The organism is Streptosporangium sp. NPDC050855 (assembly GCF_044456585.1).
GTDB lineage: Bacteria > Actinomycetota > Actinomycetes > Streptosporangiales > Streptosporangiaceae > Streptosporangium > Streptosporangium longisporum.
Map to the genome: position 1 here is coordinate 1 of NZ_JBITFY010000020.1, position 113,357 is coordinate 113,357.

The 113,357-nt window shown below is 73.9% G+C and carries 96 protein-coding genes and 1 pseudogene (1 of these 97 running past the window's edge); 51 read left to right on the forward strand and 46 right to left on the reverse strand.

Features of this window, described 5'->3' with window-relative positions:
- Positions 1 to 172: 172 nt before the first annotated feature.
- Positions 173 to 1,069, reverse strand: coding sequence for a lysostaphin resistance A-like protein (locus tag ACIBCT_RS31915; RefSeq protein WP_399194940.1), 897 nt, complete (start codon positions 1,067 to 1,069; stop codon positions 173 to 175).
- 679 nt (positions 1,070 to 1,748) lie between these two features.
- Between ACIBCT_RS31915 and ACIBCT_RS31920 the strand changes: the two genes are divergently transcribed.
- Positions 1,749 to 2,153, forward strand: coding sequence for an SRPBCC family protein (locus ACIBCT_RS31920; RefSeq protein WP_399194942.1), 405 nt, complete (start codon positions 1,749 to 1,751; stop codon positions 2,151 to 2,153).
- A gap of 208 nt (positions 2,154 to 2,361) precedes the next feature.
- On the opposite strand, the pseudogene ACIBCT_RS31925 reads toward ACIBCT_RS31920, so the two are convergent.
- Both ACIBCT_RS31925 and ACIBCT_RS31930 read right to left on the reverse strand, forming a co-directional pair.
- A pseudogene (locus ACIBCT_RS31925) lies at positions 2,362 to 3,330 on the reverse strand (RNA polymerase sigma factor); the annotation flags it as partial.
- A 310-nt stretch (positions 3,331 to 3,640) separates the two neighbouring features.
- Positions 3,641 to 4,150: a hypothetical protein gene (locus tag ACIBCT_RS31930; RefSeq protein ID WP_399194944.1), complete on the reverse strand. Its 510-nt coding sequence runs from the start codon at positions 4,148 to 4,150 to the stop codon at positions 3,641 to 3,643.
- Between the two features lie 231 nt (positions 4,151 to 4,381).
- Between ACIBCT_RS31930 and ACIBCT_RS31935 the strand changes: the two genes are divergently transcribed.
- Positions 4,382 to 5,668, forward strand: coding sequence for a sensor histidine kinase (locus tag ACIBCT_RS31935; RefSeq protein WP_399195231.1), 1,287 nt, complete (start codon positions 4,382 to 4,384; stop codon positions 5,666 to 5,668).
- Positions 5,669 to 5,787: 119 nt separating this feature from the next.
- On the forward strand, positions 5,788 to 6,432 hold the full coding sequence (locus tag ACIBCT_RS31940; RefSeq protein WP_399194946.1) for a response regulator transcription factor: 645 nt from the start codon (positions 5,788 to 5,790) through the stop codon (positions 6,430 to 6,432).
- Here the strand turns inward: ACIBCT_RS31940 and ACIBCT_RS31945 are convergent.
- The gene (locus tag ACIBCT_RS31945) at positions 6,417 to 8,096 is read right to left on the reverse strand and encodes a serine hydrolase domain-containing protein (protein ID WP_399194948.1); all 1,680 of its coding nucleotides are present in this window, start codon (positions 8,094 to 8,096) and stop codon (positions 6,417 to 6,419) included. The genes ACIBCT_RS31940 and ACIBCT_RS31945 overlap by 16 nt on opposite strands.
- Positions 8,097 to 8,431: 335 nt before the next feature.
- Between ACIBCT_RS31945 and ACIBCT_RS31950 the strand changes: the two genes are divergently transcribed.
- The 3 genes from ACIBCT_RS31950 (at position 8,432) to ACIBCT_RS31960 (ending at position 11,678) form a co-directional block, all read left to right on the forward strand.
- On the forward strand, positions 8,432 to 10,273 hold the full coding sequence (locus ACIBCT_RS31950) for a discoidin domain-containing protein (protein WP_399194950.1): 1,842 nt from the start codon (positions 8,432 to 8,434) through the stop codon (positions 10,271 to 10,273).
- 160 nt (positions 10,274 to 10,433) lie between these two features.
- Positions 10,434 to 10,646, forward strand: coding sequence for a hypothetical protein (locus tag ACIBCT_RS31955; RefSeq protein WP_399194952.1), 213 nt, complete (start codon positions 10,434 to 10,436; stop codon positions 10,644 to 10,646).
- 9 nt (positions 10,647 to 10,655) lie between these two features.
- Entirely contained in the window at positions 10,656 to 11,678 is a 1,023-nt protein-coding gene (locus ACIBCT_RS31960) for a RimK family alpha-L-glutamate ligase (RefSeq protein WP_399194954.1), read from the forward strand.
- Here ACIBCT_RS31960 and ACIBCT_RS31965 read toward each other — a convergent pair.
- Together ACIBCT_RS31965 and ACIBCT_RS31970 are read right to left on the reverse strand one after the other, a co-directional pair.
- Complete coding sequence (locus ACIBCT_RS31965; RefSeq protein WP_399194956.1) at positions 11,647 to 12,555, reverse strand: pyridoxamine 5'-phosphate oxidase family protein; 909 nt, start codon at positions 12,553 to 12,555, stop codon at positions 11,647 to 11,649. The genes ACIBCT_RS31960 and ACIBCT_RS31965 overlap by 32 nt on opposite strands.
- On the reverse strand, positions 12,552 to 12,989 hold the full coding sequence (locus tag ACIBCT_RS31970; RefSeq protein ID WP_399194958.1) for a hypothetical protein: 438 nt from the start codon (positions 12,987 to 12,989) through the stop codon (positions 12,552 to 12,554). The genes ACIBCT_RS31965 and ACIBCT_RS31970 overlap by 4 nt, the downstream gene beginning before the upstream one ends.
- A gap of 215 nt (positions 12,990 to 13,204) precedes the next feature.
- On the opposite strand from ACIBCT_RS31970, the gene ACIBCT_RS31975 reads away from it, so the two are divergent.
- Positions 13,205 to 13,615: a RidA family protein gene (locus tag ACIBCT_RS31975; RefSeq protein ID WP_399194960.1), complete on the forward strand. Its 411-nt coding sequence runs from the start codon at positions 13,205 to 13,207 to the stop codon at positions 13,613 to 13,615.
- Positions 13,616 to 13,713: 98 nt separating this feature from the next.
- Here the strand turns inward: ACIBCT_RS31975 and ACIBCT_RS31980 are convergent, their stop codons facing one another.
- Together ACIBCT_RS31980 and ACIBCT_RS31985 are read right to left on the reverse strand one after the other, a co-directional pair.
- Entirely contained in the window at positions 13,714 to 14,382 is a 669-nt protein-coding gene (locus tag ACIBCT_RS31980; protein WP_399194962.1) for a hypothetical protein, read from the reverse strand.
- Positions 14,379 to 14,822, reverse strand: a complete 444-nt coding sequence (locus tag ACIBCT_RS31985; RefSeq protein WP_399194964.1) for a MarR family winged helix-turn-helix transcriptional regulator — start codon at positions 14,820 to 14,822, stop codon at positions 14,379 to 14,381. The genes ACIBCT_RS31980 and ACIBCT_RS31985 overlap by 4 nt, the downstream gene beginning before the upstream one ends.
- Before the next feature lie 58 nt (positions 14,823 to 14,880).
- Between ACIBCT_RS31985 and ACIBCT_RS31990 the strand changes: the two genes are divergently transcribed.
- From ACIBCT_RS31990 to ACIBCT_RS32000, 3 genes are all read left to right on the forward strand, one after another.
- Positions 14,881 to 15,009, forward strand: coding sequence for a hypothetical protein (locus ACIBCT_RS31990; protein ID WP_399194966.1), 129 nt, complete (start codon positions 14,881 to 14,883; stop codon positions 15,007 to 15,009).
- Between the two features lie 138 nt (positions 15,010 to 15,147).
- Positions 15,148 to 15,915, forward strand: a complete 768-nt coding sequence (locus ACIBCT_RS31995) for a helix-turn-helix domain-containing protein (protein WP_399194968.1) — start codon at positions 15,148 to 15,150, stop codon at positions 15,913 to 15,915.
- On the forward strand, positions 15,912 to 16,652 hold the full coding sequence (locus ACIBCT_RS32000) for an SRPBCC domain-containing protein (protein WP_399194970.1): 741 nt from the start codon (positions 15,912 to 15,914) through the stop codon (positions 16,650 to 16,652). Before ACIBCT_RS31995 ends, ACIBCT_RS32000 begins: the two co-directional genes overlap by 4 nt.
- An 89-nt stretch (positions 16,653 to 16,741) precedes the next feature.
- On the opposite strand, the gene ACIBCT_RS32005 is transcribed toward ACIBCT_RS32000, so the two are convergent.
- Positions 16,742 to 18,088, reverse strand: coding sequence for a cation:proton antiporter (locus tag ACIBCT_RS32005; RefSeq protein WP_399194972.1), 1,347 nt, complete (start codon positions 18,086 to 18,088; stop codon positions 16,742 to 16,744).
- Between the two features lie 260 nt (positions 18,089 to 18,348).
- Here ACIBCT_RS32005 and ACIBCT_RS32010 point away from each other — a divergent pair, with 260 nt between their 5' ends.
- The 4 genes from ACIBCT_RS32010 (at position 18,349) to ACIBCT_RS32025 (ending at position 25,785) form a co-directional block, all read left to right on the forward strand.
- Positions 18,349 to 19,821: a helix-turn-helix domain-containing protein gene (locus ACIBCT_RS32010; protein ID WP_399194974.1), complete on the forward strand. Its 1,473-nt coding sequence runs from the start codon at positions 18,349 to 18,351 to the stop codon at positions 19,819 to 19,821.
- A 268-nt stretch (positions 19,822 to 20,089) separates the two neighbouring features.
- Positions 20,090 to 21,139 carry a FecCD family ABC transporter permease gene (locus tag ACIBCT_RS32015; protein ID WP_399194976.1) on the forward strand — a complete coding sequence of 350 codons (1,050 nt, stop codon included), beginning with the start codon at positions 20,090 to 20,092 and terminating at the stop codon, positions 21,137 to 21,139.
- A complete protein-coding gene (locus ACIBCT_RS32020) occupies positions 21,136 to 22,164 on the forward strand; it encodes an iron chelate uptake ABC transporter family permease subunit (RefSeq protein ID WP_344897044.1) in 1,029 nt (342 codons plus the stop codon). The genes ACIBCT_RS32015 and ACIBCT_RS32020 overlap by 4 nt, the downstream gene beginning before the upstream one ends.
- Positions 22,165 to 22,251: 87 nt before the next feature.
- The gene (locus ACIBCT_RS32025; protein ID WP_399194978.1) at positions 22,252 to 25,785 is read left to right on the forward strand and encodes an amino acid adenylation domain-containing protein; all 3,534 of its coding nucleotides are present in this window, start codon (positions 22,252 to 22,254) and stop codon (positions 25,783 to 25,785) included.
- A 90-nt stretch (positions 25,786 to 25,875) separates the two neighbouring features.
- On the opposite strand, the gene entS is transcribed toward ACIBCT_RS32025, so the two are convergent.
- The gene (gene entS / locus ACIBCT_RS32030; protein ID WP_399194980.1) at positions 25,876 to 27,198 is read right to left on the reverse strand and encodes an enterobactin transporter EntS; all 1,323 of its coding nucleotides are present in this window, start codon (positions 27,196 to 27,198) and stop codon (positions 25,876 to 25,878) included.
- Positions 27,199 to 27,254: 56 nt separating this feature from the next.
- Here entS and panD point away from each other — a divergent pair, with 56 nt between their 5' ends.
- Both panD and ACIBCT_RS32040 read left to right on the forward strand, forming a co-directional pair.
- Positions 27,255 to 27,662: an aspartate 1-decarboxylase gene (gene panD, locus ACIBCT_RS32035; protein ID WP_399194982.1), complete on the forward strand. Its 408-nt coding sequence runs from the start codon at positions 27,255 to 27,257 to the stop codon at positions 27,660 to 27,662.
- A 3-nt stretch (positions 27,663 to 27,665) separates the two neighbouring features.
- Entirely contained in the window at positions 27,666 to 29,237 is a 1,572-nt protein-coding gene (locus tag ACIBCT_RS32040; RefSeq protein ID WP_399194984.1) for a (2,3-dihydroxybenzoyl)adenylate synthase, read from the forward strand.
- A 291-nt stretch (positions 29,238 to 29,528) separates the two neighbouring features.
- Here ACIBCT_RS32040 and ACIBCT_RS32045 read toward each other — a convergent pair whose 3' ends face one another.
- Positions 29,529 to 30,935, reverse strand: a complete 1,407-nt coding sequence (locus ACIBCT_RS32045) for a salicylate synthase (RefSeq protein ID WP_399194986.1) — start codon at positions 30,933 to 30,935, stop codon at positions 29,529 to 29,531.
- A 161-nt stretch (positions 30,936 to 31,096) separates the two neighbouring features.
- Between ACIBCT_RS32045 and ACIBCT_RS32050 the strand changes: the two genes are divergently transcribed.
- The 9 genes from ACIBCT_RS32050 (at position 31,097) to ACIBCT_RS32090 (ending at position 52,647) form a co-directional block, all read left to right on the forward strand.
- The gene (locus tag ACIBCT_RS32050; protein WP_399194988.1) at positions 31,097 to 43,432 is read left to right on the forward strand and encodes an amino acid adenylation domain-containing protein; all 12,336 of its coding nucleotides are present in this window, start codon (positions 31,097 to 31,099) and stop codon (positions 43,430 to 43,432) included.
- Positions 43,433 to 43,553: 121 nt separating this feature from the next.
- On the forward strand, positions 43,554 to 44,588 hold the full coding sequence (locus ACIBCT_RS32055; protein ID WP_399194990.1) for an iron-siderophore ABC transporter substrate-binding protein: 1,035 nt from the start codon (positions 43,554 to 43,556) through the stop codon (positions 44,586 to 44,588).
- Between the two features lie 187 nt (positions 44,589 to 44,775).
- Positions 44,776 to 46,050: a lysine N(6)-hydroxylase/L-ornithine N(5)-oxygenase family protein gene (locus ACIBCT_RS32060; RefSeq protein WP_399194992.1), complete on the forward strand. Its 1,275-nt coding sequence runs from the start codon at positions 44,776 to 44,778 to the stop codon at positions 46,048 to 46,050.
- Between the two features lie 65 nt (positions 46,051 to 46,115).
- The gene (locus ACIBCT_RS32065; protein ID WP_399194994.1) at positions 46,116 to 46,901 is read left to right on the forward strand and encodes an SDR family NAD(P)-dependent oxidoreductase; all 786 of its coding nucleotides are present in this window, start codon (positions 46,116 to 46,118) and stop codon (positions 46,899 to 46,901) included.
- Positions 46,891 to 47,532 (forward strand): TetR/AcrR family transcriptional regulator, encoded by a 642-nt coding sequence (locus ACIBCT_RS32070; protein WP_399194996.1) that lies wholly within the window; start codon positions 46,891 to 46,893, stop codon positions 47,530 to 47,532. The genes ACIBCT_RS32065 and ACIBCT_RS32070 overlap by 11 nt, the downstream gene beginning before the upstream one ends.
- Before the next feature lie 211 nt (positions 47,533 to 47,743).
- Positions 47,744 to 48,592, forward strand: coding sequence for an iron uptake transporter permease EfeU (gene efeU / locus ACIBCT_RS32075; protein ID WP_399194999.1), 849 nt, complete (start codon positions 47,744 to 47,746; stop codon positions 48,590 to 48,592).
- A gap of 21 nt (positions 48,593 to 48,613) precedes the next feature.
- The gene (efeO, locus tag ACIBCT_RS32080) at positions 48,614 to 49,762 is read left to right on the forward strand and encodes an iron uptake system protein EfeO (RefSeq protein WP_399195002.1); all 1,149 of its coding nucleotides are present in this window, start codon (positions 48,614 to 48,616) and stop codon (positions 49,760 to 49,762) included.
- Between the two features lie 19 nt (positions 49,763 to 49,781).
- Positions 49,782 to 51,044, forward strand: a complete 1,263-nt coding sequence (efeB, locus tag ACIBCT_RS32085) for an iron uptake transporter deferrochelatase/peroxidase subunit (protein ID WP_399195004.1) — start codon at positions 49,782 to 49,784, stop codon at positions 51,042 to 51,044.
- Positions 51,045 to 51,252: 208 nt separating this feature from the next.
- On the forward strand, positions 51,253 to 52,647 hold the full coding sequence (locus tag ACIBCT_RS32090; RefSeq protein WP_399195006.1) for a family 16 glycosylhydrolase: 1,395 nt from the start codon (positions 51,253 to 51,255) through the stop codon (positions 52,645 to 52,647).
- A 270-nt stretch (positions 52,648 to 52,917) separates the two neighbouring features.
- On the opposite strand, the gene ACIBCT_RS32095 is transcribed toward ACIBCT_RS32090, so the two are convergent.
- Positions 52,918 to 55,257 carry an ATP-binding cassette domain-containing protein gene (locus ACIBCT_RS32095; RefSeq protein ID WP_399195008.1) on the reverse strand — a complete coding sequence of 780 codons (2,340 nt, stop codon included), beginning with the start codon at positions 55,255 to 55,257 and terminating at the stop codon, positions 52,918 to 52,920.
- Positions 55,258 to 55,320: 63 nt separating this feature from the next.
- Here ACIBCT_RS32095 and ACIBCT_RS32100 point away from each other — a divergent pair, with 63 nt between their 5' ends.
- From ACIBCT_RS32100 to ACIBCT_RS32120, 5 genes are all read left to right on the forward strand, one after another.
- On the forward strand, positions 55,321 to 56,109 hold the full coding sequence (locus ACIBCT_RS32100) for a TetR/AcrR family transcriptional regulator (protein WP_399195009.1): 789 nt from the start codon (positions 55,321 to 55,323) through the stop codon (positions 56,107 to 56,109).
- 77 nt (positions 56,110 to 56,186) lie between these two features.
- Positions 56,187 to 56,378, forward strand: a complete 192-nt coding sequence (locus ACIBCT_RS32105; protein ID WP_344897129.1) for a DUF6203 family protein — start codon at positions 56,187 to 56,189, stop codon at positions 56,376 to 56,378.
- Positions 56,379 to 56,530: 152 nt separating this feature from the next.
- Complete coding sequence (locus ACIBCT_RS32110) at positions 56,531 to 57,142, forward strand: dihydrofolate reductase family protein (RefSeq protein ID WP_399195011.1); 612 nt, start codon at positions 56,531 to 56,533, stop codon at positions 57,140 to 57,142.
- A 326-nt stretch (positions 57,143 to 57,468) separates the two neighbouring features.
- Positions 57,469 to 58,083, forward strand: a complete 615-nt coding sequence (locus ACIBCT_RS32115; RefSeq protein WP_399195013.1) for a disulfide bond formation protein DsbA — start codon at positions 57,469 to 57,471, stop codon at positions 58,081 to 58,083.
- A gap of 154 nt (positions 58,084 to 58,237) precedes the next feature.
- Complete coding sequence (locus ACIBCT_RS32120) at positions 58,238 to 59,068, forward strand: putative protein N(5)-glutamine methyltransferase (RefSeq protein ID WP_399195015.1); 831 nt, start codon at positions 58,238 to 58,240, stop codon at positions 59,066 to 59,068.
- Here ACIBCT_RS32120 and ACIBCT_RS32125 read toward each other — a convergent pair.
- Positions 59,037 to 59,510, reverse strand: coding sequence for a pyridoxamine 5'-phosphate oxidase family protein (locus tag ACIBCT_RS32125; RefSeq protein WP_399195017.1), 474 nt, complete (start codon positions 59,508 to 59,510; stop codon positions 59,037 to 59,039). The genes ACIBCT_RS32120 and ACIBCT_RS32125 overlap by 32 nt on opposite strands.
- On the opposite strand from ACIBCT_RS32125, the gene ACIBCT_RS32130 reads away from it, so the two are divergent.
- Both ACIBCT_RS32130 and ACIBCT_RS32135 read left to right on the forward strand, forming a co-directional pair.
- Positions 59,447 to 59,866, forward strand: coding sequence for a BON domain-containing protein (locus tag ACIBCT_RS32130; RefSeq protein WP_399195019.1), 420 nt, complete (start codon positions 59,447 to 59,449; stop codon positions 59,864 to 59,866). The two genes, ACIBCT_RS32125 and ACIBCT_RS32130, sit on opposite strands and share 64 nt — an antisense overlap.
- A gap of 49 nt (positions 59,867 to 59,915) precedes the next feature.
- Entirely contained in the window at positions 59,916 to 61,625 is a 1,710-nt protein-coding gene (locus ACIBCT_RS32135; protein WP_399195020.1) for a GAF domain-containing protein, read from the forward strand.
- 42 nt (positions 61,626 to 61,667) lie between these two features.
- On the opposite strand, the gene ACIBCT_RS32140 is transcribed toward ACIBCT_RS32135, so the two are convergent.
- On the reverse strand, positions 61,668 to 62,888 hold the full coding sequence (locus tag ACIBCT_RS32140) for a TetR/AcrR family transcriptional regulator (RefSeq protein ID WP_399195022.1): 1,221 nt from the start codon (positions 62,886 to 62,888) through the stop codon (positions 61,668 to 61,670).
- 100 nt (positions 62,889 to 62,988) lie between these two features.
- On the opposite strand from ACIBCT_RS32140, the gene ACIBCT_RS32145 reads away from it, so the two are divergent.
- Together ACIBCT_RS32145 and clpX are read left to right on the forward strand one after the other, a co-directional pair.
- On the forward strand, positions 62,989 to 64,230 hold the full coding sequence (locus ACIBCT_RS32145; protein WP_399195023.1) for a cytochrome P450: 1,242 nt from the start codon (positions 62,989 to 62,991) through the stop codon (positions 64,228 to 64,230).
- Positions 64,231 to 64,331: 101 nt separating this feature from the next.
- Positions 64,332 to 65,615 (forward strand): ATP-dependent Clp protease ATP-binding subunit ClpX, encoded by a 1,284-nt coding sequence (gene clpX / locus ACIBCT_RS32150; RefSeq protein ID WP_399195025.1) that lies wholly within the window; start codon positions 64,332 to 64,334, stop codon positions 65,613 to 65,615.
- Positions 65,616 to 65,704: 89 nt separating this feature from the next.
- On the opposite strand, the gene ACIBCT_RS32155 is transcribed toward clpX, so the two are convergent.
- The 4 genes from ACIBCT_RS32155 to ACIBCT_RS32170 all read right to left on the reverse strand — a co-directional run bounded on the left by ACIBCT_RS32155 (position 65,705) and on the right by ACIBCT_RS32170 (position 69,419).
- Positions 65,705 to 66,346, reverse strand: coding sequence for a response regulator (locus tag ACIBCT_RS32155; RefSeq protein ID WP_399195028.1), 642 nt, complete (start codon positions 66,344 to 66,346; stop codon positions 65,705 to 65,707).
- A 94-nt stretch (positions 66,347 to 66,440) separates the two neighbouring features.
- Positions 66,441 to 67,781: a Na+/H+ antiporter NhaA gene (gene nhaA / locus ACIBCT_RS32160; protein ID WP_399195030.1), complete on the reverse strand. Its 1,341-nt coding sequence runs from the start codon at positions 67,779 to 67,781 to the stop codon at positions 66,441 to 66,443.
- A 338-nt stretch (positions 67,782 to 68,119) separates the two neighbouring features.
- Positions 68,120 to 68,731: a TetR/AcrR family transcriptional regulator gene (locus ACIBCT_RS32165; RefSeq protein WP_399195032.1), complete on the reverse strand. Its 612-nt coding sequence runs from the start codon at positions 68,729 to 68,731 to the stop codon at positions 68,120 to 68,122.
- A gap of 211 nt (positions 68,732 to 68,942) precedes the next feature.
- A complete protein-coding gene (locus ACIBCT_RS32170) occupies positions 68,943 to 69,419 on the reverse strand; it encodes an NUDIX hydrolase (RefSeq protein WP_399195034.1) in 477 nt (158 codons plus the stop codon).
- Between the two features lie 323 nt (positions 69,420 to 69,742).
- Here ACIBCT_RS32170 and ACIBCT_RS32175 point away from each other — a divergent pair, with 323 nt between their 5' ends.
- Positions 69,743 to 70,255 (forward strand): hypothetical protein, encoded by a 513-nt coding sequence (locus tag ACIBCT_RS32175; protein WP_399195233.1) that lies wholly within the window; start codon positions 69,743 to 69,745, stop codon positions 70,253 to 70,255.
- A 171-nt stretch (positions 70,256 to 70,426) separates the two neighbouring features.
- Here the strand turns inward: ACIBCT_RS32175 and ACIBCT_RS32180 are convergent, their stop codons facing one another.
- Positions 70,427 to 71,047 carry a lytic polysaccharide monooxygenase gene (locus ACIBCT_RS32180; RefSeq protein WP_399195036.1) on the reverse strand — a complete coding sequence of 207 codons (621 nt, stop codon included), beginning with the start codon at positions 71,045 to 71,047 and terminating at the stop codon, positions 70,427 to 70,429.
- A gap of 349 nt (positions 71,048 to 71,396) precedes the next feature.
- Between ACIBCT_RS32180 and ACIBCT_RS32185 the strand changes: the two genes are divergently transcribed.
- Genes ACIBCT_RS32185 through ACIBCT_RS32195 form a run of 3 tightly spaced genes read left to right on the forward strand, consistent with a single transcriptional unit; the run spans position 71,397 to position 74,759 of the window.
- Positions 71,397 to 72,005, forward strand: coding sequence for a TetR/AcrR family transcriptional regulator (locus ACIBCT_RS32185; protein ID WP_399195038.1), 609 nt, complete (start codon positions 71,397 to 71,399; stop codon positions 72,003 to 72,005).
- Positions 72,006 to 72,024: 19 nt separating this feature from the next.
- The gene (locus tag ACIBCT_RS32190; RefSeq protein WP_399195040.1) at positions 72,025 to 73,983 is read left to right on the forward strand and encodes an alpha/beta hydrolase; all 1,959 of its coding nucleotides are present in this window, start codon (positions 72,025 to 72,027) and stop codon (positions 73,981 to 73,983) included.
- A gap of 41 nt (positions 73,984 to 74,024) precedes the next feature.
- Positions 74,025 to 74,759, forward strand: coding sequence for a GNAT family N-acetyltransferase (locus tag ACIBCT_RS32195; RefSeq protein WP_399195042.1), 735 nt, complete (start codon positions 74,025 to 74,027; stop codon positions 74,757 to 74,759).
- 117 nt (positions 74,760 to 74,876) lie between these two features.
- Here ACIBCT_RS32195 and ACIBCT_RS32200 read toward each other — a convergent pair whose 3' ends face one another.
- From ACIBCT_RS32200 to ACIBCT_RS32210, 3 genes are all read right to left on the reverse strand, one after another.
- Entirely contained in the window at positions 74,877 to 75,644 is a 768-nt protein-coding gene (locus ACIBCT_RS32200; RefSeq protein ID WP_399195044.1) for an MBL fold metallo-hydrolase, read from the reverse strand.
- Between the two features lie 59 nt (positions 75,645 to 75,703).
- Entirely contained in the window at positions 75,704 to 77,086 is a 1,383-nt protein-coding gene (locus tag ACIBCT_RS32205; RefSeq protein ID WP_399195046.1) for a BNR repeat-containing protein, read from the reverse strand.
- 112 nt (positions 77,087 to 77,198) lie between these two features.
- Positions 77,199 to 77,678, reverse strand: a complete 480-nt coding sequence (locus ACIBCT_RS32210; RefSeq protein ID WP_399195048.1) for a MarR family winged helix-turn-helix transcriptional regulator — start codon at positions 77,676 to 77,678, stop codon at positions 77,199 to 77,201.
- Positions 77,679 to 77,721: 43 nt separating this feature from the next.
- Here ACIBCT_RS32210 and ACIBCT_RS32215 point away from each other — a divergent pair, with 43 nt between their 5' ends.
- Entirely contained in the window at positions 77,722 to 78,201 is a 480-nt protein-coding gene (locus ACIBCT_RS32215) for a MarR family winged helix-turn-helix transcriptional regulator (RefSeq protein WP_399195050.1), read from the forward strand.
- A 181-nt stretch (positions 78,202 to 78,382) separates the two neighbouring features.
- Here the strand turns inward: ACIBCT_RS32215 and ACIBCT_RS32220 are convergent, their stop codons facing one another.
- The 3 genes from ACIBCT_RS32220 to ACIBCT_RS32230 all read right to left on the reverse strand — a co-directional run bounded on the left by ACIBCT_RS32220 (position 78,383) and on the right by ACIBCT_RS32230 (position 81,004).
- The gene (locus ACIBCT_RS32220; RefSeq protein WP_399195052.1) at positions 78,383 to 78,520 is read right to left on the reverse strand and encodes a hypothetical protein; all 138 of its coding nucleotides are present in this window, start codon (positions 78,518 to 78,520) and stop codon (positions 78,383 to 78,385) included.
- Positions 78,521 to 78,590: 70 nt separating this feature from the next.
- Positions 78,591 to 79,679: a TRM11 family SAM-dependent methyltransferase gene (locus tag ACIBCT_RS32225; RefSeq protein WP_399195054.1), complete on the reverse strand. Its 1,089-nt coding sequence runs from the start codon at positions 79,677 to 79,679 to the stop codon at positions 78,591 to 78,593.
- Positions 79,680 to 80,062: 383 nt separating this feature from the next.
- Positions 80,063 to 81,004, reverse strand: a complete 942-nt coding sequence (locus ACIBCT_RS32230; protein ID WP_399195056.1) for a lysostaphin resistance A-like protein — start codon at positions 81,002 to 81,004, stop codon at positions 80,063 to 80,065.
- Positions 81,005 to 81,089: 85 nt separating this feature from the next.
- Between ACIBCT_RS32230 and ACIBCT_RS32235 the strand changes: the two genes are divergently transcribed.
- The gene (locus ACIBCT_RS32235) at positions 81,090 to 81,713 is read left to right on the forward strand and encodes a TetR/AcrR family transcriptional regulator (RefSeq protein ID WP_399195058.1); all 624 of its coding nucleotides are present in this window, start codon (positions 81,090 to 81,092) and stop codon (positions 81,711 to 81,713) included.
- Positions 81,714 to 81,847: 134 nt separating this feature from the next.
- Here the strand turns inward: ACIBCT_RS32235 and ACIBCT_RS32240 are convergent, their stop codons facing one another.
- From ACIBCT_RS32240 to ACIBCT_RS32250, 3 genes are read right to left on the reverse strand one after another with little or no spacing between them, the layout of a single operon-like run.
- Positions 81,848 to 82,645 carry an NAD-dependent epimerase/dehydratase family protein gene (locus tag ACIBCT_RS32240; RefSeq protein WP_399195060.1) on the reverse strand — a complete coding sequence of 266 codons (798 nt, stop codon included), beginning with the start codon at positions 82,643 to 82,645 and terminating at the stop codon, positions 81,848 to 81,850.
- A 57-nt stretch (positions 82,646 to 82,702) separates the two neighbouring features.
- Positions 82,703 to 83,686 carry a glycosyltransferase gene (locus ACIBCT_RS32245; protein WP_399195062.1) on the reverse strand — a complete coding sequence of 328 codons (984 nt, stop codon included), beginning with the start codon at positions 83,684 to 83,686 and terminating at the stop codon, positions 82,703 to 82,705.
- A gap of 5 nt (positions 83,687 to 83,691) precedes the next feature.
- Complete coding sequence (locus ACIBCT_RS32250) at positions 83,692 to 84,732, reverse strand: iron-containing redox enzyme family protein (protein ID WP_399195064.1); 1,041 nt, start codon at positions 84,730 to 84,732, stop codon at positions 83,692 to 83,694.
- Between the two features lie 162 nt (positions 84,733 to 84,894).
- On the opposite strand from ACIBCT_RS32250, the gene ACIBCT_RS32255 reads away from it, so the two are divergent.
- Together ACIBCT_RS32255 and ACIBCT_RS32260 are read left to right on the forward strand one after the other, a co-directional pair.
- Positions 84,895 to 85,314 (forward strand): pyridoxamine 5'-phosphate oxidase family protein, encoded by a 420-nt coding sequence (locus ACIBCT_RS32255; protein WP_399195066.1) that lies wholly within the window; start codon positions 84,895 to 84,897, stop codon positions 85,312 to 85,314.
- Positions 85,315 to 85,410: 96 nt separating this feature from the next.
- Positions 85,411 to 86,232 (forward strand): APH(3'') family aminoglycoside O-phosphotransferase, encoded by an 822-nt coding sequence (locus ACIBCT_RS32260; protein ID WP_399195068.1) that lies wholly within the window; start codon positions 85,411 to 85,413, stop codon positions 86,230 to 86,232.
- 155 nt (positions 86,233 to 86,387) lie between these two features.
- Here ACIBCT_RS32260 and ACIBCT_RS32265 read toward each other — a convergent pair whose 3' ends face one another.
- A complete protein-coding gene (locus ACIBCT_RS32265) occupies positions 86,388 to 87,437 on the reverse strand; it encodes an Acg family FMN-binding oxidoreductase (protein WP_399195070.1) in 1,050 nt (349 codons plus the stop codon).
- Positions 87,437 to 88,363 (reverse strand): universal stress protein, encoded by a 927-nt coding sequence (locus ACIBCT_RS32270; protein ID WP_399195072.1) that lies wholly within the window; start codon positions 88,361 to 88,363, stop codon positions 87,437 to 87,439. Before ACIBCT_RS32270 ends, ACIBCT_RS32265 begins: the two co-directional genes overlap by 1 nt.
- Before the next feature lie 451 nt (positions 88,364 to 88,814).
- On the opposite strand from ACIBCT_RS32270, the gene ACIBCT_RS32275 reads away from it, so the two are divergent.
- A complete protein-coding gene (locus ACIBCT_RS32275) occupies positions 88,815 to 89,663 on the forward strand; it encodes a universal stress protein (protein WP_399195074.1) in 849 nt (282 codons plus the stop codon).
- A gap of 143 nt (positions 89,664 to 89,806) precedes the next feature.
- Here ACIBCT_RS32275 and ACIBCT_RS32280 read toward each other — a convergent pair whose 3' ends face one another.
- Both ACIBCT_RS32280 and ACIBCT_RS32285 read right to left on the reverse strand, forming a co-directional pair.
- Entirely contained in the window at positions 89,807 to 90,226 is a 420-nt protein-coding gene (locus tag ACIBCT_RS32280; RefSeq protein ID WP_399195076.1) for a DUF6157 family protein, read from the reverse strand.
- A gap of 200 nt (positions 90,227 to 90,426) precedes the next feature.
- On the reverse strand, positions 90,427 to 91,593 hold the full coding sequence (locus ACIBCT_RS32285) for a DUF418 domain-containing protein (protein WP_399195078.1): 1,167 nt from the start codon (positions 91,591 to 91,593) through the stop codon (positions 90,427 to 90,429).
- A gap of 206 nt (positions 91,594 to 91,799) precedes the next feature.
- Between ACIBCT_RS32285 and ACIBCT_RS32290 the strand changes: the two genes are divergently transcribed.
- Together ACIBCT_RS32290 and ACIBCT_RS32295 are read left to right on the forward strand one after the other, a co-directional pair.
- The gene (locus ACIBCT_RS32290; protein WP_399195080.1) at positions 91,800 to 93,107 is read left to right on the forward strand and encodes a hypothetical protein; all 1,308 of its coding nucleotides are present in this window, start codon (positions 91,800 to 91,802) and stop codon (positions 93,105 to 93,107) included.
- 209 nt (positions 93,108 to 93,316) lie between these two features.
- Positions 93,317 to 94,015: a (2Fe-2S)-binding protein gene (locus ACIBCT_RS32295; protein WP_399195082.1), complete on the forward strand. Its 699-nt coding sequence runs from the start codon at positions 93,317 to 93,319 to the stop codon at positions 94,013 to 94,015.
- Between the two features lie 53 nt (positions 94,016 to 94,068).
- Here the strand turns inward: ACIBCT_RS32295 and ACIBCT_RS32300 are convergent, their stop codons facing one another.
- From ACIBCT_RS32300 to bla, 5 genes are all read right to left on the reverse strand, one after another.
- Positions 94,069 to 94,731 carry a response regulator gene (locus ACIBCT_RS32300; RefSeq protein ID WP_399195084.1) on the reverse strand — a complete coding sequence of 221 codons (663 nt, stop codon included), beginning with the start codon at positions 94,729 to 94,731 and terminating at the stop codon, positions 94,069 to 94,071.
- A 126-nt stretch (positions 94,732 to 94,857) separates the two neighbouring features.
- Positions 94,858 to 96,066 (reverse strand): sensor histidine kinase, encoded by a 1,209-nt coding sequence (locus ACIBCT_RS32305; RefSeq protein WP_399195086.1) that lies wholly within the window; start codon positions 96,064 to 96,066, stop codon positions 94,858 to 94,860.
- Between the two features lie 17 nt (positions 96,067 to 96,083).
- Positions 96,084 to 97,100, reverse strand: coding sequence for a DUF418 domain-containing protein (locus tag ACIBCT_RS32310; protein WP_399195088.1), 1,017 nt, complete (start codon positions 97,098 to 97,100; stop codon positions 96,084 to 96,086).
- A gap of 393 nt (positions 97,101 to 97,493) precedes the next feature.
- Positions 97,494 to 97,946: a hypothetical protein gene (locus ACIBCT_RS32315; RefSeq protein ID WP_399195090.1), complete on the reverse strand. Its 453-nt coding sequence runs from the start codon at positions 97,944 to 97,946 to the stop codon at positions 97,494 to 97,496.
- Positions 97,947 to 98,192: 246 nt separating this feature from the next.
- Positions 98,193 to 99,155, reverse strand: a complete 963-nt coding sequence (gene bla, locus ACIBCT_RS32320) for a class A beta-lactamase (protein WP_399195092.1) — start codon at positions 99,153 to 99,155, stop codon at positions 98,193 to 98,195.
- Between the two features lie 186 nt (positions 99,156 to 99,341).
- Here bla and ACIBCT_RS32325 point away from each other — a divergent pair, with 186 nt between their 5' ends.
- Complete coding sequence (locus ACIBCT_RS32325; protein WP_399195094.1) at positions 99,342 to 100,250, forward strand: LysR family transcriptional regulator; 909 nt, start codon at positions 99,342 to 99,344, stop codon at positions 100,248 to 100,250.
- A 26-nt stretch (positions 100,251 to 100,276) separates the two neighbouring features.
- On the forward strand, positions 100,277 to 101,143 hold the full coding sequence (locus ACIBCT_RS32330) for a serine hydrolase (RefSeq protein WP_399195096.1): 867 nt from the start codon (positions 100,277 to 100,279) through the stop codon (positions 101,141 to 101,143).
- Positions 101,144 to 101,195: 52 nt separating this feature from the next.
- Here the strand turns inward: ACIBCT_RS32330 and ACIBCT_RS32335 are convergent, their stop codons facing one another.
- Positions 101,196 to 102,209 carry an aldo/keto reductase gene (locus ACIBCT_RS32335; protein WP_399195098.1) on the reverse strand — a complete coding sequence of 338 codons (1,014 nt, stop codon included), beginning with the start codon at positions 102,207 to 102,209 and terminating at the stop codon, positions 101,196 to 101,198.
- 326 nt (positions 102,210 to 102,535) lie between these two features.
- Entirely contained in the window at positions 102,536 to 103,267 is a 732-nt protein-coding gene (locus ACIBCT_RS32340; protein ID WP_399195101.1) for a hypothetical protein, read from the reverse strand.
- Positions 103,268 to 103,305: 38 nt separating this feature from the next.
- On the opposite strand from ACIBCT_RS32340, the gene ACIBCT_RS32345 reads away from it, so the two are divergent.
- On the forward strand, positions 103,306 to 103,932 hold the full coding sequence (locus tag ACIBCT_RS32345) for a TetR/AcrR family transcriptional regulator (RefSeq protein WP_399195104.1): 627 nt from the start codon (positions 103,306 to 103,308) through the stop codon (positions 103,930 to 103,932).
- Between the two features lie 54 nt (positions 103,933 to 103,986).
- On the opposite strand, the gene ACIBCT_RS32350 is transcribed toward ACIBCT_RS32345, so the two are convergent.
- The 3 genes from ACIBCT_RS32350 to ACIBCT_RS32360 form a co-directional block, all read right to left on the reverse strand.
- A complete protein-coding gene (locus ACIBCT_RS32350; RefSeq protein WP_399195106.1) occupies positions 103,987 to 104,901 on the reverse strand; it encodes an LLM class flavin-dependent oxidoreductase in 915 nt (304 codons plus the stop codon).
- Positions 104,902 to 105,099: 198 nt separating this feature from the next.
- Positions 105,100 to 106,191: an NAD(P)/FAD-dependent oxidoreductase gene (locus ACIBCT_RS32355; RefSeq protein WP_399195108.1), complete on the reverse strand. Its 1,092-nt coding sequence runs from the start codon at positions 106,189 to 106,191 to the stop codon at positions 105,100 to 105,102.
- Positions 106,192 to 106,291: 100 nt separating this feature from the next.
- Positions 106,292 to 106,774, reverse strand: coding sequence for a MarR family winged helix-turn-helix transcriptional regulator (locus ACIBCT_RS32360; RefSeq protein ID WP_399195110.1), 483 nt, complete (start codon positions 106,772 to 106,774; stop codon positions 106,292 to 106,294).
- 371 nt (positions 106,775 to 107,145) lie between these two features.
- On the opposite strand from ACIBCT_RS32360, the gene ACIBCT_RS32365 reads away from it, so the two are divergent.
- On the forward strand, positions 107,146 to 108,693 hold the full coding sequence (locus ACIBCT_RS32365; RefSeq protein WP_399195112.1) for a glycosyl hydrolase: 1,548 nt from the start codon (positions 107,146 to 107,148) through the stop codon (positions 108,691 to 108,693).
- 59 nt (positions 108,694 to 108,752) lie between these two features.
- On the opposite strand, the gene ACIBCT_RS32370 is transcribed toward ACIBCT_RS32365, so the two are convergent.
- Positions 108,753 to 110,015 carry an FAD-dependent oxidoreductase gene (locus ACIBCT_RS32370; protein WP_399195114.1) on the reverse strand — a complete coding sequence of 421 codons (1,263 nt, stop codon included), beginning with the start codon at positions 110,013 to 110,015 and terminating at the stop codon, positions 108,753 to 108,755.
- A gap of 294 nt (positions 110,016 to 110,309) precedes the next feature.
- Between ACIBCT_RS32370 and ACIBCT_RS32375 the strand changes: the two genes are divergently transcribed.
- Positions 110,310 to 110,852, forward strand: coding sequence for a MarR family winged helix-turn-helix transcriptional regulator (locus ACIBCT_RS32375; protein WP_399195116.1), 543 nt, complete (start codon positions 110,310 to 110,312; stop codon positions 110,850 to 110,852).
- A 140-nt stretch (positions 110,853 to 110,992) separates the two neighbouring features.
- Here the strand turns inward: ACIBCT_RS32375 and ACIBCT_RS32380 are convergent, their stop codons facing one another.
- Positions 110,993 to 111,832, reverse strand: coding sequence for an SGNH/GDSL hydrolase family protein (locus ACIBCT_RS32380; RefSeq protein WP_399195118.1), 840 nt, complete (start codon positions 111,830 to 111,832; stop codon positions 110,993 to 110,995).
- Positions 111,819 to 112,388 carry a PadR family transcriptional regulator gene (locus ACIBCT_RS32385; RefSeq protein WP_344897327.1) on the reverse strand — a complete coding sequence of 190 codons (570 nt, stop codon included), beginning with the start codon at positions 112,386 to 112,388 and terminating at the stop codon, positions 111,819 to 111,821. The genes ACIBCT_RS32380 and ACIBCT_RS32385 overlap by 14 nt, the downstream gene beginning before the upstream one ends.
- A gap of 85 nt (positions 112,389 to 112,473) precedes the next feature.
- On the opposite strand from ACIBCT_RS32385, the gene ACIBCT_RS32390 reads away from it, so the two are divergent.
- Positions 112,474 to 112,905 (forward strand): nuclear transport factor 2 family protein, encoded by a 432-nt coding sequence (locus tag ACIBCT_RS32390; RefSeq protein ID WP_399195121.1) that lies wholly within the window; start codon positions 112,474 to 112,476, stop codon positions 112,903 to 112,905.
- A gap of 127 nt (positions 112,906 to 113,032) precedes the next feature.
- Here the strand turns inward: ACIBCT_RS32390 and ACIBCT_RS32395 are convergent, their stop codons facing one another.
- On the reverse strand, positions 113,033 to 113,357 hold the 3' end of the coding sequence (locus ACIBCT_RS32395) for a TetR/AcrR family transcriptional regulator (protein WP_399195123.1). 329 nt of this gene lie beyond the right edge of the window; only the last 325 of its 654 coding nucleotides appear in the window; its start codon lies beyond the right edge, outside the window; it ends in the stop codon at positions 113,033 to 113,035.

Below are 113,357 nucleotides of genomic sequence, written 5' to 3' on the forward strand. Positions count from 1 at the left end.
CCACCCCCCCCCCCCCCCCCCCCCCCCCCCCCGCCCCCCCCCCCCCCCCCCCCCCCCCCCCCCCCCCCCCCCCCCCCCCCCCCCCCCCCCCCCCCCCCCCCCCCCCCCCCCCCCCCCCCCCCCCCCCCCCCCCCCCCCGGCGCGAGGGGACGACGGCCCCGAGGCCGGGACGTCAGGGGGAGAGCGTCTCGATCCTCCGTCTCCTGGCCATGATCACCACCACGACCGCGTACAGGCCGAGCTGGACCACCGTCCCCGTCAGGCTCTGCCAGGGCACCGACCCCTGCTTCAGCGCCTCGTCGAGGGACCCGTCGGCCCCGCTCACCCCGAACGCCAGCACGTTGTTGGCCACGTGCAGCGCGATGGCGGCCTCCAGGCCGCCGGTCCGCACCGCCAGCCAGCCCATCAGGGCGCCGAACGCGAAGACGTCGAGGATGCCCCAGTCGACGTAGGCGTGCACCGCGGTGAAACCGGCGGCGCTCAGCAGGATGCCCGGCCAGGGGTTGGCGAGGAAGGCGCCGAACGCCTGGAGCAGCCAGCCCCGGAAGACGTACTCCTCGGCGGCGGCCTGGAACGGCACCAGGAGCACGGTGACGATCAGGGCGGGCAGGAAGCGCTCCCAGCCGACCCAGCCGAACAGCTCGCCCAGGTCCTCGCCGGTCACCAGGTAGGTGAGGGCGACCGTGCCCTGGCCCAGCACCACCGAGGCGGTGGCCACCGCCGCGCACCAGGCCATCCACCGCCACCGCAGGCGGCCGACGACCGAGGACAGGGTGCCGGGCGGCCGGCGCTGGATCCACGCGGCGATCCCGTACACGACGGGCAGGGTGGCGGCGATGGCGAACAGGTTGACGCCCAGTTCGAGGACCGGGTCCTCGAACATCCGCTCGCCCGACCCGGAGATCCCAGCACCGGTGAACGCGGCGATCAGCGTGCCGCCGAGGACCACGGCGAGTATGACCAGCATGACGCCGAGCAGGCCCGCGAGCGTGCCCAGCACGGGCCGCCACCAGGCGTGCAGGGGGGTACGGGCCAGCCGGTCGTAGCGGGTACCGGACGGGGCCGCCACGAACCAGGGGGCCGGCCTCGGGGGCGGGGGGTACTGCCCGGACGGGCCGTACCCGCCGGGGACCCGTGGATCGTACGGAGGACCGGGGACCGGCGGGCCCGATGGTGGGCCCAAGGGCGGACCCGGTGGCGGGCCTGATGGCGGACCCGGTGGCGGACCCGGTGGCGGGCCCGGTGTCCGCGGATCGTAGGGAGGGCCCGGTGTCTGTGGGACCGACGGCGGGCCGGGGACCCCCGGTCCGGGGGGTGAGCCGGGGACCCGCGGGTCCTGGGGCGGGTGGGAGGCCCGCGGGGACGGGTCCTGGGCCGGCGAGGGTGTCGCCGTGGGGTCGGAATCCTGAGGGACGTGCATGTCTCATTCCGTTTCGATACGTTCGCGGAGGTCACCGGGCCGGGAACGGGACACGCCGCGGCGCGCCCGGCGTTCCGCACGCGATCTCGGCGCACCTTCAGGCACAACGACGCCGGAGGCCACCGGGTTCCTCCCCGGCCCCGCGTCCTCCGAAGCCGGACCGGCGCGCCGTCCCGCCCGCGTGCCCGGCCGGGCCCGGCTCGACCTCGGATTTCGTGGATGGACCCGGCGGTGAGGGGTAAGTCGTCGATCAACGGACCGGGGACGACGACCGGCCGACGACCCGCACGGGACGCGGTCAGGGGGTCTCCACGCTGAAGGAGTAGGTATGAGTGAATACGAGCGTTCCCGCAGGATCGCGGCGCCGCCGGGGGTGGTGTTCGACCGGGCGGAGGACCTGGACGGGCTCGACGACTGGCTCCCGCGCGACCTGCACGTGCACGCCGGGGAGCAGCCGCCCGCGGTGACCGTGCACGAGGACTCCACCGGAACGGACGCCCGCGCGCTGCTGCGGGCCGAACGCGACCAGCTCCGGATGGAGTGGGGCACCCGCGACAACGGCCGCTACGCCGGATGGCTCCAGGTGGCCGACAGCGGGGAGAACGAGAGCGAGGTGACGATCCACCTGTCGTTCTTCGACGAGGATCACGCCCCGCCGGCCGAGGCCGTCGACCGGGCGCTCGGCGACAGCCTGGAGCGGCTGGCCCGCCAGGTGGACCGTCAGGGCGCCTGATCGCGTACGGGAGGGCGGACCGTCAGGGCGTCTGATCGCGTGCGGAGGGGCGGGGAGAGACAGGTGGCCGGAAGATCACGTCCCTGTGTGATCCTCCGGCCCTTGCCCGATGTTTCGGGCCGCCCGGCCCGTCCGGTTGCATCACTTTCGCGCCGTCCGGCGGGACGTGTCCCGGGGGCGGGCCGGTTCGCGGGAAGGACGGGAAGGATCAGGTCAGGTAGTCGCGCAGCGCGCGGGAGCGGGAGGGGTGGCGCAGCTTCGTCATGGTCTTGGACTCGATCTGCCGGATGCGCTCGCGGGTCACCCCGTAGGCGCGGCCGATCTCCTCCAGGGTCTTGGGGCGGCCGTCGCCGAGCCCGAACCGCATCGCCACCACCCCGGCCTCACGCTCGGAGAGGGCCTCCAGGATCGTGTGCAGCTGCTCCTGCAGCAGCGCGGCGGCCACCGCGTCCTCAGGGGTGATCGCCTCGGAGTCCTCGATGAGGTCGCCGAACTCGCTGTCGCCCTCGGTGCCCAGGGGGCTGTGCAGGGAGATCGGCTCGCGCCCGTACCCCTGCACCTCGACGACCCGCTCCGGGGTCATCTCCAGCTCGACCGCGAGCTCCTCGGGGGTGGGCTCGCGGCCCAGGTCGGTGGTCATCTGCCGGTGCACGCGGGCCAGCTTGTTGATCACTTCGACCATGTGGACCGGGATGCGGATGGTCCGCGCCTGGTCGGCGAGCGCACGGGTGATCGCCTGCTTGATCCACCAGGTGGCGTACGTGGAGAACTTGAAGCCCTTGGTGTAGTCGAACTTCTCGACCGCGCGGATCAGGCCCAGGTTGCCCTCCTGGATCAGGTCCAGGAAGAGCATGCCGCGGCCGGTGTGGCGCTTGGCCAGCGAGACCACCAGGCGGAGGTTGGCCTCCAGCAGGTGGTTCTTGGCCCGGTGGCCGTCCTCGGCGAGCCATTCGAGCTCCGCGCGGACGTCGGGCTGGAGCCGGTCGGCCTCGTTGAGGCGCTCGGTGGCGAACAGTCCGGCCTCGATCCGCCGGGCGAGCTCGACCTCCTGCTCGGCGTTGAGCAGCGGGATCCTGCCGATCTGCTTGAGGTAGTCCTTGACCGGGTCGGTGCTGGCGCCGACGCTCGACTCCAGGGCGGCGGGCACCTCGTCGTCGTCCGTCAGGACGAGTTCCTCTTCGTCGACGGTGCCCTCCACGGTGGCGGCTTCCATGGCGTTCACACCTTCCCCAGGTCTGGTCAGATACAACAACCCGTGCAGTTCAAGGTACGTCCCGCGACGGGATGCTGCGGCGCCTGGCTCGCCGTCGTGGCCTTCGCCGCCCCGGAGAGCCTCCGCCGCACATGTGTGTTCCCGCCCAGGGCAGGGCTATTCCGTTCCGCCGCCGACGAGTCGGAGCCGCCCGCGGCTCCTGCGAGACGCCGCGGGCGCCGCCCGTGGTCGGTGGGACGTGGGAAGGGGGAATGGATCCGCCGGACCCGCCGGATCAGGCCGGGAAGTCCCTGGGGTTGACGCCGGTCGTCCGGGCGTTGCCGTTCCTGACGGGATTGATGGTCAGGGTCCAGACGGTCGAGCTGGTCGCGGTCGTGCTGAACCTCAGCTTCTGGGTGAAGCGCTGGTAAGAGGGAGCGCTGGCGAACCTGCCCCGGGAGGTGCTGAACCGGTAGCCGGAGGTGAAGAAGATCGTGTAGGTGCCGTCCCTGACCTCCCTGACGGAGGCGGTGGACCGCGCGCGGACGTAGACGCTGATCGCCTTGGACCTGCCGCGGACCAGCGTGACGACGGCGTCCCTGCTGTTGCCGTTCTTGATCTTCAGCCTGCCCAGGCCACCGCTGATGCGGTTGTAGAGGATCTTTCCGTTGCCCGGCCGCGCGGCGGCCTCGGTCGAGGAGACGGCGACGCTCTCCTGGGACGCGGCGGTGGCGGGGGCGGCGACGGAGCCGGTCAGCAGAACGGCTGCGAGCATCGCTCCGGCGAGCGTACGTGGTTTCGTCATTGCGCAAATATGACTAATCTCCAGTAATCGGTCAACGCAATTCGCGATCGCGGCACCCCTCGGTCATTTTCGCGCTTTTGACTGTTTTTCCCCTTTTAATCACCTGCTTCGGCCGGCGTCATCCGTCCCGGCACCGGCCCGGACGGCGTGCCCGCCCGCGCCCGTGTCCGTGCCCGCGCGGTCGTCGTGGCCGGCCGGGGAGAGGTCAATACAATTCATCCGGTGCCGACCATGCCGACCATGCCGACCATGCCCACGACGTCGAGGACGACCGCCCCGCCGCGACCGGCGCGCCGGTCCGGACGGGCCGGGGCGCCGGTCGCGCGGGCCGCACGGCGACTCGTCGGACTGGCCGCAGGCGGGATGACGGGCGTCGCCGAGCTCGGCTTCCTGTGCGTCGCGGGCGTGCTGCTGGCGGTCCCGGGGACGTGGCCCGCGGGCCGCCGGGCCGCCCGGCGCCTCGCGGCGGCCGGGGCGGAGCGGCTGGTCGCGCTGGAACGGGCCCGGCTGGCGGCGTGGTTCGACCACGACCTCGGCGAGGTCCCGGCCGGGAACCGGTACCGCTACCTCGCGCTGCGGGCGACGTTCGGCGCGCTCGCGAGCTACCTGACGTTCACCGGCCTCTTCGTCGGCCTGCTGTTCCTGGCCGGTGGTGTCGAGGGGCTGCTCTCCGGCACCTCGTACCCGGTCCCGCTGCGGTATCCCGGCGTGCGCCTGACGGTCGACAGCGGGCCGCTGGGCACCGCCCACGGGCTGGTCCTGCTGGGAGCGGCCGCGCTGTGGGGCGCGGTGACGGTGACCGCGGAGCGACGGCTGGCCGCCTGCCTCGCCGGTCCCGGGGAGCGGGAGGCGATGCGCCGCCGCATCGCGGAGCTGACCTCCTCCCGCAGCGGCATCGTGCGGGCCGTCGACGACGAGCGGCGGCGCATCGAGCGCGACCTGCACGACGGCGTCCAGCAGCGGGGCGTGGCCCTGGGCATGCTGCTGGGCCGCGCGCGGCACGGGAGTGACCCGGCCGTGGTCGCCGGGCTGGTGGAGCAGGCCCACGCGGAGTCGCGCCGCCTCCTGGAGGAGCTGCGCGGCGTCGCCTGGCGGATCTACCCCTCCGCCCTGGACGAGCTGGGCCTGCGCGCCGCGCTCACCGGGGTGGCGGAACAGGCGGGCCTGCCGGTGAACGTCCGCTACGACCTCGTCGAACGTCCCGTCTCCGAGGTCGAGACCGCCGTCTACTTCGTGGTCCGCGAGGCCATCTCCAACGCCGCCAAGCACGCCGCCGCCACGGGCGTCCTGGTGGTCCTGGACGAGGACGGGCACGCCGTCACCGTGGAGATCTCCGACGACGGCCGGGGCGGGGCGGACCCCGCAGGGAGCGGCCTGTCCGGGCTGGAGCGTCGGGTGCTGGCCCTGGACGGCACGTTCGCGGTGCACAGCCCCCCGGGCGGCCCGACCAGGATCACGGCCGTCCTGCCCCTCGGCGGGCCCGCGGCACCGCCCCGGGGGACCGATGCCCCCCGGTGAACCCCCCGTCGTCCCGGCCGGGTCCCGTCCGGCCTCTTCCGGTCCGTGTCCCCTCGTGTCCCCTCGTGTCCGCCCGACGGGTTCCCCCGCCGGCACCCGCACCCACCTCCGGAGCCCCCATGCGACTGGTCCTCGCCGACGATTCCGTGCTGTTCCGGGAGGGACTGGTCCGCCTGCTGGAGGAGGCCGGCCACGCGGTCGTGGCGGCGGTGGGCGACGCGGCGGCGCTGCTGGAGGCCGTGGACGAGCACCGTCCCGACGTGGCGATCGTGGACGTGCGCATGCCGCCGGGCCAGGCCGGTGAGGGGCTGCGGGCCTCGCTGACGATCCGGGAGCGCCTGCCGGACGTCGGCGTGCTCGTGCTCTCGCAGTACGTCGAGACGACCTACGCCTCCCGGCTGCTCACCGGGGCACCCGAAGGGCTGGGGTACCTGCTCAAGGACCGGGTCACCGAGGTGGGGGAGTTCCTGGAGTCGCTGGAGCGGGTCGGCGCGGGCGGGACGGTGTTCGATCCGGAGGTGGTCAGGCGGCTGCTGGCCCGCACCACGCGCGCCGACCCGCTCGGCAGGCTCACCCCGCGGGAGACCCAGGTGCTGGAGCACCTGGCCCAGGGCCTCGTCAACGCCGCGATCGCCGAGCGCCTGCACGTCTCGCAGAGCGCGGTGGAGAAACACGTCAACGCGATCTTCGACAAGCTCGGGCTCGTCCACGTCCCCGGCTACAGCCGGCGCGTGCTGGCCGTGCTGCGCTACCTCGGCGCCTGACCCGCGCCGGCCGGGACCAGGTGCCGCAGGCGGGCCAGGAGCAGCAGCGCGCAGGCCACGGCGGCCAGGAGGAGCCAGATCACGAACGAGAGGTAGAGGTAGGCCACGTGCGCCCAGGTGGCGTCGCCCCCTCGGGACAGCACCCGGAACACATCGGTGATCGTCAGGCAGAGCACCCCCGGCGCCGCGTACGGCAGCAGCCGGGCCGCCGTCCGCCACCCCGGGCGCCCGGCGTGCCGTGCCGCCCAGCGGCGCGAGCGGACCAGACCCCGTCCGGCGAGCGCGAGCGTCAGCACGGCGGCGAGCGCGAACGCGGCGTCGACGAGCAGGAACGGTGAGGGGGAGGGCGGCGGTCCGGGCTTCCTCCCCTCGGCCATGGCGACCAGCGCGTCGGCGATCGCACCGCTGTCGTCGTAGGCGGTTCCGGTGTTGGCCATCACCACGATGCCGTGGCCGGAGCGGAGCAGCAGCGTCTGCCGGGCCGTGGCGGTGGACAGGTCGCCGTCGTGCTCCACGACCGGCGCGCCGCCCTCGGTCGTGCCGAGCGCCCAGCCCAGCGCGTACGAGCGCTTGATCCGGGACGGGGTGCGCATCTCGGCCACGCCCTCGGCGGAGACGACGCGCACACCGCCGGGGCCGGTGCCCTGGCCGGCCTGCATGATCATCCACCGCGCCATGTCGGCCGCGCTGCTGATCACTCCGCCCGAGCCGTTGCCGAACCCGTGCGGTTCGGCGAGGGCGATCGGGACGCCGAGCAGGTGCAGGTGCCCGCGCGCGGTCGGCGGCAGGTCCCGTTCGGTGTCGATCGTGCGGCTGTCGCGCATGCCGAGCGGGCCGAACACGTGGGTCCGCAGGCGTCCGGCGAAGGGCACCCCGGCCACCACCTCCACCAGCCTCGCCGCGACCTGGAAGTTGGTGTTGTGGTAGCTCCACCGCGTGCCGGGGTCGGCGGCCAGCCGTGCCCCGCGCAGGCGCGCGACCGCCTCGCGCAGGGAACGCGGCTGGGGCAGGCTCCTCTCGCGGAAGACCGACGTGGCCATCCCCGACGTCTGGTCCAGCAGCTGCCGGACGGTGATGCGCGCCGCCCGGGGGTCGGCCATCGTGAACTCCGGGAGCGCCTCGCGCACCGGCGCGTCGAGCCTGACCCTCCCCTCCTCCACGAGCTGCATGACCGCGAGCGAGGTGAAGGACTTGCTGAGCGAGGCGACGGCCATCGGCGTCCGTTCGGTGACCGGCTCGCCGGAGGCGGTGCGGCCGTAACCGGCGACGTGCACGACCTTCGCGCCCCGGGTGACGGCGACCGCGACCCCGGGCAGGCCGGTGGCCTCGCGGTAGGCGCTCACGAACCGGTCGACGGCCGCGGGGTCGATCTCGCGCCCGGCCCCGGCCGCGGTCCTTGATGTCGAGAGGAGGGCTTCCGCGCCCGGGGAGGCCGGTCCGCCCGGAACCGCCGGGGGAGTCCAGGTCCGGGAGCCGGACGGGGACCAGGGCGCAGACGAGGACGAGGACGGGGACGAGGACGGGGACGAGGACGGGGACGAGGACGGGGACGAGGAGAGGGCGGCGGCGGGCGGGACGGCCGCCAGGGCGAGGACGCAGGCCGCCGAGAGACCGGCGGCGAGACGCTGGAACACCGGGCCGCCGGTGATGTCGAGTTCGGGCATCGTCCGACCGTAGGGAGCGCCCCCGGGCCCGGACCATTGCGAGATCCCTCCCTTCCCCCTGCGGAAAACCACAGGGCGGATCGCCCCCTACCCCTCCGGTGCCAGGGCCCGGCCGGTCCGGCACCCGATCCGCCGCGTCCCCGTCGCGAGAAATGAATATGTATTTTGCAAAAATAAGTAGAAACATTGCAGACATCTGCTCGTCATCTTATGGTGTCAGCAGCGCCGCCCGTTGATCTCCAGGTGACCGGCGGCACCCCCACCCCCCATCAGGCCGGATCGCGGTGACGGCGCGTCCCGCGGCGATCCGGCCCGGCGTGACGAAGGGTCAGCCGATGACGACATCCGACCGATCCCCCACCCGCCCGCACCGCCTCGGCGGCCGCGCCATGACCGTGCTGGCGATCCTGCTGGCCGCCCTGTGCTGGACCGGCGCCCAGGCGCCACCGGCGGCCCGCGGCGCGGCCGTCCCGGAACAGTCCTCCAACGTCCACCTGTTCTACTACCCCTGGTACGGCAACCCCCAGGTGAGCGGGGGCTGGCGGCACTGGGAGCAGGGCGGCCACACCCCGCCGGACGACATCGGCGCCGACCTCTACCCCACCCTGGGCGCCTACGACTCCGCAGACCACGCCGGAGCCGTCACCCGGCACATGCAGTGGATCAAGCAGGCCGGGGTCGGCGTCATCGTCTACAGCTGGTGGGGCGTCGGCGGTCCCGAGGACCGCATCGCCCAGGGCGTGCTGGACGCGGCCGCGCGCCACGGCATCAAGGTCGCCTGGCACCTGGAGCCCTACGGCGGGCGCACCGCGGCCTCCACCGTGGCGGACATCCGCTACATCAACGACCGCTACGGCTCCCACCCCGCCTTCTACCGCTCGGCCGAGCACGGCGGCCGGGCCGCGTTCTACGTCTTCGAGAGCCTGCGCATCACCGACTGGTCGGCGCTCGACCAGGTCACCGCGAACAACATCGTGCTCGCCCAGACCACCGACACCTCGAAGATCGCGCACTTCTCCGGCATGTACACCTACGACGGGATCGCCGGCACCACCGCGCCCGGCTGGGCCGACGCGAGCGCGTACGCCAGGCGCAACAACCTGATTTGGGCGCCCTCCGTGGCCCCCGGCTACATCGACGACCGCGCGGTGCCCGGCAACACCACCCCGACCCTCGGCCGCGCGAACGGCGCCACCTACGACCTGGAGTGGTCCAACGCCCTGGACCCGGCCAAGGGCGGCCTGCCCACCTGGGTCTCGGTCACCTCGTTCAACGAGTGGCACGAGGGCAGCTCCATCGAACCGGCCGACTCCACCCCGCCGGCCGGGTTCGGCTACCAGACCTACGAGGGCGCCTACGGCAGGACCGGGGCCGCCGCGGAGACCGCGTACCTGGACAGGACGAAGTACTGGGCGACGGAGTTCGAGACCCGCAGGGCCGGTGGCCAGGGCGACACGCGTCCCCCCACGGCGCCGGGTGCCGCGCGGGCCGTCCCGGCCTCGTCCACCAGCGTGACCGTGGGCTGGACCGCCTCCACCGACGACGTCGGGGTGACCGGCTACGACGTCCACCGCGAGGCCGGCGCCGTCGACCCGCTGGTGGGGAGCACCACCGGCACGTCGTTGACCGTCACCGGCCTCACCCCGTCCACCGCCTACTCCTTCTACGTCGTCGCCAGGGACGCCGCGCGGAACACCTCGCCGCCCTCCGGCACGGTGACCGCGACGACCGGGCCCCCGGCCGGCTGCTCCCCGAACACCGGCGACATGGCCAGGGGAAGGCCGGTCGTGGCGAGCGGCGTCACGCAGAACTACGTGGCCGCCAACGCCGTCGACGGTGACGCGTCCACCTACTGGGAGAGCGTCAACCACGCCTTCCCGCAGTCCGTCACCGTCGACCTGTGCGCGCAGGCCCAGGCCGGGCGCGTGGTGCTGAGGGTGCCGCCGGCCGCCGCCTGGTCCAGGCGCACCCAGACCCTGTCGGTGCTCGGCTCCGCCGACGGCACGTCGTTCACCACCCTGGCGGGCTCACGGGGCCACGTCTTCGACCCGGCCACCGGCAACACCGTGACCGTCACGTTCCCGGCGGCGGCCGTCAGGTACGTGCGGGTGACCGTCACCGGCAACACCGGCTGGCCCGCCGCGCAGCTCTCCTCGTTCGAGGTGCACCGCCCCTGAGCCACCCTTCCGGACGTCCCGAGGGAGGAACGGGAGGATCCGTCCCCGGCCGGCGCGGCACCGGCCGGGGACCGGTCTCGCGCGGCGACACGAACGCCCCGCGCGTATATGGTTACCCGCAGTGACGACGTCCTGACGGGACCGACCGGAGGCTGAGACCATGGCAGAGCTCGCGCACTTCATCACCGACCTTCCCGGCAGCCTGGCGGGTGAGACCCGCCGGAGGTCCGGGGCCGCGCTGACGTACACCTACGCGGAGGGCGGAGACGACCCGACCACGCTGGCCATCGGCGAGGAGGGGGACGACGGCCCCACCACCTACGCGCTCGGCGAGGAGGGCGACGACCACGGCTGGGGTCGCGCCGGCGCGTAGGGGCCCGACATGACCCGCTGGGGGATCATCGGCCCGCCGGGCGACCCGCAGGTGGCGAACGTGACCGCCGCCCTGCGGGAGCGTGGCGCCGAGCCCGTCGTCCTCGACCTGTCGGGGTTTCCGGCACGGTCGAGGCTCTCGCTGCTCGACGGGACGCCCTCGGCCCCGGGGGTGGACGTCACCGCCGTCCGCGCCTGGTACCTGCGCTCCATGCCGCTCCCGCTGCCCTTCGCCCCCTGGCCGGGGCAGGGCGGGCGGCCCGGCCAGGACGCCCGGGACGACGCCCGGGGAGATCGGGGCGGGGTCACGCCGGAGGAACGGGAGCGCGAGCAGCGCTCGGCGTACGCCGGGGGGCGTGAGCGCCGCTCGTTCACGTTCGGTTTCGTCACCGCGCTGCGGCACGGCGGCGCGGTGCTCGTCAACCCTCCCGAGACGCTGGGCCAGCACTTCCTCAAGCTCGACCAGCTCCGGAGGCTGCGCGAGGCCGCGGTGCCGGTGCCCCGCACGCTCGCCACCAACGATCCCGACGCCGTCGCCGGCTTCGCGCGCGCCACCGCGGGGCCGGTCGTCTACAAACCGCTCGCCGGGGGCGCCCTGTGCCGCCGGATCACCCCCGACGACCTGCGCCCCGAACGGCTGCGGCTGCTGGCCACCGCGCCGGTGCTCTTCCAGGAGGAGGTGCCCGGCCGCAACCTGCGCGTGTACGTGGTGGACGGCGAGGTGGCCGCCTCGTACGAGATCGTCTCCGAGGAGCTGGACTTCCGGGGGGCCGAGCGGGCCGTGCTCCCGGAGCCGCCGAGCGAGCAGGAGCGCGACGCCTGCCTGCGCGCGGCCAGGGCGTGCGGGCTGACCTTCACCGGCGTCGACGTGCGCCGGAGGGACGACGGCACGTTCGCGGTGCTGGAGTGCAACCCCTCGCCCATGTTCGCCGCCGTCGAGCGCCGTACCGGCTCGGCGGGCGTCACCCGGGCGCTGGCCGCCCTGCTGTGCCGCGCGGCCGTCACGGGCCGCGCCGGATGCGCCGGCCGGTGACCTCGTTCGCGGAGATCCGCAGGTACGGCTCCTCCTCGCCGTCCGTCCAGGGCCGTACGCCCAGCGCCGCCAGGGCCGCCCGGTCCTCCTCGGAGGAGACCTGGTCGATCCCGCCGCGCACCATCACGCTCCAGCCCTCGCGGCCGGCGTCGTCGATCCGGTCCACCTCGAAGGCGACCTTGGTCTCGACGCCCTCGACGCCCTCGACGCCCTCGACGCCCTCGACGCCCTCGACGTCGAGGTGCGGGGTCTCCTCCAGCGGGCCGCCGCAGGCCGTACGGAAGATCACCGAATCGCCGTGCAGGGCGTAGTCGACCGGCTGGATCACCGGTCCGCCGACGCCCTCGAAGGCGATCCGTCCCACCCCGCCGGGGGTGATGAGCCGCAGGCACTCGTCCCGGTCGAGCCGCTGCGACCGTGCCGCGGAGGACGGCCGCCCGTACCAGGACGGCCGGTCGCCCCCGGAGGGCCGGTCACTGCCGGACGGCCGCTCGTCCCCGGGGGGCCGATCGCCTCCGGACGACCTGTCATTCCCGGACGGCCGCTCCTCCCCGGACGACCTGTCGTCCCAGGACGAGCGGCCGGGCACCGACGGCGGCCCGTGCCCCGACGACAGGCCGGACCCGGGCGACACGTCGTACCCCGACGGCGGGCCGGTGTTCCCGCCGAGCAGTTCCTCCGGCCGGGTGTCCAGGGCGGTGGCCACCCGGTTCACGGTCCCGGGGTTCGGCGAGGCCACGGTCTCCTCCAGGTAGGCGAGGTACCCGGGGTCGATCCCGGCCCGCAGGGCCAGTTCCTCCCGGGTCAGGCCGAGGTCCTCGCGCCGCCTGGCGATCCGGCGGCCGAGGTCGCCGGGAGCCGATACGCGTCCAGTCATGGGATTTCTCCTGCCGAGAACGGTGACGCCGGTGCGAGTCCGGGGCTCCTCCGGCTCCGCGTCCCCCGTCCGGCGTCATCTGAGGCCTCCCCGCACCGGCGCGCGGCTAATCCGACCTGGTCGGAGCCGGTACGTCCCCTTCCGGCCGCCGGAGGGTCCCGCAGCACCACCTCACCGTCCACGCCCATGTCCTTGCTCACGTCCGCGGCGGCGACGTAGTGGCCCAGGTGGTGCAGGAAACGCCCCTCCTCGCCGATGGTCAGGGAACGGGTGAGGGAGCGCAGGCCGTCGGCGCCGATCACCAGGTCGAAGCGGCGGGCTCCGCCCCGCTCGAAGGTGACGTTCACCCCGTCGCCGTCCTGCTCCAGCGTGCCGACGGAGTCGCCGAAGACGTACTCCACGTCGTCCGCGGTGGTCTCGTGGAGGATCCTCACCAGGTGAGATCCACGCGTCCGGCGAGGACGTGGACACGGGTCCAGGGAAGGCCCGTGACCGTCGGGACGCCCGCGGACCTGCCTTCGCCGGGCGAGGTCTAGGGTTGTGTCGCCATTCGGGCAGGGGACGGCCGCCGTCCCGGAGACCGCCCGGGACGTCGGCCGTGCCCCCGCGGCACGCGCCGTGACGCGCCGACAGACGACGAGGAGAACCGATGATCCGCCGCTGGAACCCCGACGGCCCGGCCGCGCCGCTCGGCCGGTACAGCCACCTGGCGTCCGTGCCCGCCGGTCACGAGCTGCTGGTCATGTCCGGCCAGGTCGGCGTCATGGAGGACGGCACCCTGGCGGGGACGGACGCCGAGTCCCAGACCCGGCAGGTCTTCGCCAACATCGAGAGCCTGCTGCGCTCCGCCGGAGCCGGGCCCGAGCACCTGGTCAAGCTGTTCACCATGCTCTCCGGTACGGAGCACCTGGCGGGCTCGCGGGCCGCACAGGGTGAGGTGTTCGCCCGCTGGTTCCCGGAGGGCGACTGGCCCGCGCACTCGCTGATCGTGGTCGCCGCCCTCGCCGCCCCCGGACTCCTCGTCGAGGTCGAGGCCATCGCCGCCGTCCCGCGCGGCTGACCGCCGCACGCCCGGGCGGGAGGGGCGGTCCAGCGGGCGGGATCGCCAGGTCCGTGCGGCCACCCGCCGCGCGCCCGGGGGGCAGGGGATGCGGCGGCTCAGCCGGTGGCGATCGTCAGGTCCGCGCGGCTCCGGACGTCGTCGCGGGCGTGGAACCTCTCCTCCTGGGCCGCCCAGCGCTCCCAGTGCGGGGCGTAGAGGTCGCCGTCCCGCTCCAGCGCGCGGGTCCTGCGCACCTCGTCGGGTGCCTCCAGCCACACCAGGCCGCTCAGGTACGGCGCGGCGGCCAGGGCTCCGGAGCCGGTGCCGTCGATGACGAGGACCCCGGTGTCCGGTACCTCGTGCCATTCGGCGTAGCCGCCCGCCGTCCAGTCGTAGCGCCTCCACCGCGCGCGCCCGTCCAGGCCCAACGGCCGCAGGACCCACCGGACCAGCGCGTCCACCCCGCCCAGCAGGCCGTCCCAGCCGGGGTAGAGGTCGTCCATCCGCACGACGGGCGCGCCCAGCCCGGCGGCCACGGCGGTGGCGAGGGTGGACTTGCCCGATCCCGACCGTCCCTCGACGGCCAGGACGCGGGTGCCGCCCGCGCGGGCGGGACGCGCCCGCAGCCAGGCGGCGACGCGCGCCGCGTGCCGGCCGGACGGACCGGGCGTGGCCCCCGGCGGGCCGGGGTCCGGTCCCGGGGCGTGCCGCGCGGCCTCGCGTCGTCGTCCGCCCTCCTCGTCGCGCGCCGGGGACGTTTCCCCGGACCCCTCGGGGGACGTCACGAGTCCTCGGCCGAGGACAGGCGGGCGGTCTGGTCCTTCAGGACCGCGATGGTCCTGGTCACGTAGTCGTGGATCAGGGCCAGCTCGCGCTCGTCGTACTCGGCCATGAAGGCGCCCATCTCGCGGCCGAGCCCGGCGAAGATGGCGCCGAGGTCGGGGGTGCGCCCGGAGGTGGCGGTGACCAGCACCCGCCGCCGGTCGGCCGGGTCGGGGACGCGCCGCACGTACCCGGCCCGCTCCAGGCGGTCGACCAGGGCGGTGATCGCGCTGGCACCGAACCCGAGCTCGGCGGCGAGCGCCCCGGCGGGCAGCGGGCCCTTCCTGGTGACGACCCCCAGGGCCTTGTGATCGATCGCGCTGAGCCCCAGCCGCCGCGCGACCGCCTCGTGGAAGATCACCACCGCGGTGCTCAGCTCCCAGCCCAGTTCGGCGCCGTCCATCTCACTCCAATTACTTCACTATGGTGAATAGTTCAATGCTCTGTAATAATTTAGCGGTATGACTCTTCTTACCGTGATCCTCGACGCGCCGGTGCCCGAGCACGCGCCGGTGCCCGAGCACGCGCCGGTGCCCGAGCACGCGGGAGAGCCGGAGCGCGCGGGGAAGCCTGCGTCACCGAAGGGCTGACGCCCGGCCGGACGGGGACCCGCCCGGCCGGACGGCGGCACCGGCGTCCTCGTTCGGGCCCCAGGGAGTGACGGACGGTGCGGGACGCCACCCGCACCGTCATTTGACAGATTAATTTGTCCAATGCTTTGATGCAGCATGGCCGCGACCGAGATGACGCTCATGGACGAGCCCGACCGCCTGCGTCTGGCGCTCACCCCGATCCGCCGGCGTCTCCTCGGCCGCCTGCGCGAGCCCGCCTCGGCGGTCCGCCTCGCCGCCGACCTCGGCCTGCCGCGGCAGCGGGTCGGCTACCACCTCAAGGTGCTGGAGGAGGCCGGGCTGATCGAGCTGGTGGAGGAGCGCCCGCGGCGCGGCTTCGTCGAGCGCGTCATGCGCGTGACCGCCAAGGCGTTCCTCGTCGATCCCGGCGTGCTCACCTCCCCCGAGGAGACCACCGGGGCCGCGGAGCCCGGCGACACGACCGGACCGACCGGCACGACCGGACCGACCGGCACGACCGGGGCGGACGCGGTGGCGGTCGAGGCCGAGGTGGCCGCCGAGACCGACGCGGAGTTCCGCCGCGTCGCCGACCGGTACGCCGCCGAGCACCTCGTCGAGGCGGCCGCCGACACCGTGCGCGACGTCACCCGGATGGCCGACGCCGCCGACCGGCAGGGCGTCCGGCTGCTGACGTTCACCCTGGAGGCGCAGGTGCGCTTCGCCGAGCCCGGCGACGTGCACGACTTCACCGAAGCGCTCGCCGACGCCCTCGCCCGGGTCGCGGAACGCTTCGACACCCCCGGCGGGCGGCCCTACCGCCTCGTCGCCGGTGGCCACCCCGCCCCGGCCCGCAGGGAGCGGGCGACCGGCCCTCTTCCCGGGGCCGACGCCCCGCCGAACCCACACCCGGAGGTATCCGAATGACCGATGAACCGTTCGTCGTCGACGTCACCATCGCCGCGCCCGTCGGCGAGGTCTGGGACGCCCTGCGCGACCCCGCCCTGATCCGGCGCTGGCACGGCTGGCACTTCGACGGTCTCGACGAGGAGATCGACGTCATCTACCGCAAGGGGGCCGTCGAGTCTGCCGAGGACCACCGGCTGGAGATCCAGGGCGACGACGTCTTCGAGCTGACCGACCTGGGCGACCGGACGCGCCTGCGGCTGACCCGCGCCCCGCGCGGCGGCGATCCGGAGTGGGACGCCTACTACGACGACATCACCGAGGGCTGGATCACCTTCGTCAACCAGCTGGCGTTCGCCCTGGAGCGCCACCCCGGCGCCGACCGGCGCACGGTCTTCCTCTCCGGAGCCGCGACCACGCCGCTGCTGGAGGCGGCCGGGCTCGCGGCGACGGCCGATCTGCCCCCCGGGCGCCCGTACGAGGTGACCGGCCCCACCGGCGAGCCGCTCCGCGGACAGGTCAGGTTCCGCTCGGCCAACCAGGTCGGGCTCACCGTCGAGGGCTGGGGGGACGGGCTGCTGGTCGCCGGCCAGAACCCGTCCTCGCCCGCCCATCCGGACGGCACCGTCATGATGGTGCTCACCGCGTACGGCCTCGACGAGGCGGCGTTCGCCGACCTGGAGTCCCGCTGGAACGCCTGGTGGGCGCAGACCTACCCGCCGGTGGCCGAGGACGGGCCGGTGCCCGCGCAAGAGTAGGGCCCCCGCCGCGCACGGGGGCGGGGTTCCGGGGACGCGGCGGGCCGGGAGGACCCGGCCCGCCGTCGGGGACCACGCCTCGTGGCGGGTCACACGATCGGTTCGGAACCGCCCACCGGCTGCCGGGTCCACGCCTGGTGCTCGGCCTCGCGGATCTTCTCCTCGGAGGTCTGCTCCACCTTGGCCATGGCGAGCCGCAGGATCGGCGGCGCCATCAGGGACGTCACGATCGCCACGAGGATCACGATGGTGTACGCCTCCACGCTGAGGATCCCCAGCCGCAGGCCGACCATGGCGACCACGACCTCGATCACGCCGCGGGCGTTGAGCCCGGCGCCCAGCGCGAGCGCCTCCCACCGGTTGAGCCTGCTCAGCCGCGCCCCGGCGTAGGCGCCCAGGAACTTGCCGATGATCGCGATGGCCAGGATGACCAGACCGGCGAGCAGCACCTCGGGCCTGGCCAGCGCGGTCAGGTCCATCCGCAGCCCCGCGGTGGCGAAGAAGATGGGCGCGAACCCCGAGAGCACGACCGTGCGCAGCGGGGCGAGTCTGGTCGGGTCGACCTTGCCCGCGGTGGTGATCAGGATGCCGCAGATGAACGCGCCGAAGACCGCCTCGAGGCCCAGGGCGTGGGTTCCGGCCCCGGCGAGGATGACGAGGACGGCCGCGGCGGCGACGGTGGGACCGGGCTCGTCGGACCGGGCGGCGAGCCGCAGGGTGTGCCTGACCAGCGGGCGGCCGAGGGTGAGCGCGAAGACGATGATGGCGACCAGGTAGGCGAACGAGGTCAGCACCGTGGCGGTGGAGACCGCGTTGACCGCCATCGCGCTCACGATCGACAGCATGAACCAGCCGAAGGCGTCGTCGATCATTCCGGCGGTCAGCGTGAGCTGGCCGATGTTGCGGTGCAGCAGGTTCATGTCCATCAGGGTCTTGGCGATGACCGGGATCGCGCTGACGCACATCGCCACACCCATGAACAGGGCGAAGACCGTGACGTCGGTGCCTTCGGGGATCAGTGCCTTCGGGAGCACGAAGCCGGCGCCGATGCCCAGCGCCAGCGGGATGACGAGGCCGCCGATGCTGACGCCGGCGGCCGTGCCGCCGCGGCGGCGGACCAGCCCCATGTCCATGTGCATGCCGGTCAGGCCGACCAGCAGCAGCACGCCGATCTGACCGACGGCGTCGAGCAGGTGGTACTGCTCGGGGACGGCCGGGAACAGCCAGCCGTGCACGCCCGGCGCGGCCCAGGCGAGGAGCGAGGGGCCGAGGATCACGCCGACGGACAGTTCCCCGACGACGGCGGGCATGCCGAACCGGGCGGCGAGGCGTCCGAGGGACACCGCCAGCATGAGCAGGATCCCGACCTGGAGCAGGAAGACCAGCAGTTCGTGGGCGGCGATCGGCGCTATGGGAGCGGCCAGGGAGGGGGGCATCGTTCTCCTTCGACGTCTCAGAGTCGATAGAAGAAGTACCCGCTCTCACTTGGCGCCCACTTGTATCCGAATCACAACAATCATCACACCGCTCTCCGCCCGGGAGCCTTCGGGCGATCCGGTGGAGCGAGTTCAAAACGGTTCGCCGTCACGGCGCCGCCGGCCGCGAACGGCAGTACGATCTACTGTAATTGACAGTAAACCGTGCGTAAGGAGTGGGACGTGAATCTCATCGTGCCCCCGGCGGAACGGCTCCGGTGATGGCCGGTCAAGCGACCATCGGCGACCGCGTCCGCGGACTGCGGCTGAACCACCACATGTCCCAGGCGCAGCTGGCCGGACCGGACCTGTCGGACAGCTACGTGTCGCTCATCGAGTCCGGCAAGCGGACTCCCACCCCGGTCGTCACCCGCCTGCTCGCCGACCGGCTCGGCTGCACCGCGGAGTTCCTGCTCCACGGGATCGAGCCGCACCAGCGCGTCGACACCGGGCTCGCCCTGCGCCACGCCGAGCTGGAACTGCTGTACGGCGACCCGGCCCTGGCGTCCGGCCGGTTCGCGGCCGTTGTCAAGGCCGCCGACCACGACGGGGCCGTGCTCGGCGCCCAGGCGCGGCTCGGCCAGGCCCGCGCCCTGGAGGCGGAGGGCCGTACGGCACAGGCGGTCGAGGCCTACGAGCGGCTCCGCCGCGAGGCCGCGGCGCATCCCGAACGCCTGGCCGACCTCCCGCTCGTCGTGGCGCTCTGCCGGTGCTACCACCGCGCCGGCGACACGCTGCGCGCCGGGGACCTCGGCGCCGAGGCGGTCGCCATGGCCGACCGGCTCGGGCTGGACCGCGGTGACCTGGCCCTCGACCTCGCCGCGGTGCTCGCCGAGACGGAGATCGACCTCTCCTACCCGGAGCGGGTGCTGGCGGCGTCCGGCGTCCCCCAGGTCGGTGGCCCCGGCTCGGAGGCCCTGGAGCTGTGGCGGGCCAGCCTGGCCGCGGCCGAGGAGGACTCCATGCTCGCCGTGGTGCTCGCCGACGACGCCATCGCCGCGGGCAGGCCCGCGCGGGAGGCCGGCCGCTACGTACGCGGCGCGATGCACTGGGCGTGGCTCGCCACCGCGCGGCCCGGCGCCGCCGACCTGACCCGGGCGGGGGAGTTCGCGGCCTCCGCCGTCGACGTCCTCTCCACACTGGCACCCGGAACGCCCGAGCATGCCCGCAGCCTGCTCGTGCTCTCCCGCGTGCGACTGCGCGCCGGCGTGAACGGGACGGCGGACGCCGCCGACCTCGGCGGCACGGACCGTACGGGGCACTCCGAGCCGCTGGACGACGTCGCCGCCCTGGTGGACCGCGCGCTCACCCTGCTCGACGGCGCGCGCGGCACGGTGCCGGCCATGGCGTCCGTGATCCTGGCCGAACTCGCCCTGGCACGCTCCAAAGACGCCGCACCGGCGCTGGCGGAGGCCGAGCGCCTGCTCGACGGGGACCCGGCGGCCCCGGCGGTCCCGGTGGCTCCGGCGGTCCCGGTGGCTCCGGTCGCCGGCCGGGAGACGGCCCGGCTCTGGCGCGAGATCGGCGACCTGTGGGGGCGGGCCGGATCGCCGGCGGGGCAGATGAACGCCTACCGCAGGGCCCTCGAGCGCGTCGGTGTCGCGGCGCGTCCCGAGACGCCACCGGCCCCGGCGCGGTACGCGGTGGCGATCCCGGTACGCTCCGGCGTCCCGGCGGGACCCGGAACGGGGTGAAGGACGGCACGCTCCGGCCCGGAACGAGGTGAACGCCGGGGCGGGGACGGGACGAACGGCGTCCCGGGGGAGCGGCGAACCGGGAACGGGGTGAACGGCGGGGCGGGGACGGGGTGAGCGTCGGCCCCGCGGCGACCATGGCGACCATGGCGACCATGGCGATCGCTGCGATCGCAGCGATCGCTGCGATCGCTGCGAGGGCGGCGATGCGGCGGGGAGGCGGGGCGTCCGTCACCACGTCCGGTTAGGTTGGGCTAACTTGAAGCGCGTGCCTCCCCCCGTCGTCTCCTCTCCCGTCGCGCCTCCCCCCGCGAGGAGCGCGTACCTGCCCGGCCGGTTCGCCGCCCTGTGCCTGCTCGGTGCCCTGCTGCTGCTCACCGTGCTGGCGAGCATCGTGATCGGTGCCAAGCACATCCCGCCGGGCCAGGCCCTGGCCGCGGTCCTCGCCCCGGACGGCTCGGAGAACGCGCTGATCGTCCAGCAGCTCCGGTTGCCGCGGACCCTGCTGGGCGTGGGCGTCGGCGCGGCGCTCGGCCTGGCGGGCGCGCTCATGCAGGCGCTGACCCGCAACCCGCTGGCCGAGCCCGGCCTGCTCGGCGTCAACGGGGGCGCCGCGGTGGCCGTGGTGACGGTGATCGCCCTGTTCCGGGTGGACGACGTCCTCGTCTACGTGTGGGCGGCGTTCCTCGGGGCGGCCGGAGCGGCCGCGCTGGTCTACGCGGTCGGGACGCGCGGCCGTTCCGGTGCCGCCCCGGCCCGGCTGGTGCTGGCCGGTGCCGGGATCAACGCGGTGTTCAGCTCCCTGACCGCGGGGCTGATGCTGCTCAGCCCGCGCAGCTTCGGCGGCTTCCGGTTCTGGCAGGTCGGCTCGCTCTCCGGGCGCGACCTGGAGGTCTTCCTGCGGATCGGCCCGTTCCTGCTGGCCGGTACGGTGCTGGCGCTCCTGCTGGCCCGCCCGCTCAACGCGCTGGCGCTGGGGGAGGACACCGGGCGGGCGCTGGGCGCGCGGCCCGGCCGGACCCGCGCGCTGGGGGCGCTGGCCGTCGTGGTGCTGTGCGGCGCGGCCACCGCGGCGGTGGGGCCGATCATGTTCCTCGGGCTGGCGGTGCCGTTCACGGTCCGCGCCCTGGCGGGACCGGACCAGCGCCGGGTGCTGCCGTACTCGCTGCTGCTGGCGCCGGTGCTGCTGCTGTGGGCCGACATCCTCGGCCGCGTGGTCGCGGCGCCCGGGGAGCTGGAGACGGGGCTGGTCACCGCGTTCCTGGGTGCCCCCCTGCTGGCGCTGATGGTCCGTCGCGGAAGGGTTCCCCAGCTGTGAGCACGAGTCGTGTCCTGCGCGCCGGGACGTTCTCCCTGCGGTGGGAGCCGTGGTCGGTGGCGGTCTGCGCCGTCCTGACCGGCATCGCCCTGGGGGCGGCGGTGGTCGTGGTCGGCACCGGCGAGCTCCCGCTCTCCGTCACCGAGGTGCTGGCCGCCCTGACCGGGCAGGGGGACCGGGCCACCGAGTTCATCGTGCTCAACCTCCGCCTGCCCCGGGCCGTCACCGGCCTGCTCGCCGGGATCGCCCTCGGACTGAGCGGCGCGATCTTCCAGAGCATCACGCGCAACCCGCTGGGCAGCCCCGACCTGATCGGGTTCACCACCGGTTCGGCCACCGGCGCGCTGGTGCAGATCCTCGTCGTCGGCGGCGGGGCCCTGGCCGTCGCGGCCAGCTCCGTGCTGGGCGCGGTGCTGACCGCGCTCGCCGTCTACCTGGTCGCCTACCGCGGCGGGGTGCACGGCTACCGGCTGGTCCTGGTCGGGGTGGCCGCGGCCGCGATGCTCGAGTCCTTCAACGCCTACCTCATCACCCGCGCCGAGCTGCGCGAGGCGTACGAGGCGGCGTTCTGGCTCACCGGCAGCCTGAACGGCAGGAGCTGGCAGCACGCCTGGCCGCTGGCCGCGGCCATGGTGGTGCTGGTGCCGGTCGCGCTGGCGTTCGGTCGCCGGTTGCGCATGGGGGAGCTGGGTGACGACGCCGCGCTCGCGCTGGGCGTGCCGGTCCAGCGGACCCGGGCCGCGCTGGTGGTGACCGGTGTGGGCCTGGTGGCGGTGGCGACCGCGGCGGTGGGCCCGGTCCCGTTCGTCGCGCTGGCCGCGCCGCAGCTCGCGCGCAGGCTCACCCGCCGCCCGGGGACGCAGCCCGTGCCGTCCGCGCTGATGGGCGCGGCGCTGCTGGTCTTCAGCGACCTGGTGACGCTGCACCTGCCGATTCCCCTCCCGGTCGGCGTGGTCACCGGCGTGCTGGGCGGGGTGTACCTGGTCTGGCTGCTGTCCAGCGAGGGGGCCAGGGGGCGGGCGTGAGCGGCCCGCGGAGCTCCGGCCTGGTCGTGCGTTGACGATCGAACACGCCTAAATTAGGTTAGCCTTACCTGATTAAAGGGGAGCTCTGTGCTGACCAGGGAAGAACTTCACGATTCGCTGACGGAACTGCTCGGAGAGCCGGTCGAGGCGGACGACAACCTCATCGAGCTGGGCATGGACTCGATCCAGCTGATGGGGCTGACCGGCCGCCTGCGCCGGCTCGGCGTCGAGGTCGGTTTCGCCGAGCTCGCGCGCCGGCCCACGCTGGCCGAATGGTGGGAACTGCTCGCCGAGCGCGGCGCCCTCGCTCCCGGTGGGGACGGCGCCCCCGCCTCCACCGCGACCTCCGGTACGACCCCCGCCGCGGACGCGGACGCCGACGCGGCTTTGGGGTCGGGGACGGGGACGGCACACGGCCGCGAGACCGACGCCACCGAGGACGCCACCGAGCCGGACGGGCCCTTTCCGCTCGCGCTCATGCAGCACGCCTACTGGATCGGCCGCGACTCCGGCCAGTCGCTCGGCTCCGTCGCCGCGCACCTGTACGTGGAACTCGACGGCCGCCGGATCGACCCCGGCCGCCTGGAGCGGGCCGTCGTCGCGCTCGTCGAGCGGCACCCGATGCTGCGGGCCGCGATCCGCGACGACGGCACCCAGATCGTCCTGCCGGAGCGGCCCGGACCTGCCGTCACCGTGCACGACCTGCGCGCCGTCCCCGACCCCGAGGCGGAGCTGGAGCGGCTGCGCGCGGAGATGTCCACCCAGCGGCTCCGCATCGAGACCGGCCGGGTGTTCGACGCGAGGCTGAGCCTGCTGCCCTCCGGCGAGGCCCGGCTGCACCTGGACGTCGACATGGTCGCCGCCGACGCGATGAGCTACCGCACGATGCTGGCCGACCTCGCCGCGCTGTACGAGGGCGAGAGCCTGCCGCCGATCGGCTACAGCTACGCGCGCTACCTGGCGGCCGACCCGCGCGCGCAGGCCCGCGAGCGCGACCGGCGCTGGTGGGCCGGACGGCTCGGCGAGCTGTCCGGCCCGCCCGAGCTGCCGGTCGTCGCGCAGCCCGGCGACCGGGTCGTGCGCAAGCACCACTGGCTGGCCCCCGACGACAGGCGGCGGCTGATCGCCCGCGCGCACCGCGAGGGCGTCACCCCGGCCATGGCGCTGGCCGCCGTCTTCGCCGAGGTCATGGGCGCCTGGTCGGCGACGCCGCGCTTCCTGCTGAACCTGCCGCTCTTCCACCGCGAGCCGATCCACCCCGACGTGGACGCCCTGGTCGGCGACTTCACCGGTTCGGTCCTGCTGGAGGCGGACCTGTCGCGGGAGCTGCCGTTCACCGAGCGCGCCCGCGAGCTGCAGACGCTGCTGCACACGGCGGGCGAGCACAGCGACTACTCCGGCGTGGAGGTGCTGCGGGACCTGTCGCGCTCGCGCGGCGAGCAGGTGCTCGCGCCGATCGTCTACACCAGCGCGCTCAACCTCGGCGAGCTGTTCGGCGACCGGGCCCGGCGCGCCTTCGGCGAGCCGGAGTGGATCATCTCCCAGGGGCCGCAGGTGCTGCTGGACGCGCAGGTCACCGAGGTCTCCGACGGGCTGCTGCTCAACTGGGACGTCCGCGACCCGGCCTTCCCCGAGGGCGTCGCCGACGCGATGTTCGCCGCCTACACCGGCGCGATCACCCGCCTGGGCGCGTCCGACGCGGACTGGGACGAACCCCTGCGGATCGGCCCGTCCCCCGACCGGCTGCGCCTGCGCCACCGGCTCAACGCCCAGCCCCCGCCGCCCGCCAGGACGCTGCACGAGGGGTTCTTCGAGCGGGCGCGCACCACCCCGGGCCTGCCGGCCCTGCACTGGGGCGAGAACGGCACCCTCACCTACGGCGCGCTCGCCGACCGGGCGCTGTGCGTGGCCGCCCACCTGAGGGACGAGGGGGTACGGCCCGGCGACCGCGTCTCGGTCGAACTGCCCAAGGGCCCCGACCAGGCCGTCGCGGTGCTCGGCGTGCTGGCCGCCGGTGCCGCGTACGTCCCGGTGGGGTCCGGGCAGCCCGCCGCGCGCCGCGAGCGGATCCTCGCGACCGCCGGGGTCGCGGTCTCGCTCACCCCGGACTCGCTGGCGGCGGCCGTGTCGCACCCCGCGCCCGCCGACGCCCCGGTGGCCGTCACCCCGGAACGGGTCGGGTACGTGCTGTTCACCTCGGGGTCCACCGGGGAGCCCAAGGGCGTCGAGGTCTCGCACCGGGCCGCGATGAACACCATCGGCGACCTCGTCGAGCGGTTCTCGATCGGCGAGGGGGACGTCTCGCTCGCGGTGTCGGCGCTCGACTTCGACCTGTCGGTGTTCGACCTGTTCGCGCTCTGGTCGGCGGGCGGCGCCGTGGTGCTGCCGGACCAGGAGGAGCGGCGCGACGCCACCCGCTGGGCCGAGCTGGCCGGACGCTGGTCGGTGACCGTGCTCAACTGCGTGCCGTCGGTGCTGGAGATGCTGCTGCAGACCGGTCCCGTCCCGAGCCTGCGGCTGGTGCTGCTCGGCGGCGACTGGGTCGGCACGCACCTGCCCGCGCTGCTGCGGGAGCGCTCACCCGGCTGCAGGTTCGTCGCCCTCGGCGGCACGACCGAGACGGCCATCCACTCGACCGTGCTGGAGGTCGACGGCGAGGTGCCCGCCGACTGGACGGCCATCCCGTACGGCGTGCCGCTGCGCGGGGTCGCCTGCCGGGTCGTGGACGAGCTGGGGCGGGACCGTCCCGACTGGGCCCAGGGCGAGCTGTGGATCGGCGGCGGGGGCGTCGCGGACGGGTACACCGGCGACCCCGGGCGCACCGCGGACCGCTTCGTCGTCCACGAGGGCACCCGCTGGTACCGGACCGGGGACATGGCCCGCTACCGGCCGGACGGCACGCTGGAGTTCCTCGGGCGGCGCGACCACCAGGTGAAGGTCCGCGGCTTCCGGATCGAGCTCGGCGAGGTCGAGGCCACGCTGGAGAGCCACCCCCGGGTCCGCAGGGCCGTGGGCCTGCTCGCGGACGCGCGGCTGGCCGCGGCGGTGGTGCTCACCGACGAACCCGGTCGGCCCGGCGAGTCCGACGAACCGGGCCGGTCCGGTGAAGCGGAAGAAGGCGTCACCGGGGACCTGCTCGCCCACCTGCGGGAGCTGCTGCCCCCGCACATGATCCCGGACCTGCTGGTGCCGGTGGAGGCGCTGCCGCTCACCGCCAACGACAAGGTGGACCGCAGGGCGCTCACCGCCCTGGTCGCCGCGGCGGCCGGGCAGGCGGGCGCCCCCTACACCGCCCCGGGAACCGCGCTGGAGCGGGTGCTCGCCCGGATCGTCGGCGAGGTGCTGGACGTGCCGAGGGTCGGCGCGCACGACGACATCTTCGCGCTCGGCGGGGACTCGGTGCTGGCCACCACGGTCATCGCCCGGCTGCGCGAGGCGCTCGACGCGTCGTCGCTGCCGTTGCGGGCCCTGTTCACCGAGCGGACCGTGTCGCGCATCGCCCACCGGTTCACCGAGACGGAGGAGACGCCCGGCAGGCTGGAGGCGGTCGCGGAGATCTGGCTCGCGGTGGAGGGCATGTCCGAGGACGAGATCGACGAACGCCTGGGAGCCGGGCGGTAGCCCGCAGGTCCCGTGGGCACCGGACGGGCGCCCAGGAACCGGCGGGACCCACCGGATCGGCAGGGAGCCGCCGGGACCCGGCGGCCCGTCTCACCGTGTCCCGGCCTCCTCGTCCTGGCCCTCGTGCTCGCCCTGGTCTCCGTGCTCGCCCTGGCCCTCGTGCTCGCCGGGGGCCAGGGTCGCGCCGCGCAGGCCGGTGAGCGTCAGCGCCAGCGCCAGTGCCAGTGCGGCGCTGGCGGCCCCGTACACGACGATCGCGGTGCCGGGTGCCAGGTAGCGGCCGAGCGCGCCCGCGCCGAGCGAGCCGACGGCCTCGCCGCCGGTCTCCTGGGCCGACCACAGGGCGTTCACCCGTCCGAGGTAGCCGTCAGGGGTGTGCGCCTGGATGAGGCCGTAGCGGAGGATCTCCTCGATGGAGGCGACCAGCCCGTACCCGAACAGGATCGCGACGGCGAGCGCGGGATGGCGGGCCAGCCCGAGGCAGGCCAGCAGGGCGAACCCGCAGACCGACGCGACGAGCAGCGCCTTCCCCGGGGAGCGCGAGCGGCCCGTCCAGCCGCTGGTGACCGCGCCGAGCACCGCGCCGCAGGCCGGTGCCGCGTACAGCAGGCCGACCGTGGCCGGGCCGCCGCCGAGCTGCAGGGTCGCGAACGCGGGCATCAGCACCGGGATGCCGCCCGCCACCATGAACAGCAGGCCGAGCAGCATGAGCGACCCGACGACGCGGTGCGAGGCCACGAACCGCAGCCCCGAGCCGATCGCGCGCAGCGGGTTCTCGGTGACCTCGGAGACCGGCCTGAGCGCGGGCAGCCTGGCCAGCAGGCCGAGGGTGGCCAGCGTGCCGGCGGCCGCGGCCGCGTAGTTCCAGCCGACCCCGAACGCCGACACGGTCAGGCCGCCGAGCGCGGGGGAGAGCATCGAGCCCAGCCGTACGGTCAGCGCGTTGAGCGCGCCCGCCGCCACCAGCCGGTCGGGCGGCACCAGCGCCGGGGTCGCGGCCAGCAGCGCGGTGACGCTGACGCCGGTGGCCAGCCCGTCCCAGGCCGCGAGCACGTAGATCGCCGCCAGCGAGGGGGAGGGCAGGAAGGCGTTCAGCGTCAGCAGCGAGAAGCCGAGCCCGGCCGCGGTCCGCGCGACGAGCATCAGCCGGCGCCGGTCGTGCCGGTCGGCCAGCACCCCTCCCCACAGGAAACCCGCCAGCAGGGCGAAGCCCTCGGCCGAGGAGACCGCGCCGACGTGCACCGTCGAGCCGGTCATCGCGTACACCTGCACCGGGACCGCCACCATGAGCATCCCGATGCCGAAGACCGAGACGGTGCGCGCGATGAAGACGTCGCGAAAGGCCCTGCTGGTACGGAGCGGGCCGATGTCCATTGCCAGATGGCGGAGCATCTTCGGGGTTCTCCTCGACATGCAGAGTGGATAAGGTGAGGCTTACCTTAGTTGACCTTAGGGAAAGAGGGCAGACAGTGCAGCGGGTCCTTATGAACGGAAAGATCCACCGCGCCACGGTGACCCAGGCGGACCTGCACTACGTGGGTTCCCTGACGATCGACGCCGAACTGATGGCCGCCGCCGACATCGTCGAGGGGGAGCAGGTCCACATCGTCGACATCGACAACGGTGCCCGCCTGGTCACCTACGCCATCACCGGTGAGGCGGGCAGCGGGATCATCGGTGTCAACGGTGCCGCCGCCCATCTGGTGCACCCCGGAGACCTCGTCATCATCATCTCGTACGGCACCTTCGACGACGCCGAGGGACGGGCGCACCTGCCCAAGGTGGTCCACGTGGACTCCGCCAACCGCATCGTCGCCCTGGGGAACGACCCGGCCGAGCCGGTCCCCGGCGAGCCGGCCCAGCTCGCGGGGCGGTGAGACGTGGAAGGGTTCACCCCCTGGCCCGAGGAGTTCGAGGCCCGGTACGTGGCCGAGGGCTACTGGAGCGACCGCCTCCTCGGTGACGTGCTGCGCGGAGGCGACCCGGAGCGGGTCGCGCTGGTCGCCGGGGACGAGCGGCTGACCTACGCCGAGCTGGACCGGCGTGCCGGGCGCACCGCCGCCGGTTTCGCCCGGCTCGGCATCCGGCGCGGCGACCGCGTCGTGGTGCAGCTGCCCAACACGTCCTCGTTCGTCGTCGTCTTCCTGGCGCTGGTGCGCATCGGCGCCGCCCCGGTGCTGGCCCTGCCCGCGCACCGCAGCAGCGAGATCGGCTACCTGTGCGAGCTGAGCGAGGCCAGGGCGTACGTCATCCCGGACGTGCACGGCGGGTTCGACCACCGCGAGCTGGCCCGCTCGCTCTCCGTCGAGCACGTCGTGGTGGACGGGGACGCCCAGGAGTTCCTCGCGCTGGCCGACCTCGACGCCGACCCCGGTGACGTGTCCTACGAGCGGCCCGGCCCGGCCGACGTCGGGGTCTTCCTGCTCTCCGGCGGCACCACCGGCCTGCCCAAGCTCATCCCGCGCACCCACCGCGACTACGTCTACAACCTGGAGGCCAGCGCCGAGGTGTGCGGGTTCACCCCCGCGACCGTCTACCTCGTGGTGCTCCCGGTGGCGCACAACTTCGCGCTCGCCTGCCCCGGGGTGCTCGGGGTGTTCGCCAAGGGCGGCACGGTCGTGCTGGCGCCCTCGGGCTCTCCCGACGAGGCGTTCCCCCTCATCGAGCGGGAGCGGGTCACGGTCTGCGCGATGGTGCCGCCCATCGCGCTGCTCTGGCTGGAGGCGGCCTCCTGGTCCAAGGAGGACCTGTCCTCGCTCGAACTGCTCCAGGTCGGCGGTGCCAAGTTCGCGGCCGAGCGGGCCGCCCAGGTCCCCGGGGTGCTGGGCTGCGCTGTGCAGCAGGTGCTGGGAATGGCCGAGGGGCTGCTCAACTACACCCGGCTGGACGACCCGAGGGAGCTGGTCGACACCACGCAGGGCAGGCCGCTCTCACCGGCCGACGAGATCCGCGTGGTCGACTCCGAGGGCGCCGAGGTCGCCCCGGGGGAGGTCGGCGAGCTGCTCACCCGCGGCCCGTACACCCTGCGCGGCTACTACCGCGCGCCCGAGCACAACGCGCGCTCCTTCACCCCCGACGGCTTCTACCGCACCGGTGACCTGGTACGGCGGCTGCCCACGGGACACCTCGTCGTGGAGGGCCGCGCCAAGGACCAGATCAACCGCGGCGGGGACAAGATCTCGGCCGAGGAGCTGGAGAACCACCTGCTGGCCCACCCGGCGGTGCACGACGCCGCGGTGGTCGGCATACCGGACGCGGCGATGGGGGAGCGGACCTGCGCCTTCCTGATCGTCCGCGGCCAGGCGCCGACGCTGCGGGAGATCAAGGCGTTCCTCAAGGAGCGCGGCGTGGCCGCCTACAAGTGGCCCGACCGCGTCCGGCTGGTCGAGACCTTCCCGCGCACCCCGGTCGGCAAGGTCAGCAAGAAGGAGCTCGCCGCCGACCTGAGCTGAGCGTCCCGGCGCGGACGTCCGCGTCCGTGAACGTCCTCACCCGGGGACGTCCGCGCCCGGGGACGTCCGCACCAGCGGACGTCCATGTCCGGGGACGTCCGCGCCCGTGGCGCCTCACCCGGGGACGTCCTCACCCGTGGCGTCCGTGCTCGTGGGCGTCCGCGGGTGCGGGCGGCGGGGTCGGCGGGGTCACCGGTCCGGGGGGGCCGGCAGTGCCCGGACGGTACCGGCGGGGAAAAGCGCGTGCCACCCGGGCGGGGGCGCTTCGCCCGGGTGGCACGGGAACGGCGGCTAGGCGCTCGGGACCACGTACGGGGCGATGCTGGAGAGCTTCTCGCAGGTCTCCTCGTACTCCCGCTCGGGGGTCGAGCCGGAGACGATGCCGGCACCGGCCCGCAGCCAGGCCCGGCCGTTCTCGCTGTAGATGGCGCGCAGCACCAGGGCGGCGTCCATCGCCCCGTCCCGCGAGACCGACAGGACGGCGCCCGCGTAGAGCCCGCGGGGCTCCTCCAGCCGGGCGATCGCGTCGATCGCCTCGGGCTTGGGGATGCCCGAGGCGGTCACCCCGGGGAACAGCGCGTCGAGGGCGTCCCAGCCGGTGCGGCCGGGGGCCAGCTCGCCGCTGACACTGGAGCCCAGGTGCTGCACGCTGCCGCGTTCCTTGACCGTCATGAAGCCGGTGACGCGGACCGTGTCGGGCGCGCAGACCCGGTACAGCTCCTCCTGCGAGGCGCGCACCGACACCGCGTGCTCGAAGATCTCCTTGGGGTCCCCCTCCAGCTCGCGGCGGGTGAGCGAGTCCACGCTCTCGCCGCGGCCGAAGGCCCGGGTGCCGGCCAGCGGCTGGGTGGTGACCGTACCGGCCTCGTCCACGCTGACCAGCACCTCCGGGCTGAACCCGGCCGACCGGAAGCCGTCCAGGTCGAGCAGGAACGACCGGGCAGGGGTGTTGGCGGCGCGTCCGCACGCGTAGGTCGCGACGACGTCGACCGGGAACGGGACCGGCAACCGGCGCGAGACGATGACCTTCTGGTAGAGCCCGGCACCGATCTCGGCCACGGCCCTGGCCACCCGCGCCCGGTAGTCGTCCCCACCGGGACGCACGTCGACCGGGGACGGCGCCAGGGACGGCGCCGGGGCCGCGGACGGCGACAGCGCCGCCGCGACCTCGACCCCTACCGCGACCTCGGGCGAGGACGCGACGGGGGACATGGCGGGGGGCGCGACGGGGGACACCGCCGACGGCGGGACCTGCGGCGCGACCGGCTCGGACAGCAGCGCGGCGACCCGTTCGGCCTCGCCCGGGTCCGCGCTCGTCACCACGGCGCGTCCCTCCTCGATCCGCACCTCGGTGCGCGGCACGACCAGGTGGGCGAGCCGTCCCGCGGGGACGTGCGCGGCGAACTCGAACGCGATCCAGCCGTAGGCGTTCCAGGCCGGCCAGGGAGCCGACCGGAGCGCGGCCTCCAGTGCCGCGGAGGGACGTCCCGACCAGGTCTCCTCCTCGGCGGGACCGTCCGCCCAGCGGCTGCGCACGACGCCGGGTTCGAGGATCACCTCACCGGCCACCCCGCCCGCGAACGTCCAGCGGCCCGGCCGCTCGTACACCACATAGTCGGTGAACAGGCCGGACCCGGCCAGGCGCGTGACCAACGACAGCGGGTCGGCCACGTCGCCGACCACCACGTGCGCGCGCATCTCATCGGTGCTGACACCAGAGGACAAAAGACCCACCCCTCCGCGGGACGAACTTCCCGACTAATTAGGTAAGCCTAACCTTGTGTGAATTTAAGAGGCAAGGCTAACCTAAGCCAGACGCTGGACAGTGCCCGGCCCCGGCCCCAAAGGAAGAGTTGAGCGTGCGGCAACAGCAGGACATTGCGCGGCGACGTGAACTGATGCGGCGGATGATGGCCGAGGCGGGGCTAGGGCCCGGCAGGGACGGGATCGTCCCGCGCGCCTCGGCGGGACCGGCCCCGCTGTCCTACGCCCAGCAGAGCATGTGGTTGCACCACCGGACGTTCCCCGACAGCCCCGCCTACAACGTCTGCCTGCTGGTGCGCATGGCGGGCCCGCTCGACGTCGAGGCGCTGCGCGAGGCCCTGCGCGGCCTGATCCGCCGTCACGCGGTGCTGCGCACCGTCTACGACGAGGACGACGAGCACACCGCGAACGCCGGGGACACCGGGAACGTGGCGAGCACCGCGAACGCCGGGGACACCGGGAACAGCGGGAACAGCGGGAACAGCGGGAACACCGCGGGAGGCGAGGGCGCCGGGGGGCCGGTGCAGCGCGTCCTGGACGACGACTCCCTCGACCTGCCGCCGCACGACTGCGGCGACGCCGAGGCCCGGGCCGCGCACCTGGCCGCGCTCCCGTTCGACCTGCGGACCGAACGGCCGATCCGGCTGGAACTGCTCCGGCTCGGCGCCGACGAGCACGCGCTGGTCCTGGTCGTGCACCACATCGCCTGGGACGGCATGACCTGGGGGTCGCTCTCGCGCGACCTGTCGGCGCTGTACCGCGCCGCGCTCTCCGGCGAGCCGGACGGCCTGCCCCCGCTGCCGGTGCAGTACGCCGACTACGCCGCCTGGGAGCAGGGCCGCCCGCGCGCCGCCGAGGAGCTGGAGTACTGGCGCCGGCGCCTCGACCCGCCCCCGGCCCCCCTGGACCTGCCCGCCGACCGCCCGCGCGGGGCCGTCGTCTCCGAGCGCGGCGGGCGCAGGGCCCGCCGTTTCGACGATGCCGTCACCGCGGGGATGCGCGCGCTGGCCGCCCGGGAGAACCTCACCCCGTACATGGTGATGCTCGCTGCGCACGCGGTGCTGCTGCACCGCTACACCGGCGCGACCGACATCGCGATCGGCTCGGCGGTGATGAACCGCGAGCACACCGAGATCGAGCGGCTGGCCGGCAACTTCGGCAACACCCTGGTGCTGCGCACCGACCTGTCCGGCGCCCCCACCTTCCGCGAGGTGCTGCACCGGGTGCGCGAGACCTGCACCGAGGGGTTCGCGAACCGGACGCTGCCGTACGACACGATCGTGCAGGAGCTGCGGCCGGCCCGCAGGCGCGGCGGGTCGCCGTTCTTCGACACCATGCTGCTCTTCCTCGCCCAGGAGATCGGTGAGCTGGACCTGCCCGGCCTCACCACGGGCTGGACGCACGTCCACAACGGCACCACCCACTTCGACCTGTCGCTGGAGGCGTTCGTCCGGCCGCAGGGCATGACGGTCGAGGCCACCTTCCGCCGCGAGCTCTTCGACGACGAGCGCATCGACGCGCTGCTGGTCCACCTGGAGACGCTGCTGGGCGGCGCGGTGAACGCCCCGGACACGCCGATCGCCGACCTGGAACTGCTCGACGCGGCCGAGTCGGCGCTGCTGGAGGCGTGGAACGACACCGCGCGTCCCGTCCCGGACACCACGGTCACCGCCCTGTTCGAGGAGCAGGCCGCGCGCACCCCGGAGGCGGTCGCCGTGGACGGCGAGTCCGGCGCGCTCACCTACGCCGAACTGGACCGGCGCGCCCGCGACCTCGCCGGCCTGCTGCGCGAGCGCGGTGCCGGGCCCGACCGGGTCGTCGCGCTGGCCCTGCCCCGCACCCCGGACCTGGTGGTCGCGCTGCTGGCCGTGCTCAAGGCCGGCGCCGCCTACCTGCCGCTCGACCTGGACCACCCGGCCGACCGGCTGGCGTACATGATCGAGGACGCGGCCCCGCTCTGCGCGCTCGCGACCGCGGAGACCGCCGCGCTCCTGCCGCCCGGGACCGACGCGCTCCTCCTCGACGCCCCCGCGACCGCCGTCGCGTCGGGCACGGCGGCCGGCGCGGAGGCGCGGCCGGTGCGGGGCGGCGACCTGGCGTACGTCATCTACACCTCGGGATCGACCGGCCGCCCCAAGGGCGTGGCCGTCCCGCACTCGGCGCTCACCGCCTTCCTGCTCACCATGCGGGAGCGCCTGGCCCTGGGCGCCGGCGACCGGCTGGTCGCGGTGACCACGATCGCCTTCGACATCGCCGCGCTGGAGCTGTACGTACCGCTGATCAGCGGCGCGACCGTGGTCCCCGCGAGCCGCGAGACCGTGCGCGACCCGGCCGCGCTGGGCCGGGCGCTGGCCGGGGCGACCGTCGTCCAGGGCACCCCCTCGCTGCTGGGGTCGCTGGAGCCGTCCGCACTGGCCGGGCTGCGGGTCCTGGTCGGCGGCGAGGCCCTGCCGCCCGCGCTCGCCGGCACCCTGCACGCCACCGCGGCCTCGGCCGTCAACATGTACGGGCCCACCGAGGCGACGATCTGGGCGACCTCCGCCGAGCTGCCGTCGGACGGGATCGGCCACCCGTTCCCCAACACCCGCGCCTACGTCCTGGACGCCGCGCTGCGCCCGGTGCCGGTCGGCGTCCCCGGTGAGCTCTACCTGGCGGGCGTCCAGCTCGCCCGCGGCTACGCCGGCCGTCCGGGGCTGACCGCCGAGCGTTTCGTCGCCGACCCCTTCGGCCCGCCCGGTGAGCGCATGTACCGCACCGGCGACCTGGCCCGCCGCGCCCGTGACGGCTCCCTGGAGTACCTGGGCCGCGGCGACGACCAGGTGAAGATCCGCGGCTTCCGGATCGAGCCCGCCGAGGTGCAGGCGGTGCTCGCCGCCCACCCCGGTGTCGCGCAGGCCGCCGTCGTGGTCCGCGAGGACACCCCCGGCGACAGGCGGCTCGTCGCCTACGTCGTGCCGCACCCGGACCTGGACGACGGCCTGGACGAGGCCGGCCTGAGGGCCACCGCGGCCGGGGCGCTTCCCGAGTACATGCTGCCCTCCGCGACCGTCCTGCTGGAGGCGCTGCCGCGGACGGTCAACGGCAAGCTCGACCGGGCCGCGCTGCCCGCCCCCGAGGTCCGCGTCTCCGGCCGGGAACCGCGCGACGAGCGCGAGGCCGCGCTGTGCGCGGTCTTCGCCGAGACGCTCGGGCTGGAGAGCGTGGGCATCGACGACGACTTCTTCGCGCTGGGCGGCCACTCGCTGCTCGCCACCCGCCTGGCCGGCCGGGTACGCGCCGCGCTGGACGCCGAGCTCACCATCGCCGACGTCTTCGAGGCGCCCACGGTCGCCACCCTGGCCCCCCGCCTGACCCGTGGCACCGGCCCCCGGGTCCGCGACGTCGTCCGGCCGGACGTCGTCCCGGCCTCGCCCGCGCAGCGCGGTCTGTGGTTCGAGGAGCGCCTGCGCGGCCCCTCGGCCGCCGACGCGCTCCCGCTCGGCCTGCGCCTGCGCGGCCCCGTCGACGTCGACGCGCTGCGCGCCGCCTTCGCCGACGTGGTGGCCCGCCACGAGGCGCTGCGCACCCTGCTCGTCGAGGGCGAGGACGGCCTGCCCGTGCAGCGCGTCCTGGCCACCGGCGAGGCCGCCTTCGACGTGGTGGACGCGCGCGGACGCTCCGAGGAGTGGCTGCGAGAGGCCGAGACGCGGGCCGCCTCGCACGTCTTCGACCTCGCCACCGACCTGCCGATCCGGGCGACCCTGCTGCGCGTCTCCGCCGAGGAGTCGGTGCTGGTCATGCTCCAGCACCACGCCGCCGCCGACGAGTGGTCGTTCACGCCGCTGCTCGCCGACCTGTCGCGCGCCTACACCGCCCGCGCCGCGGGCGCCGCGCCCGACTGGGCGCCGCTGCCGGTGCAGTACGCCGACTACGCCGTCTGGCGGAGCCGGGTCCCCGAGGTCGCCGGTGGTACCGCCTTCTGGGAGCGGACGCTGCGCGGGCTGCCCGAGGAGAGCACGCCGCCCCCGGACCGGCCCCGCCCCGCCGAGGCGAGCCACCGCGGCGGGCTCGTCCCGTTCCGGCTGCCGCTGGACGGGGTGCGCGAGCTGGCCCTGCGGACCGGCACCAGCGTGTTCATGGTCCTGCACGCCGCCGTGGCCGCGCTGCTGCACCGGGCCGGCGCGGGCGAGGACGTGGCACTCGGCACGCCCGTCGCGGGCCGTGCCGACGCCGACCTGTCCGACCTGGTCGGCGTGTTCGTCAACCTCGTGGTGCTGCGCACCGACCTGTCCGGCGACCCGGCCTTCACCGAACTGCTGGAGCGGGTCCGCCGTACCGACCTGGCCGCGTTCTCCCACGCCGACGTGCCGTTCGAGCAGGTCGTGGAGCGGCTGGCGCCGGAGCGCTCGCTGGCCCGCAGCCCGCTGTTCCAGGTGATGATCGTCCACCAGCGGCTGGAGGACGTCCGGCTCCGGCTGCCGGGCGTGCGCGCCGAGCCGTTCCTGCCGCGGACCGGCGGCGTCAAGTTCGACCTGGACGTCTACTTCTCCGAGGGCGAGGACCTGATCGAGGGGTTCGTGGCCTACGCCGCCGACCTCTACGACGCCGAGACCGTCACCGGCCTGCTCGACGACCTCGCCGAGCTGCTGAGGCGGGCCGTGGAGGACCCGGCGCGGCGCCTGTCGGCGCTCGGCGCCCCGGCCGCCCGGCCCGCCGTCACCGCCCGCGAGGCCCGCGAGACCCGCGAGCTCCGCGAGCTCCGCGAGACCCGCGACGGCGGGGCCGCCGGCCTGACCGTCGCCGAGATGGTCGAGGCCCAGGTGGCGCGGACGCCGCACGCCCCCGCGGTCGTCTTCGGCGACACCGTGCTCGACTACGCCGGGCTGGACGAGCGCGCCGAGGCCCTCGCCGACCGGCTCGCCGCGGCGGGCGCCGGGCCGGAGCGGATCGTCGCGATCGCGCTGCCCCGCTCCGCCGAGTTCGTGATCGCCCTGCTGGCGGTGCTCAAGACCGGCGCGGCCTACCTGCCGATCGACACGACCTACCCGCGCTCCCGGATCGACCTGATGCTCTACGCGGCCCGCCCGCTGCTGGTCCTGGGGGCCGACGAGCTCCCCCCGGACGCGCCGCCCCGCGCCCGGACCCGGCCGCTGCCCGACCACCCGGCGTACGTGATCTTCACGTCGGGCTCCACCGGGACGCCCAAGGCCGTCGCCGGCACCCAGCGGGCCCTGGCCGGCCGCCTGGCCTGGGGCATGGACCTGGCCCCGGCCGGCACGCGGGTCGCCAAGAGCTCACCGGCCTTCATCGACGGCAGCACCGAACTGCTCGGCGGCCTCGTGGTCGGCGACACCGTCGTCGTGGCCGACGACGAGACCGCCGTCGACGCGCTCGCCCTGGCCGGCCTGATCCGCCGGCACCGGGTGAACCTGGTGACGGTCGTGCCCGGCCTGCTGTCCGCGCTCCTGCGGGCCGGCGAGGCCGGCGACCTCGGCTCGGTGACCACCTGGGTCAGCAGCGGCGAGGCCCTGCCCGCCGCGCTGGCCGCGCGGGTCCCGGCCCGGCTGGTCAACCTGTACGGCTGCTCCGAGGCGGCCGGCGACAGCCTGATCGCCGAGGGCGCAGGGGGACTGGTCCCGATCACCGGCACCGAGGCGTACGTGCTGGACGCCGGGCTGCGCGAGGTGACGGTCGGCGAGCTGTACCTGGCCGGGGACGGCCTGGCGCGCGGCTACCTCGGCGACCCGGCCCGCACCGCCGAGCGGTTCGTCGCCAACCCCTTCGGCCCGCCCGGCTCGCGGCTCTACCGCACCGGCGACCGGGTGCGCCGCCGCCGCGACGGCGCCCTGGACTTCCTGGGCCGCGCCGACGACCAGATCAAGATCCGTGGCTTCCGCGTCGAACCCGGGGAGGTCGAGGCCGCGCTCGCGGCCCGGCCCGGGGTGCGGCGGGCGGCCGTGGCGCTCCGCTCGGGGCCGCGCCTGGTCGGCTACGTCGAGACCGAGCCCGGCACCGACCTCGACGCGCTGCACGAAGGGCTCCGCGAGACCCTGCCCGGCCACCTCGTCCCGGCCGTGCTCGTCGGCCTCGACCGGCTGCCGCTGACCCCGGGCGGCAAGCTCGACCGCCGGGCGCTGCCCGAGCCCGCCGCCCGCGCGGGACGGGCCCCGGAGACCGGGGCCGAGCGCGCCCTGGCCCGGCTGGTGGCCGAGACCGTCGGGCGGGACGCCGTCAACGCCGACGATGACTTCTTCCGCACCGGCGGCGACAGCATCAGCGCCGCCCTGCTGGTGGGGAGGGCCCGCCGCGCCGGGTTCGCCTTCACCGTCCGCGACGTGTTCCGGCTGCGCACCGTCGAGGCCCTGGCCCGCATCCCGGCCGCCGCGACCGCACCGGACGCGTCCGCGCCGGACGTCCCCGTACCGGACGCGTCCGTGCCCGGCGTCCCCGCGACGGACGTCCCGGCCGGGGGCGCCTCCGGCCCGGAGCGGGCCGAGCTGTCGCTCTCCCCGCTGCAGGAGGGCCTGCTCTTCCACCTGATGATGGCCGGCGAGGACCGCGACATCTACGTCCAGCAGGCCGTGGTGACCCTGACCGGGCCGGTCGAGGCGGACCGGCTGGCCGGGGCCGCGCGCCGGGTGCTGCTGAAGTTCCCCAACCTGCGCGCCGGGTTCCGCACCGACGGCGGCCGTACCGTGCAGTTCGTCCCCGAGCACTTCGAGGTCGACTGGACCTTCGCCGACCTCACCGGGACGACCGGCGAGACCGGCGAGACCGACCGGGTCGGCGGGATCGGCGGGGCGGACGGCCTGGAGGCGTTCGTCGAGGCGCAGCGCGCCCGCCCGTTCGTCCCCGACTCCCCGCCGCTGATCCGCTTCGCGCTGGCCAGGGTCGGGGAGGAGGACTTCCGGCTGGTGCTGACCTCCGAGCTGATCCTGCTGGACGGCTGGTCGGGCGCCCTGCTGGTCACCTCGCTGCTGGAGTTCTACACCGACGCCGAGGCCGAGCACGACCGCCCGGCCGTCCCCTTCCACGCCTACCTCGACTGGGTCAACGCCCAGGACCGCCAGGCCGCGCTCAAGGCGTGGGCCCGTGCCCTCGACGGCCTCGACGAGCCCACCCTGATCAGGCCCGAGCTGACCGGCCGCCCCGCCGACCTCGCGGGTGCCGGGGAGATCCACCGGGCGCTGCCCGGCGACCTCGCGTCCCGCCTCGACACCCTGGCCCGCGAGTCCGGCCTGACCCTGGGCACCCTGTACGAGAGCGCCTGGGGACTGCTGCTGGCCGGGCTGACCGGCCGCGACGACGTGGTCTTCGGCGTCTCGGTCTCCGGCCGCCACCCCGACGTCGACGGGGTGGAGTCCATCGTCGGCCTGCTGTTCAACACCGTCCCGGTCCGGGTGCGGGCCTCGGCGGCCGACCCGCTCCGCGCCGTCCTGGAGCGGGTGCAGACCTTCCAGTCGGAGCTGTTCGACCACTCCTACGTCGCGCTCGCCGACGTGCAGCGGGAGACCGGTCTCGGCACCCTGTTCGACACCCTCTTCGTGTTCCAGAACTTCCCCGGCATGCCCGTCGGGCGCGGGTTCGGCCCCGGCGGCGACGTGCGGGTGACCGGCCGCCAGGTCCGCGACGCGACCCACTACCCGGTCACCATGGTCGTCGAGCCCGGCGCGGGCCTGCGCGTCATGTACCGGGGCGACGCCTTCACCGAGGCCGAGGCCGCGCGCCTGACCGACCGCTACGTGCGCGTCCTGGAGGCCGTCGCCGCCGACCCGGCCGGGCCCTGCCACCGGCTCGACCTGCTGTTGCCCGGCGAGCACGACCGGCTGCGCCGCGACTGGGCCGACTCCGAGCGGTTCGTGCCCGAGCTCACCATCGCCGAGCTGCTCGCCGAGCAGGCCGCGCGCACCCCGGACGAGCTCGCCCTGGTCTCCCAGCCGGACGTGCGGCTGACCTACGCCGAGCTGGACGCCGCGGCCAACCGGCTGGCCCGGCTGCTGCTGGCGCACGGGGCCGGTCCGGAACGGGTCGTCGCCCTCGCGCTGCCCCGCTCGGCGGAGATGGTCGTCGCGCTCTTCGCGGTGCTCAAGACCGGCGCCGCCTACCTGCCGCTGGAGCTCGACTACCCGGCCGACCGGCTGGACTTCATGCTGGCCGACGCCGCCCCGGCCTGCCTGGTCTCGCACCGCGCCATCGCCGCCGGGCTGACCTGCCCGGGGGAGACGATCGCGCTCGACGACCCCGCGGTGCGCGAGCGCCTGGACCGGCTGCCCGGCACCGGCCTGACCGGCGAGGAGACGCCCGGCTTCGGCAGGGACGTCCCCGGGCGGCTGGAGCACCCCGCGTACGTGATCTACACCTCCGGCTCGACCGGCCGGCCCAAGGGCGTGGTCACCCCCTACCGGGGCCTGACCAACATGCAGTTCAACCACCGGGCCAACATCTTCGACCCGGTCGTGGCCTCGGCCGGACGCCGGCTGCGGATCGCGCACACCGTGTCGTTCTCCTTCGACATGTCGTGGGAGGAACTGCTCTGGCTCATCGAGGGCCACGAGGTGCACGTCTGCGACGAGGAGCTGCGGCGCGACGCCGAGGCGCTGACCGAGTACCTGCGACGCCACCGGATCGACGTGATCAACGTGACGCCGACCTACGCGCAGCAGCTCCTGGAGGAGGGCCTGCTCGACGGTGAGCACCGGCCGCCGCTGGTGCTGCTGGGCGGCGAGGCCGTCCCGGCGGCCGTGTGGGACCGGCTCGCGCGCACCGAGGGGACGCTCGGCTACAACCTCTACGGCCCGACCGAGTACACCATCAACACCCTCGGCGGCGGCACCGAGGACAGCGCCACCCCAACCGTCGGCAAGCCCATCTGGAACACCCGCGGGTACGTGCTCGACGCCTGGCTGCGGCCGGTCCCGCCCGGCTCACCCGGAGAGCTCTACATCTCCGGCGCCGGCCTGGCCCGAGGCTACCTCGACCGGCCGGGCCTGACCGCGGAACGGTTCGTGGCCGACCCCTTCCAGGCGGGGGAGCGGATGTACCGCACCGGTGACCTGGTACGGGTCCGCGAGGACGGCAACATCGACTTCCTGGGCCGTACCGACGAGCAGGTGAAGATCCGCGGTTACCGGGTCGAGCTGGAGGAGGTCGAGACCGCGCTGGCGGCCGAGCCCGGCGTCGGGCAGGCCGCGGTCGTCGCGGTGAGCACGGACGTGCCCGGGGTCAAGCGCCTCGTCGGCTACGTGGTGCCCGACGGCGCCGCGCAGCCCGAGGCCGAGGCCGAGCACCTGGCGGAGTGGCGGCAGATCTACGACGCCGAGTACACCGAGATCGGCACGGCCGTGCACGCCGAGGACTTCGCGGGCTGGGACAGCAGCTACGACGGGACGCCCATCCCGCTGGAGCACATGCGCGAGTGGCGCGAGTCCACCGTGGCCAGGATCGCCGCGCTGCGGCCCCGGCGGGTGCTGGAGATCGGCGTCGGCACCGGCCTGCTGCTGTCGCGGCTCGCCGGTGACTGCGAGGAGTACTGGGGCACCGACTTCGCCGCCCCCGTCATCGCCAAGCTCCAGGCCGACCTCGGCCCGGACTCGCCGGTACGGCTGAGCTGCCGGCCCGCGCACGACACCGCCGGCCTGCCCGCCGGGCACTTCGACGTCGTCGTGGTCAACTCGGTGGTGCAGTACTTCCCGAGCGCCGGCTACCTCGCCGAGGTGATCGGCGCCGCGATGGACCTGCTCGCCCCCGGCGGCGCGCTGTTCGTCGGCGACGTCCGCGACCTGCGGTCGGTGCGCTGCCTGCACGCGGCCGTCCAGCTCGGCCGCCTCGGCGACGGCACCGGCGCGGACGGCGACGGCAACGACGACGGGGACGGCGGCGACCCGCGGGCGGTCACCGCGGCGATCGACCGCGCCGTCCGGATGGAGAAGGAGCTGCTGCTCGACCCCGCGTTCTTCACCGCCCTCGGCGTGGCCGCGCGGGTGGAGGTCCGCGCCAAGCGCGGCGTGCACCACAACGAGCTCAGCAGGCACCGCTACGACGTGACGCTGTGGAAGGCGCCGGTCACCCCGCCCGCCGTACCGGCGGAGGAGACCCCGGTGGTGGACTGGGCCGGGCCGGGCACCCTGCCGCCCGCGGGCCCGGCCGGGCCGCTGCGGGTGCGGGGCATCCCCGACCCCCGCCTGTCCGGCGAGCTCGCCGCGCTGCGCGCCCTGGAGGGCGGCGCCTCGCCGAGGCGGGCGCGCGAGCTGCTGGGCGAGCCCCCGCGCGGGGTCGACCCCGAGTCGCTGTACGCCCTCGACCCGGACGTGGTCATCACCCCCTCGGCCGAGATCGGGTACTACGACGCCGTCTTCGGTGGCGGGGCCGCGTACGCTCCGGCCGACCCCGACCGCAGGCCCGCCTCGTACGCGAGCAACCCGGCGGCGGCCCGCGACCACGGGGCGCTCGCCGCCCGGGTGCGCGAGGGGCTCAAGCGCAGGCTGCCCGGCTACATGGTGCCGAGCGCGATCGTGACGCTGGACGCGCTGCCGCTGACCGTCAACGGCAAGCTGGACCGCAGGGCTCTGCCCGCCCCGGACCGGCACGGGCCGCGCGGGAGCGGGCGCGCCGCCAGGACCGCGGTGGAGCACCTGCTGTGCACGCTGTTCGGCGAGGTGCTCGACGTCTCCGGCGTCGGCATCGACGACGGCTTCTTCGAGCTGGGCGGTCACTCGCTGCTGGCGACCCGGCTGGTCGGCAGGGTCCGCGCGGTGCTTCGCACCGAGCTGGCCATCCGCGACCTGTTCGAGGCGCCCACCGTCGCCGAGCTGGCCGGACGGCTGCACGACCGGGCCGGGGTCGCGCTGCGGCCTCCGCTGGTGCCCGCCGAGCGGCCCGAGCGCGTCCCGCTGTCGTACGCCCAGCGCCGGTTGTGGCTGCTGGACCAGATGCTGCGCGAGGACGAGGGGCCGCGCGAGGCCTACCACCTGCCGCTCGCGGTGCACCTGAGCGGGAGGCTCGACGTGGCCGCGCTGCAGGCCGCGATCGGCGACGTGACCGCCAGGCACGAGAGCCTGCGGACCGTCTTCGCCGAGCACGAGGGCGTGCCCTTCCAGCGCGTCCTGCCGCCCGAGCAGGTCCGCCCGGTCCTGGAGGTCACCTCGGCGGCGCCCGAGGAGGTCATCGCGCGCCCGTTCGACCTGGCCACGCAGATCCCGCTGCGGGTCGCGCTCATCGAGGAGGGGCCGGACGAGCACCTGCTGCTGGCGGTCTTCCACCACATCGCGTTCGACGAGTGGTCCTTCGGCCCGTTCGCCAGGGACGTGGCCCGCGCCTACGCCGCGCGGCTGCGGGACGCGGCACCGGCCGTGGAGCCGCCCGCGGTGCAGTACGCCGACTACACGCTCTGGCAGCGCGAGCTGCTCGGCGACCTCGCCGACCCCGGCAGCCTGCACGCCCGCCAGCTCGCCTACTGGGCGCGGGCGCTGTCCGGCATGCCGCAGGAGATCCCGCTGCCGGTGGACCGGCCCAGGCCCGCCACCGTCGGCCAGCGCGGAGGGACCGCGACCAGGCGGCTGCCGGCGGCGCTGACCGGGCGGCTGCGCGAGCTCGCCCGCTCGGCGCAGGCCAGCATGTTCATGGTCTGCCAGAGCGCGGTGGCCGCGCTGCTGCACCGTACGGGCGCGGGGGAGGACATCCCGCTGGGCAGCCCGGTCGCGGGCCGCACCGACGAGGCCGTCGCCGACCTGGTCGGGTTCTTCGTCAACACGCTGGTGCTGCGCGCCGACACCTCGGGCGACCCGTCCTTCGCCGAGCTGCTGGCCCGTGTCCGCGACACCGACCTGGCCGGTCTGGCCAACCAGGACCTGCCGTTCGAGGCGCTGGTGGAGGCGCTGCGCCCGCCGCGGGTGCCCGGCCGCAACCCGCTGTTCCAGGTGATGGTCGGCTACGAGAACCAGGCCATGGGCGAGGTGGACTTCCCCGGGCTGCGGCAGCGGGAGGCGCTGTTCAGCCCGCCCGCGGCCAAGTTCGACCTGGACTTCATCTTCCGGGAGCGGGGGGAGGAGCTCCACCTGATCGTCGACTACTCGGCCGACCTGTTCGACCCGGCCACCGTGGACACGATGATCGGGGCGCTCCTGGACGTGCTGGGACGCGTCGCGGCCGAACCCGAGACGCGCCTGAGCGACCTGCCCGTCACGCTGGAGGCCCGCACGGTCACCGCCGCCGCCACGGGACCGGCGTCCCGGCGCGACGACGACCTCACCGAGCGGCTGTGCCGGGTGTTCACCGAGGTCCTGGAGGTGGACGCGGTCGGGCCGCACGACAACTTCTTCGACCTGGGCGGTCACTCGCTGCTGGCCATGCAGCTGGTCCGCAGGATCCGGCGCGAGCCCGGGTGCGCCGGGGTGCGGATCGCCACGCTGATGACGTCCCAGAGCGTGGCCGAGCTCGTCGACCGCCTGGAGTGAGGCGCTTCGCCGGGAAGCGCTTCGTCGTGAAGCGCTTCCCAGGGCGGGCAAAGATTGTTAACTTAGGTGAGGCTTACCTAAAACGGGAGCTCTCGTGAGCTCTGGAAGGACACCCATACCCATGCGCGACACGATGCGCCGTCTGTTCGCCACCGGAACACTCCTGCTCGGCCTCGGCCTGGTCGGCGCGTGCGGTGGCGGAGGCGGTGGCGAGCAGCCCGCCGCGAGCGCCACGACGCCCGCCGCCCAGGCAGGCTCCGGATTCCCGGTGACCATCACCCACAAGCTCGGCACCACCACGATCGAATCCGCGCCCCAGCGTATCGTCGCCCTCGGTGAGATCGACCAGGACACCCTGCTCGCCCTGGGCGTGCAGCCGGTCGGCATGGCGGAGCTGACCGGCATCCAGCCCGACGGCCTCACCCCCTGGACCGCCCCCAGGCTCTCCGGTGCGAAGCCGGAGCTGCTCAAGGCCGGCGAGGCCGGCTTCTCCCTGGAGAAGATCGCCGCCCTCAAGCCCGACCTGATCCTGGCCGGCGGCGACTACTACATCGACAAGGAGTACGCGGGCCTGTCCCAGCTCGCGCCGACCACCGCCTACGAGACCGGCCCGGCCGAGGACTCCTGGCAGACCGTGGCCCGCCAGGTCGCCAAGGCGGTCGGCAAGGCCGACGAGGGCGAGAAGCTCGTCGCCGACGTCGAGGCGAAGATCGCCTCGGTGAAGACCTCCCACCCCGAGCTCTCCGGCAAGAAGTACGCGCTCACCAGCGTCTTCCCGTCCGGCAACATCGGCGTCATGAAGTCCGACGCCGACATCAGCGTCAAGCTCTTCGACCAGTTCGGGATGGTGCTGCCCGAGGAGATCAAGGCCCTGCCCGGCGAGGGCTTCGCGGCCGAGCTGAGCATGGAGAAGGTGAAGGTCCTCGACGTCGACGTGCTGCTCAGCCACTACAACGACGACGCCGCCACCCAGAAGAAGATCGAGGCCAACGCCCTGTTCTCCGGCCTGGACGTGGTCGAGCGCGGCTCGTACGTGCCGCTGGACCTCAAGGCGTTCTGGCCGCTGCGCACGCCGACGCCGCTGGCGATCCCCTACGTGGTCGACCAGCTCGTGCCCCAGGTCGCCAAGGTCGCCAAGGCCGCCTCGTCCTCCTGACGGACGTCCCGGCCCTCCCCGGGACGGGCCCGCCCCGGCGGGCCGTCCCGGGGAGGGCTCCCGCGGGATCCTGCGCGGATCCTGCGCGGATCCCGTGCGGATCCCGTGCGGATCCCGTGCGGACCCGCTCTCCCCCCCGCCGCCGCCCGGCTCCGGGGGACCATTCCTCAGCACGTGAGAGGCGAACATGTCGAGCCCGGTCTATGACGTCGTGGGCATCGGTTTCGGGCCCTCCAACCTCGCGCTCGCGGTGGCCCTGGAGGAGGAGTACGGCGCCGGCGTGAACGCGGTCTTCTTCGAGAGGCAGCCCAGGTTCGGCTGGCACCGCAACATGCTCATCGACGGCGCCACGATGCAGGTCCACTTCCTCAAGGACCTGGTCACCCTGCGCAACCCGACCAGCCCCTACTCCTTCCTGTGCTACCTGCAGGAAAAGGGCCGGCTGGTCGACTTCATCAACCACAAGACCATGTTCCCCACCCGGCTGGAGTTCCACGACTACCTGGAGTGGGTCGCCGCCTCCTTCGCCGACCTGGTGCGCTACGACTCCGAGGTCGTGGCGGTGCGCCCGCACGACGACGACACGCTGGAGGTCGTCGTGCAGCGCGGCGACGAGCTGCACACCTGTCTGACCCGCAACCTGGTGATCGCGGTCGGGCTGGACCCGGTTCTGCCCGGCGGCGTGCGCTCCGGAGAGCGGATCTGGCACACCGAGGAGCTGCTGGCCCGCCTGGAGGGCCTCGGCGGCCGCGAGCCCAGGCGGTTCGTGGTGGTCGGCGCCGGGCAGAGCGCGGCCGAGGCCGTCGAGCACCTGCACCGCACCTACTCCTCCGCGGAGATCTGCGCGGTCTTCACCCGGTACGGCTACTCGCCGGCCGACGACAGCCCCTTCGCCAACCGCATCTTCGACCCCGAGGCCGTCGACCACTTCTTCACCGCCCCCGAGGAGGTCAAGCGCATGCTGCTGGCCTACTCCCGCAACACCAACTACTCGGTGGTGGACATGGACCTCATCGACGAGCTCTACCGGCGCTCCTACGCCGAGAAGGTCGCCGGGGTCGAGCGCCTGCGCATGCTGAACGCCTCCCGCCTGCTCGGCGTGGACGAGGACGGCGAGAGCGCCCGCGTCCGGCTGTGCTTCCTGCCCACGGGCGAGACGAGCACGATCGAGGCCGACGCGGTCGTCTGCGCGACCGGCTACCGCGAGCGCAACCCGCTGGACCTGCTGGGCGAGGCGCGCGAGCACTGCCGTACCGGCGAGGCGGGCGAGCTGCTGGTGGAGCGCGACTACCGGATCGCCGTCGACCCCGGCAAGAGCTGGGGCGTCTACCTGCAGGGGGCCACCGAGGACACCCACGGGATCGCCTCGTCGCTGCTGTCCATGACCGCCGTGCGCACCGGGGAGATCGTGCGCTCGATCGCCCGCCGCTCGGCGCAGGTGCCCCAGGGCGCCGAACCCTGAGCGGCCCGCCCGGAGCCGGGGACCGATTCTAGAGAGACTCTCTAGAATCCGGTACGCTCCCGGGCATGAGACCCAGCGTCGTCATCACCGGGGGCAACCGCGGGATCGGTCTGGCCACGGCCGAGGAGTTCGCCCGCCTCGGCCACCGCGTGGTGCTCGTGGCCAGGAACCCCGCCGCGGCGGGCGAGGCGGCCCGGCTCGGCGCCGACCTGGTGACGGCGGACCTGTCGACCCTGCGGGGGATCCGGTCCGCCGCCGGGGAACTGGCCGCCGTCTGCCCGCGCCCGGACGTGCTGATCCACAACGCCGGGATCTGGCCCGCGGCGCGGCGGCTCACCGAGGACGGGTTCGAGGAGTCCTTCGCCGTCAACCACCTGGCCCCCTTCCTGCTCAACCACCTGCTGGAAGACCGCCTGACCAGGGTCGTCCAGGTCACCGCGGGCCTGTACGTCAAGGGCCGCGCCGACCCCGGGCGCACGCCCACCGGCGCGGACTTCTCCCCGGTGCGCACCTACGCCGACACCAAGCTGTGCAACCTGGCGCTGACGCCGCTGTGGGCCGCGCGCTGGAGGGAGCGGGGCGTCACGGTCGACGCCGTGCACCCGGGGGTGATCAGGACCGGGCTCGGTGACCGCGGCGGCCCGGTGGGGGTGCTGCTGAAGGCCGCCAAGCTGCTGTGGAAGGCACCCGCCGAGGGCGCGGCCGCGGTCCTGGGGGTGGCCATGGACCGGGCCGGTACCGGGCGCTACTTCGACGTCGACCGCGAGCTGCCCCTGGAGCCGGTGGCGGCCGACGCCGTCCTGGCGCGCAGGCTCTGGGCGCAGGCCGCGGAGCTCACCGGTGTCGCCTAGGCACAGGCGCGGCGACGAGACCAGGGAACGGCTGCTGGCCGCCGCCCTGGAGCTGTACGACCGCCACGGCGCCGAGGGCTTCACGATGACCGCGGTGACCGGGACGAGCGGCGTCAGCGTCGGCAGCCTCTACCACCACTTCGGCAGCTTCGACGGGCTGGCCGCGGCACTGTACGCGCGCTGCCTGTCCGGCCTGCTCGACGCCGTCATCGCCGCCCTCGACGCCGAACGCGACCTCGTCCGGGCCGGGGCGGCCACGCGGCCGGGGCGGGGCGAGCGGGAGGCGGCCGGGGTGATCCGCGCCGTGGTCACCGGATACCTCGGCTTCACCCGCGAGCACCGGTCCGCCGCGCACTTCGTGCACGCCTCCGCCTACGCCGGGTTCCTCGCCGCCCACCCCGGGCCGGTCACGCGGGAGACGGGGCCGAGGCTCGCCGAGATCCTGGGCCGGCTGCGGCCGTACACCGAGGCGGGCCTGGTCGTGGAGCTGCCGGACGCGCTGACCGAGACGCTGGTCGTCGGCCCGGTCGCGGAGACGGCCCGCCGGTGGCTGGCCGGAGCCCCCGGCATCGACCTGGACGAGGCGTGCCGCCTGCTGCCCGAACGGATCTGGCGCTCCGTGCGCGCGTGAGCGGACGGCACCGCGACAGGGCGCCACGAGGGGACACCGCGGGGGTTCCGAGAGAGGGGTACCGCCGGGGAGGGACCGCGAGAGGGCGCCGCACCCCGGCCGGGACCGCTCCGGCCGTCCGTGACCACCCCGCCCGAGAGTCGTCCCGTCCCCCCGACTAAGGTTGTCCTAACCTAATACGGTCGCGGTTTTCGGTTCTCATGGAGTGACGGTGTTCGCCAGCTATCTCATCGGACTGCGTGAGGGCCTGGAGGCCACCCTCGTCGTCTCCGTGCTCGTCGCCCTCCTGGTCAAGAGCGACCGGCGGGACCGGCTGCCCCTGGTGTGGGCCGGCGTCGGCGCCGCCCTGGTGCTGTCGGTCGCGTTCGGCGCGCTGCTGACCTTCACCGTCGCCCGCCTGGAGTACCGGCAGCAGGAGCTGTTCGAGGCGATCACCTCGCTGCTGGCCACCGCGTTCGTCACCTGGATGATCTTCTGGATGCGCCGCGCCGCCCGTACCCTCTCCGGCGAGCTGCGCGCCAGGCTCAGCCGGGCCCTGGAGGTCGGCGCGACCGCGGTGGTGGTCGTGTCCTTCCTCGCCGTGGCGCGCGAGGGCCTGGAGACCGCGCTGCTGTTCTTCGCCTCGGCGCAGGGCGCCTCCACCACCGCCGTCCCGCTGATCGGCATCAGCCTGGGCCTGCTCACCGCGGTCGCGCTGGGCTGGGCGATCTACCACAGCGCGATGCGCATCGACCTGACCGTCTTCTTCACCTGGACCGGGCTGCTGCTGATCCTGGTCGCCGCGGGCATCTTCAAGTACGGCGTGCACGACCTGCAGGAGGCAGGCGTCCTGCCGGGGCTGTCCGTCCAGGCATTCGACATCAGCGGCGTGCTGCCCGCCGACTCCTGGCACGGGGCGCTGCTGGCCGGGATGTTCAACATCACCCCGCAGCCGAGCGTGCTGGAGACGGTGGCCTGGGCCGCCTACGCGCTGCCCACGCTCGTGCTCTTCCTGTGGCCGCGGCGGAACCCGGCCCCCGTGTCCCCGACCTCAGCGACCGACCCGCAACACGCGGGCTGACCCTTTCCGAACGGAACGACCATGCGCACCTCCGTCTCCATCGTCACCGGCGTGCTCGCGCTCGCCGGCCTCACCGCCTGCGCCTCCGATCCCGCCCCCGGCGCCGGGACGTCGGCCGCCTCGGCGGCCCCGGCCGCGGGCGGTCCCGTCGCGGTGGCCGCCAGCGACACCGAGTGCAAGGTCGCCGTCACCGAGGTCCCGGCCGGGACCTCGACGTTCGCCGTCACCAACGGCGGCACCAAGGTGACCGAGTTCTACGTCTACGCGGCCGGTGACCGGGTCATGGGCGAGGTGGAGAACATCGTGCCCGGCCTGACCCGTGAGGTGATCATCGAGCTGCCCCCCGGCACCTACCAGACCGCCTGCAAGCCCGGCATGATCGGCAAGGGCGTCCGCGGGCCGCTCAAGGTCACCGGCGAGCACAAGCCGCTCAGCGACGACGCGCAGCTCGCGGCGGCCACCGCCGGCTACAAGCGCTACATCAAGTCGCAGAGCGACACCCTGCTGACCAAGGCGCAGGAGTTCGTGGACGCGGTCAAGGCGAAGGACGTCAAGAAGGCCAAGGCGCTCTTCCCGGTCTCGCGGACCTACTGGGAGCGGATCGAGCCGGTCGCGGAGATCTTCGGCGACCTCGACCCGGCCATCGACGCCCGGGAGAACGACGTGGCCGAAGGCGAGGAGTGGACCGGTTTCCACCGCATCGAGAAGGACCTCTGGGTCACCGGGGACATCAGCGAGGACGGGCCCGTCGCCGACAAGCTGATGGCCGACATCACGACCATCGTGGAGAAGGCCAACGCCGCCGAGCTCTCACCGGTGCTGCTGGCCAACGGCGCCAAGGGGCTGCTCGACGAGGTCGCCTCCGGAAAGATCACCGGCGAGGAGGACCGCTACTCCCACACCGACCTGTGGGACTTCGACGCCAACCTGCAGGGGTCCAAGGCGGCGGTGCAGGCGCTCCGCCCGGTCCTGGAGCAGCGCGCCCCCGAGCTGGTCACGACGCTGGACGAGAGGTTCGCCGCGGCCGAGGCGGCGCTCGGCGCGCACCGCAAGGGCGACGGCTGGAAGCTGCACACCGAGCTGTCCAAGGACGACCTCAGGAAGCTCTCGGACGCGATCAACGCGCTCTCCGAGCCGATCAGCAGGATCGCCGCGGTGGTGGCGAAGTGACCCGCGTGAGGCAGGGGCGATGAGCGGGCGGATCAGCCGCAGGAAACTGCTGGGCATGGGCGCCGCGGGGGCGGCGGCCGCCGGTGCCGGCGCGATCGTGGTGCGCGGTGCCTCCGGCGGGCCCGAACCGGCACCCGCCCCGCCCCCCGCCTCCGCCGCCGACCCGATCCCCTTCTACGGCGAGCACCAGGCGGGCATCGTCACCCCGGCGCAGGACAGGTTGCACTTCGTCTCGTTCGACGTGGTCACCGAGAACAGGGCCGAGCTGGACGACCTGCTGCAGGAGTGGACCGCGGCCGCGGCCCGGATGACGCGGGGGCAGGAGGCCGGGGTGTTCGGGGCGGTCGGCGGGGACCGCGAGGCACCGCCGGACGACACCGGCGAGGCGCTCGGGCTGCCGGCCTCCGGGCTGACGCTGACGGTCGGCTTCGGAGGCTCGCTGTTCGACGACCGGTTCGGGCTGACGTCGCGCAGGCCGGCCGCGCTGGCCGACCTGCCGCACCTGCCCGGCGACGCGCTGGTGAAGGACATCTCCGGCGGTGACCTGTGCGTGCAGGCGTGCGCGCACGACCCGCAGGTCGCGGTGCACGCCGTCCGCAACCTGGCGCGCATCGGCTTCGGCCGGGTCTCGGTCCGCTGGACCCAGCTCGGCTTCGGCCGTACGTCCTCGACCTCGCGCTCGCAGGCGACGGCGCGCAACCTGATGGGCTTCAAGGACGGTACCGCCAACCTCAAGCTGGAGGACGTGGCGCTGCTGAGGGACCACCTGTGGGTGGCGCCGGGCGACGGCCCCGACTGGATGACCGGCGGCAGCTACCTGGTCACCCGCAAGATCCGGATGCTGATCGAGACGTGGGACCGGGCGCCGCTGTCCGAGCAGGAGCAGATCTTCGGCCGCGACAAGGGCGAGGGCGCCCCGCTGGGCCGCAAGGCCGAGTTCGACACGATCGACTTCGCCGCCAAGGGCCCCGACGGGCAGGCCCTGATCAAGGACGACGCGCACGTACGGCTGGCGCACCCGTCGAACAACGGCGGCGCGCGGCTGCTGCGCCGCGGCTACAACTACGTGGACGGCTCCGACGGGCTCGGCCGGCTGGACGCCGGGCTGTTCTTCATGTCCTACCAGCGCGACCCGCACCGGCAGTTCGTCACCGTGCAGCGCTCCCTGGCCGAGGCCGACTCCCTCAACGAGTACATCAGGCACGTCTCCAGCGCCCTGTTCGCCTGCCCGCCGGGCGTGCGCGACGCCGGCGACTACTGGGGGTGGGCCCTGTTCGCCTGAGACCGCGACCCCGCGGTGACGCCCTCCACCGGGAGCCCGCGCACTCCTTTTCACTATGGAACCGTCCAAAACAGGGAAAAGCGTCGAGGCCGGATTTTCACTGTTAGGTTCGTCCCGTTCACATGATCAACGGCCGCTTGCAGCGGCGGCCCGACGATGTTCAAGGGGGCGGAAGATGACTCATCCGCGTTCGACGGGGTCACTCTTCTTGAGGAAACGCGCGGTCGCGGCGCTTCTGGCCGCGACCGGTGTCATGACGCTCTGCGGCAGTGGCACGGCCACCGCCGCGGCGGCGAGCGTCACGATCAAACCGGCCGCCGACACCACCTACTCGCAGGTCGCCCAGGACGGCGACGGCAGCGCCAGGACGACCCTGGCGACCTGCCCGCAGTCCTGCGACGGGAACTCCTCGGGGCAGCGGGACGCGGTCGTCGGCTTCAACGTCACCGGCCTGCCCGCGGGCGCCACCGGCGTGACGGCCCGCCTGGAGCTGTACTCCTGGAACCCCTTCACGGGCACCACGACCACCGCGCACGAGGCCGACGGCGGAGCCTCCGGCACCGGCACCTGGGCGAGCCGGCCGGCGCTCGGCGCCGCGCTGGACTCCAACACCGCGGTCACCAAGGGCTACAACGCCTGGGACGTCTCCTCGGCCGTCACCGGCAACGGCGCGGTCACCTTCGCCGTCCGCCAGACGACCCGCACCACCCGGACGTACTGGGCGTCCGCCGACAACTCCAACGCGGCGATCCGGCCGCGCCTGGTGATCTCCTACACCACCGGCGCGACGCCCGGCCCCACGCCGACGGTGACCCCCACGGTCAGGCCGACGCCCACCCCGACGGCGAGCCCCACGGTGACCCCGACGACCCCGGCCGGCTGGCGGCTGGTGTGGGCCGACGAGTTCAACGGCACCGCGATCGACACCACCAAGTGGAACACCAGGGACAGTTCCCTGGACTTCGACCGCGCCTGCATCACCAGCAGGCCGGCGAACCAGTTCGTGAGCGGCGGCGTGCTGACCATGCGGGCGCTCAAGGAGGACCGTACCTGCGCCGGTACGACCCGCCACTACTCGACCGGCTACCTCGACACCATGAGGGGCAAGGCGTCGTTCACCTACGGCCGGTTCGAGATCCGCGCGAAGTCCCCGAACGGGCCGAACAACTCCAAGGGCCTGTGGCCCGCGTTCTGGATGCGTCCCGACGACGGGGGCAACGGCGAGATCGACGTCACCGAGCTCCCCGGCGGCCCGCAGTACTACCGGGCCTCGACGGCGGCGATCTTCCGTGACTACACGCCCACCAAGAACGACTTCCGGTACACCTTCCCGAGCGGGTACCCGGGCGACGGTTTCCACACCTACACCACCGAGTGGGAGCCGGGCGTGATCCGCTGGTACGTCGACGGCAAGGAGATCTGGCGCCGCGAGGGCAACACGCCCACCTGGCTCAAGGACACCCTCGGCGGCGACCTGAACTACAAGCGGAAGTTCAACCTGCGGCTGAACTTCCAGGTCGGCGGATGGCTGGGCGACCCGGACGCCACCACCGTCTTCCCGGCCGACTTCAAGGTCGACTACGTGCGCGTCTGGCAGCGCTGACCGCCCTTCGCGCACCGGCGGGGGGGGGGGGGGGGGGGGGGGGGGGGGGGGGGGGGGGGGGGCGGGCGGCGGCCCCCCCCCCCCCGCCGCCCGCCCGCCGGCGCGCGCACCCCCCCCCCCCCCCCCCGGCGCCCCCGCCCCCCCCCCCCCCCCCGCGCCCCCCCGCCCCCCCCCGCCCCCCCCCCCCCCCCCCCCCCCCCCCCCCCCCCCCCCGGGCCCGTTCCCGTGCTCGCCCGGCGGCCACGTGCCGCGCGGGCCGGGCTCGAACGGTCAGCCGGTGTTCTTCCCCAGGTAGACGCGCAGGTGCCGGGCGGTGAGCGAGTCCCCCCGGGCGACGAGCTCGGCGGGCGTGCCGGTGAAGACCACCCGGCCGCCGTCCTGACCGGCCCCCGGACCCATGTCGATGATCCAGTCCGCGTGGGCCATCACGGCCTGGTGGTGCTCGATGACGACGACCGTGTTGCCGTCGTCGACGAGCCGGTCGAGCAGCGCAAGCAGCTGGTCCACGTCCGCCAGGTGCAGGCCGGTGGTGGGTTCGTCCAGCACGTACGTCGTGGCCCTGTCCGCCATCCGGATGGCCAGCTTGAGCCGCTGCCGCTCGCCACCGGACAGCGTGGTCAGCGGCTGGCCCAGGCCGAGGTAGCCCAGGCCCACGTCGGAGAGCCGGTCCAGGACGGCCCGCGCCGCGCCGGAGCCCGCACCCGCCCCGAAGAAGTCGCGCGCCTCGGTCACCGACATGGCCAGCACCTCGCTGATGTCCTTGCCGCGCAGCTTGTGGGTCAGCACCTCGGGGGTGAACCTCCTGCCCTCGCACTCCTCGCACACCGACGCCACCCCGGCCATCATCGCCAGGTCGGTGTAGACCAGGCCGATGCCCTTGCAGTTGGGGCAGGCCCCCTCGGAGTTGGCGCTGAACAGGGCCGCCCGTACCCCGTTGGCCTTCGCGAAGGCGGTGCGGATCGGGTCCAGCAGCCCGGTGTAGGTGGCAGGATTGCTGCGCCGGGAGCCGCGGATCGGGCTCTGGTCGACCACGGCCACGTCCGGGCGTCGGGGGAGCGACCCGTGGATCAGCGAGCTCTTGCCCGAGCCCGCCACGCCGGTGACCACGGTCAGCACGCCGAGCGGAACGTCGACGTCCACCTTCCTGAGATTGTGCAGGTCGGCGCCCCTGATCGGCAGCCACTCGGCGGGCCGGCGCACCCGCTCGCGCAGCCGGGCCCGGTGGTCCAGGTGACGGCCGGTGAGGGAGCCCGAGCGCCGCAGGCCGGCCACGTCCCCGGTGTAGCAGATCCGTCCCCCGGACGTGCCCGCGCCCGGGCCCAGGTCGACCACGTGGTCGGCGATCTCGATCGTCTCGGGCTTGTGCTCGACGACCAGGACCGTGTTGCCCTTGTCCCGCAGGCGCAGCAGCAGCCCGTTCATCCGCTCGATGTCGTGCGGGTGCAGGCCCACGGTGGGTTCGTCGAAGACGTAGGTGACGTCGGTCAGGCTGGAGCCGAGGTGGCGGACCATCTTCACCCGCTGGGCCTCGCCACCGGACAGGGTGGCGGACTCGCGGTCCAGGCTCAGGTAGCCCAGCCCGATCTCCACCAGCGAGTCCAGCGTGTTGCGCAGGGTGGCGATCAGCGGCCCCACCGACGCGTCCTCGATGCCCGCGACGAAGGCGGCCAGGTCGCTGATCTGCATGGCCGAGCACTCGGCGATGTTGCGGCCGTCGATCCTGGAGGCCAGCGCCGCGGGGTTGAGCCGGGTGCCGCCGCACGCGCGGCAGCCGGTGAAGGTCACGACCCGGTCGACGAACGCCCGGACGTGCGGCTGCAGCGACTCGCGGTCCTTGCCGAGGTAGGTCCGCCGGAGCTTGACCAGCAGTCCCTCGTAGGTGGTGTTCGTGGTCCCGATCTTGATCTTGGTGGCGGGCCTGTTCAGCAGGTCGTCCCACTGGGCCGGGGTGTAGTCCCTGAGCTTGACGTCGGGGTCGAAGAAGCCGGACAGGGCGGTGTTCTGCCAGTACCAGGAGCCCACGGTGAAGTTGGGCGCCGTGATCGCCCCCTCGTTGAGCGAGAGGCCGGTGTCGACGAAGGCGCCGACGTCGATGTCCGACACCCGGCCGAGCCCCTCGCACTCCGGGCACATGCCCTCGGCGCTGTTGAAGCCGAACGCGCTCGAGGTGCCGACGTGCGGGACGCCGATCCGGCTGAAGACGATCCGCAGCATGGTCTGGGCGTCGGTCGCCGTGCCGACCGTGGACCGGGAGTTGGCGCCCATCCGCTCCTGGTCGACGATGATCGCCGCGCTCAGGTTGCGCAGCGAGTCGACGTCGGGCCGGCCCAGGCTCGGCATGAACGACTGAACGAAGGCGGTGTAGGTCTCGTTGATCAGGCGCTGCGACTCCGCGGCGATCGTGCCGAAGACCAGCGAGGACTTCCCGGACCCGGAGACGCCGGTGAAGACGGTCAGGCGGCGCTTGGGGATGTCCAGGGAGACGTCGGCCAGGTTGTTCTCCCTGGCCCCGCGGACCTCGATCACGTCGTGACCGTCCGCGGCGCGGGCCCGCCACCGGGCGCGACCGCCGGGAGCCGGCCGGTCGGACGGGAATGCGAACCTTCTCATTGATATCCTTAGGGTGTAAGGAGATGGCCCGGACAAGTTAGTTTATGTCGTAAGGAGTTGCAAGTGACGGTCTTCGCCGGACAGGGTGACGCGCACCGCTCCATGGCCCTGCTCTGGCGCGTCACCGACCCCCCGCAGGCGCGTCCCGGGCCCAAACCCGCGCTGAGCGTGGAGTTGATCGTGGCGGCGGGCATCGCCGTCGCCGACGACGAGGGGATGGCCGCCCTGTCCATGCGCGCGGTGGGCGAGCGGCTCGGGCGCACCGCCATGGCCCTCTACACCTACGTCCCCAGCAAGAGCGAGCTGGTCGAGCTGATGTACGACCACGCCCTCGCCGAGCTGCCCACCGGCTACGACCTCACGGCGGGCTGGCGGGCGGCCGTGACCGCCTGGGCCGAGGACGTCTGGGAGTTCTACCTGCGGCACCCGTGGGTGCTGCAGGTCTCCCCGGCGCGCCCCGTGCTCGGCCCCAACGAGTACGTCATGCTGGAGACGGTGCTGCGCGCGCTCCGCGAGACCGGGCTGCCGGCTGGCGTGCTGCGCCGCGTCGTCGGCGCGCTGACGCACTTCGTGCGCGGGGCGGCGCAGACGATCGCGGAGACCCGGCGGGCCCCGGCCGAGACCGGGGTGTCCGACGACGAGTGGTGGTACGCCCGCTCGGCCCTGCTGCAGGAGGTCGCCCCCGACTTCGCCGACCGCTTCCCCGTCCTGACCTGGATGGAGGGCGAGGGAGCCTACCGCTCCGAGGACGAGACCGTCCCCTACCTGGAGCAGGAGGCCAGGGAGACCTTCGCGGCCGGGCTCGCCGTGTTCCTGGACGGGATCGAGGCGGCCGTGAGCCGGAACGGGTGACGTACCGGCCGGGAGTTCACCGCATCGTTCTGCGTGCCGCTCGTCTAATCGGCTCTTCCCAGGGCAGGAACCGTCCCATGAGAAAGTTCTTCAAGGTCGTGGTGGCACGCTGGCTGGCCCGTACGCCGTTGGGCCTGGCCGTCCTGGGAGTGGGCTGGCTGCTGGGCCGGCGCAAGCAGCGCGCCCAGGTCGAGCAGGGGCGCGGCGGCAGGCGCGCCTACGGTTCGCAGAAGACCAGGCCCCTGCCCCGCTCGGGCCGGCGCCGCTGAGAGGACCGGGCCGAGAGGACCGGGCGTCCTCCGGGGCGTCCGGTCACGCGGCTCCGATCTCGCCGCCTCCGGTGTCGATCCGCGCGACGGCCGTTCGTGTAGGGGGTGAGACGCCGGCACCGGGTCGGCGGGACCCCTGAGGCGGAGAGACGATGAGCATCGTCGTGACGGTCAGCAACATATCGCTCGACGGCGTGATACAGGCCCCCGGCCGGGCCGACGAGGACCCGCGCGGCGGGTTCGAGCACGGCGGGTGGAGCCGGCCCTACAGCGACGAGGTCGCGGGCCGGGTGATGGGCGAGGGGATGAGCCGGACGCGGGCACTGGTGCTCGGCCGCAGGACCTACGAGGACTTCTTCGGCTTCTGGCCCAGGCAGCGGGACAACCCCTTCACCGAGGTACTCGCCGCCACGCCCAAGTACGTCGCGTCCAGGACACTGCGGGAGCCGCTGCCCTGGGCCAACTCCGTCCTCATGGCCGGTGACGCCGCGGACGAGGTGGCCCGCCTCAGGAAGGAGCCCGGGGGTGACCTGGTGGTGCTCGGCAGCGGGGACCTGCTCCGGTCGCTGATGCGGCGCGGGCTCGTCGACCGGTACGTCCTGCTGATCCACCCGCTGGTGCTGGGAGCCGGACGGCGCCTGTTCGCGGAGGACGGCGCCTTCGACGCCCTGCGGCTCGCCGACTCCGTGACCACGACCACCGGTGTGGTGATCGCGACCTACGAACCGGCCGGGTCCGCACCGGGCGCGTCCGGCCCGGTCTGACGCGTCGGCTTGATGCGCCCGGCGCGTTCCCCTTCGGCCTCCGGACGGCCCCACGACGTCACCGGTGCGGTGGCGCGACGTCACGGTGCGACGCCCGGGTGTCCGGACGTCCGGGCGCCGGGTGTCCACGCGTCCGGGTGTCCGGGTGTCCTGACGTCACGATGGCGCGGCGGCACGCGCCTTCGCCGCGGGCTCCGTACACTGCGCCAGGACGGGGGCGACCCCGCGGTGCCCCGCCCTCGACCGGCCCGCCTCTCGCGGGGCCGCGCGGGGGAGCGGTGCGTGAGGCGGCCATGGCGCCGGTGACGACGAGCGGAGAGCGTGCGATGACGGACAAGGCGATCGCGGACTTCTGGTTCGACCCCTCCTGCCCCTACACCTGGATCACCTCCCGGTGGCTGCTGGAGGCACGGAAGGTCCGTCCCGTCGAGGTGCGCTGGCACCTGATGAGCCTGTCGGTGCTCAACGAGGGCCGCGACGACGACCCCGAAGGGGACACCGAGGGCTACCTGTGGGTGCCGGTGCGGGTCTGCGCCGCCGTGCTGGAGCGGTACGGGCAGGAGGCCCTCGCGCGGTTCTACACCGCGATGTGGACCGCCGGGCGCGCGCACGGGCAGCAGTGGCCCGACTCCCTGCACGACGCGCTGACCGCCGCGGACCTGCCGCTCGACCTGGCCGAGGCCGGTGCGTCGACCGCCTACGACGAGGCGATACGCGCCTCGCACGCCGAGGGCATCGGCCTGATCGGCGAGCACGTGGGCACGCCGGTGGTGGCGGTCACCGGTGCGGACGGGGAGCGCGTCGTGTTCTTCGGTCCCGTGCTCTCGCAGGTCCCCACGGGGGAGCAGGCCGGCCGCCTGTGGGACGGGACGCTGCTGATGGCCGGGACCCCCGCCTTCCACGAGCTCAAGGGCTCGCCGCACGCCACCCCCCGGCTCTGACCCGGATCGGGTAGTGTTGCCCCGTCCGCAGGACCTACCGAGGAGGTGAGACCCATTACCGCTGCATCAGGTCGGGTGCTCCCTTCTCGCATCCGCGCGGTCCGTCCGGCATAGGAGACCGAGGGAGCCCCGTGGGCTTCCCGAAAGGTTCTCCATGTCGCTTCTTCCGTCGCTTCTGTCCTTGCCCGTCGTCGTCTCCAGGCTCCGTGCCGCCGGCTGTGTCTTCGCCGAGGAGGAGGCGGAGCTGCTGCTGTCCACCGCCCGCACGCCCGCCGATCTCGCCGGGATGGTGGAGCGGCGGGCCGAGGGCCTGCCGCTGGAACACGTCCTGGGCTGGGCGGAGTTCTGCGGCACGCGGATGGCGGTGGATCCGGGGGTGTTCGTGCCGCGCCGCCGCACCGAGTTCCTGGTGCACCGGGCCGTCGCCCTGGCCCGCGGTGCCCTTCCCGCCCGTCCCGACCGTCCGGCCCTGCCGAGGGTGGTCGTCGACCTGTGCTGCGGCTCCGGCGCGGTGGGCGCCGCGCTGGTCGCCGCCCTGGACGACATCGAGCTGTACGCCGTGGACATCGATCCCGCCGCGGTGCGGTGCGCTCGCCGCAACGTGGGCGACGGCGGGCGGGTCTACGAGGGTGACCTGTACGAGCCGCTGCCCGCGGTGCTGCGCGGCCGGGTCGATCTTCTGGTGGCCAACGCGCCCTACGTGCCCACCGAGGCCATCGGGTCGCTGCCCGCCGAGGCCCGGGTGCACGAGCCGCTGGTGGCCCTCGACGGCGGCGAGGACGGCGTCGAGGTCCAGCGGAGGGTGACCGCCGGGGCGCCGCTCTGGCTGGCACCGGACGGTCACCTGCTGGTCGAGACGAGTGAGCGGCAGGCGCCGCGGACCGTGGCGGCCTTCGCCCGGAACGGGCTGGAGGCGAAGGTGGCCCGTTCCGAGGAGCTGGACGCCACCGTCGTCATCGGCCGCCGTGGACCCGGCGGCCGGTGATCTCGTTGGCCGAGATCCGGACGTAGAGCGTCCGCTCCCCGCCGGCCCAGGGCTGTACGCCGGTGGCCTGTGCCGCGGCCAGCTCCTCGGGGTCGGAGACGTGGTGCACGCCACCGCGTACCAGCACGCTCCACCCCTCGCTGGCGGCGGCGTCGAGCTGGTCGACCTCAAAGGCGATCTTGAACTCGACGCCCTCCACGCCGGTCCGCAGGCCCGCGTCGAAGGGGCCGCCCACGGCGGTACGGAAGATCACCGTTTCCTCGTGCAGCACGTAGTTGACCGGGAGGATCACCGGTCCGCCCTGGTCGTCGAAGGCGACCCGGCCCACCCCGCCCGGGGCGATCAGCCGCAGGCACTCCTGCCGGTCGAGCGTCTCCAGTGCGCCGGGAACGCCCCCGTGCCCGTCGCCGGCCGCACCCTGCTCGCCCATACGCTCCTCCACGGTCGATCCCCTTCACTCCGGCCTCGCGAGGGAGACGTCCCCTCAGAGGAAACGTTACCGCCGGGCACGACCGGCCGAGCCGGGGACGACGGGGACACGACGGGGACACGACGGGGACACGACGGGGACGGGGCAGCGGGCACGGCGGGGCACGACGAGGCCTGCACCTTCCCGGCGGGCAGGTCACCGTCGAGGTGGAGACGGGTGTCGTTACGCTGGGCGGCGAGGTCGCCCGGCGCTCGCAGGTCGCGCCGCTGCTGGAGGCCGTCCGCGAGGTCGACGGGGTGGTGGACGTCAGGGGCGCCCCGGCCTTCCGGTCCGATGACCTGGCCCGCGTCCCGGCGCCGTACCTGTGAACCCCGGACGAGGTGGGCCGCGGTGCCGCCGGATGCCACACTTCCCCCTATGACGGAAAAGGAGTCGCGTTCCCTGATCCCGAACATGCGGTTGGACGAGCTGCTGTCAGAGCTGCAGGGGCGTCTGGAGGCGGTCCTGGCCACCCGGGACCGGGTGCACGCGCTGCTGGAGGCGGTCGTCTCGGTGGGCAGCGACCTCGACCTGGAGGTGGTGCTGCGCCGCATCGTGGAGACCGCCACCGAACTGGTCGACGCCACCTACGGAGCCCTGGGCGTGGTCGGGCAGGAGAGCACGCTGGTGCAGTTCGTCCCGGTGGGCCTGGACGAGGAGGAGATCGCCCGGATCGAGCACTGGCCGCACGGGCTGGGCCTGCTGGGGCTGCTGATCAAGGAACCGCAGACCCTGCGGCTGGCGCACATCACCGACCACCCGGCCTCCTACGGGTTCCCACCGGGCCACCCGCCCATGGGGTCCTTCCTGGGGGTGCCGATCCGGGTGCGCGACGAGGTGTTCGGCAACCTGTACCTCACCGAGAAGCGCGGCGGCGGGGAGTTCGACGAGGAGGACGAGGCGATCGTGTCCGCGCTGGCCAGCGCGGCGGGCGTGGCCATCGAGAACGCGCGGCTGTACGAGGAGACCCGGCGGCGGGAGATGTGGCTGCAGGCCTCGGCCGAGGTCACGACCGGTCTGCTGTCGGGGGCCGAGCCGCACGAGGTGCTGACCCTGATGGCGAACCGGGCACGGGGCCTGGCCGGCGCCGACATCGCGATGATCATGCTCCCGGACCGGGACCGGAAGATCCTGCGGGTGGTGATCGCCGACGGTCCGGAGGCCGAGGAGGTCGAAGGGGCCGGCGAGGCCGAGGTGGACGTGGAGGGCTCGCTGGCCGGGCGGGCCCTGTCGAGCGGGGAACCCCTCATGGTCAGCGCCCTGTCCGAGGCGGGCCTGCCGGACGCGCTGTCCGACCGGCTGTCGGTGGGACCGGTGGCCGCGGTGCCGCTGGGGGCCACCGGTGCGGTACGCGGGGTGCTGACGCTGGGCAAGCGGCCGGGGCGCATCCCGTTCAACCCCACCGAACTGCGCACCCTGCACTCCTTCGCCGGTCAGGCGGCGATCGCGCTTGAGCTGGCCGAGGCCCGCCAGGACGCCGAGCGGCTGGGCCTGCTGGAGGACCGCGACCGGATCGCCAAGGACCTGCACGACGTGGTCATCCAGCGCCTGTTCGCGGTGGCGATGACGCTGATGAGCATCGTGCGGTTCGTCGAGCACCCCGAGGCGTCCGACCGTCTCCAGCACGGGATCAACGAGCTGGACGAGACGATCCGGCAGATCCGCTCGACCATCTTCGCCCTGCAGACCCCCCGCCAGGCCGCCGATCCGAGCCTGCGCGCGTGGATCGTGGAGCTGGTGGAGGGCGCGCGCGGGCACCTGGGCTTCATGCCGGGCCTGCGGATGGAGGGCCAGCTCGACAACAAGGTCCCCGAACCGGTCGCCGAGCACCTGCTGGCCGTGCTGCGCGAGGCGCTGTCCAACATCGTGCGCCACGCCAGGGCGACCCGGGCCGACGTCTTCGCCGAGGCCGCCGACGACACCCTCACCCTCATCGTCACCGACGACGGGGTCGGGCTTCCCGGCCAGGGCAGGCGCAGCGGCCTGCGCAACATGAGCGACCGGGCCACGGCGCTGGGAGGCTCCTTCGAGGCGGGCGCGTCCGCGACCGGCGGGACCCGGCTGGTCTGGCGCGTACCGCTGCGCTGAGAACATGCCGCCCCCGGGTGGCCCTCGGAGCGGTCCCGCAGGTCAGCCGCGGTGCCCCGCCCGTCCCGGGGGGACCGGGCCGTCCGACGGGGCCCGGCCGGGCGGAACCGTGCCGGTGCCGGTGGTCACATCGGGATCGGTGCCGGTGGCCGCGTCGGTGCCGGTGCCGGTGCCGGTGTCGGCGGTACGGGTCCCCGCGGTGGCCGAGGCGACCCTGTGGCACGCACCGCGGCCGTCGGCGCGCAGCACGATCCGGCCGGCCTCGACGCGTACCGCGGACTCGGTCCCCTCGCCTGCGGCGGGCAGGCCGGCCGCGGCGGCGATCGCGCCCGACCCGTCGAGGACCACCCGCAGCCGCGGCCAGGCCGGGCGCGGGAACGCCTGGCGCAGGCAGCCGCAGAGGTCGGCGACGGCCAGCCGGGCCAGCGGGGCCAGCTCGTCGGAACCGCCGGTGACCACGACGGCGGTGATCGCGACCCCCGGCGGGGCCGCCCGTACGGCCTCCTCGACGGCCTCCAGCCGGTGCAGGCCGAGGATCGCCACCACGCCGTCGCCGGCGAGCGGCGCGGGCTCGCCGCGTACCGCGTCCGCCGCCTCGGGCGGTGACCAGGGCTCGTCGGCCGGTCGCGCCCGGGTGTTCCACGGGGTGGCGAACCGGCGGTCGTCGAGATCGAGTTCCGTCAGGTGCTCGCAGGCGCTGACGATGTTGAACGGCTCGGTGAAGCCGGGCGCGGCGGCGGCCATCAGGCTCGCCCCGTGCAGGGTGGTGAGCGCGGCCTCGGCCATCCACACCAGCCCTCCGGCGGACGGCGCGGACGGGCGCAGCCCCTCCAGGGCCAGCCCGAGCAGGATCGCGTCGAGTTTCATCAGCTGCGCGAACGGCAGCCGGAGCCGTTCGTCGGCGAGGATCTCGGGCATCAGCTCCATGCCGAGCCGGGCGAGACCGCGGGGCTCGTCGGTGGTGAGGGGGAGCCTGGCCAGCCAGGCGCGGGCCAGCGCGCCGAGGGCCTCGCGGGGGGTGAGGCCGGGTTCCTGGTGCGGCGGCTCGGGGCCGCGCTCGGCAAGGTCGGCCAGGACCGTGAAGTACAGCGCCCGTTTGCCGGAGAAGTTCGAGTAGACCGCGCCCCGGGTGAGCTCGGCGCGCTCGGCGATGCCGTCGATCTTGGCGTCCCGGAAGCCGCGCTCGGCGAACTCCTCCCTGGCCGCGGCCAGCACCCTGGCGCGGTTGTGCTCCTGCGACTGCGCCCTGCTGAGCCGGCCCATCGCCCTCCCGCCTCACGTTGCCGCCGATTCCGATCCAAGATACCGTCACCACTCAGATGATGAGATCATATGATGTCACCATCCGAAATCGGGAGGACGTATGACCGCAGCCGACCGGCACGTGGACCAGGCCCCGGATGGCTCGGGGATCCCAGAGATCCCGGAGATCCTGCTCACCGACCCGGAGGTGATGCGCGACCCCTTCGCCGTCTACGGCCGGGCGCGGGAGCGGTCACCGCTGGCGCGGCTGTCGGCACCGGGCTTCGGCCCCATGCTGGCCGTCACCCGCCACGAGGACGCCAGGACGATGCTGAGCGACCCGCGGTTCGAGATCACCGCCGGCAGCTTCATGCGGCCCGACGTCCCCGAGGACTGCGTGCCCTACATGCGGACCATGAGCGAGATGGACGGGACCGAGCACGGCCGGCTGCGCAGGCTGGTCTCGCCCGCGTTCAGCGCGCGCCGCGCCGAGCGGTTCCGGCCGAGGATCGAGCCGCTCGTCGCCCGCCTGCTCGACGCCCTGCCGGAACACGCCGAGAACGGCACGGTGGACCTGCTGCCGCACTTCGCCAGGCCGCTGCCGATGGACGTGATCTGTGAGCTGGTCGGCATCCCCGAGTCCGACCGCCCGCGCTGGCGCGCGTACGGCCTCACCGTGGCGTCGGTCATGGGCCCGGAGTTCACCGCGGCCGTTCCCGGCATCATCGAGGGCGCCAAGGCCGCGGTCGCGCTGCGGCGCGAGGAGCCCGGTGACGACCTGCTCTCCGACCTCGTCCGCGCCCAGACCGAGGACGGCGACCGGCTCGACGACGTCGAGCTCGTCACCCTGGTCTGGCACCTCGTCCTGGCCGGGCAGACGCCCGCCAACCTCATCGCCAACGCGGTGGAGTTCCTGCTCTCCCACCCCGAACAGCTCGGCGCGCTCCGCGAGGACCCCTCCCTGATGCCCCGCGCCGTCGACGAGCTGACCCGCTGGTGCGGCCCGGTGCTGCTGTCGATCCCCCGCTACGCCACCGAGGACGTCGAGCTCTTCGGCACGCCGGTGCGCAGGGGCGAGCCCGTCACCGCCGTCATCGCCGCCGCCAACCGCGACCCGCGCGCGTTCGACGGCCCCGACCGGGTCGACCTCACCAGGCCCGCCGGGGCGCCCGGCCACCTCGGGTTCGCCCACGGCCCGCACTTCTGCCTGGGGGCCTCGCTGGCCCGGGTGCAGACCGAGATCGCGATCACCGAGCTGCTGCGCCGCTTCCCGGACCTGGCGTCCGTGCCGCCCCGGGAGGGGGCCGGGCGCGCCCTCGACCCGGGGACCTGGCGCCTGGTCTCGCTTCCCGTGACCCTCTGACACCGCCGGGCCGCCCCCGTACCCACCGGGCCGTCCCCGGCGACCCGAGGGCCCGGCCCCGGCCCCTTTCCCGGAGCGCGAACATCGAGGAGACGCTTTCCATGGCACGCATCGGTGACCGAGGCGCCCTGCCGAGGTGCACGTTCTGCGGCAAGAGCAACAGGCAGGTCGCACGGCTGATCGCGGGCCCGGCCGGTGTCCACATCTGCGACGAGTGCATCGCGGTGTGCACCGAGCTCATGGAGGAGGACCGCGAGGACGTCCCGCCGGCCGGGCCGGCGCGGGTGCCGGCGCCCAGGGAGATCGACGACTTCCTCGGCCGGTACGTGGTCGGCCAGGAGAACGCCCGCAGGACGCTCGCGGTGGCCGTCCACAACCACTACAAGCGGCTGCGGTCGGCGGCGGGGGACGGCAGGGACGGCCCGGTCGAGCTCGCCAAGTCCAACGTCCTGATGGTCGGCCCGACCGGCTCCGGCAAGACCCACCTGGCCCGCACGCTCGCCCGGATGCTGGACGTCCCGTTCGCGATCGCCGACGCCACCGCGCTCACCGAGGCCGGGTACGTCGGGGAGGACGTGGAGAACATCCTGCTCGGACTGATCCGGGCCGCCGACGGCGACGTCGCCAGGGCCGGGACCGGCATCGTCTACATCGACGAGATCGACAAGATCGCCCGCAGGAGCGAGAACCCGTCCATCACCCGGGACGTCTCCGGGGAGGGCGTGCAGCAGGCTCTGCTCAAGATCCTGGAGGGCACCGTCGCGAACGTGTCCCCCGACGGGGGGCGCAAGCACCCCCAGCAGGAGTTCCTCCGGATCGACACCACCGGCGTGCTCTTCATCTGCGGGGGCGCCTTCGACGGCCTGGAACGGATCGTCGAACGGCGGACCGAGCGCTCGGGCAGCGGGTTCGGCGCCGCGATCCGCACCCGCCGGGAACGCGAGGAGCAGGACCCGCTCGCCGGGGTCATGCCCCAGGACCTGCTGGAGTTCGGGCTGATCCCGGAGCTGGTCGGCCGCCTCCCGGTGATCTCGACCCTGCGGGCCCCGGACCGGGCGGCGCTGACGCGGATCCTCACCGAGCCGCGCGACGCACCGGTCGGGCAGTACCGCAGGCTCCTCGCGATGGACGGCGTGGAGCTGGAGTTCACCGAGGAGGCCATCGCCGCGATCGCCGACCAGGCCCTGCTGCGCCGCACCGGCGCCCGCGCGGTCCGCGCGATCCTGGAGGAGGTCCTGCTCGACGTGATGTACGAGGTGCCGAGCCGCGACGACGTGGCCCGGGTCGTGGTCGGCCTCGACACCGTCCTGGACAGGGTCAACCCGACCCTGGTGCCGCGCGAGCGGCGCGACGACGGCCGGGAGCGGCGCGAGAGGTCGGCCTGAACGGCCGTCACGACCGCTGGTGCCGCGAGGGCCCGGCCGTGATCACCGGTGCCGTGGCGCCCCCGCCCGGGTGGCCGACCGGTCCCGGCTCAGCCCCTGCCGTCGCTCTTCAGCCGCGCCGCCATGGCCGCGACCTGGGTGCGGCGCTGCATGTTGAGCTTGGCCAGCAGGTTGGAGACGTAGTTCTTGACCGTCTTCTCGGCCAGGAACATCCGCTCGCCGATCTGCCGGTTGGTCAGGCCCTCGCCGATCAGCTCCAGGATGTGGCGCTCCTGGTCCGACAGGGCCGCCAGCGGATCCTCCTTGTGCGACCTCTCCCGCAGCCGCGACAGCATGGAGGCGGTGGTCTGCGGGTCCAGCAGCGACTGCCCGGCGGCCACGGTACGGACCGCGCCCACCAGGTCCGAGCCGTGGATCTGCTTGAGCACGTACCCCGACGCCCCCGCCATGACCGCCTCGAACAACGCGTCGTCGTCGGCGTACGAGGTCAGCATCAGGCACGCCAGCCCCGGCAGCCGCGAGCGGACCTCGCGGCACACGTCCACCCCGCTGCCGTCGGGCAGGCGCACGTCCAGCACGGCCACGTCGGGCTTGAGGGCCGGGATCCGGGCGATGGCGGATTCGGCGGTACCGGCCTCGCCGATCACCTCGATGTCGTCCTCGGAGCCCAGCAGCGCGGCCACACCCCGCCGTACCACCTCGTGATCGTCCACCAGGAAAACGCGAATCATGTCCCGAACGCTAGCCGCTCGGCGGACGGGCCGCATAGAGGCCAAGGTCCCCGCCGCCCCGTCGGTGCTCGCGCGTGCCCGCGCGGTCGTTCCGTCACGGGGTGTCCCGCGGCCGCTCCCGGCCGGAGGCGGTGGCCTGGTAGAGGTCGGGGATGCCGTCGTGGTCGTGGTCGGCCGCCTCGGCCTCGCTGATGCGCCGGTAGACGCGGTTGCGCAGGCGCAGGATCACCGCCGCCAGCAGCGCGGCGGCCAGCGAGCCCACCAGGACCGCGACCTTGACGTGATCGTCGCGCTCGCTGCCGATCCCGAAGGCCAGTTCCCCGATGAGCAGCGAGACCGTGAAGCCGATACCGGCCAGGATCGACAGCCCGGCCACGTCCACCCAGGACAGGCCCTCGTCCAGGTGGGCACGGGTGAAGCGGGCCACCAGCCAGGTCGCGACCATGATCCCGGCGGGCTTGCCGACCACGAGCCCGGCGACGATGCCCACCGAGACCGGGTCGGTCAGGGCGGTGGCCAGGCCGCTCAGGCCGCCGAGGGCGACCCCGGCCGACAGGAACGCGAAGACCGGCACGGCCACGGCGGCCGAGAGCGGCCGCAGCCGGTGCTCGAAGTGCTCGGCCAGGCCGGGACCGGCCTCGGGCCCGCCCGCCCGCTCGCTGCGCAGCACCGGGACCGTGAAGGCCAGCAGCACGCCCGCGACGGTGGCGTGCACCCCCGAGGCGTGCACCAGCGTCCAGGTCGCCGCGGCCAGGGGCAGCAGCAGCCACCAGCTGCGCACCCGGCGCTGGACCAGCACCGCGAACACCGCCAGCGGCACCAGCGCGCCCAGCAGCGGCAGGATCGACAGCTGTGCGGTGTAGAAGACGGCGATGATGACGATGGCCGCCAGGTCGTCGACCACGGCCAGGGTGAGCAGGAAGGTGCGCAGCGCCGAGGGCAGATGCCGGCCGATGACCGCCAGCACGGCCAGGGCGAACGCGATGTCGGTGGCCGTGGGGATCGCCCAGCCCCGCGCCGCGCCGTCCCCGGCGTTCAGTGTGAGCAGCAGGTACAGCGCGGCCGGGACGATCACGCCGCCGAGCGCGGCCGCAACCGGCACCGCGGCCCGCCGCACCTGGCGCAGGTCACCGGCGACGAACTCGCGCTTGAGCTCCAGGCCCGCCACGAAGAAGAAGATCGCCAGCAGGCCGTCGGCGGCCCAGGTGGCCAGGGTCAGGTCCAGGTGCAGGACGTGAGGGCCGACCGTGACCTCGCGCAGGGCCTGGTACCCGTCCGACCAGGGGGAGTTGGCCCAGATCATCGCCACCACCGTGGCCACCAGCAGCAACGCCCCGCCCACGGTCTCCCTGCGGAGGATGGCGGTGATACGGCTGGTCTCGGCCCACGAGCCGCGGCCGAACAGGTTGGACATGCCGGACAGGGGACTGGACATCGTGCTCCGTTTCCGGGTCGGGTCAGAGACTGCCGACCAGACTTCCCGGCGCACCTGTGCCATCCACCCTACCGGGGGGCCCGATGGAATCCGGTGGGCGGGGGCACACGACCGCTCTGTTCCGTCCGGTCCCCGTCGCGTCCGGTCCCGTCGCGTCCGGTCCCGTCGCGTCCGGTCCCGTCGCGTCCGGTCCCGTCCCGTCCCGTCCGGTCACGGCCGGGTTCGCCGTGACCGTCCTGCCTGGGATCTGTTCTGCCTGGTCCGTCCCGCCTGGTCCGTCCCGCCTGGTCCGGCTCGCCTCGGGCCGGGCCGGCTTAAGGCGCTCCCCGTGAGCATGCTCAGGTGGAGGTGATCCCCGCGTCCGTGAACTCGGAGCGGTACCGGGGGCCCGGAGCGGGGGCCGGCCGGGGCGTCCTGCGACCCCGTCCCAGCAGGCGGATGCCGGTCAGCCGCAGGCTGCGGTGCAGCTCCTCGTCGGACAGCTCGGGGAACGACGCCACCGCGCTCATCAGCCCGGCCAGCGCCGCAGTCAGGTAGACGCGTTCCCACGCCTCGGTCCGCCCGTCGTTGCACAGGCCGCGCACCTGGTCGCGGTAGCGGTCCATCCGCTCCCGGATGACCGGCCTGGCACGGATCTCGGGATCCCGCTCCAGCAGGGCTATCACGGTCCGGTGCTCGACCAGGAAACCGATGAAACCGTCCAGCGGGGGGCGGGCGCACCCGGAACCGTTCTCCGCGGAGAGCCGTTCGAGGTCGGCCAGGACGGGGGCGAGGGCCGCGTCGAGCAGCGCGTCCTTGGTCCGGAACAGGCCGATGACGGCCCTGCCGGACAGGCCGGCGGCGGAGGCGATCATCTGCAGGGTCGTACGGTCGTAGCCGTTCGCCGCGAACAGGCCGAGCGCCGCCCGGGTCACCTGGTCGTTGCCCTGTGCCGGCACGGTCATGGTCATGGTCATTTTCTCCCCGTCGTCGCAGCGCCCCGCGGGTGGCTCTGGCGTGAGGGGTAACAATGCATATGCGCAGGTCATTTCCACTTTTAGGGGATTTTACCGTCGTCGGTGACGTACCTCCCGGGGCTCCGTCAAAGGCGCCGCCCGGTCGCTCGTCCGGTCGCTCATCCGGTCGCCGGCCCGCCCGCCCGGTCGCTCGTCCGGCCGCGTTCTAGGGCGCCATGCGGCGCAGCATCCGCAGCGTCCACGGCGGGCAGGCCGGATCGGCCTCGGCCTCGGCGAGGGTGAGCCAGACCGTCTCCGCGACCTCCAGGGGAGCGGCGGGAACGGGCCTGGCCCGGTCCGGCATCCGCCCCGAGAACGTCACGTTGATCACCGGGTCGCCGTCGTCGGTCACGAAGAACGTGCTCTCCACGTAGGTGAGCCCGACCCCCGTGACGTCGACGCCGATCTCCTCCATGACCTCCCGGCGCGCGGTCTCCTCCAGCACGTCGACCCCGGCGCCCTCGATCTCGACCTTGCCGCCGACACCGGCGAGCACACCGGGGGCGTGCGCCTCCCGCGCGCCACGCCTGATGAGCAGCCAGCGGTCGTCCCTGTGCAGGAAGACCTCGACGTTCACGACGAAGGCCGGTCGGCCGCCTCCGGTCGTACAGGCCCGCACGCCGGGCGTGGATGCACTCGTCACATCCGGAGACTCTACGCAAGGACCACCGCTCTCGATCATCGAACGGCGGCTTTCACGTCACCCCGGTGCCGCCGGACACGACCGGGTCCGGCGTGCGGGCGCACGTCGGCGGTTCCGCGGGGTGCGGGCGGGCTCCGGCAGGGCCGAAAGTCCCATGGGGGCGGGACGTTCGGGGCCCGACGGGGTGTCGTTGGACACTGTGGGCGAAGGCGGGCCAGGCGATGGAATGAGGACGTAAGAGAGAGCGGGAATCACCACAGCGGATGGAAAGGGGAGCCGTCATGGCCACCACGAACGCACGAGGCACCGATGCCGGGCAGGTCATGGACGCCACCTTCATGCCGGAGACACGCCGGCCGGAGGCCTACGCCTGGGCGATCACCCGGATCGGGCTGGGCTTCATCTTCCTGTGGGCCTTCCTGGACAAGACCTTCGGCCTGGGGTTCGCCACCCCCGCCGAGCGGGCCTGGCTCAACGGCGGCAGCCCCACCACCGGCTTCCTGAAGGGCACCGGGGAGAACGCGCTGGGCGGGGTGTTCACCGCGCTGGCCGGTCAGGCCTGGGTGGACTGGCTGTTCATGCTGGGGCTGCTGGGCGTGGGCACCGCCCTGCTGCTGGGCATCGGCCTGCGCATCGCCGCCGTCGCCGGAGGCCTGATGATGGTCCTGATGTGGGCCGCGGCACTGCCGCTGGAGACCAACCCCTTCCTCGACGACCACCTGATCTACGCCGTGGTACTGGCCGGGCTGGCACTGAGCGGAGCCGGTGCCACCTGGGGCCTCGGTGCCCGCTGGGCCGCCACCGGCCTGGTACGCCGCCACCCCGTCCTGCGCTGACCCCTCCGCAGAGCACGAAAGGCCCGCTCCCCGCACCATGCGGGGGGCGGGCCTTTCGCCGTTCCCGGCCCCGGCCCTTCCAGGATCCCGCCCTCGTCCTGGCCGGCGGGCCGGCCGTTGACGTCGGACGAGGGCGGGGGACGGAGGACGGCCGATCCGGTGGACAGCGGCTCAGGTGAAGTTCACGTCACTGCAGATGTAGTACGACTGGTCCATGTGCGAGGCCTGCCAGATCGTGTAGACGACCGCCCGGCCGCTGCGCCCGGAGGTGTTGACGTCGATCAGGTAGTTCTGGCTGGGCGCGTACCGGCCGGTCGTCCTGACCAGTTGCAGGTCGTTCCAGGTCAGCGGCCGGGTGGCGGGGTCGAAGCCCTGGCGGGTGATGTAGACCCGGAAGTAGTCGGCGCCGTGGCTGGCCTGGTCGTACAGGCGCAGGGTGAAGTTGGCGCCGATGTTCGTCGTCTTCCAGGCGCCGACGGTGTCCAGTGCGGTGTACCGGCCGCCCTGGGTGCGACCGGCGCTGCACAGCTGGCCGTTCGGGATCGCGGCCTGGTGGTTGCCTCCGACGCCTTCGCGGTAGAGGCCGTTCCAGTTCCACATGGCGTTCGTGTCGGTCCGCCACGCCTGCCAGCACATCGGGTCGGACTGCTGCATGGCGGGGTTCTGGAAGTCGTTGCCCCAGCGTAGCCAGCAGCCGTAGTTGCGCGACGCCGGATCGACGACCGATCCGTGCGCGGAGGCGGAGCTGGCCCAGGGGATCATGGCGAGCACCAGTGCGGTGAGCAGGGCCACGGCGCGAAACGCCGAGCGGCGTCGTGCGGGGCCCGTCGTCCTGGGGCGTGGTGCGGGGAGTGCAGGACGGTGCATCGTGCGTTCTCCTCTTCCGGCGGGGGGTTCCGGGAAATGGGAGCGCTCCCATGCGCTATGGCGATATTACCTGACAAATCACGGTTGGGAAGTGTCAAGGTGAGAAGTTGAAACTTTCAGGCCTCGGCTTCGTGATCTCTCTCCGTGTACGGATGATCGTCGGAGATGGTGCTGCTCCCGGTGTCGGCGGGACGATTACGAAACATCGGTAGCGGAACACGAGGCCTGACTGTACCCTCAATTTCGCTACCCGTGTATCGAAAAGAGGGCGAGCATGACCGAGAGTCGTCGCGGCCGGCCCCGCGACACCGACATCGACGAGCGCGTCCTGCGGGCGGCCACCGCGATGCTCCTCGAACACGGCTATGCCGGGCTGTCCCCCAACGAGGTCGCCGAACGGGCCGGGGTGGCCAAGACCACGCTCTACCGTCGCTGGCCGACCAAGGACCACCTGGCCATCGCGGTGGTCGCCCGTCTCCAGGAGGACGACGAGATCACCGACACCGGTGACATCCGGCGCGATCTGACCGGCTACATGGTCAAGATCGCCGCAGCGCTCGAACGCCTGCGGTCGGCGGGCAGACCGGCCGGAGACCACGACGCGTCGGCCGGGGTGGTGGCCGAACTGGTCGCCGCGGGCGCGCGTCACGACGACATCGGGCGGCTGGGACGCGAGGTCTTCGCCCGGCGCAACGCCCTGGCCCACGCCCTCATCACCCGGGCCCGCGAACGCGGGGAACTCCGCCCCGGCCTCGACCCCGTCGTGCTCCTCGACCAGCTCGCCGGAGCCCTCTACTACCGCGTCCTGATCACCGGGGCCCCCATCGACCGCGCCTACACCGAACGCCTCGTGGCGACCGCCCTCGACGGCGCCCGGACCTGACGAAGGAACGCCCCCCGCGATGCCCCTCCCCTCACCGAAGCACCTCACCGCCGCCCTGACCGCCCTGACCGCCCTCACCGTGCTCGCCACCGTCACCGCACCCGCGTCCGCCGCGTCGTCCTCCGCCGCCGCGCGGAACGCCCCGGCCCTGGAGGACCGTCCCTGTCCCGTACGGGTGCCAGAGGGCACCCGGTGCGGGTACCTCGTGGTCCCCGAACGGCGTGACCTGCCGGGCGGGAGGAGCACCAGGGTGGGCTTCGCCGTCCACCGCTCCACCGACGCCGGACGCAGGCCGGACCCGGTCGTCTTCACCAGCGGAGGCCCGGCCTCCGCCTCGATCCCGCTCACCGGCCTCATGGCCGAGATGTTCCGGGACCGGGACGTGGTCGTCCTGGAACAGCGCGGGAGCAGATGGTCCAGCCCCTCGCTCGGCTGCCCGGAGACGGTACGGGCGATGCTGGACACGCTCGCCACCCCCGGGCAGGCGGCGCAGGAGACGTCCGTGATCGCCGCCGGTGCGGCGGCGTGCCGCGAACGGCTCGGCGTGGACCTGCGGGGGTACCGCACCGGGGAGATCGCCGCCGACGTGGTGGACCTGCGGCGGGCCCTGGGATACCCCCGCTGGAACCTGTTCGGGGTGAGCTACTCGACCCGGTCGATGCTGGCGGCCGCCGCCGCCGATCCCGAGGGCACCCGCGCGGTGGTGCTCGACTCCTTCCTCCCGGCCCCGGTGGACTGGTACGACGAGGCCACCCGCGACCTGACCGACACGGTCGCGAAGCTGGCCGGTCAGGGATGGCCCGGCCTTCCGGCGCGGTTCACGGAGATGGTCACCGGCCTGAACAGGACACCGGCCGTCGTCACCGTCCGGGATCCGCTGACCGGCGGGCCGCTCACCCTGCGGCTCACCGGTGACGACGTGGCCACGATGCTCGGCGAGGCCATGCAGGCGGTCGAGGTCCTGCCGATCGTGCCGGTCCTCGTCGACGCGCTGGCGGCGGGCCGTCACGAGGTGCTCCAACCGCTGGCCGACGCGGCAGGCCCCGGGCTGGCCACCCACGAGTACGGCCTCTACCACGCGGTGCAGTGCCAGGACGAGGTGCCGTACAACACCTTCGCCCCGGCGCGGCCCCGGCTGTTCACCGCGGTCCACGACCGCGCGGTGTGCGGGGAGTGGAGGCTGCCACCGGCCGCCGTCACCCCGGCCACCACGCGGGCGCCGGTCCTGGTGGTCGGCGGCGCGTACGACCCGACCACGCCCACCCGGACGGCCCGTCACGCCGCCGGGGCACTGCCCGGCGCCCGGTTCGTCGAGTTCGCCGGGGTCGGGCACGCGGTCTTCGCGTCCAGCCGGTGCGGCAGGCAGACCATCGCCGCCTTCCTCTCCGACCCGGCGGCCGGGCCGCCCTGCGACCCGTCCAAGGCCACCTACCGGATCCTGAGGCCGGGGGAGCTCCACCTGACCTCCGCCCTCTACCGGGCCCGGCGTGAACCGTGGACGCTGCTGCCGGTCGTGCCGCTCGTGATCGTCGCGCTGGTCCAGCTCGGCGCGGGCCTGCGGCGCCCGCGCCGCCGCCTTCCCTCGCTGGCCGCGGGAGCGTCCGGCCTGGCCTTCATCGGCCTGACGGCCGCCACGCTGTACGGGACGATCGCGGAGAACGAGATCGTGGCCGCGGTGGGCGTGCCCTCCGCGGTGCCGTGGTACGGCCTGCTGGTCGGGCTCGCCCTCGCCACCACCCTCGTGGCCGCCGCCCGGGGCACGGCCGCCCGGCACCCTACCGGCCGGGGCGCGGCCGCTCGGGACGCGACCGGAAGGGAGGAGACCGGTCGCGAAGCGGGCTCCGGGGGAGTGACCGCCGAGGGAACGGCCCTCGGGGAGGCGGACGGGCTCGGGGCGTGGAGGCGCCGGGGCGTCCACCTGCTCGCGGGGTCGGTGTACGCGGGATTCCTCGCCTGGTGGTGCCTGTACGTCGTGTGACCGTTGTCGGCGGGAGACCGATCGCCTATCGTCGGTCACCGATGAACACCGACGTCGATCCCGGACCGGATCCCGGACCGGATCCCGGACCGGGCACGGAACCGGGCCGCCCGGCGGACGGGCGGGGAGCCGCGGGCCCCGACGCGGGAGCGCCCGTCGGGCCCGTCCTGTCGCCCGGCCTGGAGATCCGGCCGATGCGCGACGACGACGCCGGGCCGGTGCTCGCGATCTACCAGGCCGGCCTGGACGGAGGGCAGGCCGGCTTCGAGACGACCGCCCCGAGCTGGGAGCACTTCGTCTCGGGAAGGCTGGCCCATCCGCGCTACGTCGCCGCCCTCACCGGCACCCCTGCCGGAACCGACCGTCCCTCCGGGACCGGCACCCCTGCCGGAACCGGAACCTGTACCGGAACCGGCGCGCCTGCCGGGATGGGTGCGGGCCCCGTCCCCGGCGAGGTCGTCGGCTGGGTGGCGGCCTCACGGGTGTCGGCGCGTCCGGTGTACGCGGGCGTGGTCGAGCACAGCCTCTACGTCCGCCCGGGGCTTCGGGGCCGCGGTGTCGGCCGCGCGCTGCTGGCCGCGTTCATCACCGCGAGCGAGGAGGCGGGCATCTGGACGATCCAGAGCGGGATCTTCCCCGAGAACACGGCCAGCCTCTCCCTGCACCTGTCGCTCGGATTCCGCGTGGTCGGCGTCCGCGAGCGCGTCGGCCGCCATCACGGGGTCTGGCGCGATGTGATCATGCTGGAACGACGCAGCACGGTCGCGGGGACCTGACGGCGCGCTTCTCGTGCGGATCCCCTCGCGCGACGTCCGGCGCCGGTCTTGAGGGGGGCCGGGACCCGGTACACAGGTCCGGGTGGCCTTCGAGCCGGTTCGAGCCGGACCGCAGCACTAACCGACCGGGAAGACGGCGTCGGGGGCGGCGTGGTCGACGGGGCCGGTGAACCGGGTGGAGGCGCGCTCGACCGCCTGCCGCGGCGTGAGGAACGGGCCCACGTGGGTGACGATCAACCGGCCCGCCCGGGCCGAGGCGGCCGTGTCACCGGCCTCCTCGGGCGTGTGGTGCACCCGCTCGCCCTCGGCCGGTGCCTGCGCGCTGTCGGCCTCGCACAGCAGCACGTCGCAGTCCCGGGCCAGGCTCGTCAGGTTCGCGCACGGCGCCGTGTCCCCGGAGTAGACCAGGGAGGAGTCCCCGTCCTCGACGCGTACGGCGAAGGCCGGCATGCCGTGCGCCACCTCGCGGCTGGTCAGGGTGAGCGGGCCCACCCGCGCCCGATGCCCGTCGTGCAGCTCGTGGACGGCGAAGGCCGACTCGATCGGGCTGCGGGACGGGCCGTTGGTGAGGAAGCGCGCCAGCCGGTCGGCGATGCCCGGCGGGCCGTACAGGGGGATCGGCGCGCTGAGCCGTACGTCGGCGTAGAGGGCACCGTAGTAGGCGGTGAGCAGGTCGGCGCTGTGGTCGGCGTGCAGGTGCGAGATCCAGATCGCGTCCAGCTCGTCCAGCCCGACGTGCCGCCGGAGCCGGGCCAGCGTGCCGGTGCCCGCGTCCATCCACACCCGCGTGCCGCCGCCGGAGACCAGATATCCCGAGCACGGGTTGTCCACGTCCGGGTAGGGCGTCGCGCTTCCCAGAACGGTGAGACGGAGATCGTCGCTCATCCGGAGAGCGTAGAGCACGTGCTCCCCGGGATCGGGGGACGGGGTCACCGAGGACGCGTTCAGGCCGGGGACGCGGCCGTCCTGACGTCGAGGACGCGCAGCGCCGAGGGCCTCGTGCCCTCCGACGCCTCCTGGTACATGATCGACATCAGGTCGTGGGTCCGGACGCGGGAGGCGTCGACCAGCACCTCGCCGAAGACGTTCAGGCCGGCGCCGTCGTGGCGCGTCCTCCAGTCCGTCCAGCCGCTCGCGGCGCTCGCCGTCACGATGCGGCCCCTCGGCATGATCACGTAGGCGTCGTCGTTCCGGTCGAGCACCAGCCGGGAACGCCCGTGGTCGTCCAGCGGTTCGGGAAGCTCCCGTTTCCGCCAGCGGCCGTCGGCCCGCAGGGACAGGTGGAAGACGCGGCCGTGGGTGCGGCGCTGGGCGGCGAAGTCGCTGACGCACCGGGTGAAGCGGAGCGGGACGTGGCTGATCAGCACGTGGGGGCGGCCCTGGGAGTCGACGGCCTGCGCCTCCTGGTTCATCAGGGCGTGGTCGACCCCCAGCGGGTCCACCACGTGGCCCGGCGTGTCCAGCGACACCAGCAGGTCCGTTCCGGTCACGGCGGCCACGGCGCCGTCCCCGGTCCTCCAGGTACGGCCCTCGTCGTCGCTGTGGACGTAACCGGTGTCGTGGTTGGAGCACCCTCCCGGATGGCAGAGCACCGCGCCGCCCCGGGCGTCCTCGCGCCAGGTGAAGGTCGCGTGCAGCCGCCCCCGGGTGTCGTAGCCGATGCCGTGCAGGTACATGTTGCGGGTGTCGCTGACGCCGAAGGCCGTGGTGTGGCGGCCCTCGGCCGACGACCACCGGCCGAGCCTCCTCCAGGTCCCGCCCGCGTACTCCGCCAGCTCGCACCAGCCGTTGCCGGAGTGGCCGGTCCGGTAGCCGAGCTGCAGGTCGCCCCGGGGCGTGTTCAGGAAGCGGGGATAGGTGATGTCGCCCAGGTCCACCCCGCACAACGACCGCTCCACCTCGCCGAACGCCGCCGCCGTCCACGCGGGTCCCCCGGCCCCGCCCGCGAGGTGCGGTACGGACCGCAGGTAGAAGACCCGGTTGCCGTGGGTGTCCATGGCCACGTGCAGCCGGCCGTCCTTCGCCGACACCCCGAGGGAGATCGTGTTGTGGGAGTCGTCGGCGCTGAGACGGTGGGGCAGCGCGACGACCTCCCAGGGGCGGCCGGTGCCGGTCACGTCGCGCCGGGCGACCAGGGCGTGCCGGTCGGCGGTGTACCAGGCGGCGTACTGGTGGCCGCCGTGGGTGAGGATGCCGTCCTGCTGGTAGGAGGCCGTGTTGACCAGGCCGTCGTAGGAGACGAAGTACAGCGCCCGCGGATCGAGCGTCGTGTGCCCGGCGATCCCGACCGAGGGCGGGCCGGCCGGGCGGGAGGTCGGCGCGTCCACGGCCCCAGTGAAGCAGCCGATCGTCACCTGATCAACCGGCCGGCGGATCCGGTCCGGGGGATCCGGGGCCCGGCCGAGGGGGCGGGGCCGCCCCGCCCGCCGGGCCCGGGTGTCAGCGGGCCTTCAGGTTGGCCGACATCCGCGCCAGCACGTCGATCGCGGCCAGGTACTCCTCGGTTCCGATCCCCTCGGTGGCGCGGGCCCGGACGGCGTCCACCCGCACCCGCAGCTCCTCGTGCGCCCGGACCCCGTCCGGGGTGAGGGTGAGCCGTTCCCCGTCCGCCAGCCACCCGCGCTCGCGCAGGTCGCCGGCCACGGGGCGCAGGGTCGGCGTCTCCTCGTCGAGGAAGGGGGCCAGGACGGTGTCGAGCTCGGCGACGGTGGGGGAGCCGGTGGGGGAGCCGGTGGGGGAGCCGGTGGCGAGGACGTTCAGGACCTGCCAGTGACGGCGGGTGAGCCCTTCGCCGGCGAGGAGGTCGTCCAGGGACCCCTCCAGGGCGCCGTGCAGGTGCCTGATCCAGTAACCGAGGGGACGTCCCTGCCCGATGATCTCGGAGGTCTCCATGGTGATCGCCTTTCTCGAGAGATACATGTATTTTGACATTAACATGTCTCATTACATGTACAATCGAGGCGTGGAGGATGAGCAGGCGGTCGCCGCCGTCGAACAGGCCATGGTGGAGATCCGGCGCAGCCAGACCCGCCGGGCGCTCCAGCGTCTCGCGGCCGCCACCGGCCCCGGAGCCCCCGTTCCGCTCGATCCCGCCCTGTTCGGGGTGATCGACGCGGTGGAGGAGGGGGAGGGCGCCGTGACGGTCACCTCGGTCGCCGGCCGGCTGGGCGTCGACCAGCCCCGCGCCAGCCGTCTGGTGGCCAGGGCGGTCGAGGCGGGGCTGGTCCGGAGGGTGGCCGACCCGGACGACGGCCGTCGCAGCACCCTGGAGCTGACCGCGCTCGGCGCCGAGCACGCCGAGCGGGTCCACCGGTTCCGCCGCGAGGTCTTCGGCGCGGCGATGCGCGGCTGGCCCGAGCGCGACCGGCGAGAGTTCGCCCGCCTGCTCACCGCCTTCGTGGCGGAGCTGGGGGCGCGCCACCGCGGGACGAGGGAAGCGTGAGGCCGCACGTCGTGTCCGGCGGCGATCCTCGCGGCCCGGCCCTCGGCCCCCGGCCCGATCCCGCGCCGGGGGCCGGGCCGAGGACGCCGGAGTCCGGAGTCGGATGCGCGTGCTCCCGGCCGGCCCGGGAGCGGGATCCGGTCGTACGGGAGCGTGGCCGGTCACTTCACCGCGCCGCCGGTTATCCCGGAGATGATCCTCCGCTCGACCCCAGCACGATCCCGCTCGCGCTGGGGTCGCTGACGTACTCGGCGGCGTGCCGCACGTCGGCGGCGCGGTCGGACTCGATCACCCGGACCCCGACGGCCGGCCCGGCCACCCGGCGGCCTCCTCGACCCCCTGCAGGGTGCAGGCGTAGCCGTAGAGCGTCGTGTCCGACGTCACCACCGTCACGGCGCTCGCCCGGCCGGAACCGAGCGCGCGGGCGCGGTGAACCGGGCGACGAACGGCTGCGCGCCGGAGATCCGGACCCGCTGCACGTGCGTCGGGACGAGGCCCCACCGGATGCCGGTGGCGATGTCACCGGCGTCGGGCAGCAGCAGCACGGCCGTGCCACCAGGGGCCAGGACGCGCCGCAGCTCCGCCCACCAGCGCTCCGGGGAGGAGGCGAGCAGGCCGCCCGCGGCGACCTGACCGCCCCAGGGCGGGTTGCACAGGACGCGGTCGGCCCCGCCGTCCGGCAGCGGCAGGCGACCGGCGTCGGCCCGCGCGACGGTCACCGGCAGCGTGCCCGCGTTCTCCCTGGCCGCCCGCACCGCGTCCGGGGACAGGTCGAAGCCGCGGAGCAGGACCCCCGGCCGCTGGGAGGCGGCCTCGATCAGCAGGGTCCCGGCGCCGCAGCAGGGGTCGAGGACCGTCAGCCCCGGCCGGAGGTCGGCCATCCGCGCCATGGCGGCGGCCAGCGGGGGGTGCAGGGTCCCGGCCAGGGAACGCCGCTTGTACTCGCGCCGGTGCAGGGGCCGGTCGGTGATCCTCAGCATGAGGGTGGCCCGCGCGCCGTCGAGGGTCAGCCGCCACCCGGTGTGACCGGCGGGCGGCGCCAGGCCCGTGCGGCGCGAGTGGTACCCCACCCCCAGCCGGTGTGCCAGGACCCGGCCGACCGCGTCCTCGGCGTCGTAGCGGTTGAAGTTCCGCCCGCCCAGGAACGACGCCGAGACCTCGACGCCGGTGACCGGGCCGGAGCCACCGTGCCGGCGCCGCGACCGCGTCAGCTCGTCGAGGTCGGCCTCACCGGCCAGCTCGGCCAGCCCGGAGAGCCCTTCCTTGGCGGTACCGATGTCGGGCCCCTGCGCGGCCAGGAGGAACACGTCGTCGGCGGTGCTCAGCCCGACGGTCCGCGGCCCCGGGCGGAGGGTGTGAAAGTGGACTTCGCGATGCCCCAGACGGGTGACCGTCGAGAGCCCGGGCTGGAGGATCTCTGCGGCGACCGCCTGCTCCAGACCACGGACGCACCGCGCCACCAGGCGCGCCGCCGTCACCGGACGGCGAGGACGCTGGGACGCGGAGCGGTGAGGAAACGTGCGCGTTCGCGCATGATGATCGTTCTTCTCCCACGTCGGCCCGAGGCGGCGCCACGCCGCCTCGCGTCACCGGCGACGGGACGACCTCGTCTCGCCGGTGGGGGCCTAACGCAGGCTGAAGAAGAACGCGAACGTCATGGGGGAGATCATAATCGGCCGGGACCGCACCGGCAACCGGACGCCTCGCCGCGGGCAGGGCGGCGCTCACCGGTGCCCGCCGCGCTCACCCGCTCACCGTGCTCACCGGTGCTCACCGTGCTCACCGGTGCTCACCGTGCTCACCGGTGCTCACCGTGTTCATCGGCGACCGGAGCGACCGGGGCGGCCCGTGGCGACGGGCGCTACAGCAGGCCGAGCAGGGTGGGGGCGGCGTTCATCGCGCCGTGGACGGTGAGAATGGGCCACATCAGCCGGTACCGGCTCCACAGGTAGCCGAGGAACAGTCCCTGCACCCCCTGGCCGGCGAACACCGAGGCGAGATCGGTGGGAAGGTCGCCGGTGCCCTGGATGCCGATGTGCCAGGCCGCGAAGGCCAGCGAGGCGAGCACGGTGGCGGGCCAGGGGCCGAGGAGGTGTTCCCACCGGGTCTGGAGCCAGCGCCGGTAGAAGACCTCCTCGAGCAGGGCGTTGAGGACGAACACCGCGACCACGGTGACCAGCACCGTCACCGGGTCGAGGCCGGTCGTCCAGTCGCCGTACGGCCGGGCGAACGGGCCGGCGAAGGACAGGACGATCCAGGCCGCCACCGGCACCGCCGGCCCGTAGCGGCGCCAGGCCGAGGGCCGCTCGCGCACATCCCGTCCCGGTGTGGCGTCGCGACGTGCCGTCCGGGACGACGGCACCGCCTCCCGGTCCGAGACGTCGCGGCGTGCCGGCGCCGCCACCTCCCGGTCCGGCGCGCCACGGCGCGTCAGCCGGAACAGCAGCAGCGGGACCGCCACCAGCAGGACGAGCTTGAGGATCGTGTGCGCAGGCTCGGCGCCGTGGCCGCCGGCCGTCACCAGGCGCAGCGACACCGCGAACAGCGCGGCGGCGGCCAGCAGGACGCCCGCCTGCAGCCGGAGCTCCCGCGTCACCGGAGCGCCGCCGGCCCGGGGCGGCCGGGGAGGCACCAGCCGGGTGAGGACCAGCCCGGCCAGGACCGGGATCCAGGCGTGCCACATGGGCCGGGTTCCGGCGTGGTCGGCCGTGTACCTGATCTCGCCGCCGGTGGTCCAGGCCAGCCAGAGGGCCGATCCGGCGATCACGGCCAGGCCGACGACCAGCACGGCCAGGGCGGGCACTCCGAGGGACGGCGACCGCCGTGACGTCTTATTTAGCACATTTGTACTTTATAGGAAATCGTACGGGCGTGCTGTAATGGGAGCCATGCCGAAGATCGTCGACCACGACCAGCGACGGGAGGAGCTCGTCCGCGCCGTGTGGCGGGTCATCAGCAGTGAGGGGATCGAGGGCGCGACGGTCCGCAGGGTCGCCGAGGCCGCGGGCGTCTCACCCGGCGGGCTGCGCCACTACTTCGACAACCAGTCCGGCCTGCTCGTCTTCGCGGCCCAGGCGATCGGCCGGAGCCTCGCCTCGCGCATCGCCGGGCACCTGCGCGCGGACCTGCCCGGTACGCGGCGCGCCCGGCTCATGCTCGAGGAACTCCTCCCGCTGGACGAGAACCGCCGCGTCGAGGTGGACGTGTGGCTGGCCTGCCTGGTGCGCTCGCGCGTCGACGAGTCGCTGGCCGGCCTGCGCGCCTCGGGCTGGGAGGGGGAGCGTCACGTCTGCCGGCTCGCCGTCGCCTCCTGCGCCGGGACGCCGTTCCCCGAGGAGATCGGGCGACGGCTCGGGGACCTCGAACTGGAACGGCGGGCCGCACGGCTGCACGTCTTCATGGACGGCCTGACGCTGCAGACGGCGACCTACCCGCACCTGTTCACCGCGCGGGACGTCCGCACGATCCTCGCCGAGGAGCTGCGCCCGCTGAGCGAGGCGCCGACCCGCTGACGGCCCGCTTCCCGGAGAGACCGACGACCCGCTCCCGGAGACAGGGGGACGGCCGTGGCGCGTTCCGGACGGGCGCTCGCCCGAGGACCCGTTCCAGGAGGGGGCCGCGGCCCCGGCGTGCCCGGGACGGGCTCTCACCCGCCTGAGAGGTGCCGGAGGGTGTAGTCGGCGGCGGCGAAGTCACCGCCCTGGGGGTCGTCGTCGCCCAGGTGACCCGCCGCCCCCGCGAACCGGTCCGCGTACGCCTCGGCGTCGTCGATCGGGCGGTATCCGAGCCGGTCGTCCAGCTCCCAGAACCGGCGCGTGTTGGCCGAGACCGCGTACACGGCGGCGAAGGTGACGTCCGGCCCGGTCAGCGCGGCCCAGACGAAGCCCGCGCAGTCTCGGGGGCTCAGCCAGGTGGCCAGGTGCCGGGGATCGGCGGGCTCGGTCTCCAGGCTGCCGATGCGCAGGCAGACCACCTGGAGGCCGAACTTGTCGGCGTACAGGCGGCCGAGCGCCTCCACGGCGACCTTGCTGACCCCGTACAGCCCGTCCGGCCGGGGAGGCATGTCCGCCGAGACCGTCCGGCCGGCCGGGTAGCAGCCGGTCAGCCGGTTGCTGCTGGCCAGCACCACGCGCCCGACGCCGGTGCGCCGCGCGGCCTCCAGCACGTACTGGGTGCCCAGGACGTTGCCCTCCAGGAGGTCGGGGAGCGGAGCCTCGTCCGGGACCCCGGCCAGGTGCACGACCGCGTCGGCGCCCTCGATGATCGACGCCACCTCCCCGGCCGAGGACAGGCCGGACCGGTGGACCTCCTCGTTCGGCCCCCCGGCGGTCAGCGGCACCCGGTCCACCGAGATCAACCGGCGCACCCGGGCGCGCAGCGGCCCCCGCAGCACGGACCCGACCCGCCCGGCGGCACCGGTGAGCACGACCGTTCCCATCGTCATGGGTCGCAGTCTGTCACCGGCCACCGACGCTTTCCCTCACCGGCCGGTCGGGTTCCCTCACCGGCCGGTCAGGACACGATCCGACGGCGGGAGCCTCCTGAGGTGACGGACGGGGTGCGCGGGGGTCCGCAGGCGACGGCCGGCGTAGCGGACACCGCCGTGGACGACCCGTGAGGCCAGGGCCAGCCAGATGCAGGTGGCGCGCTCCAGCACCCAGACCGGCGCGAACAGCACGGTGACCGGGGGGAAGACCCTGCGCCCGCCCGCCTTCCTGCGGCCGGTCTCGGCCATCGCGACCGTCAGGGCGGCACCCGCGAGGATCGGGCGGGGACGGCGCCGCAGCAGGCCGGCGACCAGCAGGGGGGCGATCGCCAGGAAGAGCACCATCCGGGCCGGCTGCGCCAGGTCGTCGTAGGCCTGGCGGACCCGCTGTGACCAGAACCTGGCCGGATCCGGAGGCAGGCGGCGGACGTAGAGGTCCAGCGGGCGCTCCTCGCGCCCGCCGTGGGCGCGGACGGTGCGGATGAGCTCCAGGTTCTCGAACAGCACGTCGCCGTCGTAGCCGCCCATCGCGACGAACGTCGAGCGGCGGATGCCGAACGTGCCGGGATAGTCGGCGCCCAGGGCGCGGTTCAGCAAGGTCCGGGCGGTGTCCCAGCGGGCGTGCCAGGGCAGCGGGTCGAAGTAGTTCTGCGGGCGGACCAGGTCGGTGGTGCGCAGCAGGGCGTCGATCCTGGCGAGCTCGGCCTCGTCGTAGCGGACGTCGTCGTCGGCGATGACGACGTGCTCGGCGCGCGCCAGGCGCATGCCGGTGATCACCCCGTTGACCTTGCCGTTGGCGAACCGCAGGTCGGCGTCGGGGGGCACGTGGCGCACCAGGCCCTTCCAGCGGTCGGCGTGCCGTTCGAACAGGGGAGAGGGGGAGCCGTCGACGACGGTGACGTTCACGAGCCCGCCGAGCCCGCGCAGGTACTCGGTCAGCTCGTCCAGGTCGCCGTCGTCGTCCCAGCGCAGCGGCAGGACGTAGTCCATGGTCGGCATGTCCGTCACCGGCCCGCCGCCATCAGGTCGGCCTGGCGCAGCGAGGTGACGCCGAGCCGCCAGCGGTCCATCAGGTGCTCGGCGAACAGGCGGTCCAGGGTCAGGCCGCAGGCCGCGCCGTACAGGACGTCCTGGGCGAGGCCCGGCTCGGCGTCGGCGAACCCGCCGCACATGTCGTGGGCGGCGATCTGCTCGTGGACGGCGTCGGCCTGGACGTGCTCGTCGTAGAAGCGGCAGGCCACGGCGTCCCCGCCCAGCCGCCGCAGCCCGCGGGCGTAGGTGAGGTTGGGCAGCGACGAGGTCATCTCGAAGGCCGCGAGGTGGCCGAGCAGGGCGCCGCGGTGGCGCCGGTGCAGGCCGAACAGCGACATGGTGTTGCCGATCGCCAGGGTGATGGCCGGGACCCGCTCCAGGTGGGCGCCGTAGGAGTCGTCCAGGTCCAGGGCGCGCATGGTGGCGCGGAACAGCTCCGAGTGCATGCGGTCCAGGCGGCCGCCGCCGTACTCGTCGGTCTGGATCTCCACCAGGGCGGCCTTGGCCGCGCCGTGCAGGCGGGGGATGGCCCAGGTGTGCGGGTCGGCCTCCTTGAGGTGGTAGATCGAGCGGTGGGCGACGAACTCGCGGAACTGCTCCAGATCGGCCTTCCTGGCCAGGAAGGCGGCGAGCCCGGGGCCGCCGTCGGTGGTCGCCACCAGATCGGCGAGCGCGCGGCGCATGGGCGTGCCGCCCGGCGGGGAAGGGCGGGGGACGGTACGGCGCAGGCCCTCCTCGAACAGATGCTCCAGATCCTGTCGCAGCGCGAGCAGGGAGGGGTTCCACTCCCACTCGTCGTCGACCTCCTCGAAACCCCGGTAGTGCAGCTCGTAACAGGCGAAGAGGGCCAGCTGCAGGTCCTCGTCGTACAGCGCAGGTCCCTGAGGGGAGAAGGAGGGAGGATCGAAACGACGGGGCGGGCTCGCCAGCTCCTCGAAGAGGAAGGCGGTGAGGGGACCTCGGGGTGTGGGCAGCTTCATCGTGGACTCCCACTCGTCGAACACCTGTGCCATACGCACCTCCGTGCCCCCACGTCGCGGGGGCTAACCTGCGGGGATGTCCGGCGGTGAGAACGCCTGGTCAGGGTCGTGACGGGACGACCAGGGCAGATCGCCGGGAAGGACGGGACTTTGGTCCCTAACGTCCGCCGGAGGCGAGGAGGCAGCCTGGAGGGTATGAAGCTCGACTCGGCAGGTCTGCAGATCCTCTCCCGGCACGAGTGCGTGGCGCTCCTGGGGTCGGTCCCGATCGGGCGCATCGTGTTCACCGACCGCGCCCTGCCCGCGGTCCAGCCGGTCAACTTCGTGCTGGACGCCGAGCGGGTGGTGATCCGTACCGCCGCCGGTTCCAAGCTGGCCGCGGCGGCACAGGACGCGATCGTGGCGTTCGAGGCCGACGAGTTCGACCCGGGGACGCGTACCGGATGGTCGGTCACCGTGGTCGGGCCCGCACGGGCGGTGCGCGAACCCGAGGAGATCGAGCACCTGGCCGGGCTTCCGCTGCACACCTGGGCGCCGGGCGGCCGGGACCACTACATCGTGGTGGGGACCGAGCACGTCACCGGCCGCCGCCTGTCCTCGGTGGACGTGGGCTAGGTCGTCTCGTCCGGCTCACGCCCTGCCGCACGCCGGGTACGTGGCGGGAGGTCCTGCGATCCCGGACCGGCATGCCGAGCCGACTAAGGTGTCGCCATGAGTGATCGTCCCGGACCTCGGGCCATGTCGCCGGTGCTGCTCGGCGCGGGCGGTGGCGACTGGTCGCCGGTCACCGCGGGCGAGTCGGGAGCCGCCGTCTTCCGCGACGCCGACGCCACCCGGTACGCCAAGTGCGTGCCCGCCGCGGACGCGGCCGGCCTGAGGGCCGAGCGTGACCGGGTCGCATGGCTGAACGATCAGGGGGTGCCCGGCCCCCGGGTGCTCGACTGGCACTCCGGCGACACGGGCGCCTGCCTGGTGACCAGCGCCGTTCCCGGCGTGTCCGCCGACCAGGTGCCCGCCGAGGACCTCCGGGCCGCCTGGGAACGCATCGCGGACGCGGTCCGCCGGCTGCACGAGGTGCCGGTGCCGCGATGCCCGTTCCGCCGGGATCTGGACGCCATGGTCGCCCTGGCGCGCGACGTCGTGGCCCGTGACGCCGTCAAGGCGGAGTTCCTCCCCGTCGAGCAGCGGCACACGCCCCCCGGGGAACTGCTGGACCGCCTCGTCCGGCAGGTACCACGGCGACGGGAGCAGGAGACCGCCGACACGGTCGTCTGCCACGGGGACCTGTGCCTGCCCAACATCATCCTCGATCCGCGGACCCTGGACGTGTCGGGCTTCATCGACCTGGGCCGCCTCGGACGGGCCGACCGTTACGCCGACCTGGCGCTGCTGCTCACCAGCGCGCGGGAGACGTGGGAGGACGAGGAGCGGGGGCGGGCCGCGGACACGGCGTTCGCCGAGAGGTACGGCATCGTCCTCGACCACGACCGCCTGCGCTTCCACCTCCATCTCGACCCGCTCACCTGGGGCTGACCGATCCCGCGGGGATCGTCTCCCGCGGGGATCGTCGGGCGGGCCGGAGGAGAACGCCTGCGACACGGGGTCCGGCCGGAGGACGGCCCCGGTCCTCCGTAGCGGGTGGCGATGCCGCGCCGCCGCCCGAGGCGGCCGACGGTGTCGCGCCGCCCCTACGCCTCACGGCCGGAGGCCGACGGCCATGGGCGGGAAGGGGCCGAGGGTCGGCGTTCGTCGAGGATGTCGCCGACGGGACGCCGCACGGCCGAGGACCGGTCGAACGTGACCCCCAACCTCATGATCATTTGTGGGTGCCGTCCGTCGCAGAGCTCCTCGCTCAGGAAGGCGCGCAGGTGGGGGTTCTCCAGGGCCTGCGTGTGGAAGGCCGCGCTGACGCCGTGGGCACAGGCGTGCAGCAGCAGACGCTGCAGGGCCTGCCCGGCGCCGACCCGGTCGGGACGCCGGTCGTCGGAGGTGGTGAGGATCGCGACCACGCCGGTGGAGGTGGAGAAGAACTGGTCGTCGTCACCGCCCCAGGGATGGCCGTGGGCGTAGTCGCGCTGGGCGAAGTGCGGGCGGGTGACCCGGGGCTCGCGCGGGTAACCCGTGGCCGGCACCCCGTCGGTCCGGCCGCTGCCCGGGGGACGGGCCCAGCGGGCCACCTCCAGGTCGGCCGGGCGGTCCCGGGACAGGGCGTCCTGGGCGGCGCCGGTGATCTGGGCCAGGATGCGGGTCCCGGCCTCGGAGGTGACCGGTCGCAGGTGCGCCCCCTCGGTCCCGGCGCGGGCGGCGAGGGCCCTCAGGAGCCGGTCGGGGACGGGAAGGTCGGTGAAACCGGCCCGGTGGGTACGCCGGCGCTCGATCTCGGCGTACAGCAGCCGGGTGTCGTCGTCGGCCGTCACGGCCTGACCGGCGCGCACGGTGGCCACCAGGGCGGGCCGGTCGGGGTCGGGCAGGACGCGCACCACGGGCTCGTGGCCCAGGGCGCGCAGCGCGAGCCGGACGTTGAGCAGGGCCGCGCCGCAGCCGATCAGCATCTGCCGGCCGGTGGCGTCACCCAGGCGCAGCCTGCGCTCGTCGTCGGCGCGCAGCGCGAGCTCGGAGCCGTCGATGACGAACGACCAGGGCTGGGTGTTGTGCACCGACGGCGCCCACCTGCCCGCCTCCACCGCCGCGCGCAGCACCGAGGTGATCTCCGAGGTGATCTCCGGGGAGGTCTCCATCACGCCCTCCCGGCGGCGCGTACCACGGCGACCGGGCAACGGGCGTGGTGCAGGACACCGTGGCCGACCGAGCCCAGCACGACCGCCCCGAGCCCTCTCAGGCCGCGCGACCCGACGACGACCAGGTCGGCGGTGGCGGAGGCGTCGCAGAGCGCGCCGGCCGGGTGCCCGCAGACCACGACCTGCTCCACCTCGACCTTCGGGTACTTCTCACGCCAGGGAACGAGCGTCTCGGCGGCGACCCGCTCCTCCGCCGCGGAGATGTCCTCGACCAGCGGCGTGTAGACGGCCGCACCCGGGCTCAGCACGGGCATCTGCCAGGCGTGGACCGCCCTCAGCCCGGCGCCGCGCCGGGCGGCCTCCTCGAAGGCGTATGCCAGGGCGGCCTCAGAGTGGTCGGAGCCGTCGAAGCCGACGACGATCCGGCCGTACGTCCGCCCGGGGCCATCGGAGGTGCCGGGGGTCCCGGGGGTCTCGGGTTCCCGGGGCTCGGGGGAGTGCTCTCCGGGACCGACGACCACGACGGGGACGTCCAGGTGGCCGGCCAGGGTGCGGGAGACCGAGCCGAGCAGCAGCCCGGTGAACCCGCCCAGCCCACGGCTGCCCACCACGATCTGCACGGCCTCCGCGGCCTCGTCCCGCAGAACCTCGGCCGCCGGCCCGTCCTGGAGGACGGTCAGGACGTCCAGGCCCGGAACCCGTTCGCGGGCCAGGTCGGCCGCGGCCCGCAGGGTGTCCCTGCCACGCTCGGACACCGCCTCGTGGAAACCGGGCGGGGTGTGCATCGGGATGTCGTACGTCCACGGCTCGCACGCGTGGACGATCCTCAGCGGGAGCCCGCGGCGTGCCGCGTCCTCGGCGGTCCAGACGACCGCCCTGTCCGCCGCGGCCGAGCCGTCCGTTCCCACCATCACGTACGCCGTCATGCGGGCCTCCTCGACGTGTCCGATTCTCGGTTCACCTCTCCATACGACCACGGTCGGGTTGTCTCCACAGCGGCCGAACGACCCTCCCGGCAGGGACTTCAGTCCCATGGTGGTGCGGTGGCTCGACGGCGCGACGGCTCGACGGCGCGGTGGCCGCCGTGACGGGGCCGCGCCGATCGTGTACGGCATCGTGTCCCCGGCGGTCCGGCGGTCCGGCGGTCCGGCGGTCCGGTGTGCCCGGATATGCCGGGGGCGTGCCGATCCTGGGCGGCTTCGTGTCCATGCCGGCCCGGTGTGCCCGCGTGTGGTGGGTCCTCCCGGCGGGAAGGGACGAAAGACCCTGTCCCGAGGCGGTGAGGTCGGGACCTGCGACCCTGGAACCGGGATGCCCGGCCGAGGTCCCATGGTGGAGGAGGATCCGACGGACCCTCCTGAGGAAGGGAGAACGGCCATGTCCGGTCCGATCATCGCCGGGACCGACGGCTCCGCCGGCGCCACCACCGCCGTCGAGTGGGCCGCCGACGACGCCGCCCGCGCGGGCCTGCCGCTGCGCGTCGTCACCGCGGTGTACCCCCGGCCGAGCGACGTCCCCAGGTCCATCGTCCTCGAGGAGGACGTGATCACCGCCGACGCCCGCAGGGTGCTGGCCGAGGCCGAGGCCACGGTGCGCGCCCGGCGGCCCTTCGTCGAGGTGAGCACCGCCCTGATCGAGGGCCCGCCCCCGCTGGTCCTGCGCGACCAGGGCCAGGCCGCCGAGGAGATCGTCATCGGCACCCGGGGGCTCGGCGGCTTCGCCGCGGCCGTCCTCGGCTCGGTCAGCATGCACGTCGCCGGGCACGCGCACTGCCCGGTCGTGGTGGTCCACCCGAGCACCGGGCCGGCGCACGACGAGATCACGGTCGGTGTCGACGACTCCGACGCCTGCGAACCCGCCCTCGCCTACGCCTTCCACCAGGCGGGCCTGCGCGGCGCCAGGCTGCGCGTGGTCCACGCCTGGCAGCTCCCCGTGCACGCCTTCGCCCCGGAGGCCGCCTACGCCATGGACGACATCCGCGCCGCCCAGCACGTGGTCGTGGCCGAACGGCTCGCCGCCTGGCGGCAGAAGTACCCCGGGGTCGATCTCGTCGAGGACGTCCGGTGCGCGCACCCCGTCGACGCGCTCGTCGAGGCCTCCGAGGGCAGTGACCTGCTCGTCGTCGGCTCCCACGGCCGCGGCGCCCTGAGCTCGCTGCTGCTGGGCTCGGTCAGCCGGGGCGTCCTGCACCACGCCCGCTGCACCGTGGCGGTCGTGCGCTCGTAGGTCGCGCGGTTCCCCGCCGGGACCGGCCACGAGGACACGCCGTGCCCGTCGGTGCCCGCCCGTTCCCGTCATGCCGGAGAGGCAGGGGCGGCCGCCCTGTCCCGTTTCGCGTCGCGCTGGACACCCGGGACGTTCTGGGCGGGCTACGCCCGGCGGGAGCGGAGCGCCTTGAGGATCTTCACCCCGGTCACCTCTCCGGCGACGACGGCCCTGTACTCCTCCGACTCCATCGGGCAGAGCCTCACCCGTCCGGCCCCGTCGAACAGCAGGCCCCAGCCGTACTTCTTCGGCAGCGGCGACGAGCGCAGGCACGCCTGCGGGGTGGCGAAGAACCGCTCGCGCAGCTGTACCCGCTCGGCCGCCGGTGGCGGCGGCTCCTGCCGGTTCAGCCAGCTTCCGAAGAGCACGTCCTCCTGGGTCAGGCCACCCGGATCGGCGTTGATCATCTCGAACTGCACCACCGCGACCGTCCTCTTCCCGGCCCTGGGCACCGGCACCACGGAACCGTCTACCGGGCAGTCGTCCGCGACCGCGATGAGGGTGTCGTAATAGTTCAGATCCATGCAGGCATGATGCCCCGCCCCCCTCTCATCCGGGTAACCGCGGTTCTCCGCACGTCGCGGGACGAGGGCGGCCGCGCCGGAACGGTCCGGCCGCACCGTGACGCGGGTTCGGCGACCGGGACGGATCCGGTGATCTCCCGCCCACGTACCGACGTGCCGACGTGTCGGGGGTAGGGGAACGGCGCGCGGGGACGAGGCGGTCAGCGGGCTCGCGCCGGAGCCGGGGCGGACGTGGTGAAGCGTCTCAGCACCCATTCGACCGGGCCCTGCCGGTGGTGGCGCAGCCAGCGGTCGCTCAGCACCAGCAGGATCACGTAGATCGCCGCGGCCACGCCCATCACGGCGACCGGCGTCAGCCTGCCGGCCAGCCCCAGGCCGTACCCGGTGAAGACCAGGCAGGCCAGCACCGACTGGCCGATGTAGTTGGAGGCCGCGGCCCGGCCGGCCGGAGCCAGGGCCCTGCCGATCGCCGGGACGCGGCCGATCAGGGCGAGCAGGGTGACCACGTACGCGGCCGACAGCAGGGGCGAGGTCACCGTGTTGACCGCCAGGCCGAACAGCTCCGTGGCGCCGTGGGACTGGGACGTCCAGGTGACGGCGACCGCGACGGGCATGCCGACGCCGTACCCCAGCCACAGGATCCGCGGGACCAGGTGGGCCCAGCGCTCCCGCTCCTCGAAGAGCCGGCACTCACCGGCCACCATGCCGAACAGGAACATCGCCATCGCCGTCGAGCCCTGGCCGAGCCACACGATCGGCGCGAGGACCGGATAGGTCTCCAGCTGGAACCGCAGGAAGGTCAGCGGCCCACCGGTGACCATGGCCTCCACCCGCGCGGAGGCCGCGCCGCCGGGGGCCGGGGGAGGCATGCCGACAAGGTCGGACATGACGAGCCCGGCCAGTACGAGCCAGATCGCCGCCGTCACGCCGATGATCCAGCAACCGGCCCTGATCGCGGTCCTGGGCCGGATGCCGCGCATTGCCAGCAGCAGCACGCCGAGCACGGCGTACAGGGTGAGGATGTCGCCGGCCCAGAGCAGGAGCCCGTGCAGCACGCCCAGGACGAACAGGCTCAGGCAGCGGCGGAGCATGCGCGTCCTGACGTCGCCCTCACCCCAAGCCCGCCGCTGCAACGTGAAGGAGTAGCCGAACAGGAACGCGAAGATGACGTAGAACTTCGTCAGCGTCAGGGTGCGGACGACCAGATCGACGGGACCCTCGCTGAGCGGCATGGTGCCCAGGTCGGCGGCGTATCCGGGGTCGGCGAAGAAACCGATGTTGGCGGCCAGGATGCCGCCCAGTGCGAAGCCGCGCACGGCGTCGATCTCGTGAACGCGCCGGGGCGCGGGTGCCGTGGACTGGTTCATGCCCTGATGCTACGAAGCCGGAGAGTGACAGGGCCGGTACTTCGGGTGAGCGAATCTGGCCGGAGTCGGCCGCCGGTGCGCGGGACCCGCCGCGTCATGCCCAGGCCCGGTCGGGCCGGGGTCCTGCCCGACCGAGGCGGGTCCCGGTCCGGGCGTCCGCCCGTCCCGCGACGGAGGTACGGGCCGATGGCCCTACAGTTGCTGTCGTGGATCGAGTCGAGGTCGCGGTACGCAGGCCGCAGGGTCCGGATGAGCGACTCCGCGTGGGAGCGGTGCTCTCACGCACCGGGACCCTCGCCAGGGTCCGGTGGAACGACGACGGTGTGGTGGAGGAGAACGTACGGCTCGGCGGTGAGAACCTGCTGGCCGTCGTCGGCACCCGGCGACACCAGTTCCTGATGGACCTGCCCTCCCTGATCGAGCGCTTCACGGCCGATCCGGTCACCGTGGTCCTGGACCTTCTGCGCGAGAGCCCGCGAGGGCTCAAGGCGCCGGCGATCAAGGAGCTCCTCGTCGAGCTGGGCCTGGACCCGGCGATCGTGGACCGGACCTGGCGGAGCGTGCAGGCGCGGCTGTCCAGGCACGACGACGTGTACATCAAGGCGAACACCTACCGGTGGAAGCGGCCCGTCCGGTCCAGGGACGGGCTCGGTGACTCGACGGCCGGTGATCCTCCGGCGCCCGCGACTCCCGAGAGCGAGACGAAGCCCGGGGCGGGGGTCGGCCCGGAGCCCGGGACCGAAGGCGGGGCGGCCGGTTCCCCGGCTTCCAGAGCGGCCCCCGAGACCTCCCGGACGGTCACGGCTCCCGCGGTTCCGGAAACGGTTCCCGGCACGCCCGAAGCGGCTCCCGGCGCTCCCACGTCCGGAGACCCTGTCCCTGCTCCCGGTGAGCCCGAAGGGGATCGCGCGCTTTCCGAGGCGACCCCGGCGCCCTCCACGGCCGCGGATGAGAAGCCCGGCTCGGAGGCCGACGGGGAGATCGTCCAGAAGCCCGTCCAGAAGCCCGTCCAGAAGCCCGGCCGGAAGTCCGACCAGAAGGCCGATCGCAGAGCCGCTCGGAAGGCCGACTCCAAGGGAGATGAGACGGCCGCTCCGGTCGAGACGGCGGAAGAGCGCGCACGTGCGCTCGACGAGCGGTGCGAGCGGCTGGAACAGGACCTGCGGACCGTCGCCGACAGGGCGATCGGCCTCCGTGCCGTCCAGGAGCGGCAGCTTCGGCTGGACGGAGCCCGGGTGCTCGCCGACCTCGCGGCGGAGATCGAGGAGATGGTGACCGGCGGGGCCACCCCGGAGGTCGTGGTGGGACGGGTCCGGGACCTCGTGGTGGCACAGGCGCTGCGTCCCGTCGGGAAGGCGGGCGAGGAGACGGCCTTCGACCCGGCCGAGCACGAACCGCTGACCGGCGCGCCCGAGCCGGGAACGCCCGTGCGCGTCGTCCGTCCCGGATACCGCTGGACCGCCTCCGAGGGGATCCTGCTGCACAGGGCACTGGTCGAACGATCAGGGGCCTGATCAGGGTTCTGACCGCGCCGACGATGCCCGCCGGTCCGCACGAGGGCACCGGACGCGCCGTCGAACGAGACGAGGGCACCGGAGAGGCCATCGAACAAGACGAAGGCGGCGAAGGGGTCATGGAACGGGACGGGGTCACCGGGCGGGACGAGGACACCGGACGCGCCGGCGGACCGTCTCCCCGCGGGGTCCCGCTCGCGAGGACCGGCATGACCTCGTTGCGTCCCGCTCCGCCGGAAGCGGTCGCCGCGGCCCTGTCCGAGGTCGCCGAGCTGGGGCCGTTCTTCTCCATCGGGGCCGGGGAGCACGGCGGGATGTGGCGGTCCGTCGAGGAGGCCTACGCCGACGGTTTCGCGCAGCTGGTCTCGGCCTTCGCGACCCGCCACGGCCTGTGGGAACGGCGCGTGGCCGTCTCGGTGGTCCAGCTGGGCCACGCGGCGAGGTTGTGGTCGCCGGTGCTGGGCTGTGCCGTGACGCACGGCATCGTTCCCGACCTCGGCGGCCTGCGGCAACGGGTGGACGGTTCCGCCCTGTGGCTGCCGGAGGCCCGGGGCTGGTGGGCGCCCCGCGGTCAGGCGCTCGTGCGGGTGATGTACCGGCTGGTGATGGAGGAACACCTGGCGGTCCTGGCCAGGGGGCTGCGGGTCAAGGTGGCGGCCGGGCTCCTGCACGGGAACGCGGCGTCCGCTCTCGCCGGGGCGGCCCATGCCGTCGTACGGGCCCGTCCCGGTCTGCGCCGGCCGGTGACCTCCCTCGCCGTCGCGCTGCTCGGCGTCGGCGACCTGCGTGGCACCGGCGCGTTCACCGGACCGGATCTGGCGTTCCGCCGGCGGAGCTGCTGTCTGTACTACCGCCTTCCGGACGGCGGGGTCTGCGGGGACTGCTGCCTGATCGGGAAACACCCCTGAGGTCACCCGCCTGAGCGGGAGGCGCCCGTGAGGTCACCCGTGGGGACGGCGGATCACACGCCTGGTTCGACGACCCCGTGTTCGTAGGCGTAGATGATCGCCTGGACGCGGTCCCGGCAGCCGAGCTTGGCCAGGAGGTTGGCCACGTGGGTCTTGACCGTGGAGATGCTCACCGTCAGGGCCTGGGCGATCTCCACGTTGGACAGGCCCCGGGCGATGAGCACGAGGGTGTCGCGCTCCCGGCCCGTCAGGGCGGGCTGCGGCTCCGAGGAGCGCGGACGCTTCGAGGTACGGGCGAACTCGGCGATGAGGCGCCGGGTGACGCCGGGCGCCACCAGACCCTGCCCCGAGGCGACCACCCGGACCGCCTCCACCAGCTGGTCGGGCTCGACGTCCTTCAGGATGAAACCGTGCGCGCCGCCGCGCAGGGCGGCGAAGACGTACTCGTCGAGGTCGAACGTCGTCACGACGAGGACGGAGATCGGGTTCTTCACGCCCGGCCCGGCCAGCTGCTCGGTCGCGGCGATGCCGTCGAGGACGGGCATGCGCACGTCCATCAGGACCAGGTCGGGCCGGACGTGCCTGGCGAGTCGGACCGCCTCCTGGCCGTCGCACGCCTCTCCGACGATCCGGAGGTCGGGTTCCGACTCCAGGATGGTGCGGAAACCGGCCCGGACCACGGCCTGGTCGTCGGCGATGAGGATGGTGACGGTCATGGGTGACCGCCTGGGGGGACGGTCATGGGCGGCCCTTGGGAAAGACGGTCATGGACGACCGCGTGGGAAGACGGTCGTGGGCGATCCTCGTGACAGAGGACCATGGGCGGCTCACGGGAAGGACGGTCATGGGTGCTCCGCGGGGAAGGAGGCGCTGACGAGCCAGCCGCCGTCGGGTTGCGGGCCGACGGTGAGCTCCCCGCCCGCGTGACTGACGCGCTCGCGCATACCGAGCAGCCCGTAACCGCAGTCGGTGGCCGGGGGCGTGGGCCTGCGGGCGGGCCTGGTGTTGCGCACCGTCACCGCGAAGCCCGTGTCGTCGAACGTCGTCGTCACGCTGACCGCGGAGCCGGGGGCGTGGCGGCGGGCGTTGGTCAGCGCCTCGCGCACGAGGCGGGAGACGGCGAGGTCGGTGGTGACGGGCAACGGGCGTGGCCGGCCCGAGGCGCGGACCTCGACGTCCATGCCGGTGGCCCGAGAGCGCCGGACGGTCTCCTCCAGGCGGGCCAGTGCGGGCGCCCGGCCGTCGACCGAGTCGGGGTCGGTCTCTCGCATGAGGCCGACCAGGGCTCGCAGCGCGGCGAGGGTGTCGCGGCCCTGGGATCTGATCGCGCGCAGCGTCGCCCTGACCGCCGCGGGGTCGCGGTCGAGGAGGCGGTCCGCGGCGCCCGCCTGGACGACGATCGCGGACAGGTCATGGGCGGCGATGTCGTGCAGTTCCCTGGCGATCCTGGCCCGCTCCTCGGCCACGGCCGCCCTGGCCCGTTCCTCGCGCTCGTGGGCGATGCGCGCGGACGCCCTGGCGGCAGCGGCCCGGGTGGCCTGGACGTAGAAGCCCGCGGTGGCGGGGAGCAGGTACGCCGCCGCGGCCGCGGCCACCATGCCGGGGATGTCACCCGGAAGCACGCCCCAGAACGTGAGCAGGCCGCCGTGGTCTCCTCCCGCGGCCGTGCCGAGCAGGGCACCGAGGGTGTGGACGGCCGCGCAGACGGCGATCACGATGGGCGCCCTGGCCAGGGGGAGGCGGCTGGCCACGGTGTAGGAGCAGACCACGATGCCGATGCCGATGAAGGCGGGACGGGTGGGCAGCAGGACGCCCACCAGCGGGATCACGGTGGCCGTGGCGAGCGCGAGGACCGGGCGGCGACGTCGCACGGCGATGGTGGCCAGGTCGGCGGTGGCCAGGAGGAAGCCGATGCCCACGGCCCAGGCGGGCAACCCGGCCAGCCGGTCACCGTGGACGGCGGGCAGCAACCGGGCCGAGCTGAGAGCGATGAGGACGGCGGCGGCCAGCGTGTCGCGCCCCTGGGGCGTGCGGACACCAAGCCGCGCCATTCCCCTGCTCCACGCGCTCATGCCGTTCCGCGAGCCTCTCCGGCGTTCGCGGCACCACCGATCGGCAGCAACCGCCAGTACGTCACGCACCGCCAGGCCCACTCCAGCGGGCCATAGCCGAACCTTCGCAACCACAGATTACTCACCACGGCCTGGGCGAGCAGTATGCCGACACCGAGAAGCAGCGCGGCCGTCCACCGCTTGGAGCCGGGCAGGCCGATGGCCGTGCCGATGGGAACGAACAGCAGGGCGGCGCCGAAGTAGTTGGTCAGAGCCATCCTGCCCATCGGAGCGAGCACCCAGGACAGCGCCGGGCCCACCGGCGTACGGAGCAGGAGAAGGAAACCGGCGACATAGCAGCACGCGGTCGCCAGTGACAGGGTCATCCCGAGCCGGATCTGCGCCGGGTCGGGCGGTGGCAGGGTGATGAGCCAGAACGTCAGCACGCACACGGCCAGCGCCACCACGCCCAGGACGGCCAGGCGGCCGGGATGGTCGTCGAGGGCCTCGGGCACCCCCATCTCGGCCAGTGCGAAGCCGAGCGCGAACAGACCCGGCAGCAGGCCCAGGCCGCCCACTCCGGCGAGGACCCCCGCAAGGATCAGGACCAGCGCCACAGCGAGCAGCGCACGCCGGGGGAGATAGCTGAGAGGCAGCAGGACGAGCAGGCCGGTGACGGCGAACGGCAGCAGCACCTCACCGGGCTGCAGCAGGTGCAGGACGGCGCCCAGCACGGCCAGGGCGAGGAACCGTCTCAGCAGGAGCAGTCTGGGCCTGTCCGAACGCTTGGCGGCGGAGCGCAGGAAGATGCCGAACCCCACCCCGAACAGCAGATAGAAGATGGGATAGAAGCGGCCCAGGAAGAACACGCGCAGCGGCTCGGGCAACTGGCCGGCATAGGCGAACATCCCCATGGTCTGGGGGATGTTGATGAAGATGATCCCGCACAGCGCGAAGCCGCGTAGCGCGTCGAGCGCGGAGATCCGCTTCGTCGGCGAGACGGAGGTCTGGGGGAGTGTCGGGGAGCCGGGCATGTGGCCATGGTCGCCGTGGGAGCGGGACCGGCGCTTCGGGACGGCGGCCATTTCTCTCTCGTTCCCGAGAGGGAGGAGGCCTCGGTCGCAGGGCCCACATCACGCCTGCGCGCGACCGGCACAACCGACCGGCACAACCGACCGACGTGGGCGACCGGCACGGACGGACGGACGGCACAACGTATCCGGGCGTTCGTCCCGGAGAGCCGGGGGCGGCCTCCCACCTCGTCCCACCTGCCCGCCGACGCGATCGCGGGCCTGTGGACGGTCCCGGGCCTGTGGACGGTCCGGAGGTCTCCGGACGGTCCCGGCGGCCGGGCGATCCGTCGCGAGGGTGACGCCGCCGACCCGCCACCCGTGACACCCGGCCGTGACACCCGTCCGGCCGGACCCTCAGGCGTGCGTCCGCCGCAGGACCCTGCCGGCCGCCCAGGCGACCAGCCCGCAGACCGCCCCGACCACCACGCCGGTGACCACGCTGCCGACGGCCGAGAACCCCCTTATGATCACCGCTTCCGTGTCCGGCGCGAGCTCGCTCAGGGTGCCGCCGAGCGAGGGCGGGTCGTCGCCCCAGGCGACGTCCCAGAGCAACTGGTGTCCCAGTGCGAGGAACACCCCGTAGAGGGCGCCGACGGCCAGGAGCGTCATGAACGGGGACGGTACCCGCCTGACCAGGACGACGGCGATCCACACGATCGGCGGGACGAAGACGAAGAGGGCGTTGACGAACGTCCCCTCCTGGATCACGTCGAGGTCGTGCAGCACCACGCGGGGAGCGGCCAGCAGGGCCAGCCCGATCAGGGCGGTCATCGGTAACCCCGGGGCGGGGGATCGGTGTCCGGTCATGCGGATCACGGTAGGAACACCGGGCAGGCGGGCACATCCGTCCACGGTCTCGACCGGGTACGTCGCCGGGCGACACGTCACCCGGCGACCTGCCCGTCCCGGGTGACGTCCCGTCCCGGCGAACCGCCCGTCCCGCGTCATAGGCCTGTCCGTATACGCCTGTCCGCGCGACGCACCTGTCCGCGTGACGTGGGCACGCCGCGTGACGTGGGCACGCCACGCGGCGTGCCCACGTCACCCATGGGGTCAGAGCCTGCCGAGGCCGCGGGCCAGGACGGTCGCGGTCCGCGCGATCACCGTGTTGTCGGCGACGCCGTCCGCGGCCCTGCGGTTGGTGTAGACCGCCATGATGACGGGCGCGGCCGATCCGCGGGGCCAGATGACCGCGATGTCGTTCCCGGCCCCGTACGACGAGCTCGTGCCGGTCTTGTCGCCGATCTTCCACGTCTTCGGCAGGCCCGCGCGGATGCGGGCGTCACCGGTCGTGTTGGCGATCAGCCAGCCGTTCAGCCGCTCCCGGTCCTTGGCGGTGAGGGCCTTCCCGGCCGTGAGCGCGCGCAGGTCACGTCCCATGGACGCGGGCGTCGTGGTGTCACGCCTCTCCTTGGGGCTCCAGTCGTTGAGCTCGGTCTCCCACCGGTCCAGCCGGGAGATCGGGTCCTTCAGCGTGCGGAAGTACCGGGTCAGGCCGGCGGGGCCGCCGATCTGCTTGAGCAGCATGTTGCCCGCGGTGTTGTCGCTGTGGGTGATGGCGGCGTCGCACAGCGCCGCCACGGTCATCCCGTCGTCCACGTGCTCGGAGGTGATCGGGGAGTGCTCCTTCACCTCGGCGGCCGTCCAGCGCACGACCCTGTCCATCAGGCCCGGGTCGGAGGTGCGGGCCTTGTGCAGCACGGCCGCGGCGGCGACCGCCTTGAAGGTGGACAGCATCGGGAAACGCTCGCCCGACCGGTAGGAGATCGTCCTCCCGGTCGCGGTGTCGACGGCGTACGCGCCGATGCGGCCCTTGAAGGACGCCTCCAGCGCGCGCAGTTCCCTCCTGACCCCGGCCTCGCCCGGCGCCTCCTGGACCACCGCCGTCGCCACCGCCGGTACGGGCGCGGCCGAGGCCGTACCACCGCCGAGCACGCCGCCCACCAGGAGGGGGAGGGTCAGGGCGCTCGCGTGCAGCGCCGTCAGGCGGCGGGAGCGGGAGGTGAGGTGTCGCATATCGGTTCCCCTGCTGTCGTCATCGGATGGGAGAGGGTGCGGCGCCCGGCGCGGATGGGCGGGCGTCGCCGTACCGGTGCCGCCCAGGCAGCGGGCGTGGCACCGACCGGAAGTCTCGCGCCGCCCTTCGATGCCGTCAAAGACGGAAACAGGGCCTTCCATGCTCTTTTGACATAGACTCCGCCGGTGGATGTCCTCGGAGCGTGGAGAGCGTTCGTCAACGTGAGCGAGCGGGGGAGCTTCACCGAGGGCGCGGCGGCCACCCGCATGCCGCAGTCCGTCGCCAGCCGACGGATCGCCGGCCTGGAGAGACACCTCGGGGAGCGGTTGTTCGACCGGTCGTCGCGCGGGGCGCGGCTGACCCCGTTCGGACGCGACATGCTGCCGTCGGCGAGGCGTCTCGTCCGCCTGGCGGACGACATGGAGTACGAGGCCGAACGCGCCAGGCTCAACCCCCTGCGCTTCGCCGTTCCGGACATCTGCGCGGTGCGCGACCTCGCACGGCTCGACGCCGAGGCGCGCCGGAACGGCATCCGCCTCGACTTCCAGACCGCGGCCCCGGCCGACCGGGCGGAACTCGTCCGCTCCCGCCTGGTCCGCGCCGCCCTCACGGCCGCGCCGCAGGGCGACGCCGTCTGGTCGGTACGGCTCGGCCTGGCCGGTGCCACCGACCTCCTGCCCGGGACGGTCTACGTCGAGACCCTCCGGACCGGCCGCGCCGACCGGTCGTCGCGCAGGAGCCGGATCTGGATCCAGCCCGAGGACGACGTCCCCCACATCCGCGACCCCCTGTTCCGCGTCCGAGACGCCGTCGGTCTCCAGCCCGCGCAGGTCGGCGTCGCGGCCACGCTCACCGCCGCGGTGGCGGAGGTCCTCGGCTCGGCGGACCTGCTGCTGTGCTCGGCCAAGCAGGCCGGGGAGCTGGGGCTGCACTGGCGCCCGGCCGGGGAGATCCGGCCGGTCCGCGGCTTCGAGGTGTCCGCGGCGGCCGGGGACGACGCCGAGCGCGTCCGGACCCGTCTCCGGGACGCGATCGCCCGCTGCCTCGGCGCGGACGACCGGGAGGAAGGGGCGCCGTCATCGCCGAGAGACTGACCCGCGAGCTCCGCGAGCTCCACCGGATGCTCGACGACGCGGGACTGCGCGGGTCGTTCCTGGTCCGGGACCTGCGCACCGGCGACGAGATCGGCATCGAGCCGGACCTGGAGTTCCCGATCGCCTCCCTGGTCAAGGTCCCGCTGGCCATCGCGACGCTGGAGCGCGTCCGCAGGGGTGAGCTGGACGGCTCCGCGGAGATCCTCGTGGAGCCGGGACCGGTCACCACCCCGGGGCCGACCGGGCTGAGCAGGTTCCGGCACCCGGCCAGGATCGCCGTGGACGACCTGCTCTACCTCAGCGTCGCCGTCAGCGACAACACGGCGACGGACGCGCTGTTCGCTCTCACCCCGCCCGCCGGGGTCGCGGCGGAGCTGCACCGGCTGGGGCTGCGCGGCATCACGGTCCGCCACACCATCTGGGAGCTCAGCGAGACCCCGGCCGAACGCCTCGACCCGGCCGACGCGCACCTCGCCCACATCCTGGCCATCGAGGCGGCGACGGCGGGGCGCGGGCACCGGATCCCGCAGCTGGACGTCACGCGCGCGAACTCCGGGTCCGCGCGCGCGTTCGCCGACCTGCTGCGGGCCCTGTGGACCCCGTCCGCGATCGACCCCGGCACGGCCGGACGGGTGCGGGGCCTCATGGCCGACAACCTCATACGGCACCGGCTGGCACCCGACTTCACCTCCGACGCCACGCGATGGTCCTCCAAGACCGGCACGCTCCTCAACCTGCGCCACGAGGTCGGCGTGGTCGAGCACGCCGACGGTCAGGTCTTCGGGGTGGCGGTCCTCACCGAGTCGCGCGTACCGGCCGTTGACCAGCCCGGGGCCGAGGCGCTCATGGCGCAGGTCGCGCGTACCCTCCGCGACCGGCTGCGACAGGGATGAGGCGCGGGACACGGGTGGGACACGGTCGAAAGCGCCCGTGGTGAGGCGCGGATCAGGGCCTGCGGGACCTCCCGGTGACCGCGGCCTTGCCGAACACCCACGGGTTCGCCTCGCACTCGGCGATGAAGTCGCCGGGGAAGCCGAGCTCGAACTCCGTCGCCGCCTCCAGCCGCCGGATCGCCTCCTCGGGCAGGACGACGTCGACCGACCCCAGGTTCTCGGCGAGCTGCCCGGCGTCCCTGGCGCCGACGATCGGGTGGACGATGTCGTACCGGGCGCGGGTCCAGGCGATCGCCACCTGGGCCGCACCGACCCCCAGCCCGTCTGCGACCTCCCGTACGGCGCGCGCGGCCGCGTGGTCGCGGTCGGTGAGGGTCGCCGGGTCGATCCGGGTGGGGACCTCGACGCCGCCGGGCGCGGTGAACTTCCCGGACAGCACGCCGCCCGCGAGCGGCCCCCAGGCGGCCACGCTCATCCCGAACGCCTCCGCCATCGGCAGCAGCTCCCGCTCGGCGTCGCGCCTGAGCAGGTTGTAGGGCACCTGCAGGCCGGCGAACGGTGTCCAGTCCCGCCACTCCGCCAGGGTGTTGGCGCGGCTGACCAGCCAGGCCGGGGCGTCGGAGATGCCCACGTACAGGATCTTCCCGGTGCGGACCGCGTCGTCCAGCGCCCGCATCGTCTCCTCCACCGGGGTGTGCCGGTCCCACAGGTGCACCCAGTACAGGTCGATGTAGTCGGTGCGCAGCCGCCGCAGGCTGCTCTCCAGCGACAGGGCGAGGTTCTTGCGGTGGTTGCCCGCCGCGTTCGGATCGTCCTGGTCGCGGGAGAGCGTGTACTTGGTGCAGACGACGAAACGATCGCGGCGCCCCTCCAGGAGCTCGCCGAGGACGCTCTCGCTCTCCCCGTACGCCGACGCCGTGTCGATGACGTTGCCTCCGGCGTCGGCGTAGACGTCGAGCATGGCACGGTGCTCCCGCGAGGCGTCCACGCGTTCGTAGAAGGACATCGCGCCGAAGAACACCTCGGACACCCGCAACCCGGTCCGGCCCAGCAGTCGATGACGCATGAAGTCCCCTTTTTCGCGTTTCCTGGTGAGTTCCGGTGACGGATCCCGGTGACACAGCCGGGACTCGCGGTGACACGGTGAACCCGGCGACCGTCCACCGTGCTCGCCATGTTCACCGTGCTGGTCATGTTCACCGCGCTCACCGAGCCGGCGCCGGTGAGCGCCCGCGGGCATCAGCGTGCCCGATCGGGGCACGCCGAGACAGGCCGCGCCGAGACGGGCCCCCGCAGGGCCAGGATCGGTTCCCGTGTTCTCCTCCGCAGGGTGGTGACCCGGGACCCACCGGCATCCGGCCCGGGTCACCGCGCCATCACAGGCTCACGCGGTCACGCGGTCACGGGATCCGGGGACGAGGACGACGAGGGCGAGGGCGACGACGGGGACAGGCGGATCAGGGCGACGCCGTACGCGACGATCCAGACGACCCACAACAGCCAGCCGGACAGACCCAGGAGGCCGAGCGGGCCGGCCTGGTCGACGATCAGGGGTGCCAGGGTGGCCGAGGTGAACAGCAGCGCGGCCGACGTCAGCCCCAGGGCGCCGTGCCAGGGACGGATGAGACCGGCGCGCCGCCCGGCGACGGACAGGCCGATGAGGGCGAGTGCCAGGAAGGTGCCGTTGAGGGTGAACAGCGCGTCGTGCAGGGCCCAGAGGGCACCGGTCGCGGTGTCGCCGGGCGCGCCGGTCGAGGCGAGCGCGAGGCGGGTCGCGATGACCGCGGCGAAGGTGGCGTTCTGCAGGGCCAGGCCGGTGAACCCGAGCAGCGACCACGCCTCGCCCCGGTCGCGTTCGGAGCGCCGCAGGGCCGAGACCGCGCCCGCGCCGAACAACGTGGCCAGCAGCCAGGCCGCGGGCGTGAGCGCGGACGAGACGGCGACGACATCGCTCCCGGTGCCGAAGAACGCGCTGACCTCACCGACGTCGGCGCCGGTGAGCGGCAGGCCCGCGGGCACGATGATGGTGTTGGCAAGGACGATCACGGAGGCGAAGCCGAGGGCGGCGATGCCGGTGATCCGGGAGAAGCCCATGGTGGCCCCTCCAAATGATTGACGTGACATATATTCATTATAAGGACCGTAAAGCGATTGGGGGAGCGGTGAGTGCAGAGCAGGACCGGCGCCGCTACGAGTCGTTGCGCCGGGCGACGCAGGCGCGGGAGACCCGGGCGGAGATCGCCCGCGCCGCCCACCGGCTGTTCGTCGCGCAGGGGTGGGCGGCGACGACCGTACGGGAGGTCGCCCAGGAGGCGGGGGTCTCCGTGCCGACGGTCTACGCCGCGTACGGCAACAAGGCGGGGCTGACCAGGGCCCTGGCCGACGCGGCCGACCTGTCGGCCGACGTGCCACGGATGCTGGAGGAGCTGGAGACCTTCGCGAAGGACCCCGGGCGCCAGCTCGCGGCGATGGCCGCCTACGACCGGCGGCTGTTCGAGCGCGCGGGCGACGTGATCGCGCTGGTGCGCGAGGCGGCCCGTACCGAGCCCGAGCTGGCGGCGGCCTACCACGACGGCCGCAGACGGGGCGACGAGACCCGCGTGCTGGTGTTCTCGTCCTGGCCGCAGGGCGTGCTGCGCCGCGGCCTGGACGTGCGCTCCGCCGTCGACGTCTACGCGGCCCTGTGCAACATCGACGTCTACGTCACGCTCACCGTCGAACGCGGCTGGCCACCCGACCGGGTCGAGCGGTGGTGGAGCGAGGCGCTGGCCCGCGAACTGCTGAACTGACACGCCCGCCACCCTGCCCGCCCTCGGGCGGCGGTGTGGTCGTGCCGGGCGCGGTCAGCCCTTCTCCGCCGCGACCGCCTCGCGTACGGCCGGGGCGATCTCCGCGCCCCAGCGGCCGAGCAGGACGGCGTCCGGCGAGCCGTGGTCGGCGGAGAAGAGGACGAAACCCGACGCGCCGTGCTCCAGGACGGCCCCGGTCAGCTCCTCGACCCACTGGTCGACGGAGCCGCCGATCCAGCGGCCGTCGCGGTCGCGGGTGGCGGGCAACGGCCGGTCGGTCACGCGTCCGGGGAAGTTGAAGACCGTGCGGATCTCCCGGGGATCGCGGCCCACGGCCGTCGCCGCCTCGTCGATGACCGGCCGCGACGTCCGGTACCGCTCGCTGAGCCAGTCCGCCGCGTGGCCGGGGATCCAGCCGTCGGCCACCCGGCCGGTGGCGGCCAGGGACCTCGGGCCGACCGACCCGGTCCACACGGGAGGCGCGGCCACCGGGGCCGGTTCGATCCGGTCCACCCGGTAGTGGCGGCCCCGGTGGGTGACCGGTGGGCCACCCCCCGACAGCAGCCTGACCAGCGTGATCGCCTCCTCGAAGGCGTCCACGGCATCGCCCGGGGACAGCCTCGGCACCCCCATGTCGGAGATCCGGTCCCACAGCCCGCCCGCGCCCATGCCGAGCACGACGCGGCCGCCCGACAGCGCCGACAGCGATGTCACCGTCCGCGCGAGCATGGCGGCGGGCCGGGTCGGCAGGTTGGTGACGTTGGCGAAGGCCGAGATGCGCCGGGTGTGCCCCAGGACGAACCCGATGGAGGCGTAGGCGTCCAGGCGCGTGCCGAGGTAGGGATGGTCCGACAGCGACAGGACGTCGAGCCCGTCGCGGTCGGCCTGCCGGGCCGTGCGCAGCAGCTCCGGCACGTCGTCGATCCCGGTGTGCGCGCCGAAACCGAAGACGACGTCTGGTAGGGACACGGTCCTGCCTTTCGTTCGAGGGGGGTTTGTGTCGATCACGGTCCCTCCACGGGGACCTTCGTGACGGTGCCCCGCCGGGGGCGTGCGGGGGGCCTTCGAGCGGTGACTCCATGCGCCGGCTTCGAGCGGCGACCTCGAGCGGTGACTTCGGGAGGAGCCTTCGAGCGCCCGCTTCGAGCGGTGACCTCGGGGGTGCCCTCAGGCGGTGCCGAACTGCTCGGTGAAGCGGCCGGTGAACAGGTCGGCGCCCTTGTACCGGACGACCGTCTCGACCGGCACGACGGCCGGGCCGTCGGGGGTGGGCAGCTGCCCGACCCCGTCACGCGATCCGAGCGGGAGCAGGATCATGGGGTGGGACAGGGGCCGGTAGGTGGCCGTGGGCCGCTCGCCGCGCAGCCGGGCGGTGATGTTCCGCGCCACCACCTCGGCGTGCTGCATCGCGTACCCGGCCATCTTGGCCTCGGCGACGTCGGTGATGTCACCGATCGCGTGGACGTGGTCGTACCCGCGCACGGTCAGGCTCTCGGTGACGGGGACCTGTCCCCGGGCGGTGCGGGGCGTGAGCCGGTCGTCGGCGAGGTAGCCGCTGTTGACGCGCATGCCGTGGGCGCGGAACCAGATGTCGGCGGTGATCTCCTGTCCGCCGTTGGTGGCGACGGTGAAGGTCCCGGCCCGGCCGGGCTCGACCGGCGGCGGTGCGACCAGGCCGGTGCCCAGGTGCACGTCGATGTCCAGGTCGCCGAGACGGCGGTGCAGGTCCTGGCGCAGCTCCGGCCGGAAGCCGGGCAGGAGCCCCTCGGCCGGGTCGACGACGGTCACCCGCTTGTGCGGCCAGACCTCCCTGATCTCCCCGGCCAGTTCCAGGCCGACCGGTCCGGCGCCGAGGATCAGCACCCGCTCGGCCTTGGCCAGCTCCCCGTGGGTCCGGCGGAGGTCGGCCAGGATCTCGTCGGCGGAGTCGGCCTCGGGCTTGGCCGGATAGGCGTAGCCGGAACCGGTCGCCAGGACCAGGTGGTCGGCCGCGACCCGCCGGCCCGACGCGAGGGTGACGCCGCCGGGATCGACCGAGGCCGCGCGTTCGCGGATCAGCGTGCCCCGCGTCAGCCACCGGTCGTAGGGGAAGAACAGGTTGCCCGCCCAGTCCGGCCGGGTCAGCGCCCGCAGCGATCCGGCCGAGTTGACGAACGCGTCCCGGGGGTCGATGAGGACGACGTCGGCCTCGGGGTCCAGCGCCTTGGCGAGCGCCGACCCCCCGTACCCTCCGCCGATGATCGCGACCGTACGACTCATTGTGCCCACTCCTGAAGGAAAGAGGTTTAGTTCGCACTACGAACAATATTAGTTCGTAGTGCGAACTGCAACCTCTTCTGCGGGGTGCGGTGTCGCGCGCTCAGTTCTCGGGGGTGCTCCGGGCCCCCTCGTCCGGCTCCAGGAAGATCATCGGGACCTTGTTGTCCAGCACGACGCGGCCGAGCAGGGCGGCGAGCGTGTCGCGCTCGGCGTCCTGGAGTCCCTCCGACAGCGTCTCGATCCTCCGGCAGGTCTCGGTGTAGAACTCCCGCGCGAGCCTGCCGCCCCTCGGGGTGAGCGCGACCCGCACCGCACGCGTGTCTCGCGGGTCCGTCTCGCGCCGGACCAGGCCGTTGCGCTCGGTGCGGTCCACCAGGCCGGTGAGGCTGGACTTGGCCAGCCTCAGCATCGTGCCGAGCTCGCCCATGCCGTACGGCTGCGCCATCAGCACGCACAGCAGCTGCCCCTGCTGGGGGGTGAGGCCGTACTCCCGGCCCGACTCGGCGTACACGGCGTTCACCAGGAACGTGGACCGTACCAGCGCGGACACGATCCCGAACCGCCCGTCATCATGCTTGTCCACCGGGTCAGGGTAACAGTCCGGGAACCGGATGATTCGCGAGGCGAACCATCCCGCGCCGCGTGGACGAGGCACTCCCGTGCCGCCGTGGCGCGACGGGGACGGCGGCGTGCGCGTCCGGGTCCCGCGCCCGGCGTCGGGAACGCGCGGCCCTGCGGGATCTCATGTCCCCGATCTCATGTCCCCGAGGTCCCGCGTCCCCGCGTCCCCGGATCCCGTTTCCAGGTTTCCGTTGTCCCCGTGCCGCGCACCCGTCTCCTGTACGGGGGCGCACCCACCCGGCCACCGGATCAGGCCGGGGGGAGCGTGCCCGAGGCAGTCAGATACGCAGAGATGTCCGACCACCGACTCCCGTACGAAGGACCTTCATCCGTATGAGCATGACCGTTCAGCGCAGTACCGCCGCGGGCCGCGGAACCGGCCGGCGGATGCGCCGCACCGCGCTCGCCGGTGTCCTCGCCGCCGTCCTGGGCGCCTCCGTGACCGGGGGCGCCCTGCCGGCCGGCGCGGCCGAGACCCCCGTGTCGCAGGGCCGCGCCGCCCTGGCCTCCTCGTCCGAGCGGGGCGACCTGTCCCCGGCCGCGGCGGTCGACGGCAGGAACGACACCCGCTGGTCCAGCAGGTTCGACGACCCCCAGTGGCTGCAGGTGGACCTGGGCAGGCCCACCGCGATCAAGAAGATCGTGCTGAACTGGGAGCACGCCTACGCCACCGCGTTCCGGATCCAGACCTCCGACGGCGGCGGGCGGTGGAGGACGGTCCACCGCACGACCGCGGGCAAGGGCGGCGTGCAGACCCTCGACGTCTCGGCCACCGGCCGTTACGTGCGGCTCCACGCCACCGAGCGGTCCAGCCGGTACGGCGTCTCGCTCTGGGAGTTCCAGGTCTTCGGCAAGGGGACGGCCGCTCCCGCGCCGAGCGTCACCCCGACCACCTCGACCGTCCCCAAGCCGAGCTCCACCCCGAGCAGGACGCCGACCTCCGGCCCGAGCGTCACCCCGACCACCTCGACGGCCCCCAAGCCGAGCACGACCCCCACCAGGACGCCGACCTCCGGCCCGAGCGTCACCCCGACCACCTCGACGGCCCCCAAGCCGAGCACGACCCCGGGCACGACCCCGACCAGGACGCCGACCTCCGGCCCGAGCACCCCGGCCACCCCGGTCCCGGAGGTCCCCGTGGAGACCTCCGCCAAGAAGGGGGTGGGCGTGTGGCAGGCGCCCGGTGTCAGCGCGGCCCTGGCCGCCTCCGGTGCGAGCTGGTACTACACGTGGGCCCCGCACCACAACGGTGTCACCACCCCCAGGTCGGCGGAGTTCGTCCCGATGATCTGGGGGGCCGCGAGCGTCACCGACGAGAACCTGGCCCAGGCGAAGGCCGCGGGCCCGTACCTGCTCGGCTTCAACGAGCCGGACCTGGCCGAGCAGTCCAACATGAGCGTGGAGAAGGCGCTGTCGCTGTGGCCGAGGCTGACCGCGACCGGCCAGAAGATCGGCAGCCCCGCCGTCGCCTACGGCGGTGACACCCCGGGCGGCTGGCTGGACCGGTTCATGACCGGGGCGTCCCAGAAGGGGTACCGCGTCGACTTCATCACCCTGCACTGGTACGGCGGCGACTTCCGCACCGAGGCCGCGGTCGGGCAGCTCAGGTCCTACATCCAGGCCGTGTACGAGCGCTACCGCAAGCCGATCTGGCTCACCGAGTTCGCCCTGATCGACTTCTCCAACGGCGTCCGCTTCCCCACCGACGCCCAGCAGGCCGCGTTCGTCACCGCCTCCACCAAGATGCTGGCCTCGCTGCCGTACGTGCAGCGCTACGCCTGGTTCGGCCTGCCCTCCTCCGACACCGAGCCCAACAGCGGCCTGTTCCGGAGCAACGGCGCAGCCACCGCGGCGGGCCGCGCCTTCCAGGCGGCCGGCTGACGTCCGGCGGCGCCCGGCCGTGACCGGGGACGCTCGGCGGCGGCGGGTGGTGGCCCCGGTCAGCGGAACACCCGGTCCCTGGCGGCCGGGAACCTGTTGATCAGCCGCATCGCCGCCCTGGACGTCGCGAACGCCACGGAGTTGGTCGTCACCGACTGGCTCAGGGCCCTGTTGGACGCCTTCACCGCGGCGAACCCGTACCGGCGCATCCGTCGCTCGTAGCCGGCGATCGCCGCGGTGAGGGCCCGCCCGTCGACGGTGCCCGCGTCGCGGGCGGCGACCAGGGCGGCGCACAGCACGCCGGCGTCCCTCAGGGCGGTGTTGGCGCCGATGCCCCGGGAGGGCGGCATGCTGTGGATCGCGTCGCCGAGCACGGTCACGGTGGTGGCGGGCCACGGCCGTACCGGCACCGCGGTGCGGATCGTGAACGCCGACAGCGAGGAGGGCGACGACTCCCCGACGATCTGCCGTACGTGGGGGTGCCAGGTGCGCACGAGGTCCAGCGTGAGCTCCCGCAGCGCTTCGGGGCCGAGGTGGTCGATCCCCCCGGCCGGCAGCGCCTCGCGCCGGGCGCTCAGGCCCCAGACCAGGTAGTCGCCGGTCTCGGTGGGCAGCATGTGGGCGGGCAGGTTCGTGCCGGGCGCGGTCTCGTGCGTGGCGAGGAACATGTTCACTCCTCCCGGGGCGAGCACCATGGCCGGCCCGCGTCGCAGCTGGGACGGGAGCAGGTGACGGGTGGCGGGGGTGAGCGGCAGGCGCCCGCCGACCCCGGCGACGCCGGTGTCGGTCCTGCCGCCGTGCGGCAGCAGTTGCGCCCGTACGCGGGAGTGGGTGCCCTCGGCGCCGACGAGGACGGATCCGACGGCGCGGTCGCCGTCGGCGAAGTGGGCGGTGACCGCGCCGTCGGCACCGGTCTCGTAGCGCAGCAGTTCCTTGCCGAACCGGACGCGATCGCCGAGCCCGTCGAGCAGGATCTGGCGCAGCGTGAACCGGTTGATCGAGCGGTGCACGGCGACCGGGTCGGGCGGTCCGTCCGGTGCGGCGACGTTGAGCGACAGCAGTTCGTCGAGGCCCTCGGAGAGCCAGGCGAACGCCCTCGGGGGGCGGCCGCACGCCGCGTCGAGCAGTGCGAACCGTTCGGCGGGCAGGCAGGAGTGCAGGGCACGGCTGCCGTCGGGGTCGAGGTGGATGCGGTATCCCTCCTTGAACGCGTCGGGTGAGGCGGCACGCTCGAACACGGTGACGTCCACGCCGGCCTTGTGCAGCCCCTGGGCCAGGCACAGGCCGCCGATACCGCCACCGGCGATGAGGACCGTGAACATGATGATCTCCGTTCTGCTGGGGTGTGAGTCGTCTCGGTGGTCGGCGTGCGGGAGGGCGCGGGCCATGTCGCACGGCCCTGCCGCGGCGGGAGCGCCGACGGTGCCGCCGAGGGGGGACGGGGTCCGTCGGGGTACGGGCGGCACCGGCCGGGTGGGCGCGGAGGGGACAATCGTCATGGCGTAGCGGATCTCGTCGCGGAGTCCGTTACACTGAGTTAACTAAAGAATTTAGCTTAAAAGTTTAGGTATTTGTACTGGGGCGGTCCCAGACGTGTCAAGTCCGTTGGAGGAGACGTGAACCAGCAGGACGGCCCGGATCGGCGCGAGGCCCTGCAGCGTGACCTCGGGCGCCAGCTCGGCAGCCGGTTCAGCACGGCCATCGTGCTGTTCCACACGGCGGCCGCCGAACGCCTGGGCCTCAACGTGACCGACTACAAATGCGCCGAGATCCTGTTGCGCCAGGGACCCACCCACCCGGGGCGGCTCGCCGCGGTCACCGGCATGTCGACGGCCGCGACCGCCCAGGTGCTCAACCGGCTGGAGAAGGCCGGTCTGATACGCCGCGAGACGGACGCGACCGACCGGCGCCGCACGATCGTGCACCCGGTGGACGACGGCGTGGCGCAACGGGAGCTGGGGCAGATCTTCGCCGGTTTCGGTGCCCGGGTGTCGGCGGTCGTCGACGACTACGACGAGGAGCAGCTGCGCACGCTCACGGACTTCGTCGGCCGGGTCGCCGAGATCCTGGAGCAGGAGACGCTCACCCTGCGGCGCGGCGGGGACATCCGGCCCCCCGCCGGCCCGGCCCGGCGAACGGCCGCGCCACGGGAGACCTGACCGGCGGATCCCCGGAGGCCCGTCGCGGGCGGCCACCGGTGGTGCCCGTGGCGGAGGCGATCCTCCGGCCCGTCATGACCCGTCATGACCCGTCACGGACCGCCCGGCGCGGTCACGTGACCGCGCCGGGCCGGGCCCGGTCAGAACCGGTGCGGGCCGTCGGTGCCGGGCGCGCCGATCCGGTCGTCGCCGAGGCCCTGGCCGGGCAGGACGGGGAGCGGGTGCGGGCGTTTGGCCGAGCGGCCGTCGCCGGAGGAACGGCCCCGCAGGCGCCTGCCCAGCCAGGGCCCGAGGAAGGTGACGGCCCAGCGGATCTCCTGGGTCGTGACGTCCCATGGGGAGGGGCGGCTGTCCGGCGGTGGGAGGGGGCGGGTCCAGGAGTCGTCGCTGCCGGGCAGGTCGAGCGCGTGCGCGATGGCCGCCGCGATCCGCTCGTGTCCCAGCGGGGCGGCGTGCAGACGGTCCGTGGTCCACAACCGCGGGTCGGTGGCGGCCGGGTGGTGCGCGGCGTCGGCGACGGCGACGCCGTGACGGCGGGCCGCGGCGCGGATGCGGTCGTTGAGGGCGGTCACGCGGGGGGACAGGGGACGGGCGACCGGGATGATCCGGGTGATGTCGGGGAAGGTGACGGTCGCCACGCGGGCGCCCTGCGCGGTGAGCGCGGCGAACATCGCCTCCAGGTGGGCGGCGACCTCGTCGGCGTCGAAGCGGGGCCGCAGGAGGTCGTTGACCCCGGCGACGACCGTGGCGATGTCGGGGCGCAGGGCCAGGGCGGCGGGGAGCTGCCCGGCGCGGACCTGCGCGGCCAGCTGCCCGCGTACGGCGAGGTTGGCGTACCGGAGGCCGGGGGTGCTCGCGGCGAGGTGCTCGGCGAGCCGGTCGGCCCACCCGCGCAGGCCGACGGTGTCGTCGCCGTCGCCCAGCCCCTCGGTCTGGCTGTCGCCCAGGGCGACGTAGCGGGGGTGGTCATCGTGGGACATCGGTGGTCCGCCTCTCCCGCAGGACGGCCGCGGTCCGGTGGCACCAGTCGCGGTTGCCCTGTTCGAAGGCCAGGCCGCGCAGGCAGGTCAGGTAGGGGCCGATGTGGTCGCCGTGACGCAGGAAGTCCTCCTCGTCCCGGTCGCCGCGCATCCGCCTCAGGAGCCCGCCGAAGAGCTCGATCTTGGCGTCGGCGAGGGCGGCCCGTTCGAGGAGCCGCGTGACGAGCTCGTCGGGGTCGAGGTGGTCGGCGGCCTGGACCTTGACGAGGAGGTCGTCGCGGATGAACGACGGCTTGTCGGCGGTCGCCGCGAACCGGGTCAGCTCGGCGAGCCCGGCCTCGGTGACGGTGAACAGGCGCTTGTTGGGACGGGTGTCCTGGACGACCTCCCGGCCTGCGACCAGCCCCTCCCGTTCGAGCTTGGCCAGCTCGGCGTAGAGCTGCTGGGGGAGGGCGTGCCAGAAGTTGGCCACGCCGACGTCGAAGGCCTTGGCGAGCTGGTACCCGCTGAGCTCCTCGTTCAGCAGTGCCGCCAGCACGGCGTGCCGTAACGCCATCGGATGCCCCCTTCCTCTGTTCCCCGAACGCCCGCCATGATACTCACATACATGAGTAATCACATCTTTGACTAGGGAGTGTCCCATGGCCATGGCAGACCGGTTCCGGGCCGCCGTCGAGCGTCGCGATCTCTCCGCCCTGGAGGCGCTGTTCACCGGGGACGTCCGTCTCCACAGCCCGGTGACGTTCACCCCCTTCGAGGGGAGGGACGCGGTCCTGGGGCTGTTCGGCGTCCTGCTGCGCGTCTTCGAGGACTTCCGGTACGTCGGGTCCCTGGAGGGGGTCGCCGAGACCGCCGCCGACGGCGCCGAGGCCCCGTCGGCCGTGCTGCTGTTCCGCGCCGTCGCGGGCGGCAGGCAGATCCACGGCATGGACCTGCTCCACTTCGACGAGGCCGGCCTGATCAAGGAGATCACGGTGATGGTACGGCCGAGGTCCGCGGTCCACGCCCTGGGGGAGGCGGTGCTCGCGGGCCTCGTCGCCGACGGCCTCGTCCCGGCCCCGGCCGATCACTGAGACGGGACCGCTCCGCCTCCGCCCTCGGCCTCGTCCCTGCCCCGGCCGCTGAGGCGAGAGCGCTCCGTCACCCGCCGTCGGCCTCGTCCCAGGGCTCCGGCCGGGCGCCGAGGCGGGGGACGGCCGGTCATCCCGGGGCGTCGCGGTGACGCAGCCCGTTCAGCAGCAGGGTGAGCAGGCGCTCGGCCTGCGTCCGGCCGTCCGGGGTCCCCGGGGCGGCCAGGGCGATGGCGCCGACCATCTTCAGCACGTCCGCCGCGTCCGCGTCGGCGGCGACCGCGCCCGACCGCCGCGCCCGCGCGAACAGCGCGGCCCCCACCTCGAACAGCTCCACGTGCCAGGCCGACACCGGGTCGTCCTCGCGGTCGAGCGCCGCGTTCATCACCGCGGCAGGCAGGCCCCGATAGGTCAGGGCGTGCAGGAGCGCGGCACGCAACCACGCGGACAGGGCG

Coding starts and splice junctions, on each gene's coding strand:
- ACIBCT_RS32135 (WP_399195020.1), top strand. CDS start 59,916: ATGACGGAAAAGGAGTCGCGTTCCCTGATCCCGAACATGCGGTTGGAC.
- ACIBCT_RS32250 (WP_399195064.1), bottom strand. CDS start 84,732: ATGGCACAGGTGTTCGACGAGTGGGAGTCCACGATGAAGCTGCCCACA.
- ACIBCT_RS31950 (WP_399194950.1), top strand. CDS start 8,432: ATGACGACATCCGACCGATCCCCCACCCGCCCGCACCGCCTCGGCGGC.
- ACIBCT_RS31995 (WP_399194968.1), top strand. CDS start 15,148: ATGGCCGCGACCGAGATGACGCTCATGGACGAGCCCGACCGCCTGCGT.
- ACIBCT_RS32110 (WP_399195011.1), top strand. CDS start 56,531: ATGAGCATCGTCGTGACGGTCAGCAACATATCGCTCGACGGCGTGATA.
- ACIBCT_RS32295 (WP_399195082.1), top strand. CDS start 93,317: ATGACCTCGTTGCGTCCCGCTCCGCCGGAAGCGGTCGCCGCGGCCCTG.
- ACIBCT_RS32055 (WP_399194990.1), top strand. CDS start 43,554: ATGCGCGACACGATGCGCCGTCTGTTCGCCACCGGAACACTCCTGCTC.
- ACIBCT_RS32385 (WP_344897327.1), bottom strand. CDS start 112,388: ATGGCGTTACGGCACGCCGTGCTGGCGGCACTGCTGAACGAGGAGCTC.
- efeB (WP_399195004.1), top strand. CDS start 49,782: ATGAGCGGGCGGATCAGCCGCAGGAAACTGCTGGGCATGGGCGCCGCG.
- ACIBCT_RS32095 (WP_399195008.1), bottom strand. CDS start 55,257: ATGAGAAGGTTCGCATTCCCGTCCGACCGGCCGGCTCCCGGCGGTCGC.
- ACIBCT_RS32145 (WP_399195023.1), top strand. CDS start 62,989: ATGACCGCAGCCGACCGGCACGTGGACCAGGCCCCGGATGGCTCGGGG.
- efeO (WP_399195002.1), top strand. CDS start 48,614: ATGCGCACCTCCGTCTCCATCGTCACCGGCGTGCTCGCGCTCGCCGGC.
- ACIBCT_RS32270 (WP_399195072.1), bottom strand. CDS start 88,363: ATGACGGCGTACGTGATGGTGGGAACGGACGGCTCGGCCGCGGCGGAC.
- ACIBCT_RS32140 (WP_399195022.1), bottom strand. CDS start 62,888: ATGGGCCGGCTCAGCAGGGCGCAGTCGCAGGAGCACAACCGCGCCAGG.
- entS (WP_399194980.1), bottom strand. CDS start 27,198: ATGTCGAGGAGAACCCCGAAGATGCTCCGCCATCTGGCAATGGACATC.
- ACIBCT_RS32000 (WP_399194970.1), top strand. CDS start 15,912: ATGACCGATGAACCGTTCGTCGTCGACGTCACCATCGCCGCGCCCGTC.
- ACIBCT_RS32165 (WP_399195032.1), bottom strand. CDS start 68,731: ATGACCATGACCGTGCCGGCACAGGGCAACGACCAGGTGACCCGGGCG.
- ACIBCT_RS32210 (WP_399195048.1), bottom strand. CDS start 77,678: ATGTATCTCTCGAGAAAGGCGATCACCATGGAGACCTCCGAGATCATC.
- ACIBCT_RS32280 (WP_399195076.1), bottom strand. CDS start 90,226: ATGGATCTGAACTATTACGACACCCTCATCGCGGTCGCGGACGACTGC.
- ACIBCT_RS32240 (WP_399195060.1), bottom strand. CDS start 82,645: ATGACGATGGGAACGGTCGTGCTCACCGGTGCCGCCGGGCGGGTCGGG.
- ACIBCT_RS31985 (WP_399194964.1), bottom strand. CDS start 14,822: ATGGACGGCGCCGAACTGGGCTGGGAGCTGAGCACCGCGGTGGTGATC.
- clpX (WP_399195025.1), top strand. CDS start 64,332: ATGGCACGCATCGGTGACCGAGGCGCCCTGCCGAGGTGCACGTTCTGC.
- ACIBCT_RS32355 (WP_399195108.1), bottom strand. CDS start 106,191: ATGAGTCGTACGGTCGCGATCATCGGCGGAGGGTACGGGGGGTCGGCG.
- ACIBCT_RS32175 (WP_399195233.1), top strand. CDS start 69,743: ATGGACGCCACCTTCATGCCGGAGACACGCCGGCCGGAGGCCTACGCC.
- ACIBCT_RS32105 (WP_344897129.1), top strand. CDS start 56,187: ATGAGAAAGTTCTTCAAGGTCGTGGTGGCACGCTGGCTGGCCCGTACG.
- ACIBCT_RS32190 (WP_399195040.1), top strand. CDS start 72,025: ATGCCCCTCCCCTCACCGAAGCACCTCACCGCCGCCCTGACCGCCCTG.
- ACIBCT_RS32235 (WP_399195058.1), top strand. CDS start 81,090: ATGCCGAAGATCGTCGACCACGACCAGCGACGGGAGGAGCTCGTCCGC.
- ACIBCT_RS31920 (WP_399194942.1), top strand. CDS start 1,749: ATGAGTGAATACGAGCGTTCCCGCAGGATCGCGGCGCCGCCGGGGGTG.
- ACIBCT_RS32155 (WP_399195028.1), bottom strand. CDS start 66,346: ATGATTCGCGTTTTCCTGGTGGACGATCACGAGGTGGTACGGCGGGGT.
- ACIBCT_RS32045 (WP_399194986.1), bottom strand. CDS start 30,935: ATGCGCGCGCACGTGGTGGTCGGCGACGTGGCCGACCCGCTGTCGTTG.
- ACIBCT_RS32195 (WP_399195042.1), top strand. CDS start 74,025: ATGAACACCGACGTCGATCCCGGACCGGATCCCGGACCGGATCCCGGA.
- ACIBCT_RS32380 (WP_399195118.1), bottom strand. CDS start 111,832: ATGTCCCACGATGACCACCCCCGCTACGTCGCCCTGGGCGACAGCCAG.
- ACIBCT_RS32365 (WP_399195112.1), top strand. CDS start 107,146: ATGAGCATGACCGTTCAGCGCAGTACCGCCGCGGGCCGCGGAACCGGC.
- ACIBCT_RS32010 (WP_399194974.1), top strand. CDS start 18,349: ATGGCCGGTCAAGCGACCATCGGCGACCGCGTCCGCGGACTGCGGCTG.
- ACIBCT_RS32200 (WP_399195044.1), bottom strand. CDS start 75,644: ATGAGCGACGATCTCCGTCTCACCGTTCTGGGAAGCGCGACGCCCTAC.
- ACIBCT_RS31975 (WP_399194960.1), top strand. CDS start 13,205: ATGATCCGCCGCTGGAACCCCGACGGCCCGGCCGCGCCGCTCGGCCGG.
- ACIBCT_RS32300 (WP_399195084.1), bottom strand. CDS start 94,731: ATGACCGTCACCATCCTCATCGCCGACGACCAGGCCGTGGTCCGGGCC.
- ACIBCT_RS32340 (WP_399195101.1), bottom strand. CDS start 103,267: ATGTCACGTCAATCATTTGGAGGGGCCACCATGGGCTTCTCCCGGATC.
- ACIBCT_RS31940 (WP_399194946.1), top strand. CDS start 5,788: ATGCGACTGGTCCTCGCCGACGATTCCGTGCTGTTCCGGGAGGGACTG.
- ACIBCT_RS32260 (WP_399195068.1), top strand. CDS start 85,411: ATGAGTGATCGTCCCGGACCTCGGGCCATGTCGCCGGTGCTGCTCGGC.
- ACIBCT_RS31935 (WP_399195231.1), top strand. CDS start 4,382: ATGCCGACCATGCCGACCATGCCCACGACGTCGAGGACGACCGCCCCG.
- ACIBCT_RS32265 (WP_399195070.1), bottom strand. CDS start 87,437: ATGGAGACCTCCCCGGAGATCACCTCGGAGATCACCTCGGTGCTGCGC.
- ACIBCT_RS31945 (WP_399194948.1), bottom strand. CDS start 8,096: ATGCCCGAACTCGACATCACCGGCGGCCCGGTGTTCCAGCGTCTCGCC.
- nhaA (WP_399195030.1), bottom strand. CDS start 67,781: ATGTCCAGTCCCCTGTCCGGCATGTCCAACCTGTTCGGCCGCGGCTCG.
- ACIBCT_RS32390 (WP_399195121.1), top strand. CDS start 112,474: ATGGCCATGGCAGACCGGTTCCGGGCCGCCGTCGAGCGTCGCGATCTC.
- ACIBCT_RS32065 (WP_399194994.1), top strand. CDS start 46,116: ATGAGACCCAGCGTCGTCATCACCGGGGGCAACCGCGGGATCGGTCTG.
- ACIBCT_RS32330 (WP_399195096.1), top strand. CDS start 100,277: ATGCTCGACGACGCGGGACTGCGCGGGTCGTTCCTGGTCCGGGACCTG.
- bla (WP_399195092.1), bottom strand. CDS start 99,155: ATGCGACACCTCACCTCCCGCTCCCGCCGCCTGACGGCGCTGCACGCG.
- ACIBCT_RS32310 (WP_399195088.1), bottom strand. CDS start 97,100: ATGCCCGGCTCCCCGACACTCCCCCAGACCTCCGTCTCGCCGACGAAG.
- ACIBCT_RS32315 (WP_399195090.1), bottom strand. CDS start 97,946: ATGACCGGACACCGATCCCCCGCCCCGGGGTTACCGATGACCGCCCTG.
- ACIBCT_RS32060 (WP_399194992.1), top strand. CDS start 44,776: ATGTCGAGCCCGGTCTATGACGTCGTGGGCATCGGTTTCGGGCCCTCC.
- ACIBCT_RS32005 (WP_399194972.1), bottom strand. CDS start 18,088: ATGCCCCCCTCCCTGGCCGCTCCCATAGCGCCGATCGCCGCCCACGAA.
- ACIBCT_RS31990 (WP_399194966.1), top strand. CDS start 14,881: ATGACTCTTCTTACCGTGATCCTCGACGCGCCGGTGCCCGAGCACGCG.
- ACIBCT_RS31955 (WP_399194952.1), top strand. CDS start 10,434: ATGGCAGAGCTCGCGCACTTCATCACCGACCTTCCCGGCAGCCTGGCG.
- ACIBCT_RS32305 (WP_399195086.1), bottom strand. CDS start 96,066: ATGGCGCGGCTTGGTGTCCGCACGCCCCAGGGGCGCGACACGCTGGCC.
- ACIBCT_RS32185 (WP_399195038.1), top strand. CDS start 71,397: ATGACCGAGAGTCGTCGCGGCCGGCCCCGCGACACCGACATCGACGAG.
- ACIBCT_RS32335 (WP_399195098.1), bottom strand. CDS start 102,209: ATGCGTCATCGACTGCTGGGCCGGACCGGGTTGCGGGTGTCCGAGGTG.
- ACIBCT_RS31965 (WP_399194956.1), bottom strand. CDS start 12,555: ATGACTGGACGCGTATCGGCTCCCGGCGACCTCGGCCGCCGGATCGCC.
- ACIBCT_RS32255 (WP_399195066.1), top strand. CDS start 84,895: ATGAAGCTCGACTCGGCAGGTCTGCAGATCCTCTCCCGGCACGAGTGC.
- ACIBCT_RS32115 (WP_399195013.1), top strand. CDS start 57,469: ATGACGGACAAGGCGATCGCGGACTTCTGGTTCGACCCCTCCTGCCCC.
- ACIBCT_RS32370 (WP_399195114.1), bottom strand. CDS start 110,015: ATGTTCACGGTCCTCATCGCCGGTGGCGGTATCGGCGGCCTGTGCCTG.
- ACIBCT_RS32120 (WP_399195015.1), top strand. CDS start 58,238: ATGTCGCTTCTTCCGTCGCTTCTGTCCTTGCCCGTCGTCGTCTCCAGG.
- ACIBCT_RS32285 (WP_399195078.1), bottom strand. CDS start 91,593: ATGAACCAGTCCACGGCACCCGCGCCCCGGCGCGTTCACGAGATCGAC.
- ACIBCT_RS31930 (WP_399194944.1), bottom strand. CDS start 4,150: ATGACGAAACCACGTACGCTCGCCGGAGCGATGCTCGCAGCCGTTCTG.
- ACIBCT_RS31960 (WP_399194954.1), top strand. CDS start 10,656: ATGACCCGCTGGGGGATCATCGGCCCGCCGGGCGACCCGCAGGTGGCG.
- ACIBCT_RS32245 (WP_399195062.1), bottom strand. CDS start 83,686: ATGCCGACCATGGACTACGTCCTGCCGCTGCGCTGGGACGACGACGGC.
- ACIBCT_RS32275 (WP_399195074.1), top strand. CDS start 88,815: ATGTCCGGTCCGATCATCGCCGGGACCGACGGCTCCGCCGGCGCCACC.